Raw genomic sequence first — 115343 nt, 5'->3', positions numbered from 1 at the left:
ATTTTAAAAAGAAAGATGAGCCTCGTAATTTTTCGCCTCTCCCTTCTAGAAAATCAGATGAAATTTGGCCCTTTATTCAACAAATGATTGAAGAAAAACAAAGCAAGCTTTCTGTTCTTTTAGAAAAATATCAATGTGCAAAAGTCCTCACACTCAATAGGGCTGCTTTTCAGCTTTGTGCTATTTACCTTAAAATCTATGCGAATTTAAAAAAAGCCAATGGCTTATTAGATTTTGATGACCTCATTGAACGAACGCTCCATTTATTGCAACGTAAAGGTGCAAGTCAATGGGTGCATTATAAACTTGATAGTGGTCTTGATCATATTTTGCTTGATGAAGCACAGGATACCAACCCTGAACAATGGCAAATTGTTCAACTTCTCGCACAGGAATTTTTCACTGGCTATAGTCAACGCACAAATATACGCACTCTTTTTGCTGTTGGAGATGAAAAGCAATCCATCTATTCTTTTCAAGGTGCTGCTCCAGAAAATTTTGCGGCAAATGGACGAATAATGCAAAAAAAAGCGCAGCAAGCACAACAGAAATTTGAAAAAATACAACTAAACTATTCTTTTCGCTCTACAGCTGATGTGCTTAAAAGTGTCGATCTTGTCTTTGAAACACCAGAAAATTACAAAGGGCTTTCTGCAGAAAACACAAAAACGGTGCATGAAGCTATTCGTGTTCATAGCCCTGGTGAGGTTGTTTTATGGGATGCTTTTTCCAAAGAAACACGTGAATTTCCTGATGATTGGCATGTAACTGTTGATCATTTAGATACGCCGGCAATACATTTGGCGGAAAAAATTGCTGAAACCATTGCTGACTGGTTAAATAAAGGAGAAATGCTGCCCGCAAAAGGACGTTTAATGCGTGCGAGTGATATCATGGTTTTGGTTCGTAAGCGTGACGAATTTGTCTCTGCGCTTTCTCGTGCACTTAAAAAGCGCGCTATTCCCGTAGCAGGCGCTGATCGTTTACAACTTACCAATCATATTAGTATACGTGATTTAATGGCACTTGCGCGTTTTGTTTTGCAGCCAAAAGATGATTTATCCCTTGCTTGTGTTTTAAAAAGTCCTCTTTTTTCGCTTAGTGAAGAAGAACTTTATCAGATTGCAGCACACCGTACAGGTTCCCTTTGGCAAAGCCTTTGTATGCATACATCATCGCACCCTCCTTTTAAAGATGCTTTTGAAAAATTAAGTAAATATCGCACTCTCGTGGATAAAATACCGGTTTTTGAATTCTATAGTCATATTCTAAACAATGATAAAGGACGACAAAGAATTCTCTCTCGCTTAGGATCAGAAGCAAATGACATCCTCGATGCTTTTATGGATTATACACTCACCATTCAAAAAACTGGGTTGCCAGGGTTACAAGCTTTTTTGGAAACGCTCAGTGTAAATGAACCAGAAATTAAACGCGAATTTGATCAAAATCATGAAGAAGTTCGTATTATGACTGTTCACGCTGCTAAAGGATTGGAAGCTGCGGTTGTTTTTCTCGTCGATCCTGGGAGCGCCATTTGGCATCCTAAACATGCACCACACTTTCTGAAAGTGCCCGTAAACAATACTCAACTGAGCGGTCAACAAGCTTTTATCTGGCGTCCCAACGCAGAATTTAACACAAAATCTTCTGAAAAAGCACTTTCACATTTAAAAGAGCGCGCAGAAGAAGAATATAAACGTCTGCTTTATGTAGGAATGACACGCGCTGAAGATCGGTTATTTGTTTGTGGTTATAAAAATGAGAAAGCTGCCTCTGGTACATGGCTACAATTGGTAAAGAAAGCGCTCAAACCACACGCAGTGCCAATAAAAGGTCCTACTGATGATATCGCAGCTTGGCGCTATTGTATAACACCCGCTTCTCATGCCCCAATAAATCCAGAAGGAGTTCATGCGAATAACCAAACGCTCTCACCTTTACCCGATTTTTTCTTTCATAAAGTCTCAGTAGAACCAGCTCTACCAAAACCATTAAGACCCTCTGTTGCTAGTCTCTCCATTGAGGTTGATAATGAGGTTTTTTCCAATACAAAGCAGTATAGTCTTTCACCTGTTTTAGGAGAAAAAAATACCAATAAAGCTTTTTACATTGAATATGGTCATGTTGTTCACAAATTGCTGCAATATCTACCCAATTTCTCCCCAGAAAAGCGCCGCGATTATGCTCAACACTATCTCAACACCAAAGTCTCTCATTGGCATGAAACCCAAAGAGAAAAAGCACTTCGTCATGTTTGGCAAATTTTAGAGCACTCCTACCTCAAACCCCTCTTTTCTGTCGATTCACGTGCTGAAGTTCCCTTAATGGGTATCGTAAAAATTCGTGGTAAAGAACAAGCAATTTCCGGTCAAATTGACCGTTTATACATCACACAAAACAGCATTATTTTTGCTGATTTTAAAACTGGAACTCCACCAGAAGATGAATCCGCCATTGCCTCACACTATTTACTGCAAATGGCTCTTTATCGAAAATTGTTGCAAGCTATTCATCCCGAAAAAGAGATTCAAGCTCTTCTTGTCTACAGTAAAGAAGTAAAAATTTTTAAACTTCCTCCGGAAAAACTCGAAGCGCTTCTTAATGAAATTGCTTTATAAACTGAGAAAATCCTTTTTCTGTAAAGAACCCTATCATTTATCTTTGCAATATAACTTGATATGAAACGTTATCGTACCAATCTATAGAAGTGAATATAAAGGATAAATCAATGACATGTATAAAAGTTGATAAGAGCAATTTCGAAAGTGAAGTTTTGACCTCCTCTACCCCTGTTGTGGTTGATTTTTGGGCAGAGTGGTGTGGTCCTTGCAAAATGATTGCTCCGATTTTAGATGAAATTGCAATGGAAATGCAAAATCACGTTAAAGTTGCTAAAGTCAATATCGATGAAAATCCCGAATTGGCTACTCAATATGGAGTGCGTTCAATTCCTACCTTATTGATGTTCAAAAGTGGAAAGGTTTCATCAAATATGGTTGGAGCCGCTTCTAAGGGGCGTGTTTCTGAATGGATTAAAGATAATCTTCATTAAAATCTAGCCATCATGATTTTTCTAAAAAGGAGAGAGACCAAAGCTCTCCTTTTATTTTCTTAAAAAATTTTTTCTTGCAAAAAAATATCCATCAAGAAATTGTTCTTTTATTCAGAGCGGACTTGATAATCTTTAAAAGCTGAAAATTTGATTTTTGGTGCCCGTTCTGCTTCATAATTCAATGAAAAATGATTTTCTGCTAAAAAAACGACATCGCCATCCAGATCATGAGCGATAGCAAAACGGTGATTGGTTATAAATTTGTTCAATTCATCTTTGCTCTGTGCTGAAATCCAACGGCATACGCTAAAGCGCGTCGATTCAAAACTCACTGGCAAGCCATATTCTATCTTCAGCCGTTCCTTTAAAACATCAATTTGCAAAGCACCAATCACACCAATAAGAGCAGGTGATCCATCTTCAGGGATAAATAATTGCACAACTCCCTCTTCAGCCATTTGTTGTAAGGCTTCTTTGAGTTTTTTTGCTTTCATTGGATCACCCAAATAAACACGACGTAAAATTTCTGGGGCAAAATTGGGCACCCCTTTAAAGAGGATATCCTCCCCTTCTGTTAATGTATCTCCAATACGCAATGTTCCATGATTGGGAATGCCTACTATATCACCGGCATAAGCTTGATCAGCAATTTGCCGCGAGCGAGCAAAGAAAAATTGTGGAGCAGAAAGGGTGATTGGCTTTCCTGTTCTTACCAACTTTGTCTTCATACCACGTTCAAGTGTTCCCGAACATACCCGAAAAAATGCAATACGATCACGGTGATTCGGGTCCATATTCGCTTGAATTTTAAAAACAAACCCTGTCATTTTAGATTCCGTTGCTGTGATATTGCGTTGATCTGCAATCTGATCTCGAGGGCTTGGACCAAAATCAGTAAGCGCGTTGATCAAATCACGAACACCAAAATTTCGTAAAGCCGAACCAAAATAAACCGGTGTCATATGTCCTTCACGAAAAGCCTGAAGATCAAAATTTTTGCAGGCGCTTCGCGCAAGTTCTACCCCTTCGATAAAAGACAAACGTTGGTTTTCAGGAAGCAAGTTCGCAACCTCATCTGGTCCACAAACCGTCTGTTGCATCACCTCATCATCTTTTCGACGAAAACGATTATGATAAAGATCAAATGTTCCAACAAAATCTTTACCCATACCAATTGGCCAGGTTATTGGTGCTGTATCAAGGGCAAGCTTTTCTTCAATTTCATCTAACAGTTCTATAGGATCACGCGCTTCACGATCCATTTTGTTGATAAAAGTAACGATAGGAATATCGCGCATCCGACACACCTCAAACAATTTCAGTGTTCTAGGCTCAATTCCTCGTGCACCATCTAGCACCATGATAGCACTATCAACAGCTGTAAGCGTGCGATAGGTATCGTCAGCAAAATCTTCATGCCCTGGAGTGTCTAACAAATTAAAGATATGATCTTCATATTCAAACGTCATCACCGATGTCACAACGGAAATACCGCGATCGCGCTCAATATTCATCCAATCAGAGCGGGTTTGAATACGATTTTTTTTTGCCTTCACTTCACCAGCAAGCTGAATAGCTCCACCAAATAACAACAGCTTCTCTGTTAGCGTTGTTTTCCCCGCATCTGGATGGGCGATAATCGCAAAGGTGCGACGCCGCTTTACTTCTTGTGCTCTCTTTTCCATTATTCCCCCACAGGGCGCGCAAGTGCTTCAGCAATCAATGCACGCATTTCCTTAATCCCATATAAGGCAATAAAGGATCCCCATCGTGGTCCTCGTTCTTGCCCTAACAAAACTTCATAGAGCATTTGAAAAAACACATTTGAAACACCCGGTCCCCCTTCAGGGCTTTTCTTGCTATGATCTTGATAGCGTTCCGTTAAACGTGCAACATCAAGAAGCGCATTTTGAAGCGTATTTCCATCAGCATTTTCAGGCAAACTGGCTAATTTTGCATCTATTTGTGCTAATGTGGTTCGTTCACTGTCATCTGGTGTTCGAAATTTTTTATTTGGTTTAACAAAAAGTTCAAAATATTTCAGAGCAAATTGCACCAACTGATCAAGTTCCGGATAAGTTTGTGCATTGGCACCATTAGCATAACGAGAAATAAAGCCCCAAAGAACCTCTTTATTCTCTGCATTTGAAGCACTTACCAAATTCAGGAGCATGGCAAAGGATACAGGTAAATCAACCTGCGGAGGGAAACCATTATGGATATGCCATACAGGATTATTAAGCCGTTCTTGCCATCCTTGACGACCATAGGCTGAAAGATGTGCATAATATTCATCAACGGCTTTTGGAATGACATCAAAATAAAGCCGTTTGGCTGTTTTGGGCTTTGAAAACATATAGAGCCCAAGACTCTCCGTTGGTGCATAGGTTAACCACTCATCAATGGTTAAACCATTTCCTTTGGATTTAGAAATTTTTTGCCCCTTATCATCCAAAAAAAGCTCATAGTTAAAGCCTTCTGGTGGATTTCCACCAAGCACTTTGCAAATTTTAGAAGAAAGATTAGTAGAATCAATCAGATCTTTTCCCGCCATTTCATAATCAACACCAAGCGCTTTCCAACGCATCGCCCAATCTACCTTCCACTGGCATTTGACTTTCCCCCCTGTAACTTCTGTCTCAATGGTTTCTCCTGTTTCAGGCTCAATATAAGTAACGGTGCCTTTTTCAACATTACGAGCAATCATCGGAACCTGTAAGACTTTTCCAGAAAATGGGGAAATGGGTAAAAAGAGTGAATAAGTCGCGCGTCGTTCTTCACCCAATGTTGGTAAAACAATTGCCATCACTTTATCATAACAAGCAAGTATCTTTAAAAGTGTTTCATCAAAACGACCGGAACTATAATAATCTGTCGCACTGGCAAATTCATAATCAAAACCAAAACGATCAAGAAAAGCACGTAAACGCGCATTATTTGCCGCTCCAAAAGAGGGGTAAATATCCCCAAAAGGGTCTGGTATACAACTAAGCGGTCGACCAAGATAATTTTCCATCTTCTCGCGATCAGGCACATTATCAGGAACTTTGCGTAAACCATCCATATCATCAGAAAAACAAAGCAGTTTTGTTTTAACTTTATTCTCTGTAAGAATATGAAAAGCATGGCGTACCATGGTGGTACGTGCGACTTCCCCAAAGGTGCCAATATGTGGCAAACCAGAAGGACCATAGCCTGTTTCAAATATCACACTCTCTGGGTAACCTGTTTTTTCATACCGTTTGATAATTTTACGTGCTTCTTCAAACGGCCAAGCTTTCGATTGAACCGCTGCATCTCTTAATTCTGGCGTAAGGTTAAGGGCATCAAACTGGTCACGCATCATTATCTTTATCCTAAAATGAAATTCTTGAATGGCTTTGTGTATGGCTATTGTATTTATTCGTCAATAATAGCCGCGCTAAAAGCGGCTAAAAATCTTTGCACCACGCTTTTGCTATGGCTAAGATCCTCTCTCCTCTTTCCATTGTCTTCTCTTTTGTTTCTTTATCAACAAAGCATAAGTATTATGAGACATCATTTTCTCCTTTTGATTCTTGGTATTTTCATTGCCATGATTCTAGAAGTTCTCCTATTACACGTATCAGAAAAAAATCCTCTAGAATCAAACTAAAAGAGGATAAAGAGCCTACGCACAAATATCAATGAATGAGAAAAAAGCGTAAAATTAAACATTCTATAAAGAAAACACCTTTTTATTATATTTTAAGGGTCGTTTTATAGAATTGTTTATTTATATTCCAATGAGCGCGCTGCCAATATACGCAAACGCAGGGCATTTAATTTAATAAAGCCAGTAGCATCTTGTTGATCATAAGCACCTTCATCATCCTCAAAAGTTACCAATTTATCTGAATAAAGAGACTTGTTGCTTTGGCGTCCTTCAACAATGACATTCCCCTTATAAAGCTTTAATGTAACTTCACCTTCAACATTTTCTTGGGATAAATCAATCGCAGCTTGTAACATTTTCCGTTCAGGCGAAAACCAAAAGCCATAATAAATCAGTTCTGCATAACGCGGCATCAACTCATCTTTCAAATGCGCCGCTCCTCGATCTAATGTTAAAGATTCTATTGCACGATGAGCCGTTAAGAGAATGGTCCCTCCTGGTGTCTCATAAATGCCTCGCGATTTCATGCCAACAAAACGATTTTCTACCAAATCTAACCGACCGATACCGTTGTCTCGTCCATAACGATTCAATTCAGAAAGTAAATTCGCGGGAGATAAATTTTCTCCATTGATTGAAATGGCATCACCTTTCTTAAAGCCAATCGTGATTCTGGTGGCTTTATCTGGAGCAGCTTCTGGCGAAAGAGTCCGCATATGCACATATTCAGGAGCAGGAAGTGCTGGATCTTCCAGCACTTTTCCTTCTGATGAAGAATGCAATAAATTTGCATCCACAGAAAAAGGTGCTTCTCCTTGTTTATCCCTCTCTACCGGAATTTTATGTGCATGTGCAAAGTTAAGCAAATCCGTCCGACTTTTAAAAGACCAATCACGCCATGGAGCAATAATTTTGATATCAGAGTTAAGCGCATAAGCAGAAAGCTCAAAGCGTACTTGATCATTGCCCTTCCCTGTCGCCCCATGGGCAATTGCATCTGCTCCTGTTTCTTTGGCAATTTCAATAAGGCGTTTTGCAATAAGCGGACGAGCTATTGACGTCCCCAAAAGGTAGGTTCCTTCATAAACTGCATTCGCTCGAAACATTGGAAAGACAAAATCACGTACAAATTCTTCACGCAAATCTTCAATATAGATTTCTTTAACACCAAGCATCTCAGCTTTACGGCGGGCAAGTGCCAACTCTTCCCCCTGCCCTAAATCAGCTGTAAAAGTTACAACTTCCGCACCTAATTCACTTTGTAACCATTTAAGAATAATCGACGTATCCAACCCCCCTGAATAAGCCAAAACAACTTTCTTTACGTTTTGCCATTTTTTCATTTTAAAGCTCTATATGGTTTGCTTTCTTTGCTTGTACTTAGAAAGTACAACAATATAAGCAGTATAAAATAAATTCTCTTTAAGCAACATTAAAAAGACGCAAAAAAATGTAAGTGGGAAGCGTTCTTATAGAACGCCAATATTGAAAACCGTTTACAAACAAGAGGAGATTTACGTGTCATTTCTACCGGAGTGGTCTATTGTTGTACAATTCGCTTTAGCATCGTTGATTTTAGCACTTATTCCCGGACCTGATATCATGCTGTCTGTAGGACGTACTATTGCACAAAGCAAAAAAGCTGGGATTATGTGCGCTTTAGGAAGTGCAACGGGTTTTGCTATTCAGGTAACAGCTGTAGCACTTGGCTTATCCGCACTTATTTTAGCTTCACCACGCGCTTTTTTTCTCCTCAAAATTGCTGGAGCTTTTTATCTTTTATGGCTTTCCTTGCAAGCATTATGTAAAAATTCAACATTTTCTCTCAAACAAACACCTCAGAAACGCCAAAGCCTCAAACGTCATTATTTTACCGGTATTGGAATTAATATTTTAAATCCTAAAGTTATTCTTTTCAACGTAACTTTCTTACCACAATTTATTCATGCTAATGATCCCATGGCTACACAGAAATTACTCATTTTAGGACTTTCTTACATCCCCATTTCTTTACCAATTATGATTTCCATGGTTTTTATGGCTCATAAACTTACTCAGAACCTTAAAAAAAATCCCTCTTATCTGCGCTTTTTGGATTGGTTCATGGCTAGTATTTTTACCAGTTTTGCTTTACGTCTTCTTATTACCCAAGATTAAAGTTATTTATTGCCAACTGCATCTGCAAATTTTAAACGTTCAGATTTGCGTAAACGCTCTGAAGCTGATTTAAGTTGGCCACATGCAGCTAAAATATCGCGCCCACGCGGCACCCGAATAGGTGAAGCATAGCCTGCTCGATTAACCACATCAGCAAAACGCTCAATTTGTTCCCAGTCAGAACATTGATAATTACTTCCTGGCCATGGATTAAAAGGAATCAAGTTAATTTTAGCAGGAATTCCTTTTAATAATTGAATCAATCGCTTCGCATCATCCAAACTATCATTGATATCTTTCAACATAACATATTCAAATGTAATGCGCCTAGCATTAGAAAGACCAGGGTAATTTCGGCAAGCTTCCATCAAGAGAGAAAGCGGATATTTTTTATTGATGGGAACCAGCATATCCCGTAGTGCATCATGCACTGCGTGGAGTGAAATTGCCAACATCACTCCAATTTCTTCTCCAGTGCGGATAATTCCAGGAACCACACCGCTGGTTGAAAGCGTAATTCGACGTTTCGATAAAGAAAGCCCCTCTCCATCAGAAGCAATCAATAAAGCTTTTTTAACTGCTTCAAAGTTATAAAGTGGCTCTCCCATCCCCATCATAACGATATTGGTGATTTTGCGTCCTTCAATTGGAACGATTGCTCCATCAGGAGTATTCTTATCAGGAAAATCACCCAAACAATCACGTGCAACTAACAATTGCGCTAAAATCTCTTCCGCTGTTAGATTACGAACAAGGACTTGCGTTCCCGTATGACAAAAAGAACACGTTAACGTACATCCTACCTGCGATGAAAGACATAAAGTACCACGCCCTTCTTCGGGAATATAAACTGTTTCAATTTCTACAGGTCTTCCTGCTCCACGTGCTGGAAAGCGCAACAGCCATTTACGCGTACCATCTCTTGATATTTGTTCTCCAACAATTTCCGGACGTGCAATGGAAAAATGACTTTTAAGCATCTCTTGCAATGGTTTAGAAATATTTAGCATTTCATCAAAACTTGAAACACCGCGCACATAAAGCCAATGCCAAAGCTGACGTACACGCATCCGCGTTTGGCGTTCTGGCACACCAATTGTTTTTAAAGCTTGCATCATCTCAGCTTGCGATAAACCAATTAAAGAGAGCTTAGAACTCTCCTCCACGACAACACTCTTTGTTTCTCGCGTTATGCATGAACCAACTGGTTTAAGGTCATAGGAAATGGCCATCTTTTTCCAATTTATATCAATAATTTAAAATTACACGAATCTTAATGACACTTCTGAGCTGCATTCAACGCAGCAGTAATTCCTTTTAAGGAATAAGTGTAGGTGGTATTTGTCCCCCGTTTTGATATAGCTTTCACTGTCATCTTCATTCCAGAACGCATAGCAGAAACAAGCTGTTTTTCTAGCGCAGATGATGCTAACCAAGCTGAGGAATCCTTCGTGAAAAATTCAAAATCTACATTTTCAATGGTTACAGTAACTTTTGACCCTTCTTTAAGAGGATAACCCGCCATAAATTGTGGTTCAAAGGAGACCGGAGAATTTGAACGCTTGGTAACCAAAAAGAAATTATCGCCATGTTTAACTGTCGTTGGAAGTGCTTCCAAAGGTACCGATAATACATAGCAAATTGTATTCTTTGGCGATTGATAAGAATACGCCCCCCATGCTTCAAATTGGTTTAAGCGGCTTGGCGTTTGTGCACATAGTGCTCCAACAGAAACCAGAACCATTATAAATGTAGCAATAACAGTCTTTCTAACCATCTTCATTTAGCTCACTTCTTTAGTCTTTAAAAAGATTCTCTTCATTGAAAAAGCTCAACAAAAACTTTCGATGCTTTAGTGTAATCACTCTTATCCCTTCAACAAGCAAAATATTTCCACACCAAATAGCAAAGATCTTTACGTTTAAGTCTAACCATTCAGTTGTTATCAACATAAATTCTTTACTCAACAATGAGGTGTAAAAAACAATATTTTGGTTTTACACTAAAAATCCTCTTTTTCGTATAAAAACTTCTCTTTTTCAACAACCAGGATTCAAAACAACATGCGAATATAGCACCACCCTGTTAACAAATAAACTACGCCCCCTGATCAGGCAATTTCTTGCAAATACCGTGAATGTACCTCATAAAGGAATACGCCTTATTTCGCAACTTTGAGGATATCATTTATAATTTAACATATTCAACGCATTTGCGTTAATAAAAATTGCTTAATACTCTTCCTGTTATCAATTATAGTGCGTCTATCGTTCGTGTTCAATAGCGCTTAGAGCCCACCTTTTCATACTCTTCAAACTGTTTTACAAAAAAATAGCAAATATTATCAGTATATTTACCAAGAAATACAAAAATTTTAGCACTCATCTTAACAACGATATGGCGCTTTTCTTACTTTGATACCATTTAGGCTTGTTGATATGCTTGATCATTTTCATTTGCCAATTTTTGACGTGATCCCAATAGTCTCAATCAACTTAACCATCCTGTTTTACAGATTCGATAAATCCCACCTCTCCTTTACTGAGGACTTTTGAAGAGTTCATTTGTTAAAATATTATCATTTTGTTTTGATGTAATTTATAACAAAATATCAAATTTTTTTCTTTTCAAGGCTTTTTCTAATCCCCTCTCTTATTTTTCTTTGAATAATCTGTTCAATCAATTAAATGGTCATTAAATAAGCTTGTACGCACAGAACAATCCTCTTGCTCAATCCAAAACCTATCATTTTCACGTCTACTGTACAAAATTATTTTTTGCGCATTGATTCCAAGTAAAAACCAACATTTAAATCAAATCTCTCCTTTAAAAATTAATCTTTCTCATCATTTTACGCAGGGAATATAATATCCTTCATCCCTCCTTGAATTTTAAAGATGAAACCATCTTAACCTACAAAAATCTCATGCACGGACAAACAAAATCTAAGAGCGAAAAGAACAGACCTTTAGCGCACAAAAATAACAAAAGATGAAAGTTGTTACTGTTTTTTTAAGCGAGAATTCTTCTTGATGAAAATGTCTTTTAAGCCACATGATAAGACAGCGATACTAATATGCAAACCGTATCATTTTCCAATCTGCTCTGTGGTGCACTCTCGACAACGTACACCACACTTTTTTTAAGCTACATTTGATTCTGAATTTTGAATTAATAGAGTATAAAGCATATGAGCATCATGCGTATTACGCAGTTTTTGTACAACATCAGCATGACGCAAAACACGCGCAATCTGCGATAAAGCTTTTAAGTGGTCTGCACCAGCATTCTCAGGCGCTAAAAGGAGAAAAATAAGATCTATAGGCTCATCATCAAGAGCTTCAAAATCAACAGGGGTTTCAAGGCGCGCAAAGATACCAATGATTCGATTCATATCAGGCAGTTTTCCATGTGGAATCGCAATACCACTCCCCAAGCCTGTTGATCCTAGTTTTTCACGTTGCAAAACAATATCAAAAATTACACGTTCACTCAAACCTGTAAGCTCTGCAGCTTTTTCAGATAAAATTTGGAGAACTTGTTTCTTCGAATTCGCTTTAAGAGCCGGAATAATTGCTTCCGGTGCAATTAACTCACTCAAATTCATATTTTAATTTTCCTTTTACACGCTCAAACGCTCACCAAAAAATTCGTAAACGGCGTGAATTAAAGTTCTTTCACTTTCTTGCATCATCGTATGGGACTTTATTTTTCAATTTATAATGGGTGATGGATCACTCATCTTATGTCACTATCCGTGCAACAATAAAATAGTTACTCAGCTCCTCATTAACAGCATGACAAAAAAAGAAATCACATTGTCCATAAAATTCATCTCTTTATGAAACTCTCAAAGGCCATCATTTAATCTTTTTGTCACAAGAGCTAATGTATAATTTCTCATCAGATTTTCCTCTTCCTTTTAAAACCTAACTCCCAATAAAATGAGAAGCATACCGAGGCAAAATGGTATTTCACTTCGACAATCTCTGCGCAGCTTGAATACTGTCCAACTAAAATGATTAAAAAAAGCTTTAAGTCGTTCGACAACTCTTTTAAAGAGCGTTACATCTTTAGGTTAATATTCGCTGTCGGATACCCCGCTTTTAAATACGCAATGCAAACCAACAAAATCTCATAAATCCTGTTTGAAAACTGTAATATATGTACCCCATGGTGCTACCATAAAAATATCCGAAACAGTGCCATTGATCTGTTGTTTAATTCAATAAGGAAAAGCATTATCAATACTACACACCTTTCAGCAATATGCGCATTTACTTAAAGCCTTGTTTACCATTCATTATCAGGTTAATCTAGTAATATCTTTCCCATGGTACAATCAAACGCAAATTCAACCTATAAAATAATAAAATTATATCAGCTTAATGTTCTTTTACATTGAGCAAAAATTAAGTTCAAAAGATTAATTGTAAAAAAAGTTTTGGCACAAATAAGGAGTTTCTCAACAACATAATTATAGTTCCTGCAATGTATTAATAATTATTCCTTGCTATGTTATGAACATACAGAGTGCGTTCCCTATAGAATCAAAATAGAGTTCCAATCTCTTCTGGGTAATGGATGTTTCATTGTCTGTATATACAAAAATGGAGCGCTTGTACCCATTATAGAAGCGTATTGATTTATAGTTATACATTTTGAATGAGAGCCTCGAATATCCTAAGATTCTCTCATTCCAAACCTGCTTATGTTGAATCAATCAAAATCATCCCCTTGCACATCACAAGTGGGATTAACGTGTGGATAAAAACCATTTAGAAAGGAGTAAAAATGCCTGTTATGCATCGCCTAAATACAAAGGGCTGTCGCACCATTGGAAGCCGGTAAAGAGTCTAGTGGTGCCGACTTGCTCCTTCATAAGCGTAAAGATGGTGGTACTCAATGGATTTACTGGGGATTTACCGGTATACCCTTTACAGGCGGCGTCTTGAAATGGGCTTGAGTGCTTTAATAGATGTCTCTTTTAAAAAAGCCCGTAAATGTACAACTGGGTGGCGGTCTGTTTTATATGATAGTCGTGATACCATTAAAAAACATAACAAACAAAAGCGTGAGACAATGCGTAATCTGCATGATTTGAAAGATATTGCTTTAGATACTTTTGAAAGTCGTAAAGCAAAGTAAAAAACGATGGTAAAAATGGATTTTGGTTTTCACTTTTACAACTTCATATTCTCCCTAAATTGACCGCCTTCCCATATCCCGTTTAAGATTAAGGAAAACTCTTTGAAACTGCAAAATCAAAGAGAAAACTGATTTCCCAAATAAATTCTGCGTACATCAGCGTTGTTGATAATATCGTTAGGACGACCGTGAACTAACACACGTCCCGCGTGAATGATATAAGCACGGTCGACAAGACCTAATGTTTCGCGCACGTTGTGATCCGTTATCAAAACACCAATTCCACGCTGCGTCAAATAACGAATAAGCTGTTGAATATCAAAAATGGCTATAGGATCAATTCCTGCAAACGGTTCGTCAAGTAACATAAAATGAGGGCGAGAAGCTAGTGCTCGTGCAATTTCAAGCCGTCGACGCTCTCCCCCTGATAAAGAGAGAGCTGGCATCTTGCGTAAATGATCAATTTTAAATTCATGTAAAAGGCTATCTAACTCTTCACGCCGTTTGAGACGATCTTTTTCGACACATTCCAAAACAGCTTTAATGTTATCTTCTACTGAAAGACCGCGAAAAATCGATGCTTCTTGCGGAAGATATCCTATACCTAAACGCGCACGTCTATACATCGGTAGATGGGTAATATCAAATCCATCAATTTTAATGGATCCTCCATCCGATTTAATAAGTCCCGTAACCATATAAAAACACGTTGTCTTGCCCGCACCATTGGGACCTAGAATGCCAACAGATTCCCCTGTACGAATGCCAAAAGAAACACCATTGACAACCTGCCTTCCACGGTAAACTTTCATCAAATGACTAGCAATGAGGGTTCCCTTTAAGCGCTTTCTTAAAGTTTCACTGGCAAGATCATGTTTGTCCGTCTGCTTTTTTCTTTTGATTCCAAACATGAAACCTTAATGGCCATCCTTTTGACTTTGTTTTAAAATAATAGAAACACGGCCTTTTTTCTCAGATGTCTCACATCCTTCTAGAAAAGCCTTTCCGCTTTCCATATTCGCTGTTAATTTGCATCCTGTTGCTACATTATCACCGTCAGTTAATGTGACATTCCTTCCTGTCAAACGCATTGTTTTTGATTTACTATCAAAAACACCCTTATCACCTGTTGCGATTTGTGTAGCAATTTTTATATAAACTTTTCCTAAAGCTTCCATTTTCCTAATACCCGTCGAGCCAAACCACGCAGGTGAAGATGTCTTTGTGTCTTCTTGATCCTTATAGGCAGCTTTATGTGCTTTATTGTAGTAAACAACTAATTTTGCCGTTCGTAGAATACGTTCACCTTGAACAACCGAAACATCACCATTAAAGAGTGCTATCCCTTCTTTATCACGTATTTCTAAAGAATTTGCATAGAGTTCTACTGGTTTTTTATCATTTGATAAATGAATTCCAAAATATGCACCTTCAGCATATCCCAAAACCATTCCAAACTCTAACATTCCCAAGCCTAAAGCCAAAGAAAAACCTATCCACTTTTTGTATGATTCCCTCGGCTTCATCCCATCATCCCTCATTTTTCTGTCAAACACACATACTTTTCTTTCATAACAACCACTGCAAATTTGTATTGAAACTCTCTTATTGCTTGTCAAGCACCAAATGCACACCACCATGAAAGTACATGTTTTGCCCTTTTTCTCGAATCTGCAAAGCATTTGCGATAAGATGAAAACCTGCGCGTTGAATATTAACAGGTTGATCTGTGTTTAACTGCCCTTCAGACAAATTAATCTTTGCTGCCATAAATTGTACGCTCATCCCATCATTTGTTGTAATCGTGAAGGGCTTATCCAACTGTAAAAAACCATTAATATTATCGTAAACGCCCCCTTGTGCATCAAGAAAAACCCGTCTTTGCTTGCCCATAAGCGCTTCAGCTGTAATATTTTGCAAATTAATCACTCCGGAGCGGGTACGATCTTGGAATGCCTTCTCTGCTTTTAGCCAATAAGGTTCATGAGAACGTGTATAACCTTCTAATTTGGGATTGAGCATCGTCAATTTCATTATCTCTGCCTCTTCATTTAAAGAAGCAGGATCAGAAGAAACCGGTGCTAAGAAAAATGTAAACCAACAGAAAATGAGTGCCGCAACCAGCGCCAAAAGAGGTAAAAAAAATTTTAACAGACTAATGAAACGCGAATGGCGAGAGGCTTTTTTAAAAACATCCCCAAAGGATGATTTTGTTAAAACGTCTTCATAATGATCGTTTACGGACATACTACCTTAATCTCTTAAATGCTCCGTGCTTTTACAACCTGTATACCCCCTATAAGATGTATTTTCAAATTTTGTTTCTTGCAATTTGTTTTTTCTTAGTTTTATTTTGCTTTTGACCATTTATATGTTGTAATATGCGTGTATGAAATGCACAATTATAAAAATATAAAAACCTTTTATATGAAAGCGAGGCTATTTTGGTAAAATCAGAGCTTGTGCAAATTATCGCCCGTCAAAACCCACATCTTTTTCAACGTGATGTGGAAAATATTGTGAACGCTATTTTTGAGGAAATTTCAACAGCACTTGAGAATGGTAATCGTGTTGAACTTCGCGGTTTTGGAGCTTTTTCTGTTAAGAGCCGTTCAGCCCGTAACGGTCGCAATCCACGAACAGGTGAAGCTGTTGTCGTTGAAGAAAAATGGATTCCTTTTTTCAAAACTGGAAAGGAATTGCGTGATCGGCTTAATCAATGAGTAAAATTTATGACAATTAAACATACCCTTTCAGCTATTGCTTTGCTGATTCCTACAGCCATTTTAGTTGCTTTTATCATAGCAAATCGTCAGATGGTTGCATTAACGCTTGATCCTTTTTGGTCAAATTCTGAAAGTTTTACTTATCACGCTCCTTTTTCTATATGGCTCTTTCTTTTCTTTGGTTTTGGTATTTTATTAGGAAGCCTCATGAATTGGTTTGCGTATCATAAATGCAAAAAAGCTCTTAAAAAAAGCAAAGCCGAACTCGAGAAATTGAAAAAATCGATTACAGATATGGTGTAATGTTATTTTAGAGAAATTGATTTCCGACTGTGTTCAATACAGAGTTACAATACAGAATGAGAAGTGTCTTTCTCTTTTTCTCTATACATGCTTTAATTGGCTTTAAGCCTTTGCAATCTTGCGAGAAATTTAAAAGCCTTGTAACACCCATTTTTTTAATACCTGTATTGTAATACCGAATATGTTTGCACAATATTTTCAAATGCACCACAGCGATAAATATCCGCAGGAAAAGTTACCTCTTATTTTAGAAACAGGTGTAAGCGCAGATTATGCTCTCATTGACTCTGGGAATGGACAAAAATTAGAGCGTTATGGAGACTACCATATTATTCGTCCTGAAGGTCAGGCATTATGGAAACCCGCTTTATCACAAAAACATTGGGATGATGTTGATGCTCTTTTTACTGGCAATAGAGAAGAAGAAGGCGTTGGTCGTTGGCATTTTCCCAAAAAACCACTGGGTGAAACTTGGCCCCTTGCTTGGAATGGACTGTCTTTTTTAGGTCGTTTTACTTCCTTTCGTCATGTAGGGGTCTTTCCTGAACAAGATGCCCATTGGCGTTTTATGGAAGAACAAATTGTTAAAACTCAACGTCCGGTTAAAATGCTAAACCTTTTTGGCTATACAGGGATTGCTTCTTTGATTGGTGCGCGCGCAGGTGCAAATGTTACACATGTTGATGCCTCTAAAAAAGCCATTGCTTGGGCAAAAGCCAATCAAGAAACAGCGGGATTGTTAGATCATCCGATTCGTTGGATTTGTGATGATGCTGTAAAATTTGTCGAACGTGAACTGCGGCGTAAAAAAACTTACGATATGATTCTTCTTGATCCTCCTGCATATGGGCGTGGTCCTCATGGTGAAATTTGGCAACTGTTCGACCATTTACCGGCTATGATCACAAACTGTCGTAAACTTCTCTCTGATAACCCTCTTTCTATTGTCCTTACAGCTTATTCTATTCGTGCTTCTTTCTATGCGCTTCATGCTTTAATGCGTGATGAATTGACAAATCTTGGTGGCACAGTCGAATCAGGAGAGTTGATCTTGCGTGAAGAAGCCGCTGGACGCGCCCTTTCTACTTCTCTTTTTAGTCGTTGGATTGCCTGAATATGTCTCTACAAAAAACTGGTAAGGTTAAAGAAATTACCTCCCTTAGCAATCCCATTATTAAAAATCTTCGAGCGCTCAACCAAAAGAAAAATCGGAATCAAGAAGGTCTTTTCATGACTGAGGGACTAAAATTGGTGATTGATGCTCTCAATCTCGGTTGGACAATACAGACACTTATTTTTTCTAAAAGCATCATCGGGAATACCACTATCGAAAACACTGCGGCACACACTGTGGCCAATGGTGGTTTTGTCATTAAAGCTTCACAAAAGGTGATGGAATCCATTACCCGCCGCGATAATCCACAAACAGTGATTGGTATTTTTAAACAACAGTGGCAACCACTTGAAACAATACAAGAACAAATCGAAGATGTTTATGTTGCCCTTGATCGGGTGCGTGATCCTGGAAATCTTGGTACCATTATTCGCACAGCTGATGCTGTAGGAGCTAAAGGCGTTATTCTAATAGGTGAGACAACAGACCCCTTCTCACCCGAAACAGTACGAGCAACTATGGGATCAATTTTTGCTATACCTCTTTATCGCTGTGATGAAAACACCTTTGTAAAATGGTCTAAAAATTTAAAAGCTATGGTTGTTGGCACACATCTTAAAGGTTCTACCGATTATCGGAAAATTAACTTCAAAAATGGTCCTATTATTCTTCTCATGGGAAACGAAAAACAAGGATTATCCGATATTCTTACGAATCGTTGTAATAAACTCGCACGCATTCCACAAAGTGGACGCGCCGATTCTCTTAATCTAGCGATAGCAACGGCCCTTATGCTTTATGAAATCCGCCGTCCTTATTTAACACTGTAACATGTGAGGCCAAAATATGAACCGCAAATCTCTGCTTTTTTTTCTCCTTGGTTTAGCATTTACAGTAGCAATTGACCAAGCAGTCAAATACTGGGTTATGCACAATATGCTCCTAAGAACAGAAAAACCTCTTCTTCCTTTCCTTTCCCTTTATCATGTGCGCAATTCTGGTATTGCATTTTCGTTTTTTTCTTCTTTTTCTCATTGGGGGCTTATTGCCATTACATTTGCTGTTCTTCTTTTCCTTTTCTGGCTCTGGAAAAATACTGAATATCATAAATTTTTAACGCGTTTTGGTCTCACTCTTATCATTGGAGGAGCCATTGGCAATCTTATTGACCGTATCCGCTTTCATCACGTCACGGATTATATACTTTTTCATATCGATGATATTTTTTATTTTGCTATTTTCAATCTTGCCGATAGTTTTATTACTCTCGGTGTTATAGCTATACTTTTTGAAGAATTGCGTACTTGGATAAAAACAAAACGTCATTCTCATCATACATTTTCTGAATAAAAGCCGTTTATTTCCTCAAAATAATGGTATTTATTCGGATAACAAATTGATTTATAATGATAATTTGTTGTTTTGCCTGTCGAATGAGACCCTCGAATATTGTAAGATTCTCTCAATTCAAATCCCCTTATGTTGAATCAATCAAAACGATGTTTCTGCACATCATAAGCGGGGTTGGTGTGTGGGTAGAAAACCGCTTAGAAAGGAGCAAAAATGCCTCTTATGAATCGTCTCAATACCAAGGACTGTTGTAACATTGGGGGCTAGAAAATATTATGATGGTACCGATTTGCTCCTTCATAAGCGTAAAGATGGTGGTACATAATGGATTTACTGGTATATCCTTCACGGGTAGTGGTGTGAAATGGGCTTGGGTACCTTCAAAAATGTCTCTTTGATATGTTGCGTAAGACACTGAATATCTTTCTGTCTTACGTTTTGGAAATCTTACTGTTTCTCATAAAAATTTTATAAAAAACTCTGTTTTTTATTTTAATATCTCTATCTTGAGAGCATCAAATGTGCCCTCTTTGTTTCTAAAATAGCATTTTCTTACTTATTCCCTCTGTAGTTTTAGAGCTACAACCGTTCTATTTAGAGATTCGCCATTTATTGCTCTTTTTGCATATTTTTTAATAGATTCAAAGCGTTAATGCCTATGGTTTTGAAATACAAAATAGTGTTCAAGAACAGATGATTTGGCATTTGTCTAAAATGCTGTAAAAAAATCCAATAGACCTCTGGTAAACTGTACAAGTGTAATATTGTAAGATGAAAATATAATGACTGAGACTCTTTTCATCTTCATAAATGCAAAAATTGTTATGCCTCATGAATTTTACATTACATCATTGAGATGAGAAACTCTAAACGCATATTTTAATACTTTTCCTTGCACAAAATATCACAAAAAAGACACAATATTTTACCTAGAATACGCCTTTCCCTTACCAATTTGTAAGGTTTCTTTTTAATGAAAATCTCTTGTAATTTTAAAATAAATCCCCATAATAAGGGGAGGTATGCTGGAATTTCATCAGCGGCGCCTGGGGTTGTTTGTATAGGTAAAGTGAGAATTTATACAAGGCTTTTGTTGTAGCAGTATGAGTTTTTAACCCCGTCATCTGATGAAACATATGCTAAAGGACTTTATATCATGGCTGATTTTAAAAATTTACGTTCGGCGTCTGTTTCCCATGCCGATGCATCAATTGATCAAGGATTGCGCAGCTATATGCTGGGCGTTTATAATACAATGACTATTGGATTGCTTATTACAGCTGCTGCTGCTTACGCAATTGCATCATTAGCAACAACAACAGATATGAGCCAAGCAGCCGCTCAAATTAGTAGCAGTATTTATTTAACTCCCTTTGGAGTAACATTTTATACATCACCTCTTTCCTACATTGTTATGTTTGCACCACTTGTCGCGGTATTATTTCTCAGTTTTAAAATTAATACACTGAGTACAAGTGCTGCTCGTAGTCTCTTTTTTGGCTATGCTGCCCTTGTTGGACTTTCATTGTCCTCCATTACTTTGCGTTATACGACAGAAAGTGTTGTACAAACTTTTGTTATTACCGCTGCAGCCTTTGGTGCTCTTTCACTTTATGGTTATACAACAAAGCGTGATCTTACAGCGATAGGTTCATTCCTCTTCATGGGGTTGATTGGTTTAATGCTTGCTATGATTGTGAATATCTTTCTTGGATCAAGTGCTTTGCAATTTGCTATCTCTGTGATTGGCGTGTTAATTTTTGCTGGTTTAACAGCTTACGATACGCAAAATATTAAATTAATGTATTATGAAGGAGATGGTGTTGACACCAAAGGTCGTAAAGTGATTATGGGTGCCCTCAGTCTTTATCTTGATTTCATAAATATGTTTGTTTTCTTACTACAGTTTCTTGGCTCAAACCGTGACTGATTGTAATACCATAACTTAATTAAAGAACCTTGTTTCTTTTGGAGAGGCAAGGTTCTTTCGTTTTTAATACCAGCATTTATTCTTTACCTCTTAGGTAATCTTACCCATAAAATGATAAAGATGCCTTATAAGCAGAAACTTCCCTGGTTCACAGCATTTATTCAGAAAAAGCTTCATGGCTCTCTTTTAAAAGCACTCCACAACCGTTCTTATTATAGGTCAGATAGAAACAACAAAAACAACCATTATGATCTTACTGTTGCTTCTTATAATGTTCATAAATGCATAGGTGTTGATAAGGTTTTTAACCCTACTCGTATTGTAAACGTTATTGCCGAATTGCAAATAGATATCCTCGCCCTTCAAGAAGTTGATAAACGTTTTGGTGAACGCGTAGGCTTAATTGATCTTCAACTGTTAAAAAACAAAACAGGACTGATTCGAGTGCCTTTGAATCCCATGTCACCTTACGGTCATGGCTGGCATGGTAATGCTCTCTTTGTGCGAAAAGGACGTGTCCGTGATATCTTACAAGTCACTCTTCCCGGTATTGAACCACGTGGCGCTGTCATTGTAGAATTGGAGATGGATGATGCCTGCTTTATTCGTATTATTGCTGCTCATTTTGGATTATTACGCCATTCCCGTAACCAACAAACAAAGACACTTCTTGCACTTTTACAAAAACGCCCTCTTATGCCCACACTCATCATTGGAGATTTTAATGAATGGCGAATGGGAAAAGGCTCGTCTTTAAATCATTTCTCTCCTTATTTTGACAGCACACTTAGAACTGTGCCAAGCTTTCCTTCTCGCTTTCCTTTTCTCGCTCTTGATAGAATTTTTGCTTTTCCTCATCAATTGGTGACAAATATTGAGAACCATTCTTCACCACTTGCACGCATTGCCTCAGATCATTTGCCTATCAAAGCTTATCTTGATCTCGCCAATGCAATGACACTTCTTAAAAACAAAATAAGTGGAAAAAATTAATGTGCTTCATCCCAATTTTGTGCAACCATTACCTTTACTTCAAGTGGTACAGACAAAGAAAGGACCGGCATTGTAGCATTTTCCATAACTTTTTTAACAACAGCCATGGTTTTTTCACTCTCATTTTCCGGTATTTCAAAAATCAATTCATCATGTACCTGTAGCAACATTTTTGCTGACAGTTTTTCTTTTTCCAAAGCATCTTCCATTTGAATCATGGCACGGCGAATAATATCTGCCGCTGATCCTTGAATCGGTGCATTGATAGCTGCCCGTTCATTAAAAGCACGCACCTGTGAGTTCGCTGCTTTTATTTCTGGATAATGGATACGTCGTCCAAAAATTGTTTCTACATAACCATTTTGACGCGCAAATTCTTTCGTCGCCTCCATATAGTCTTTAATGCCTGGAAACCGTTCAAAATAAAGTTGAATATAACGACTTGCTTCTTGTCGCGAAAGTCCCAACTGATTGGCTAAACCAAAAGCTGAAATACCATAAATAATGCCAAAATTAATCGCTTTTGCACGTCTGCGTATATCTGAATGCATATCCTCTATCGCAACACCAAACATCTGCGATGCTGTAATAGCGTGAATATCCTTACCTTGTGCAAAAGCTTCTTTTAATGCCGTAATGTTGGCTATATGGGCAAGAATACGCAATTCAATCTGGCTATAATCAGCCGATAGGAGCATATGCCCTTTTGGAGCAATAAAAGCTGCTCGTATTTTCCGTCCTTCTGTTGTTCGTACTGGAATATTTTGTAAATTAGGGTCCGATGATGATAAACGTCCCGTTGATGTTATTGCTAAAGAATAATTCGTATGAATACGCCCTGTTTTGGGCAAAATGTAAGAAGGCAAAGCATCTGTATAAGTAGATTTTAGTTTTGCAAGTTGACGCCAATCAATAATTTTACGGGGCAAAAGATGACCATCAGCAGCCAATTCTTCCAAGGCTTGAGCAGAGGTCGACCATTGACCACCTTTGGTTTTAGTGCCTCCAGGCAAACCCATCTTGCCAAAGAGGATATCACCTAATTGTTTTGGTGAGGCAAGATTAAACTTTTCACCAGCTAACTGATATATTTCTTCTTCTAGAACAAAAGCAGCTTGGGCTAATTCTCCTGAAAGACGCAATAAAATCTGCCTATCAACCAGAATCCCACGTTCTTCCATTCTAGCAAGAACTTCTATCAGTGGACGATCAAGCCGTTCATAAATTTTTGTCATTCTTTGCGCTACAAGCTGTGGATTTAAAACTTGCCATAAACGAAGCGTTACATCAGCATCCTCAGCAGCATAAAGGGTTGCCTGTTTTAAATCTACTTGTGCAAAAGAAGTAATTTTTTTCCCATTATATGTTAAATCCTTGTAAGCAATCGGTTTATGTCCAAGCCAACGCTGCGATAAATCATCCATATTATGTGTTAAAGTTCCAGCATCTAAAGCATATGACAAAAGCATGGTGTCATCAAACGAGCGTATCACAATGCCATGTTGTTTCATCACCAACCAATCATACTTTATATTCTGACCAATTTTTAACACTGCTTGATTCTCTAATATCGGTTTTAAAAGTGCTAAAGCTTTTTGTGTTTCAATCTGTTCAACGATACGCCCTCCCCCTAAAAGATCATCTCCCCCTTCAATGTGTTCAAGAGGAACATAGGCTGCTTTTTGCGGCTGTAATGCTAATGAAAAACCAACAAGCTTTGCTTGCATAGGATCAAGTGACGTTGTTTCAGTATCAAAAGCGAAAAAACCTTGCTCTTGTGCTTCTGACAACCATTCTTGCAAAGCTTCTTCATCAAGAATAGTCGTGTAAGCATCCCTTGTAATTTTTTGAGTTAGCGCTTGATCTTTACGTGTCTGTGCTAAAAATTGTGGAGAGTTTTCAGAAAAATTAAGAGATTCTCTTTCAGCTTTCTCAATATCTTTGTCCAATCCTTGTTCTTTGTTCAACCCTTGTGTAGAATTATCCCACTCAACATCTATATCGAGTGCATCAATAACTGCTGCATTACATGCTGTTGCCTCTGCTACACGACGTGTTAATGTTGTAAATTCCATAGCTTTAAGAAAAGCGATTAAACGCGGACCATCTTGCGGTTCTAAAATAAAATCATCTAAATTATCGTTGATAGGCACATCTGTTTTAAGCCGAACCAATTCACGAGAAATCTGTACCTGCTCACTATAGGCTTGAATATTCTCACGTCGTTTTGTTTGCTTAACTTCTGATACACGCTGCAACAAAAGATCAAGACTACCAAATTGATCTAACAATTGGGCTGCAATTTTGGGGCCAATACCAGGAATACCAGGGATATTATCTGTTGGATCTCCTATCAAAGCTTGTAAATCAACCATTTTTTCAGGTGTAACACCCCATTTTTCTACAACTTCAGAAACACCAATATGCTTATCTTTCATTCCATCATACAGGGATACGTGCCCATTGACCAATTGCATAAGATCTTTGTCAGAAGAAATAATCGTTGTTTTTGCTCCAATCTTTGTTGCCAGTTGTGCATAGGTAGCAATCAAATCATCCGCTTCAAATCCTTCCTTTTCAATACAAGGTAAATTAAAAGCCTTTGTCGCTTGGCGTATTAAAGAAAATTGAGGAATAAGATCTTCAGGAGGAGTCTCTCGATTCGCTTTATATTGTGGATAAATTTGTTTGCGAAATGTATCAGATGAATAATCAAAAATAACAGCAAAATGCGTTGGAACAACGCCTGTAGCTGTATTTCGTGCATCACAGAGCAATTTCCACAACATATTACAAAAACCAGCGACAGCTCCTACAGGAAGCCCATCCTTTTTGCGCTTTAAAGGCGGCAAAGCATAGTAAGCACGGAAAATATAACCCGATCCATCAACCAAAAAAAGATGATCTGTTGCTTTCATGACAAATTCATTTTCTCCATTTCAATCAAAAAATAATGCACTTTTATACATTTTTTTACTCTGCATTTAAAAATTTATCGAGTTGCCTCTAAAAAGCCATTTTTTCTTTTCATAAAGCATGAGTTCGTTGCATTATTTGAGTACCTAGAGCTTTTCTTTGCTGTTACAGGATATAATAGCTTTCATTTTGCTCCTCCTATGATAGCTGAGGTACAATGTAGCGACTTGGTCGTTGTGGTGTTCCCCTCCCCACAACGACCTTATTTTTGGAGATTTTGTTCTTTCAAGTTTTTTAAAGAGTCTTCTCAGAAAAAAGAGAGAAAAATTATTCAGGAATTTTGAAGTCATTCCACAAAGCCTTTTCACCCATTTTATTAATAAAATCAGTATGCATCCTTCTTTCCTGTACGCTTAATCTTGAAGGTAAAGCCTGTGGACGGGATTTCACTGCGTAGAGAGTGTCTTTGTCATTCTGAGTATTTTCATCAACACCCCCTTTGTTATTAAAACCCAATACACCCTGTTTTCCACCAATAAGTTCAATATAAACATCGGCGAGAATTTCCGCATCAAGCAAAGCACCATGAAGAACACGATGGCTATTATCAATTCCAAAACGTTTGCATAAAACATCCAAAGAATTTGGGCCCATAGGAAATTTACGCCGTGCCATAGCCAATGTATCAAGAATATTATCAACACTGATAAGCGGTTTATTTACTCGGCTTAATTCTGCATTAAGAAAGCCAATATCAAAACTCGCATTATGTGCAATCATCATTGCACCATTGATAAATTCCAAAAATTCATCAACAATATCGCTAAAACTTTTTTCATTCTTCAAACGTTCATTGGTCAATCCATGAATTGCTACAACTTCATCAGGAATAATAACACCTTGTGGATTCAAATAAACGTGGAATTGACGTCCTGTAAGATAACGATCAACCATCTCCACACAACCGATTTCAATTATGCGGTCTTTCTCTTTATCTAAACCCGTTGTTTCTGTATCAAAAATAATCTCACGCATAACTTCAGTTCTTTAGTAAATTTTTTATCACGTTTAAAACTTGTTGACGTGTATTCTCTAAATCTTTTCCTGTATCAATGACAAAATGAGCACGTTCTTGTTTTTTTTCATCGGATATTTGCCTCGCATTAATAAAAGAAAATTTTTTTTCATTCATATTTTTGCGAATCATAGCACGCTGTTTTTGTATTGCTGATGGTGCAGAAACAACAACAACACTGTCTACACGTTTTTCACCATTTGTTTCAAAAAGAAGTGGAATATCAAGAACAACTAATTTTTCTCCCCGTTGGCGGGCTATATTAATAAACTCTTTCTCTTTCTTTTGTACCAAAGGATGAATTATTTTTTCTAATGTTTGTAATTTTTTATGATCTTTAATCAAAATCTCAGAAAGCTTTGCACGATTAACTTTATCATTTTCGATAACACTAGGAAATGCACGCGCTATGAGTGATAAGGTTGGTTCACTCTTATAAAGTTGATGTACTGCATCGTCAGCACTAAAAACGGAAATACCAGCTTGTCTAAAAAAATCAGCAACTGTTGATTTTCCCATAGCGATTGATCCGGTCAATCCTATAATTTTCATCCTATCTCTTCACCCATATCCTTTAAAATTGCTGTTCGTAGTTCCTTTGTTACCTGTGGCCTTATTCCAAACCACCGTTCAAAACCAGGAACAGCTTGATGTAAAAGCATACCAAGTCCATCTACTATCCTTAAACCACACGTTTTCGCTTGTTGTAAAAAAGGCGTTATCAATGGTGTATAAACAATATCTGTTACTAATGCAGTTGTCTTTGCTTTATGAAAATCACAAAAGAAAGAATCACTTTTTTTTTCATGGGAGTTTGTTATACCTACCGAAGTCGTATTAACAATTAAATCAGCTTGGTAAAGTACTTCATCAGAACAATACCAATTATGAACCTCAACAGGTTTCCCGAAATGCTCGGCTAAATCATCAGCACGTTGTTTTGTACGATTAAGCAATAAAATCCGTTCAAATCCACGTTTTTTTAAAGCATATAAGATCGCGCGGGCAGCACCGCCCGCACCAAAAACAAGTGCTGTTTCACCCCCCCACCCAGGGGCAAAATCATCAAGATTGGCACTAAAACCATAGGCATCACTATTGGTTGCACAAAGTTTATTTCCTTCATACCATAGTGTATTAACAGCACCAATTATCGCTGCTACATTGTCTTTATAATCTGCCAAATGAAAAGCTTCTTGTTTATAGGGTAAAGTAACATTTCCCCCACAAAAACCTCTTCTCTGTATAGATGTAAAAAAATCCGCAAATTTTCCAAGAGCTACTTCCTGAGCCAAATATTCACCTTGCAAATCATATTGTTTAAGCCAAAAATTGTGTATTTTTGGCGATTTTGAATGGTGAATAGGTGTACCAACAACAAAAGCACGTGGAAAAATTGTTTTTTTACACTTTGTTGTCACATCAATCATCAATAACCCCTAAATGCCGTAATTTTATTAATAAAGGCAATAAAGGTAAACCAATAATAGTAAAAAAATCTCCATCAATTTTTTCAAAAAGTTGGATTCCTTCCCCTTCAATTTGATACACTCCCACACTGTTTAAAACATCTATCCCAACACGTGCTAAATAATATTCAATAAACTCTGATGAAAGAGAACGGACTGTCATATGTGCACTAAAGGCTTCACTCCAAATTTCTTGACCATTTTGAAATAAAGCCACTGCACTGTGAAGGGAATGTGTCTTTCCTGATAAATCACGTAAACGTTGATGTGCTTGCTCTTTATTTGTAGCTTTATGAAAAACTTGTCCTTCTAAATCAAGCACTTGATCACAACCAATGACTAAAGCATTAGGAAAGCGATCAGAAACATTTTTTGCTTTTGCACTTGCAAGAAAACAACTCAATTTTTTAGGATCTTTTGTTTCTGCTGTTTTTTCTATTTCTCTTTCATCAAAGGAAGCGCCTTCAATGAAAAAGTTTAAACCTGCTTTTTTCAATAATTGTGCACGATAAGAACTAAGAGATGCTAATATTAACGTATTTTCTATCATTTTTTTCATTTTCCTTCACGGAATCGTGACAAAAGTTCAAATATAGCAGCAGCTGTTTCTTCAATAGAGCGTCTTGTGACATCAATAATAGGCCAACCAAAACGTTCACAAATGCGTTTTGCATAGGTCAATTCTTCAGCTATGCTGATTCTATCCGTGTAGCTTTCAATGGTAGAACATTCTCCCAAATCTCGATTTTGACGAACATGTGAGATTCTTTCAGCTGAAGCTATTAAACCAACAATCAAAGCATTTTTTGCTTCTAAAACGGCTTCTGGTAAATCAATCCCCGGAATAAGAGGGATGTTCGCTGTTTTTATTCCCCGATTTGCTAAATAAATACTGGTCGGTGTTTTAGAGGTTCTTGAAATTCCTACAAGTATCACATCTGCACCTGATAAATTATTAGAAGACTGTCCATCATCATGCTCTATTGTAAAATCCAATGCATCAATACGACGAAAGTAATCTGCATTGAGATCATGCTGCGCACTCGCGCGTAAATTTGTTGGCGTTCCAAGATAAGACTGAAAAGCATCGAGAACAGGATGTAATATGTCAATATAGGGAACTTTTATTTGTTCACATCTTCTTCTAAGAAGCAGTTTAATTTTTTTATCAATAATTGTGTAAAGAACAATACCAGGTTCTTGTTGTATCTCATCAAGAGCTCTTTGCAACTGTGTTTCATTACGAATCATAGGATAGATATGCTTTGTGGCATGACACATCGTGTATTGTGATGCAACCGCTCTTCCAACAGAGATTAATGTTTCTCCTGTTGCATCAGAAAGCATATGTAAATGAAAGGATTTTTTTTCTTTTGTCACAAAAATTTTAACTCCTTGTTAACAGATGTGTATATATAATCGCTTTTTTTTGTAAGATTAAAATTTAGCGAAAAATTTCTCTTTTTATACACAAATTGAATAGTTGTGATAATTGAATTTCCTCTTATATTAAAATAACGGGGATAATGCCTTTAAGGTCATGTTATAAATGTTTTTTTTTCTTTTACATTTGTGTATAAAATTGAGGATAAAAAAGTATAATTAATAATTCACATTAAACACAGGTATAAATAATAAAAATCCTCTTTTATAATCTATAATTTATTATAAAAATATAAAAAAACAAAAATAATCATATAATATGAATTTACTCATGATATAAAATAAATTATATAATTTCTTATGGGAGTTGATTTAAAATTTAGTTATTTTAAAAGTAATATTTTATAATGTAATTTATATAATTGTTTTTTTATAAAGTTACTTAACATCATAAAATAATAATTCGTGTAAATGATGCTTGCAGATTAAAAAAATTGAGTGTAAAATCTCGTTTTCTTATAAGAATATTTCATTCTTTATCTTTTTCATGTTTATTCTAAGGACAATTCCCCCATCAGTTAAAGAGCGTATTTCATGCAAGAAATGAAACTACAAGAACTTAAAAGTAAAAATCCCGTTGAACTTGTTTCTTTTGCTGAAACATTAGAAGTTGAAAATGCTTCTTTGATGCGCAAACAAGAATTAATGTTTGCTATTTTAAAAAAACTCGCTTCACAAGATGTAGAAATTATTGGAGAAGGAGTCGTTGAAGTTTTACAAGATGGATTTGGATTTTTGCGATCTGCTGATGCCAATTATCTTCCAGGACCTGATGATATTTATCTTTCTCCTGCGCAAATTCAGTCTTTTTCTTTAAAAACAGGTGATACGGTTGAAGGTCCTATACGGAGCCCAAAAGAAGGCGAACGTTATTTTGCCCTTCTTAAAATTAATACGATCAATTTTGAAGATCCTGAAAAAATTCGTTATAAAATTCATTTTGATAATCTTACGCCTCTTTACTCAAATGAACGTTTTCAAATGGAAATACAAAATCCTACCGAGAAGGATATGTCATCACGGGTCATTGACTTAATATCTCCATTAGGAAAGGGGCAGAGAGGATTAATTGTCGCACCTCCTCGAACAGGAAAAACGGTTTTACTTCAAAATATTGCCCATTCTATCACGACTAATCATCCTGAATGTTACCTCATTGTTCTTCTGATTGATGAACGACCAGAAGAAGTTACTGATATGCAGCGTTCCGTAAAAGGAGAAGTTGTTTCCTCTACTTTTGATGAACCCGCAATACGTCATGTTCAAGTAGCTGAAATGGTTATTGAAAAAGCAAAACGCCTTGTTGAATATGGGCGTGATGTTGTTATTCTTCTCGATTCTATTACGCGCCTCGGACGTGCTTATAATACGGTTGTTCCTTCATCAGGTAAAGTTTTAACAGGTGGTGTAGATGCAAATGCGCTACAGCGTCCTAAACGTTTTTTTGGTGCTGCACGTAATATTGAGGAAGGTGGATCTTTAACCATTATTGCTACGGCTTTGATTGACACTGGTAGTCGTATGGATGAGGTTATTTTTGAAGAATTTAAAGGAACAGGTAATTCAGAAATTGTTCTTGATCGTAAGGTTGCTGATAAGCGTATTTTCCCAGCTATGGATATTTTGAAATCTGGAACACGTAAGGAAGAGCTTTTGGTTGCACGGCAAGATTTACATAAGATTTTTGTACTTCGTCGTATTTTGACACCCATGAATGTAACTGATGCGATTGAATTCTTAATTGATAAATTAAAACAGACGAAAAACAATAGTGAATTTTTTGATTCAATGAATACATAAAAACATTAAGTTTTTAGCTTAGGATATATCCTGTGGATACAATCTTTGCTGTTTCGAGTGGGTTGTTACCTTCAGGGGTAGCAGTTATTCGGCTTTCTGGTCCTCATGTTGTGAATATTGTTAAGACGCTTTGTGGTTGTTTACCTAAAGCGCGATATATGCATTATGGAAATCTTACTGCTCGTGATGGCAGTTTTTTAGATTCTGCTTTAACTGTTTTTTTTCCTGCTCCTCATAGTTTTACAGGGGAAGACTGTGCAGAGTTTCATTTACATGGAGGAAAAGCTGTTGTTAATCGTTTTCTTGATGAATTATCTACATTTTCTGGATGTCGTCTTGCAGAAGCGGGTGAGTTTTCACGTCGTGCCTTTATGGAGGGAAAATTAGATCTTGTTCAAGCAGAAGGTCTTGCTGATTTAATAGAAGCAGAAACAGAAAGTCAGCGACGTTTAGCTATTATGGGAACAAGTGGACGTTTAACAGCGCTTTATCGTGATTGGCGTCATAAACTTATGAAAGCACGTGCCTTTATTGAAGCAGAACTTGATTTTGTTGATGAGGCGGATATTCCTGATGCGATATCTGATAAAATTTGGAAAGATATGGAACATCTTTGTGTTTCTCTTAGAGAACATATTGATGAAGGGGAACGCGCGAGTATTTTGCGTGATGGGTTGAAAATTGTTATTGCTGGTGCTCCAAATTCTGGAAAATCAAGTATTATGAATCGTTTGGCTGGGAGACCTGTTTCGATTGTGACAGAAGAAGCAGGGACGACGCGTGATGCTTTAGAAATGAGGTTGGTTCTTGGTGGTTTACCTGTTTTTTTAACCGATACTGCTGGGTTAAGAGAGACAGAAAATAGAATAGAGAAATTAGGAATAGAAGTTGCTAAGCAGCATGTTAAGGATGCTGATTTGGTTGTTTTAGTTTATGATATAGGTCATCCAAAAGAGGTTAATTTACCAGAAACATCAGCTGAAATATGGCGTGTTGGTAATAAGCTTGATCTTTATAAAAAAAATGGGAAGAATTTTTTTATACAGTTTTCTGCTTTAACGGGTTTAAATTTTGATGATTTTATTAAGGAACTGGAGTCATTTTGTTCACGTCGTGCTTCTGAAATTGGAAATCTTGTACCAGCACGTAAAAGACAGCTTCAATTATTAAAAGAGGCTGTTAAAGAAATTGAGGCTTCTGTGCATTATACTTCCCTTGATTTAAGTTTACGTGCAGAACATCTTCGTCGTGCGAGTGATTTTCTTGGAAAAATTACTGGAGATATAGATGTTGAAGATTTGCTTGATATTATTTTTTCAGAATTTTGTGTTGGTAAATAATGATTCACGTGAAACATTGATTATTTAAATAGACACATCTCAAAGATTATGTATTTTATATCTTGTTTCACGTGAAACTTTAAAATGGTTATTTATGGAATGAATTTTGATGCAATTCTATGATGTTATCGTTGTTGGAGGTGGTCATGCAGGCTGTGAAGCAGCTTCAGCTTCAGCCCGTGTTGGTGCACGGACAGCTCTTGTTACACATAAAATATCAGCATTAGGAACAATGTCATGTAATCCTGCTATTGGGGGGCTTGGAAAAGGGCATCTGGTTCGTGAAATTGATGCATTGGATGGTCTCATGGGGAGAGCAGCAGATGCAGCTGGAATTCAATTTAGACTTCTTAATCGACGTAAAGGTCCAGCAGTAAGAGGACCTCGTACACAGGCCGATAGAAAACTCTATAAAAAAGCAATACAAAATTTTTTACAAGAACAAGATAATCTCATTCTCATTGAAGATGAAGTTGTTGATCTTATTGTTAAAGATGATTGTGTTTCAGGGGTTGTTTTAAAAAATCAAGGAAAAATATTTTCTGGTGCTGTTGTTTTAACAACAGGTACATTTTTAAATGGTTTTATTCATATTGGTGATAAAACATGGGCTGCTGGTCGTATGGGGGATAAATCAAGTGTACAACTTGCTGAACGTTTGAAAAGTTATAATATAAATCTTGGAAGATTAAAAACAGGAACGCCTGCACGTCTTAGTAAAAAAACAATTGATTGGGAGTCTCTTCAAAAACAGCAAGCTGATCAAGATCCCGTTCCCTTTTCTCTTTTAACAGAAAAAATTGAACAACCACAAATTGAATGTGCTATAACACGTACAAATACGCAAACACATCAAATTATTCGTGAAAATATTCATAGATCTGCTTTATATTCTGGGAATATTGAAGGATTAGGACCACGTTATTGTCCTTCTGTTGAAGATAAAATTGTTAAATTTGGCGAACGTGACGGACATCAAATTTTTCTAGAACCTGAAGGGTTAGATGATGATACTGTTTATCCAAATGGTCTTTCTACCTCTCTTCCTGAAGATGTACAAATTTCTTTTTTGAAAACTATTGAAGGTTTGGAAAATGCTGAGGTTTTACAACTTGGTTATGCTATTGAATATGATTTTGTTAATCCACAACAATTAAAGAAAACATTAGAGTTACGCTGTTTACCAGGATTGTTTTTAGCAGGTCAAATTAATGGTACAACAGGATATGAGGAAGCAGCGGCACAAGGTCTTTTAGCTGGATTAAATGCCGCACGTAAAGTCGGTAAATTAGAGGAAATACTTATAAGTCGTTCTACAGCTTATATTGGTGTTATGGTAGATGATTTAGTCTCACGTGGCGTTTGTGAGCCTTATCGAATGTTCACATCACGTGCTGAATTTCGTTTGTCTTTGCGGTCTGATAATGCTGATGTTCGATTGACACCTTTAGCACAACAATGGGGTATTGTGAGTAAAATGCGTTGGGATTGTTATAAACAAAAACAACAGCGTCTTGATCAAGCACGATCAATATGCCAGGCGCTTTTTTTAACTCCTAAGGAAGCTTCTGCTTATGGATTACAAGTCAATCAAGATGGGGTTCGGCGCTCTGCTTATGATTTTCTAGCTTATCCTCATATAACCATAGAGTGTCTTTCACAATTTTGGCCACAATTACAATCCATTGACTCTAAAACTGTTGAATCCTTAGAAATTGAAGCACAATATGCAGTTTATTTAGAGAGACAAGCACAAGATATAGCTTCTCTTCAGCGTGATGAACGTCTAGAGATACCCTCTTCTCTTGATATTCAATCAATCTCAGGTCTTTCAAATGAATTGAAGACTAAAATCCAACAACTCTCACCACGTTCAATCGCGGATGCTCAAAAAATTGATGGGATGACACCAGCAGCATTATCTCTTATTATTACCTATATTCAACGTCAACGACGCGAAAAGGCTAAATCAGCTTAATGGATATTTCTATAGAACAAAAATATCAAGCACTCTTAAATATTGTTCCTTCTGTTTCACGTGAAACGATGGAGAATTTAATACAATTTGAAAATTTAATTACGCAGTGGAATTCGCATATTAATCTGGTATCTCATGCGACAATACCAGTTCTATGGACACGCCATATCTTGGATTGTGCGCAAATTTATCCATTATACAGTGATTTTTTGCATTGGTGTGATCTTGGATCAGGTGGTGGATTTCCCGCAATCGTTATTGCTATTTTTCTGAAAGAAAAAAAAACAGGGCATATTGATCTTGTTGAGAGTAATGGAAAAAAAGTCGCTTTTTTGCGAACAGTTATTGCTCAACTTAATCTTCCAGCAAAAGTTTATCATTGTAGAATTGAAGATGTATACAAAAAAATAGATATGCCAGAGATTATAACAGCGCGAGGATTAGCCTCTCTTGATGCTCTTCTACAGCTTATTTTTCCGCTATTAACAAAAAAAACAATAGCTCTTTTGCAAAAAGGTCGGGATTACGCTACAGAAATAAAAAATGCCTCTGCCAATTGGCAGTTTGATCTGCTAAAACATAAAAGTAAAATTGATGAAAATTCTGTTATCTTAGAAATTTCTCATGTTCGATCATATAGAGGGTAAAGCAAAATGAGCGAAACACGGATCATCGCTATTGCAAACCAAAAGGGTGGAGTCGGAAAAACGACCACTGCAATTAACCTTGCAACAGCTTTAGCAGCTATTGGCGAAAATGTTCTTATTATGGATATTGATCCGCAAGGGAATGCAAGTACAGGATTGGGAATTGATCGTAATAGCCGTCCTTTATCTTCTTATGATGTGCTTATTTCAGGAATTTCAGTCACAAAAGCAGCTTTAAAAACAGCTGTTCCAAATCTCCATATTGTCCCCTCTACACTTGATCTTTTAGGTGTGGAAATGGAAATTGCTTCCTCACAAGATCGCATTCAACGATTGCGTAAAGCCCTCTGTGATGATCCGAAGATGGAAAAAAAATACAGTTATATTCTCATTGATTGTCCTCCGTCTCTTAATCTTCTCACACTTAATGCTATGGGTGCTGCTGATTCTGTTTTAGTGCCTATGCAGTGTGAATTTTTAGCACTTGAAGGATTAAGTCAATTGCTTGAAACAGTAAAACAGGTGCGATCTGTTCTGAATCCATCTCTAGAAATTCAGGGTATTGTTCTCACAATGTATGATGGACGGAATAATCTTTCGAATCAAGTTGTCCAAGATGTGCGCTCTTTTATGGGAGATAAAGTTTATCGTACTGTTATTCCACGAAATGTGCGGGTATCAGAAGCGCCTTCTTTTGGTAAACCAGTATTGCTTTATGATTTAACATGTGCTGGTAGTCAGGCTTACTTGCGTCTCGCTTCGGAAGTCATTCAACGCGAAAAACAAGCACATGCTGCTGCTTAAAAATGTAAAAATAATTTTTATAAGAAAACGCAAAGAGAAAAACTATGAATGATGATCAATCAAAAAAAAGACTGGGTCGTGGATTAGCAGCATTAATTGGGGATATCAGTTTAAATAATGATTTTACACGTTCATCAAATACTGACAAATTTACGGATCCAACTACAGCATCCCCTGTTTCTGAAAGATTTGTTCCCCTTGAATCTATTTCATGCAATCCGCATAACCCACGACGCCATTTTACCGATTCGGAACTTGATAATTTAGCACAATCAATTCGCCAACACGGTGTTGTTCAACCTGTTATTGTGAGACCCTCACGTGATCATCCTCACCGGTTTGAATTGATTGCTGGAGAAAGACGGTGGCGTGCGGCACAACGAGCAAATTTAAGCAAATTACCAGTCATTGTTCGCGATGTAGATGATAAAACAGCTTTAGAATTGGCTATTATTGAAAATGTTCAACGTGCCGATCTTAATCCTATCGAAGAGGCAATGGGGTATGAAATTTTACTCAATGAACATGGATATACGCAAGCCGATTTAGCACAAGTCATTGGAAAAAGCCGGAGTCATGTTGCTAATACGCTTCGTTTATTAAAGCTTCCACAAAAAGTGCAGCAATTTTTGACGGATGGGCAACTTTCAGCAGGCCATGCACGCTGTCTTATCACTGTCGATAATCCGCAAGAATTGGCTGAAAAAATTATTCGTGAAGGGCTCTCTGTACGTCAGACAGAAATACTTGCCTATGAACAGGCAAATCCTAAAGTCAAAAAAAGAACTATTGTGGAGAAAGATACAGAAACAAAATCTTTAGAAAAATTACTTGCAGATGTTATTGGAATGAAGGTCATTATCCGGCATGGTAAAAAAGGTGGTGATCTAAAAATACATTATTCTTCGTTAGAGCAATTGGATGATATTTGTCGACGTTTGCAAAGTTAAATTTATTGTCTAAGAAAAGATAAGCTATTTACAACTTCCTCTTAAAATAACGAGCATTCTATATAAATATTTTTTACCAAATTCTAAATTACTTTAAAATACAGAATTTTTTTCAGGAGAAGAAAAACCTTCTCTTTTAAAATCTCTAGGGGAGGATTCATTTAAAAGTTCTGTTACTGTTGCCTGAATTGCCAAATTGCCAAGAGCAAAATCTCTTGGTGTAATATTATTTTTTCTTAAAAGAGCCATAAGTTTTGGTTGATCAGAAATAAGAGCCATAAAATCTTAAGATTATTCTCATAACTCTTATGGGATGTTGTTGACTTCTCTGGTGGTAAATTTTTACAATCTTTTTCAATTTGTTCCATTCTTATGAGAAAATCTTCTGTTAAGATATAATTTTCTAGAATATATGGGAAATCAAACGCATTGTTTTTTCATTTGCTATTGTCATTTTGGTGTATAAAACAAAAAGAAAAAACAAGTGGTATACAAACCTTAACATAACTAGAAATTATCTTTTCTTCTTCGGATTTCAGCAAAGACCTCTTCGTCTGTGTGATTTTCCATTGCAAGTTCTTTTCGCAGCGTGCTACTATCCCAGCGAAGAAAGGGATTAGTAGCTTTTTCTTGTCCTAAGGTTACTGGTAAAGTCATTGCGTTTTTTGTGTGTAATAACAAAACTTCTTCGACTCTTTGACGGAGTTTTTGATTGTGTGGGTCAATTGTTAATGCAAAAAGAGCATTATTTTTTGTGTATTCATGACCACAATAGAGAAGTGTTTCATCGGGAAGCTGACGAAGTTTTTTTAAGGAGTTTAACATCTGTAAAGGTGTTCCTTCAAAAAGACGTCCACACCCCAATGAAAAAAGTGTGTCTCCAGCAAAAAGAACACCTTCTTCAGGAAAATAATAAGATAATGCACCTAAAGTATGACCAGGTGTTGAAAGAGCTAAAAGCGGGCACGTACCAAAGAGAAGTTTTTCATCAGGTTGAAGTGTTTGATCAAGATGATTGATTTTTTCTTTCTCTGTTTCCGGTCCAATCACTACAGCTTTATAAATTTGTTTTAGCTCTTCCAGTGCTGCTACATGGTCATAATGATGGTGCGTGATAAAAATAGTTTGAAGCGTCCAATTGCGGCGTTTTAGGGCTCTTTGAATCGCGTTACTTTCCGGTGCATCAATTGCTGCTGTGTAACCGCTTTTTTCGTCATGAATGAGTACACCAAAATTATCTTCTCGACAGACAAACTGTTCAATTAACACATATTCCCTCCATAAATGATGTAATGTCGATAAATTTACAAAATAATTTATAGTAATGAAGGTATTGTTTTAAGAATTAGATTTATCCTTTTCTGGAAAAAGACCCTCTGAATGTTTAATGATAAGAGGCATCTGAGTAATCATGAAAACAACCGTTATGGGCATAACACCAAATACTTTAAAACTCGTCCAAAAGTTATCGCTAAAGTTACGCCAAACAACTTCATTCAAAAGAGCAAGAAACACGAAAAAAAATGCCCAGCGATATGTGAGTTTTTGCCATCCTAAATCATCAAGTTTTAAAGTAGAATCAAGGGCGTAACGCAAAAGTGGTTTTTTAAAAAGCATGCCACCAAAAAGAATAAGAGCAAATAAGCTGTTAATGATTGTTGGTTTCATTTTGATAAAAGTGTCATTATGAAGCCAAAGAGTTAAAAATCCAAAGACAAGAACGAATATTCCTGAGATGAGAGGCATTATGGGAATTTTTCGTGCAAAAACCCATGATAAGCTTAGTGCAACTATGATTGCTACCATGAAAATAGCTGTTGCAGGGAAAATAGGTTTACTAAAATTTTTAAAAATCCCGATATTATTTATCAACCACTCTCCCTTGTAATTAGCAAGGAAGAAAATAACCAATGGTCCCATTTCTAAGAAAAATTTAAGGGTGGGTGAAAGAGAAGATTTTTGATTGTCATTGGTCTTCTTTGAGTTGAAGTTATTATGCGAATGAGGTTTAAATGAAGTTTTTTTCATGCGTGTCTTCCTGCAATGGTTTCGGCAAATTCAGAAGCAGAAAAAGGTTGAAGATCCTCTATATTCTCTCCTATGCCGATAAAATAAACGGGTAATTTATATTTTGCTGCAATGGCAACAAGAATTCCTCCCCGTGCTGTACCATCGAGCTTTGTCATGATAAGACCATTAACGCCAGCAATATTACGGAAAATATCTACTTGTTTCAGCGCATTTTGCCCAGTTGTTGCATCAAGTGTTTGAAGAATTGTATGAGGTGCTTGGGGAGAGTGTTTACCTAAAACACGAATAATTTTTGCCAATTCATCCATCAACTCTGTTCTATTTTGTAGACGTCCAGCTGTATCAATAATCAAGACATCACTGTTTGCTTTTTTTGCTTTTTCATAAGCATCAAATGCTAGGCTTGCAGCATCCGCTCCTAGTTTGGTTGAAATAACAGGAGATCCTGTGCGTTCACCCCAAATATGGAGTTGTTCAATAGCAGCAGCGCGGAATGTATCACCAGCAGCGAGCATAACTTTTAATCCTCCTGCGGTGAGCTTTGCCGCAAGTTTTCCAATAGTTGTCGTTTTTCCAGTACCATTTACACCTACGAGTAAAATAACATGAGGCTTATGATTAAGGTCAAGTTCTAGTGGAATTGCAACAGGTTCCAATACTTTTTTTATTTCGTCAGCTATGATGGTATGAATGTCATCTGGAGATAAATTTTTCTCATAACGATTAGAAGCCAAAATATCAGTAATCCGCGTGGACGTTTCTACACCAAGATCAGCTTGAATAAGAATATCTTCCAATTCTTGTAAGGTTTCTTCATCAAGTTTCCCTTTAACAAAAAGGTCTCCAATCGACCCGCTTAAGCGTTGTGAAGAAAGGGCTAATCCTTTTTTTAGACGTCCAAACCACGCTGTTTTTTTCTGTTCAGCAGAAGATTCAGATGAAAATTCTTCGTTTCTTTTTTCACTAATTGTATCTGTAACAATTATTTTTCCAGAATGTGGTGCAAAAGATGGAGTTTCCTCATCACAATTTTCAGGTGTTGCCTTTTGATTTTCTACCTGTTCTTCTTGTTCTCTCTCTATAGAGGGTTGATCGTTTTTTATGTCTTTATTTTTATATTCACTTTCTTGTGTCGTATCTGCTTCATGAGGAATGGAAACACGTTCACTTTCCTGTTGTTTAGATTTGTTAAAAGAGAATATTTTTTTGATAAAAGATTTTTTCATAAAGTTTTTTCCTGATCAAGCGGCATTCAATTTTGGAAGGACAGCAATCAATTTATCACCATCATGATCAACAATAAGGGCTTGAACAATAGTTCCAGCTTTTACACCTTTAATTTGTGCAAGAGTATAATCTTCTGTTCGTCCAATTTCATCTTTTTCAACAAGAATTGTTTGTTGACTATTTTGTAAGTGAGCAAGATGTTTCTTATACGCCTCATCACCTGCTTTGCGTAATCTTTCTGCACGCATTTTAACCACTCTACGGTTGACTTGAGGCATACGCGCAGCAGGTGTTCCTTCTCTTGGAGAAAAAGGAAAGACATGAAGATGTGTTAAATTACAGTCATGAATTAAAGAGAGACTATTTTCGAACATTTCTTCTGTTTCGGTTGGAAAACCAGCAATTAAATCAGCACCATAAACCATTGTAGGACGTTTGGCACGTAAATCTTGGCAAAATTGAATTGCATGTTCGCGCAAATGCCGCCGTTTCATTCTTTTAAGTATCATATTATCGCCAGCTTGTAAGGATAAATGTAAGTGTGGCATTATTCTTTTTTCATAGGCTAAAAGATTAAGGAGTTCTTCATCTGCTTCAATAGAATCGATTGATGAAAGGCGTAATCGAGGCAAATCAGGAACGTGGTGTAAAATACTCGAAGTTAGTTTTCCTAGAGTAACTTTTCCAGGGAGATCGTGGCCATAACTTGTAAGATCTACACCTGTTAGAACCACTTCTTGGATACCATTGTTTATCAATTGTTTAATTTGTTCAATAACAGCCCCCATGGGAACTGAACGTGATGGCCCACGTCCATAGGGAATAATGCAAAAAGTACAGCGATGATCACATCCATTTTGTACTTGTACAAAGGCACGGGTACGTTCTTCCATTGCACTTACCATGTGTGGAGCAATTTTCTCTACTTCCATGATGTCATTAATACGCAATTTTTCAGAATGATTGATGCCAAAATCAGGAAGTTGACGGTAAGAATGTGCATGAAGCTTGTCTTCATTCCCTAAAACAAGATCAACCTCTGACATTGAGGCAAAATTCTGCCCTTCTGTTTGTGCCGCACATCCTGTTACAATAATGCGGGCATGAGGATTTTCACGTCTTGCTTTGCGAATAGCTTGTTTTGCTTGTCGTACAGCTTCAGCTGTGACAGCACAGGTATTAAAGATAATGGCACCGTCTTTAAGCTTATCTAGTCCCGAGGAAGAGCTTTCTTTGCGTATGATTTCCGATTCGTAGCTATTTAATCGACAACCAAAAGTTACAATTTCTATTGTCATCAAGAGAGATCCTTTTTGTAACTCCCTGTTAAAGGGTTTAAAAAACCACTAAATTCATATTTGATTGGACCTGTCATGATAATGTGATCATCTTCTCGATAAAAAATATTAAGCATTCCCCCTGGTAAATTCACATCAATATGGCGTTTTGTGAGTCCACGTCGATAAGCAGCTACCGCACTTGCGCAAGCAGCGCTACCACATGCTTGTGTTAATCTAGCGCCTCGCTCCCATGTACGTAAATTTAGGCTTTTCTTTGACGAGACATAAGCGATAGAAATATTACAGCGTTCTGGAAAAAGAGGATCATGTTCAAGTTTTGCTCCATAGATTTCTAATGGAATCTGTTGAATGTCATTTTCAACAAAAAAAATAGCATGAAGATTACCAATGGATACAAGGCAAGCATCTCTTAAAGGACCAGCAGTGATTTCTACGTGATTGGTATCAACTATTTCACGTGAAACAGGCATCTCTTTTGCATTGAAATTGGGCTTCCCCATGTCAACAGAGATCAGTCCGTCCGTTCGGCGTTTACCTTCAATAATTCCAGTGGGCATTTCCAATTGAAAAGTTTCACCAAGATTGTGATCTGTGAGCCATGCGATTACGCAACGGGTACCGTTACCGCAAGCTTTAGCTATTGAACCATCCGCATTCCATATTTCAATACGAAAATTGGCTTCTTTTTTAGTTGATGTATGAATAGCCATAATTTGATCAAAATGCGTTTGAGGATCTGCCGATAAAGCAAATATTGCTTGCTGTGTAAGCGAATGTGTGCTTTTACGCATATCAATAACAATGATTTGATTACCAAGACCGTTCATTTTACTGAAAGGCGTTTTCATGAAATTTCTCTATTTTTAATGATTGCTACAAAAGATATATGGCTGAAAATATTATGAATTTCTAGTACTTAATCATGAAATAATCATAAAATTGATGGCAGAAAATTATTTATTACTTAAAATAAGTTATTTTTATCCTATTTTTTAAATTTATTAATTTATCTTTGTAAAATGCCATATAACACATGTTCACCTATTCTTTGAGTGAATTTATTTAGTTATGGGAAAGAGTATAGATATGCCATTTTTTAAAAATTCGTCTTTCATTGCAATATCAATGGTTATGTTCTTAGGGGGATGTTTAACATCGCGATTTGATAGAAGCGATAATAATAACACAGCAGAAGTTTTTTATCCACTTCAAGAAATGCCAACAGAAGTGATGCCTGATCCTTCCTCTTCTTATTATTCCTCTTCTGAAACAGCAGAGGTTTCAATGTATGAGAAAGGAGATTCTCAAAGCGATGGGCGAATGGCTAGTCTCGAATTGCCAAGTAGTGCTGTTGATTTGTTTCCTGCAAGTATTGCTGGAGTGTGGAATCTCTCTATGGATGGTAAAGTTTGCCGAATTGCAACGCCACAAACAAAATTTGGCCAAGGATACCGAGCTGGTCCTTTACATTGTCCGGGAATCATTTCTCAAGTAAATTCGTGGGCTGTTAAAGGAAAAAGATTATATCTCTATAATAATGCAGGACGCGTTATTGTTGCCCTTTATTCTTCCAATATTGATCGTTTTGAGGGACGTACAATTGATGATCGTCCCGTTATTTTAAGCCGTTAGATTGTTTTTGTCCTGTTATGAAAAATTTAAAATATAGACACTGGTTTATGACAAAAGCGCGTCTCTTTCATTGAAAACGGGTTATAAAGGTTGTTTGGATGATTTTAGTGTCAAGGCGTTATAAGGAGTTGGTATATAAAGGAGAAATCAGTTTTGATCCTGCTCAATTGGCTTTAGCTGAGCATTTTGATCATTTATTACAAGATATTATGGAACAAAATGTTTCGCGTCCTTGGCTGTTTTGGCACTTTTTCAAGAAGAAAAAACAAAATTTTTTTCGTTGTTCAAGGCAAAAGGATGATTCCTTACGGGGGTTATATATTTATGGTGAAGTAGGACGAGGCAAAACCATGCTTATGGATTTGTTCTTTTCTTGTTTGCCAAAAGAACGTAAAAAGCGTGCTCATTTTAATGATTTTATGGCTGATGTGCATGAACGCATTAATTTTTACCGTCAGGCGTCAATAAATGGAAAAGCTGGAAAAGCTGGAAAAGATAATCCTATTTTAGCTGTTGTTGAAGATCTTGCACAAGAGGCTCGGGTGCTTTGTTTTGATGAATTTAGTGTAACAGATATTGCTGATGCCATGGTGTTGGGACGTCTCATCTCGGCTTTGTTTGATAAAGGCGTTTTCTTTATTGCGACTTCAAATGTTGCTCCCGATAATCTTTATTACAATGGTTTAAATCGAGAGCTTTTTTTGCCCTTTATTCACGTTTTGAAAGCACATGTTCGCATTGTCAATCTTGACGCTAAAACAGATTATCGTCTTGAAAAATCAAATCTACAACATGTGTATATAACACCGTTAGGGTTGGAAGCAAATGAGCACATGGATCAAGCTTGGGCATTGGTGCTAGAAGGGCAAAAAGAAACTTCTGATGAACTTACTTTAAAAGGGCGTTTTATTCATGTTCCACGTTCTGGTGAAGGATGTGCACGTTTTGACTATCGCGATTTATGTGTAAAGCCCTTGGCAGCAGCTGAGTATTTAGCATTGGCGGAGCGTTATCACACGATTTTTGTCGATAATGTTCCTGTCATGGATGATACATGTCGCAATGAAACAAAACGGTTTATTTTACTCATTGATATTCTTTATGAACGCCACATAAGATTATTTATGTCAGCGGCGGATGTCCTTGAAAATCTATATAAGGGACGAGCTCAGACAACGGAGACATTTGAGTTTAAAAGAACACAATCACGTCTTTTTGAAATGCAAAGCCAGGATTATTTGAAACTTTGGGCAGAACATTTTCTTTTAAAGGGGGAAAGTTGAACATAACTTTATCTTTATGTAAACCATAAGAACAATAACTCTTTACGCGTAAAAGAATTGTGATAATTCTGTTGTGTTTTTTTTAAATTCACTTTATCGATACTTCATGGTAATTTTCTAATATTGTTTCTATGGGGAATTATTGCTTTTGTGAAAAGAAAAATTTGGTAAGTTTCATATTTTCTCTTTTTGTTGATGTTATTGAAAATATAGCTAAGATCAAAGAAATATTCAGCGTAGTGATGCTGATAGATATGCACTGAGTTTTTTAATGTTAGGAAGAAATAAAATGGCAAGAAAAAAAATAGCTCTCATCGGTTCAGGTATGATCGGGGGCACTTTAGCACATATTATTGGACTTAAAGAGCTCGCTGATGTTGTCTTATTTGATATCGCAGAAGGTATTTCACAGGGGAAAGCTCTTGATATTGCTGAATCTTCACCTGTTGATGGTTTTGATATCAATTTAAAAGGTGCAAATGCTTATGAAGCAATTGAAGGTGCTGATGTTGTTATTGTAACGGCTGGTGTTGCACGAAAGCCAGGCATGAGCCGAGATGATCTTTTAGGTATTAATTTAAAAGTGATGGAACAAGTTGGTGATGGGATTAAAAAATACGCACCTTCAGCGTTTGTTATTTGTATTACCAACCCCCTTGATGCCATGGTATGGGCATTGCAGAAATTTTCCGGTCTTCCTACACATAAAGTGATTGGTATGGCTGGTGTCCTTGATTCCGCACGTTTTCGTCATTTCTTATCTGAGGAATTTAAGGTTTCTGTTAAAGATGTGACAGCATTTGTTTTAGGAGGGCATGGTGATTCAATGGTGCCTCTTGTGCGTTATTCAACAGTTGGTGGTATTTCTTTGCCTGATCTTGTCAAGATGGGGTGGACAACACAAGAAAGAATTGATCAAATTATCCAACGGACCCGTGATGGTGGGGCAGAAATCGTTGGTTTGCTAAAAACAGGATCCGCTTTCTACGCACCAGCAGCTTCTGCTGTTTCTATGGCTGAAGCCTATTTAAAGGATACGAAGCGTGTTGTGCCTGTTGCGGCCTATCTTTCAGGTGAATACGGGGTTAATGATACCTATGTCGGTGTTCCTGTTGTGCTTGGTGCCGGTGGTGTTGAACGGGTTATAGAAATTGATCTTGATAAAGAAGAAAGAGATGCTTTTGAGCATTCAGTAAATGCGGTGCAAAAGCTCTGTGAAGCTTGTATTTCTATTGTACCTAGTCTCAAATGAATTGCGTAGGGTTCTGTTCATTAAAACAGAGTATTTAAAATATTAGAATTTGATGATTAATAAAATAATCCGTAAAAGAAAAGGACAAATGTATGAATATCCATGAATATCAGGCTAAACGTCTGCTTCATGAATATGGAGCGCCAATTGCAAACGGTATTGCTGTTTATTCTGTAGAACAAGCAGAACAGTGGGCAAAAAAATTGCCTGGGCCGCTCTATGTGGTGAAAAGTCAAATACACGCTGGTGGTCGTGGTAAGGGTAAGTTTAAAGAACTTAGCTCTGAGGCAAAGGGTGGTGTTCGGCTTGCAAAATCCGTTGAAGAGGTTGTTGCAAATGTTCAAGAAATGCTTGGTAACACTTTGGTAACAAAACAAACGGGTCCAGAGGGTAAACAGGTTAATCGCCTGTATATTGAAGATGGTGCCGATATTGAGCGGGAACTTTATCTTTCGCTTTTGGTTGATCGTACAGTTGGTCGGGTTTCCTTCGTTGTTTCAACGGAAGGGGGAATGGATATTGAAACAGTTGCTGAAGAAACACCAGAAAAAATATTAACTCTACCCATTGATGTTCTACAGGGCGTTACCTCTGCTGATTGTACAAGGCTTTGTGATGCATTAGAATTACGCGATAGTGCACGAGAAGATGGGGAAAAGCTGTTTCCAATTCTCTATAAGGTGTTTTGTGAAAAAGATATGAGCCTTCTTGAAATTAATCCGCTTATTGTGATGAAAGATGGTCATTTGCGTGTTCTTGATGCAAAAGTTTCTTTTGATAATAATGCTTTGTTTCGTCATCCCGATATTTTGCAGTTACGCGATCTTTCAGAAGAAGATCCGAAAGAGATTGAAGCATCAAAGCATGATCTTGCTTATGTTGCTCTTGAGGGCACAATTGGTTGTATGGTCAATGGTGCAGGTCTTGCTATGGCGACAATGGATATCATTAAGCTTTATGGAGCGGAACCAGCAAATTTCCTTGATGTTGGTGGTGGAGCCTCAAAAGAAAAGGTAACAGCCGCTTTTAAAATTATCACTGCTGATCCAAATGTTAAAGGCATTTTGGTTAATATTTTTGGTGGTATTATGCGTTGCGATGTTATTGCTGAAGGTGTGGTTGCTGCTGTGAGAGACGTTGGATTAAAAGTTCCTTTGGTTGTCCGTCTTGAGGGCACAAATGTTGAGCAGGGTAAAGCGATTATTAAGGACAGTGGTTTGAATGTTATTCCTGCTGATGATTTAGATGATGCTGCTCAAAAAATCGTTGCGGCCGTAAAGGGAGCTTAAGCTATGTCAATTCTTGTGAATAAAGATACAAAAGTTTTGGTTCAAGGACTTACAGGAAAAACCGGAACGTTTCATACAGAGCAAGCTCTTGCTTATCATGGCACGCAAATGGTTGGTGGCGTTAATCCTAAAAAGGGTGGTGAAATATGGGAAGGTGCAAAAGGTGAAACTCTTCCTATCTTTTCCAGTGTTGTAGAAGGAAAAGAAAAAACAGGTGCAGATGCTTCTGTTATTTATGTTCCACCTGCAGGAGCCGCGGCAGCTATTATAGAAGCGATAGATGCTGAAATTCGTTTGATTATCTGTATTACGGAAGGTATTCCTGTTATGGATATGGTTAAAGTCAAGGCCAAATTGGAGACATCAAAATCACGCCTTATTGGCCCTAATTGTCCTGGTATTCTTACTCCTAATGAATGTAAAATTGGTATTATGCCTGGTTCTATTTTTAGAAAAGGTTCTGTTGGGGTTGTTTCGCGGTCAGGAACTTTAACTTATGAAGCTGTTTTTCAAACGAGTCATGAAGGTCTTGGACAGACAACAGCGATTGGTATTGGTGGTGATCCTGTTAAGGGCACAGAGTTCATTGATGTCTTAGAAATGTTTTTAGCCGATGAAGAAACCCAGTCTATTGTTATGATTGGTGAGATTGGTGGTTCTGCTGAAGAAGAAGCGGCACAGTTCCTTCAAGATGAGGCAAGGAAAGGTCGTAAAAAACCAGTGGTTGGTTTTATTGCTGGTCGTACAGCTCCTCCAGGGCGTACAATGGGGCATGCTGGTGCTGTTATCTCCGGTGGTAAAGGTGGCGCAGAAGATAAAATTGCTGCAATGGAAGCGGCAGGAATTCGCGTTTCTCCTTCACCATCACAGATAGGAAAAACCTTGATGTCAGTTTTAAAGGGGTAAAAAACTTCATCTAAATAAGAAATTATCCTTATTTAGATGAAATATTGGGTATAAAGAAGTGAAACTTTTTACAATTCTTAACTCTCATTTGCTTTATGAGCATTACTTTATGAGCATTAAAGGTTAAAAAATATAAGGAGACGGAATCAATGTTCCGGAGAAGTATATGGCAAGGCAGGACGAGATAAATAGTCTTTTTGCACAAACGTCATTTTTATATGGTGGAAATGCAGATTATATAGATCAGCTTTATGCCGAATATGAAAAAGATCCTACTAGCGTAGATTCACAGTGGCGTACTTTTTTCGAAAACCTTCATGATAAAAAAGAAGATGTCCTGAAAAATGCTAAAGGGGCAACATGGCAACGTGATCATTGGCCGTTAAAGGCAAATGGTGAGTTGGTTTCTGCTCTCGATGGTGATTGGTCTGTTCTTGAAAAGCATGTTGGTGATAAATTAAAAGAAAAAGCAGCAATGAGCGCTGCGCAAAAAGGAAAAACCACCAGCGAACAAGATGTTATTCGAGCAACGCGTGATTCTGTTCATGCGCTTATGATGATTCGCGCCTTTCGTGCTCGTGGACATCTTCGTGCACAGCTTGATCCTCTTCAATTAGCAAAAAAACTTGAGGATTATAAGGAACTTTCTCCAGAAACTTACGGTTTTACTCCTGCTGATTATGAGCGCCCCATTTTTATTGATAATGTTTTAGGCTTAGAATACGCAACTATTCCGCAAATGCTTGAGATTCTCAATCGGACCTATTGTTCTACAATTGGGATTGAGTATATGCATATTTCTGATCCTGCTCAAAAAGCATGGCTTCAAGAGCGTATTGAAGGACCAGATAAGCGCGTTGCTTTCACGCAGAAAGGTAAAAAAGCTATCCTTAATAAGCTTATTGAGGCGGAAGGATTCGAACAGTTTTTAGATACCAAATATAAAGGAACAAAGCGTTTTGGACTTGATGGCGGTGAAGCCTTAATTCCTGCTCTTGAACAGATTATTAAATGTGGTAGTGCTTTGGGGGTACAGGAAATCATTTTAGGGATGGCGCATCGTGGTCGTTTAAACGTCCTTTCACAAGTTCTTGCAAAACCACATCGGGCCATTTTTCATGAATTCAAGGGGGGGTCTTATAAGCCTGATGATGTAGAAGGATCGGGTGATGTCAAATACCATTTGGGAACTTCAGCTGATCTTGAGTTTGATGGTAAAAAAGTTCATTTATCGCTTTTAGCGAATCCCTCTCATCTTGAAATCGTTGATCCGGTTGTTATTGGTAAAGCACGTGCTAAACAAGATCAACTTGTGGATTCTAAAAATACGGATTCACTCCCGTTGAGTGAACGTTCAAAGGTTTTGCCGTTACTTATTCACGGTGATGCTGCCTTTGCTGGGCAGGGTGTGATTCAGGAAACTTTTGGCCTTTCAGGTCTTAGAGGTTATAGCGTTGCTGGATCGGTTCATGTGATTATCAATAATCAGATTGGTTTCACAACGGATCCACGCTTTTTGCGTTCTTCACCTTATCCATCAGATGTGGCGAAAATGATCGATGCGCCAATTTTTCATGTCAATGGTGATGACCCTGAAGCGGTGGTCTTTGTTGCAAAAGTGGCAACAGAATTTCGTCAGATTTTCCATAAACCGGTGGTCATTGATATGTTCTGTTATCGTCGTTATGGACATAATGAAGGAGATGAACCTTCTTTTACACAACCACTTATGTATAAAGCAATCCGTAATCATAAAACAACGCTTCAGCTTTATGGGAACCAGTTGGTAGAAGAAGGCGTAATTGCTGCAGAAGATATTGAACAGCAAAAAAAACAATGGCGTGATAAGCTGGAAGGTGAATTTGAAGCGAGCACTTCTTATAAGCCTAATAAAGCCGATTGGCTTGATGGGAGTTGGACAGGACTTAAGGCTTCTAATAGTACTGAGGAACAACATTGTGGAAAGACAGGCGTTGCGATTGAGACTTTAAAGGAGATTGGTCAGAAACTTGTTGAGATTCCAACAGACTTTCATGTGCATAAAACAATCCAGCGCTTTTTAAGTAACCGTGCTAAGATTTTTGAAACGGGTGAAGGTGTTGATTGGGCAACGGCTGAAGCTTTAGCTTTTGGTTCACTTTGCTTAGAAGGAGCACCGGTACGCCTTTCCGGTGAAGATGTTGAGCGTGGAACTTTTTCACAACGCCATTCAGTTCTTTATGATCAAGAAAATGAAGCGCGTTACATTCCTTTAAATCATTTGAGAAAGGATCAAGCGCTTTATGAGGTTGTCAATTCTATGCTCTCTGAAGAGGCTGTTCTTGGTTTCGAATATGGATATTCTCTTGCGAGACCACGGGGATTGACGCTTTGGGAAGCACAATTTGGTGACTTTTCTAATGGAGCGCAGGTCATTTTTGATCAATTTATCTCCTCTGCTGAACGTAAATGGCTTCGGATGTCTGGTCTTGTATGTTTGTTGCCTCATGGTTTTGAAGGGCAAGGACCAGAGCATTCTTCAGCACGTTTAGAGCGTTTCCTTCAATTGTGTGCAGAAGATAATATGCAGGTTGCTAATTGTACAACCCCAGCAAATTATTTTCATATTCTGCGCCGGCAGATTAAACGCGATTTTCGTAAACCTTTAATTTTAATGACACCAAAGTCACTTTTGCGTCATAAGCGGGCTGTTTCTTTTCTCAATGAAATGGGACCAGAAATGAATTTCCAGCGTTTGTTGCTTGATGATGCAGAAACGCTCAAAAATTCTGTGATTAAATTGCAGAAAGATAGTAAAATTCGCCGTATCGTTCTTTGTACGGGTAAGGTTTATTATGATCTTTATGAAGAGCGTGAAAAAAGAGGCATTGATAATGTTTATTTGCTGCGCGTTGAACAACTTTATCCTTTTCCTGCGAAAGCTTTGGTGGACGTGTTGTCACGCTTTTTACAAGCAGAAGTTGTTTGGTGCCAAGAAGAACCAAAAAATATGGGGGCTTGGTCATTTATTGAGCCTTATTTAGAATGGGTTTTGACGCATATTAATGCGCAATATTCACGTGCACGTTATGCGGGGCGTCCTGCAAGTGCGTCACCAGCCTCTGGGTTAATGACGCAACATCTTGAACAACTGGCTGCGTTTCTTGAAGACGCGTTAGGTTCTTAATTTATGGCTACTCTGATGTATGGAAAAATATTATGACTACTGAAATCCGTGTTCCTACTTTGGGCGAATCAGTTACTGAAGCAACCGTTGGAAAATGGTTTAAAAAACTTGGTGAGTCCGTTGCGATGGATGAGCCTTTGGTTGAATTAGAAACTGATAAAGTAACAGTTGAGGTTCCTTCGCCTGTTGCGGGGAAATTATCTGAAATTATTGCCAAGGAAGGTGATACGGTTGAGGTGAATGCGCTTTTAGGAGCCGTTGAAGCTGGAGCAGCTGGTGTTGCTAAATCACCATCGTCTTCTGAGACATCTGCGCCAACAACGCCATCTGAATTGGAGAAGCCTTCTTCGAGCAGTACAATGCCACCTGCTCCTTCAGCAGCGAAATTAATGGCTGAAAACAATATTACAAAAAGCGATATCTCAGGCTCCGGAAAACGTGGGCAGATTCTTAAAGAAGATGTTCTTGGTGTGTTGGCACAAGGGATAAAGGCGTCAGCTCCTGCTGTTTCTGCCTCCAGCGCCTCCTCTGCGTCCAGTCCTTCTTCTGCTTCTGTATCCAGCTCTTCAGTTGCTGCTGATCAGGAAAGACGTGAGGAGCGGGTTCGTATGACGAAATTGCGTCAAACGATTGCGCGCCGTCTTAAAGATGCACAAAATGTAGCAGCGATGTTAACCACATTTAATGAGGTTGATATGTCGGCGGTGATGGATTTACGTAAGCGTTATAAGGATCTTTTTGAAAAGAAACATGGGGTTAAGCTTGGTTTTATGGGATTTTTTACCAAGGCTGTTTGTCATGCATTGAAAGAACTTCCTGCTGTTAATGCTGAAATTGATGGGACAGATATTATTTACAAAAACTATGTCAATGTTGGAATTGCTGTTGGAACAGATAAGGGACTTGTTGTTCCCGTGGTTCGTGATGCAGATCAGATGTCGTTAGCAGAGATTGAAAAAGAAATTGGTCGTTTGGGGCGTCTTGCTCGTGATGGAAAATTAGCCGTTTCTGATATGCAAGGGGGAACTTTTACCATTACCAATGGGGGAGTTTATGGATCATTAATGTCAACACCGATTTTGAATGCCCCACAATCTGGTATTTTAGGAATGCACGCTATTAAAGAGCGGGCAATGGTTGTTGAGGGGCAAATTGTCATTCGCCCCATGATGTATTTAGCACTTTCTTATGATCATCGTATTGTAGATGGGCAAGAAGCTGTGACTTTCCTTGTGCGTGTTAAGGAAAGTTTAGAAGATCCGGAACGCCTTGTTCTTGACTTGTAAAATTACAGTTTTCAGAATGAAAGGAAAAACGGATGTCTTATGATGTGGTTGTAATTGGAGCGGGACCAGGGGGTTATGTTGCAGCAATAAAGGCTGCGCAACTTGGGCTAAAAACAGCAATTATTGAAAAGCGCACAACGCTGGGAGGGACTTGTCTTAACGTTGGCTGTATTCCTTCTAAAGCATTGTTACATGCTTCAGAAGTGTTTGCTGAAACGCAGCATGGCTTTGAAACACTTGGTATTTCTATTGAAAAATCTAAGCTTAATCTTGATCAAATGATGGCGCATAAAAAGGCGGTTGTTACAGCTAATACCAGCGGCGTCTCTTTTTTGATGAAAAAGAATAAAGTTGATACTTTCTTTGGTACAGCCAAAATTTTAGGTGCAGGTCAAGTTGAAGTGGTTGCTAGGGATGGTCGTCAACAAACGATTGCAACAAAAAATATTATTATTGCGACGGGTTCAGAAAGTTCCAGTATTCCGGGTGTCAATGTTGAAATTGATGAAAAGGTTATTGTCTCTTCTACGGGAGCTCTTGCTCTTGAAAAAGTACCAGCACGTATGATTGTTGTTGGTGCTGGTGTTATTGGTTCAGAGCTTGGTTCTGTTTGGAGTCGCTTAGGCGCTAAAGTGACCATTATTGAATATCTTAATAAAGTTTTAGGCTCAATGGATGGTGAGGTTTCACGGCAATTCCAAAAAATAATGGAAAAACAGGGAATTGAATATAAAACGGGTGCAAAGGTAACTGCTATTACAAAATCTGGTTCAATGGCTCAAGTGAATTTTGAAGCGGTCAAAGGTGGTGCTGCTGAAACTTTAGAGGCTGAGGTTGTGCTTATTGCTACTGGACGTTCTCCATATACGGAAGGTCTTGGTTTGGAAAAAGCTGGTATCAAAGTGGATGAACGTGGTTTTATTGATATCGATGCACATTGGCAGACCAATATTCCAGGAATTTATGCAATTGGTGATGTTGTTAAAGGTCCCATGCTAGCGCATAAGGCGGAAGAAGAAGGCGTTGCGGTGGCAGAAATTTTGGCAGGTCAAAGGGGGCATGTTAATTTTGATGTCATTCCTAGTGTTGTTTATACACAGCCGGAAATTGCTAGTGTGGGAAAGACAGAAGAAGAACTTAAAGCAGCCGGTATCGATTATCATGTGGGTAAATTTCCTTTTATGGCCAATGGTCGTGCACGTGCGATGCAAAAAAGTGATGGGTTTGTTAAAATACTTGCCGATAAAAAGACAGATCGGGTTTTGGGTGGACATATTCTTGGATTTGGTGCTGGTGAAATGATCCATGAAATTGCAGTTTTAATGGAATTTGGTGGTTCATCAGAAGATCTAGGACGTTGTTGTCATGCACATCCTACTTTATCGGAAGCAGTGCGAGAAGCCGCTTTAGCAACATTTGCTAAACCACTCCATATTTGAATATTTAGGTATTCTTTTTAGAGCTTCATGAGTTTTTTTAAAAAAAGCTAAAATGATTTTTTAGAGTTTTACCTTGTATAAAAAAAAGACAAAATATTGATTTATAACGATAATTTACTGTTTTTCCTGTTGAGTGAGACCCATGAATATTGTAAGTTTCTCTCAATTCAAATCTCCTTATGTTGAATCAAGTGAAACGCTGTTTCTGCACATCATAAGCAGGGTTGGTGTGTGGGGAGAAAACCGTTTAGAAAAGAGCAAAATGCCTTTAATGAATCGTCTCAAGACCAAGGGCTGTTGCAACATTGGGGGGCGGTAAAGAGTATGATGGCGCCGGCTTGCACCTTCATAAGTGTAAAGATGGTGGTGCTCAATGGCTTTATCGTTATACCATTCACGAGTGGTGTCGTGAAATGGGCTTGGGTACTTAAAAAAAACGCCCTTTTAAAGGGGCGGTTTTTCTACACAGCTATGAAAATGCGTTTAAAACTGTAATTTTTTCTCTTCTTGTTGTTCTCTTATCCAAGTTGAAAGCCCCATATGCTCAAGATATTTAAGGAAAGGGCGTGATGGTAATTCTTCTACATTGACCATGGTTTTAACATCCCATTCACCAGTAGCAATGAGAAGAGACGCAACGGCTGCTGGTACACCAGCTGTATAAGAAATACCCTGTGCACCGGTTTCATTAAAAGCTTGTTTATGATCAGCTATATTATAGATAAAAACTTCTCTTGATTTACCATCTTTTTCACCTTTAATGAGATCTCCAATACACGTTTTTCCTGTGTAGTTTGGTGCTAATGAAGCAGGGTCAGGTAAGACGGCTTTCACAACTTTCAAAGGAACGACTTCTTGTCCTTCTGCTGTTTTAATAGGCTGTTCGGATAAAAGCCCAAGATTTTTCAAAACAGTGAACACATTGATATAATGTTCACTAAATCCCATCCAGAAGCGAACGTTTTGAACATCAAGATTTTTGGATAATGAATGAATTTCATCATGTCCTGTCATATAGGCTTTTTGTTTTCCAACAACAGGAAGATCCCATTCACGGCTCACTTCAAACATTTTATTGGAAGCCCATTTTTTATTTTGCCAAGACCATACTTGTCCTGTAAATTCTCGAAAGTTGATTTCTGGGTCAAAATTCGTGGCAAACCAATGTCCATGGTTTCCAGCGTTAATATCAATAATATCAATATCGGTAATTTTATCAAAATAACACTCACGTGCAAATGCCGCATAAGCATTGACAACACCTGGGTCAAAACCTGCGCCTAAAATAGCTGTTATACCAGCTTTTTCACATTCTTGACGTCGGGGCCATTCATAATTTCCATACCAAGGAGGCGTTTCGCAAATTTTCAAAGGATCTTCATGAATTGCAGTATCAATGTAAGCACATTTTGTTTCAATACAAGCTGAAAGAACAGACATATTAAGAAAGGCTGATCCAACATTGATGACAATTTCGCATTTTGTTTTTTGGATGAGTTTTACAGTTTCTTCTACATTCATTGCGTTGAGCATATGGCCCTGAAGAACACCTTGTTCTTTCATTGTGTTTTTTTCTTTAATGGAAGCAATGATGGTTTCACATTTTTTGAGTGTTCGTGAAGCAATATGAATGTCACCAAGAATATCATTGTGTTGAGCACATTTGTGTGCAACAACCTGTGCAACACCTCCAGCACCAATAATGAGAATATTTTTCTTCATTGTGGGTTTATCTCCTTTTTAATACTGTTCTACACTGTTTTTTAAATGGTTCTTTTTTTACGAAAGACTTTCTTGATAATCATTATAGCTAAATTGGCGTTGAAGCGTTAATGTACCATCTAATTCTTTGATAACAATGGCAGGCATTGCAACGCCATTAAACCAATTTTTCTTGACCATTGTATAGCCTGCTGCATCTTGAAAAGACAGTCTGTCGCCTATTTTAAGAGGTTCAGGGAAATGAAATGTTCCAAAAATATCACCGGCAAGGCAGGATTTTCCGCAGACCATGATTTCATGCAGCCCTTGATTGGGCTCTAATTTAGCATTTTCACGATAAATTAAAAGGTCGAGCATATGCGCTTCAATCGAGCTATCAACAATAGCAAGTTTTTTTTCATTATATAGTGTATCAAGAACGCTTACTTCTAGTGTGGTACTTTTTGTTATGGCGGCTTCTCCTGGTTCTAGAAAAATGGTGACACTATGGGTTTTTGAAAAATCTTTTAAGCGTTTTGCAAAAGTTTCTAGAGGATAATTTGGGGCTGTAAAATGAATTCCACCACCAAGGCTTATCCAGTCAACAGCAGCGAAAATTTCTGAAAATTTTTCTTCCATGCGATTTAGCATTTGATTAAAAAGATTGAAATCAGCATTTTCGCAATTGTTGTGGATCATTAAGCCATTGATGAGAGGGAGAACCTCTTTTATAGCATTTTTATTCGTTTCTCCTAGGCGACTAAAAGGACGAGAGGGGTTGGCAAGATCAAAATTAGATGCACTGATCCCTGGATTTAATCTTAGTCCTCGTTGAATCGTTTTTGTTGCGTCAGAAAAACGTTGAAGTTGTTGGATGGAATTAAAAATAATTTTGTCTGCGTAACCGCACACTTCATCAATTTCATGATCTGCCCAAGCAACTGAATATGCATGGGTTTCTTTGCCGAATTTTTCTTTTCCCAAACGCAGTTCATAAAGGGATGACGAGGTTGTTCCATCCATGAACTGAGACATTAAATCAAAAACACTCCATGTCGCAAAACATTTCAAAGCAAGGAGAATTTTTGCTCCAGACATTTTGCGCAAGCAAGCGATAATTTCCATATTTTTTATGAGTTTAGATTTATCTATCAGATAATAGGGGGTTCTTATCATTGTTTATCCATTCTCTTTTGAAGGATCTTATTGCAAAGTTTAACGTTTAATACAAAGAGCAACAGAATATCTCAAAAAAAAAGAATTTGTTTCTCTCTAGAAGTAAAAAAACTTTTTATCATTGCGTTTTGATTTTGTAATGTTGAGATTTGCATTATGTATATGAAAAAAAAATTATATTATATTTCGGCTCTTATAGTTATTGGCGGTTTTTTCATTATAACAACCAATATTGTTAATTTAATGCAAAATAAGAATAATGTTGAAGCTAAAGTGGTTGTTCCCCAGGATGTTGTTCGAGAGAGTGGTGTGCCTTTGATTTTCACAGGGCGTAAAGAACTTAATGGTTTTAAGGGTTATCATAATTATCGGCGTGGTTATCGTAAATATAAAGACAATTGGTGGTATCCTGAAGCAGCTTTCGTTGCGTTACCGCATTTAAACACAAAGCCGACATTGTTGAAAGCTCTATCAGAGACAAAAAATCTATCAGATATAAAAAAGTTGCCTCAACAACATATTGAATCTTGTCGTGCGCGTTACCGCTCTTATAATAAAAATGATAACAGTTACCAACCTTTTTATGGACCTCGTAAGCAATGTCTTTCGCGCTTTTTTAAAGGGTAAAAATTGTTAGATGTAAAAAAATCTCTCTCAAACCTTATCGTGTTTGTTACCGCCCTTAAAATGAAAAGAGAATGCTTATGATATACAGATTTTTCACGCAGCAGTTGTTTTTTGAAAAATTTAAATGCTTTTAAGTTTTATTAAATCTTATTATCGTAAGTGCAAAATGAGGGGGGATAACAATGTAACTTTTATTTTGTTAATAACAAAATATTAAAGAAAAAGTGGAGTTTAAAGAATGACAGCACGGGAAGCAATGTTGATATTGCTCGTTTTGCTTCCCTTTTGTGGGAGTGCTGTTATTGGCTTTTTTCGTTCAACAGCAAAAAACAATGAAGCGTGGTTTGCCGGTGCTATTGCACTTTTTTGTTTTCTTTTTACAATAATGCTTTATCCAACGGTTCGTGGAAACCATACGGTCCGTTTGGATGTTTTTTGGCTTCCAGAATGGGGCGTTAATTTGATTCTCCGTATGGATGGTCTGGCTTGGCTTTTTTGCTTGCTCATCACGGGAATTGGACTGCTCGTTGTTGTCTATGCGCGTTATTATATGGATCCGGCGGATTCTGTACCGCGATTTTTTTCTTTTTTTCTCGCTTTTATGGGGTCAATGACAGGAATAGTTTTGTCAGGAAATCTGGTTTTTTTGGTTGTTTTTTGGGAACTTACAAGCATTTTTTCTTTTTTGTTGATCGGTTATTGGTACCATAATGCAAGTGCGCGTGAAGGAGCGCGGATGGCTTTAACAATCACGGGTTTTGGTGGTTTTGCTCTTTTCATTGGGATTTTATTGATTGGACACATCGTTGGCAGTTTTGATTTGGATAAGGTGTTACAGTCTGGTGATATAATCCGATCAAATCCTCTTTATAATGCTGTTCTTATCTGTATTTTATTGGGAGGCTTAACAAAAAGTGCACAGTTTCCGTTTCATTTTTGGTTGCCCAATGCAATGGCCGCTCCAACACCGGTATCGTCTTATCTCCATTCAGCAACAATGGTGAAAGCAGGATTGTTTTTGCTGGTTCGTTTATGGCCTGTGCTCTCTGGAACAGAATCTTGGTTTTGGTTGGTTGGTTTTTCCGGTCTTGCGACATTGTTGCTTGGTGCCTATTTTTCCATGTTTCAGCAAGATTTGAAAGGATTGCTTGCTTATTCAACCATTAGTCATCTTGGATTGATTACCACTCTTTTAAGTCTTGGTAGCCCCCTTGCGTGTGTTGCGGCAATTTTTCATATGGCTAATCATGCTACTTTTAAAGCATCTTTATTTATGGCTGCTGGCATTATTGATCACGAGACGGGAACGCGTGATATGCGTAAGTTGACAGGTCTTTATCGTTCTATGCCTATTACAGCAACTCTTGCTTTAGTTGCAAGTGCTGCAATGGCTGGAGTCCCGTTGTTGAATGGTTTTTTATCGAAAGAAATGTTTTTTGCTGAAGCTGTTGAAATGCATATGGATTCATGGCTTGATTGGATTGCACCTTATGTGGCAACACTAGCAAGTTTGTTTAGTGTCACTTATTCTATACGCTTTATTCATGGTGTTTTTTTAGGACCAAAGCCTGTCAATTTACCTAAAACGCCCCATGAACCACCGCATTTTATGCGTTTACCAATGGAACTTTTGGTGTTTATTTGTTTGGCGGTTGGTATTTTTCCTAATTTAACAATAGGACCTATTTTGGATAATGCTGTTATAGCTGTTTTAGGACCAATGACAGTTCCTTATAGTTTAGCTGTTTGGCATGGGGTTAATACTCCATTAATGATGAGTTTGGTGGCTTTATTCGGGGGTGGATTGCTCTATGCTCTTGGGCACCGTTATTTTTTATCCTGTGATGATGGGCCTCCTTTCTTTCGTCATTTGAATGGACCGCGTATTTTTGAACGTGCTCTTGTGATTGTTTCTTGGAAATGGGCGCGTACCGTAGAAGCTGTTTTGTCAACACGCCGTTTGCAAATACAGTTGCACTGGATTTTTGCTGTGTGTTTTGTCTTTGTTGGTTTGCTCCTTTGGTACGATGGTTTAATTTCAGCGGGTTCGTTGCCGCTTTTTCCCCTTGATCTTCCGTTTCTGGCTCTTTGTCTGGTCGGTGGATTGTGTGCGCTTTTGGTGGCTTGGCAAGCAAAATTTCATCGTCTTGCTTCACTGATGCTGTTGGGGGGAGCCGGATTGATGACTTGCGCAACCTTTTTGTGGCTTTCTGCACCCGATTTGGCAATAACACAATTGGTTGTTGAAGTGGTGACAACCGTTCTGTTGTTGCTTGGTTTGCGATGGTTGCCTAAACGTTTGTATAATCCTGCTCCAACCCCTGTCCGTCTTTTTGTGCGTTTGCGTCGTATGCGTGATTTTCTTATAGCTCTTGTCGGAGGAGTTGGTGTGGCGTGGCTTTCTTTTGCAATGATGACACGTCCTCAAGGGTCCACAGTTTCCGATTTTTTTCTCAAAAATGCTTATAGCGGTGCTGGTGGTCGCAATGTGGTCAATGTATTGTTGGTTGATTTCCGTGGTTTTGATACTATGGGAGAAATTGTCGTTTTAAGTGTTGTTTCACTTACTGTTTTTGCTCTTTTACGACGGTTTCGTCCTGCTCCTGAAAGCATTGATGCGCCGTTTCAACAACGTATTCAGAAAGCTTTTGATATGAAACAGCCTGATCGAAATGTGGGGGATACTGTCTTGAATTATTTAACGGTTCCTGCTGTCATCATGGGGTGGCTCTTTTCAGTGATTATTGCTTTTTCAATTTATTTATTTATGCGAGGGCATGATCTTCCAGGAGGTGGATTTGTCGGTGGTGTGACGTTAGCGATAGGCTTTATTTTGCAATATCTGGCCCGTGATATTCGTTGGGTGGAAACCCATTTGAGGGTTTTACCTTTGCGTTGGATGGGGTTTGGCTTACTGTTGTCAGTCACAACGGGTGTTGGGGCTTGGTTCTTTGGCTATCCTTTTTTAACCTCTTTTTTTCAATATAAGCATTTCCCGTTGATTGGAAAGATTCCTTTGGCATCTGCTTTTTTATTTGATTTTGGCGTGTTTTCTGTTGTGTTGGGAGCAACTGTTCTCATTTTAATTGCACTTGCTCACCAGTCTATTCGTAGTTACCGAATCGGTAAAAAACCACTTTTAAAAGAGAAGGAGAATTAATGGAAATTGTTCTTTCTTTGAGCATCGGTATTCTTGTCGGTTCAGGTATTTGGCTTATTTTACGTCCACGAACTTTTCAGGTCATTGTTGGTTTGTCTTTGATTTCCTATGGTGTTAATCTTTTTATGTTTTCAATGAGTAGACCGCGTAGTAACGCTGCACCTATCGTTGATCCTTCCATGGTGATTAATCCAGAGAATTACGTTGATCCTCTTCCACAAGCTTTAGTTTTGACAGCAATTGTGATTGGTTTTGCAACGACAGCTTTATTCTTGGTTATTCTACTGGTTTCACGCGGATTGACAGGTTCAGATCATGTTGATGGACGTGAGGTGCCGTGATGCAATCCTGCGTGCAGCATCTTCTGATTGTGCCTATTATTTTACCGTTAAGTATCGGCGCAATCTTGCTTTTTTATGATGAACGCCATGCAAAACGGAAAGCATTCATAAGTCTTTTTTCTGCGGGATTGTTGGTTGTTGTTGCTGTTTTATTGATTATGCGTGCTCTTGAAGTTGCACCCCTTTCGGATGTTTATCGTCTTGGCAATTGGCCTTCTCCTTTCGGAATTGTTTTGGTCCTTGATCGTTTAAGCGCTATGATGCTTTTACTTTCTAGTTTGTTGATGACCAGCGCATTGGTTTTTGCACAGGCTTATTGGTACAAAGCGGGCCCTCATTTTCAGTCGCTTATGCAATTTTTCATGGTTGGAATCAATGGCGCTTTTTTGACAGGTGATTTGTTCAATTTATTTGTGTTTTTTGAAGTGATGTTAACAGCTTCTTATGGTCTTGCATTACATGGTTCTGGACAATTGCGTGTACGTGCGGGGTTGCATTATGTCGTTGTTAACCTTGTAGCTTCACTGTTTTTTTTACTTGGTACAGCACTCATTTATGGAATCGTTGGCACCCTTAATATAGCTGATTTGGCTGTAAAAATGAGATCTATAGCATCTAGTAATATTGTTTTATTTGAAATAGGTGCAGCATTTTTGGGAATTGCCTTTTTACTCAAAGCCGGTATGTGGCCTCTTAATTTCTGGTTGATGCCCACTTACAGTGCAGCAGCGGCGCCCGTTGGAGCTGCTTTTGCGCTTTTGAGTAAGGTGGGTATTTATATTATTTTACGTTTAACACTGCTATTGTTTGGTCCTGAAAGTGGATATTTTAGCAATTTTGGTCATGCGATTTTGTTTTATGGTGGACTTGCCACTATGACTTTTGGTTTTATTGGAATCTTGGCGAGCCAAGTGTTGGTGCGTTTGGCGGCTTATAGCGTTCTTGTCTCTTCTGGGACATTGTTGATGGCAATCGCAATTGGTAATACAGCATTAATAGCAGGTATGTTGTTTTATATTGTCTCTTCAACTTTAGCTCTTGGTGCTTTTTTTCTTCTCGTAGAGCTTGTTGAACGTTGTCAAGATGTGGCAGCCAATGTTCTCACTGTTACAATGGAGGTGTATGGGGATGATGAAGAGGAAGAGGAAGATGAAATTGGTACTTATTTGCCGGTAACTTTAGCAATTCTTGGTGCTTGTTTTGGCATTTGTGCTCTTTTGATTATTGGTCTACCGCCTTTTTCGGGTTTTGTTGCTAAATTTATGATGTTCACGGCCATATTAAACCACACGAAGGAGGGGGTGTCTGCTTCTTTACCGGTTTATTATGATTGGTTGTTTGTAATTTTTGTTACCCTTTCTGGTTTTGCGGCTCTGATTGCTCTAACAAGAGCGGGAATTCGGACTTTTTGGGTTTCTCTTGAAGGAAGGATTCCACGGGTGCAGGTGATTGAGTTTGCACCTATTGCCGCTCTTCTTGCTTTATGTTTTCTTATAACAGTTGTCGCTGGACCTGTTGGTCATTATATGTCTGAAACAGCTAAAATTTTATATCACCCTCAAAACTATATTGGCAGTGTTTTAGATGATTTTTCTCTTGAAAAGAGGGAGATCCATCGGTGAACTTTTTTTGTCCTTTCCCTCTTTTCACTGCGGCAATTGTGTTTATGTGGTTGATCTTAAATGGTTTTAGTTTAGGTCAATTGCTTTTGGGGATTATAATTGCTTTGTTTAGTGGTTGGATGATGCGGTTTCTTGAATCAGAAAAGGTCACGATTAAGAGTTGGCGTGCCGTTTTTCGTCTGATTTTTCGCGTATTTATCGATTCTATCGTTTCAAATGTTTCGGTGGTTTGCTTTATTTTAACAAAAAACTTTCGAAAGCAGCAATCTGGTTTTGTTGTGGTGCCTCTTTTGCTTGAAAGTCATACTGCTTTAGCTGTTTTAGCTTGCATTCTTGCGGTCACTCCAGGAACCGTTTGGATTGCTTATAATAGAAAAAATAATGAACTTTTGCTTCATGTTTTGAATTTTAAGAGTGAATATAATTACCAACAGTTGATCAAACAACGATATGAACAATTGCTTTTGGAGATTTTTTTATGAGTATGGTTATCCTTTATTGGGGGATTTTCCTCTCACAGTTTTTTTTAAGTTTGGCGATGATTCCCGCCTTATTTCGGTTGATTCGTGGTCCTCGGGCGCAAGATCGGATTGTCGGTTTGGATGTTCTTTATATAAATACTATTCTTTTGTTTCTTACCTTCGATATTCGTTCGGGAACAACTGTTTATTTTGTCGCAGCTCTTATTCTTGGATTGCTCGGGCCTGTATCAAGTATTGCTTTGGCTAAATTTCTTATGCGTGGGGAGATTATTGAATGAAAGATGATGTGTCACTTGCGGCTGCTCTTATTGTGACAGTTTTTTTAATATTAGGATCGACTCTTACACTGATTGGAGCAATAGGGCTGGTGCGTTTTTCTAATTTTTATGAACGTTTGCATATGTCTCCATTGAGTACAAGCTGGGGCGCAGGGAGTATTCTCATTGCTTCGTTTCTTTATTCAATATTCGTAGATCATCATTTTGTTTTTCATGAACTCTTGCTGGTGATCTTTTTGTTTGTAACAATACCAATCGCTTCTATGCTGTTGTCACAGGCAGCAGCTTATAGAAGCTATTCGGAAAATGAATCAGAAAAACCGCTGACTCTTTTATCTCATCAGATGGAAGAAAAAACGTCTCCACCAGAAGAAACAAAATAACAATGAGAGCCAGCGTCGTTTTCTATCTCTAAGAGTCTTTTGTTATTTTGTATCTTGTTCCTCTGTACAAAGGAAAGGATTTTCCTCCTTTGGATCATTAATGAGGTTATAAAATGAAGCTTCGTTTTTTGTCGTCCACCAAATATATTCAGCTCCCGCATATTTTGCTCCAGAAGCGGCAATAACATTTGCAGCAATAACACGCTTTCCGTTCCATTTGAGATCAACTAATGAAATGTCACCAGCATTGTAGTAGGTTGCCTCAACATGCTCCTTTTTTGTTCCCATCTCGCATTTATAGGAAACAATTTCTGTTGTTGGTTCTGGGGTGTCTGGCACCTCAATGACGAGAGAGCCCGCAAAAGCACTCATTGAGCTAAAAAGTGATAGACTTAAAATGGCAAAAAACCGTAAATTAAAAAAAGTTTTTTTCATGATGTCTCCTTTGTTCTTTAAAATAATAATGTCGATTCATCTTTACAGTGGATGCGTTTTTTTCCTTCTGGATCTTGAACAAGATCATGAAGTATAATTTCATTGTTGATTTCCCACCAAATATACTGGGCTCCTTCATATTTTTTCCCTGTATTGGCGATGACATTTGCAGCAATAACGCGGTCACCTTTCCACTTGAAATCAACCAATGAAATATTATCAGCATTGAGATAGACGGCTTCAACACGTTCTTTACTGGTTCCAGTATCACATTGATAGGCGACGGTTTGTGTTTTTGGTTCTGGAGTGTCTGGTACCTCAATCACTATAGAGCCAGCGAAGGCATTAATTGAGCTGAAAGATGATAAAATTAAAGCGGCGAAAAATCCTAAATGTTGTGGAGTTTTTTTCATAATGCTTCCCTGTGTTATGCAGAACGAAATAATTTGATTGATAAGATGGTGTCTACGGCAGGATTCGAACCTGCGACCCCAGGATTCATACCACTTCGATTTTCACCGCCAGCTTTGTAAGCTGTTTGTGGTCTGGACTGTCTCTTCACCTTGAAGCTTACGCTCTTTAGGTGCTGCCCGTTCAGTCTCTACACCTTCCTTTTGTTTGAAAAAAGGCTTGGCTCGGGATTGGCATATAGTCCCTATGAAGCTTTCCCCGAATTTGAGCAGATTCACTTTAAAGATTTCTCCTTAATGTGCCCAATTTCCTTAGGAATCCTGTGCTCTATCCTACTGAGCTACGCAGACATCATCATACTTATTTTCTTTAATAGAAGTATAAAAACGAATCAATTATATTCAATATGAATTAACGATTTTCTGCTAATTTTTGTTCCAGAAAAGTTAAAACTGCCTCAGGAGAAACATTTTTTGCAATAAATGATTGACCAATTCCGCGTGTTAGGATGAAGGTCAAGCTATTTTTTGAAACTTTTTTGTCTTGGGCAATGAGAGCCATGAGTGTTTTAGCATCTGGGAGTTCGCCTGGAATCTCTTTTAATTGTGTTGGCAGACCCATGGCTTTGAGGTGTGTTGCAACACGTTGCGTGTGGCTAGGGTCTAGTAAATTCAGTTGAGTGGAAAATTGATGTGCTAGAACCATTCCAATTGCTACAGCTTCACCGTGGATTAAGCGGTTTGAATCGTAGGCGGTTGCTGTTTCAAGCATGTGTCCAAATGTATGGCCAAGGTTTAAGAGTGCACGTTCTCCCGCCTCATATTCGTCACGCGTTACAATATCGGCTTTAAATTGGCATGAACGGACAATAGCTTCTGTTCGTGTCGGACCATTGGAAAAGATTTTTTGCCCGTTTGTTTCAAGCCATGCAAAGAAATCAGGCTGGTTAATGAGACCATATTTGACCATTTCTGCGTAGCCAGCGCGAAATTCACGCGGTGGTAGTGTATCAAGAATACAGGTATCAGCAATAACACAGCTTGGTTGATAAAAAGTACCAATAAGATTTTTACCATATTGGCTATTAATACCCGTTTTTCCACCAACAGAGGAGTCAATTTGTGCAAGCAGAGTTGTAGGCATTTGAATGAAATTCATGCCACGGCGTATAATGCTTGCGGCAAATCCTCCTAAGTCGCCAACAACGCCACCACCAAAAGCAATAACACAGTCACCTCGCTCTAAACGTGCAGAAAGGATTTTATCGATAACAGTTTGTAGAGTGGAAAATGATTTTGATTGTTCCCCAGCTTCCACAATAATGGGAATAGTACGGATTTCGCTGTTTGTTAATTGTTCCTGTAATTTAGCCAAATGGAAAGATGCAACATTGGTGTCTGTAACAACGGCCAGACGCATCTTATCGGAGCCTTTTTGCTGAAGAGAATATTTAATGTGTGAAGCAGCTTGTGCAATCAGATCTGGACCAATGATGATATTGTAACAACGCTTGTCCAGTTTAACAGTGACGGTCTTGGTCTGCATGTTTGTTATTCCTATCGTTATTTTCTGTATTAAGGTAGTGCTGTAGAGACCGTATGACATTTTTTGCTACGGTATGGCGGCTTTCTTTATGACTGTTAATTGTTAAGTTTGCTTTGGCATAGATAGGATAACGCTGTTCCATGAGTTTTTGCATGATTTCTTGAGGATTTGCTGTTTGAAGGAGAGGTCGTGTTGGGCGCCGTGAGACACGTTTCATGAGGATATCAAGCTCTACTTTGAGCCAGATGGATATCCCATTTTCATGGATAGCTTTGCGAATATTTTCATTAATATAGGCACCACCACCTGTTGCTAAAACAAGGGGACTTTTTTTTACGAGGTTTAAAATAACACGCTGTTCAAGAGCACGGAATTCAGGTTCACCATAAATTTTAAAAAGTTCCGTGATGGTCATTTTTGAAGCTTTTTCAATTTCTTGATCAGAATCATAAAAGGGTAAATGAAGCATGGTGGCGACGCGTTTGCCGATGACTGATTTGCCTGCTCCCATCAGACCAACAAAGACAAGGGCACGTTTATCAAGAGAGGATAAAAGTTGTTTTTTTATCTGTGTTATCGGGATATGTTGAGATCGATGATTGTTCATAACCTATTTCGGCATTTATCTGCTTTAAAGTCAATTCCTGTTAATCTTTGTAAGATATCATATAAGGATGGAATACTTTTAGATAGTTTATTGTTTTATGCCAACATTAACCAGATTTTTGATGATTCTTTTCATTTTATTTGCTGTTTTTCTCGGTATAATGATTGCGCTCGTGGTTCTGGTAGAGCCGGTGAGGGTGGAAACATATATCGATGTTCCTTTAAATTCACTAAATCTTTCTTCGAAGGCGAATCAATGAAAAGTGATGTTGTGATAGAGCGTTTTCTTGAGATGATGAGTGCTGAGCGAGGTGCTGCTACACATACGCTTTCGGCTTATCAGCATGATTTACAATGGGCACAAAATGAATTGTCTTCGCACTCTCGTTCACTCTTTTCGGCACAAAGAAAAGATTTAATGAGTCTTTTGTCACTTATGCACACTCTTGGTTTTACAGCATCTTCGCAAGCGCGTCGTTTATCGACTTTGCGTCAGTTCTATCAGTTTCTTTATGCAGAAGGTTTGAGAGCCGATGATCCCTCTTATGATATTGATGCACCTCGTCAAGGGCGTCCTTTGCCCAAGGTTATCAGTGAGGGTGCAGTGACAAAATTACTTGATTTAGCACAATTGGAAGTGGAACAAGCAGATTATGGATCAAAGAATCATTTCCGAGCATTGCGTCTTCAGGTGTTGATTGAAATGCTTTATGCAACAGGTTTACGTATTAGTGAGTTGGTGAGTCTTCCGGTACAAGCTGTTCGAGGGGGCGGGTGTAGTCTGTTGGTTCGTGGTAAGGGTAAAAAAGAACGAATGGTGCTGTTATCAAAAAAAGCACGCCAAGTTCTTACGCAGTGGTTAAACTTGCGTGATCAAGGAAATGATGCAGAAAGTCCTTATCTTTTTCCTGCCCATTCAGAAACAGGCTATATTGCTCGACAAGTTGTTGCACGGGATTTAAAAGGTCTTGCAAATAGATCAGGAATAACAAGTCGTCATTTTTCTCCCCATGTGTTACGTCATGCTTTTGCGAGCCATCTTTTGCAAAATGGTGCGGATTTACGTGCCGTTCAGCATTTATTAGGTCACTCTGATATTGCTACTACTCAAATTTACACGCATGTGTTGGAAGAAGGCCTTTATCGTTTAGTTAATGAACATCATCCTCTTGCAGATGAAAAAAACGCTCAGTAAAGAAAATGGTGATGTTTTTGAAAAATACTTTATAAAGCAAATTATAAGTTTATAAGTCACACCAAATAAGTTGAGTAGAATGTATAATTATCTTGATTTTGAAAAACCGGTTGCTGATCTCGATGGAAAAATTCTTGAGTTAAAACAGATTTCTCAAGAAGAGGGCAGCCTTGATATGAGTGATGAAATCGCACGTCTTGAAAAACGTGCGCAAACAGCATTGCGTGATCTTTATAAAAAATTATCGCCATGGCAAAAGACACAGGTGGCTCGCCATCCTGATCGTCCCCATTTTATGGATTATGCGGCGCGTTTGCTCTGTGATGTGACACCATTGGCCGGAGACCGTAAATTTGCCGAAGATGAGGCTATTCAAGCGGGGTTTGCACGCTTTAAAGGTGAAGCCATTGCCTATATCGGTCAGGAGAAAGGGCATGATACGCAAACGCGTTTGCGCTATAATTTTGGTTCTGCGCGTCCAGAAGGATATCGCAAAGCCGTGCGTATTATGGAAATGGCTGATCGTTTTGGTTTGCCACTCCTCACTTTTGTCGATACGGCAGGCGCTTATCCTGGTGTGAGTGCGGAAGAGCGCGGTCAAGCCGAAGCAATTGCTCAATCAACAGCAGCAACTTTGCGCTTAAAAGTTCCCGTGGTTTCCGTTGTTATTGGAGAAGGTGGATCAGGGGGGGCAATAGCTATTGCTGCAGCCAACAAAGTTTATATGTTAGAACATGCTATTTATTCTGTTATTTCTCCAGAAGGAGCGGCTTCTATTTTATGGCGTGATCCAACCCGTGCAAAAGATGCCGCAATGAATATGCGTATTACCGCTCAAGATTTACACCGATTAAAAATTATTGATGATATTATTCCAGAACCCTTAGGTGGCGCACATCGTGGTAAAGAGATTGTGATTGATGAGACGGGGAATGTGATTTCTTCTGCTTTGGATTCTATGGCGGGCAAAGCTGGTGAAGTTCTTAAACGAGAACGTTGGGAAAAATATCTGCAAATTGGTAGGTCTTTGGCATAAATTATTTTTGTGAGGGGATAGATTGGAGTTTTATTCAATGACATTCAAAAGATTCCTCACTGTGTGTGTGTTGTTTGCAATGGGTATATTGACGGGATGTGGGGGAAGATTGCCAGCATCTATTCGGGCTAAAGTTGAGCAACCCCTTCCACAAGAAATCCAAAACAGAATGGCTCTCTACGATATCGACCCTTATGCTCCAATTTTGATGCGATTTTTTAAAGAGGAAAATGTTGCTGAAATTTGGAAACAATCTCGTTCAGGTTCTTTCATACTGGTTGCTCGCTATGGCATTTGCAAATGGTCAGGGAAGCTTGGACCCAAATATAAAGAAGGGGATCTCCAGACACCAGAAGGTTTTTATACGATTACTGCAAACCAAATGAATCCTTACTCAAAATATTATCTTTCTTTTGATATAGGTTTTCCAAACCTTTATGATCAGGCGCATGGTCGCACAGGAAGGCATCTTATGGTCCATGGATCTTGTATTTCTGCAGGTTGTTACGCTATGAGTGATAGAAATATGGCGCAAATTTATGCTTTTGCACGGGACTCTTTCAAAGGGGGACAGAAAGAATTTCAGTTGCAAGCTTTCCCTTTTCGCATGACTGATACTAATATGACACGCCATCGTTCTGACCCCCATTATCAATTTTGGGTTATGCTGAAGGAAGGGTACGATTTCTTTGAAGAAAATCGTAAACCTCCAATTGTTGAGGTTTATGAACAACGTTATGTTTTCAGTCATAATACTGATAAAATTTCAGCTTCTTTAACACCGTGAAATTTTTTTGAAGTATAAGAGTCTCTTTCTCTTTTTGTGTTAGAATGCTTTATTCTCCATTAAGTGTGTTTGTATTTGTGATGAAATGGAGTGGAAAATGTTTGAAGATCTGCTCTACGTATATCAGTTTGCGTAATCTCTGAAACTGGTAAACAGCCTAATTTAGGGAGAATATGAAGTTTTAAAGATGAAAACCACGCACCACTTTTACCATCTCTTTTTAATTCAACTTTATGACTTTCAAAAGCATCGAGAGCGATATCTTTTAGATAATGCAGATTACACATTGTCTCATGCTTTTGTTTGTTACGTTCTTTAATGGGGTCACACCCCTCATGCAAAACAGAACGCCACCCAGTTGCACATTCACGAGCTTGCTTTAAAGAAAAATTTCTTAAAGCACAGAAGTCCATTTCACGACGGCGCCCGCAAATGGTATAATGGTAAAGCCATTGAGCACCACCATCTTTACGCTTATGAAGGTGCAAGCCGGCACCATCGTACTCTTTACCGGTCCCCAATGGTGCGACAACCCTTGTTATTGAGACGATTCATTAAAGGCATTTTTACTTCTTTCATTAGAGTTTTCTACCCACACGCTAACTCCGCTTATAACGCGCAAATAAATGATTATGATTGATTCAACATAAGAGAATTTGAGATGAAAGAATCTTACAAGATTCGAGGGTCTCATTCAACATGAAAAACGATAAATTATCGTTATAAATCAATGTGTTGTATGAATTTTGAATGATAAAGGTCTATTTTCTCTTCGTTTTAGAATGCTTTGTTCTTCACGAAAGGTGCGTGGGCACTTGTGGTAAGATGGAGTGGAGAGTGTTTAAAAATCCATTTTATGTATTCATGAAAAATTTTCATTGATTGAGAATGAGAGAAAAAATTAAAATTTCATCCCTAGAATGACCAAAGGATTGTCCAGTAGAGCAGTTTTGTCTGCTGTATCTATTGCGGGTTTGTTAAAAAAAGCATCGAAAATTTTTTGTATTGCTTCTTTTTTAACCCCATCGACAATGATAACAAAACGGCTGTGTATCATTCCTTGTGGCCAAGTTGAAAGCTTTATGGGTGGATGAAAAAATGTTTGTATACCGTGTAATACAAGGGGATGGTGTGGGTCATCACGCAATGCAATAATTGCTTTGAAGCGTAATAATTTTGTACCATAACGCTCTTTTAAGAGATCTAAAAAATTCTCAACAGTCGTATAATCAATAGACTCTTCGTAATCTAGTGAAAAGGCATAAATGGTGCTCTGGAGCGTATGATCGTGTGGAGCAAGAGTGAGCCATTGTTTAAGCGCTGTATTTTCTTTTTTTTCATCCCATAATGTCTTACCCATTAACATATTTAAACAACAGTGTTCAGAATGGACGTCTATAATTTGTGCTGTAGGATTTATTGCTCTGAGTGTGTTGATGAGTATATTTGAGGGCGTTTTTTGATCAATAAGATCTGTTTTGGTAAGAATAACTTTATCAGCAAGGACAAGTTGTTTTTGTATTTCAGGATAGCACTTTAATATGGAAGGCGCATTTAATGTATCAAATGTTGTAAGAACAGCGTCGATTGATAATGTTTGAATTAAGAGGGGATGGCTTAGAAGAGCTTGTAAAATAGGGGCGGGATCCGCCAATCCCGTTGTTTCAATGATGATACGGTTGAGTGGTTTAAGGTGTCCTCTATGAACGCGGTCAATCAAATCGGTTAATGTATCGATAAGATCGCTGCGTAAATTGCAACATAAGCAACCATTTGTAAGTTCAATGATTCCTTCTGTTGTTTTTTCAACCAGAAGATGGTCAATACTTACTTCACCAAATTCATTGATGATAACGGCACAGTCAGCCAAAAGGGGGTCTCGCAACATACGGTTGAGTAAAGTTGTCTTACCAGAGCCTAAAAAACCAGTAATAAGCGTAAGAGGGATGCGCTTTGTTTTCATATGTATCATCGACCGTGGTTTATTGCCTTTGTTAGAGGGGGAGGGGATGGCTTTTTATGCGGAATGTAGAGTTTTTTTGGCGGTTTGGCTGTGATTTTAGTTTCTTGTGGTGCACGAATAAGGCGTACTTGTAAAGGAGGTACAGAAGAAGGTGAAGGAGTGATAAAAGGTGAGGTGAGGATAATCTTTCCTTGATCGTCATAAGAATTCGCATGCATTTTTATGGCTTCAGGAGTGCACATTTGCTGTCTCATATTGCTTACTTTTGTTATCTTGGCACCATAGGGTTTTAGTGTTGCCAGTGTTAATTGGGGTATACCGTTATGAGAGAATCCTGTCTCAAGCAGTTGTGCTGCTTTTTCTTCTCTTTCACTTACGTTGTTAGAACCTAAAATGACAGCAATAATTGTGCGGTTGTTGCGTGTTGCTGAGGCAACAAGATTGAAGCCAGAATCGCAAATAAAGCCTGTTTTCATGCCATCTATTCCATAAAAACGACCAATGAGATTGTTTGAATTTTGTTGAATTTTTCGTTTGTTACCAAAATCAATGGCTGGAATAGAAAAATAATGCGCATATTGAGGAAACTCTCGACGAATCTGAACCGCTAAAAGAGCAATATCACGGGCTGTAGAATAATTGTGTGGATTTGGTAATCCACTTGCATTCGCAAAATGTGTTCCAAACATGCCAAGACGTCGTGCAGCAGCATTCATTTTTTGTACAAAAGCTTCTTGCGAACCAGCAACCGCTTCACTCATAGCAATAGCTAAATCATTGGTGGACTTAACCAGAGTAATCGTTAAGGCTGTATCAAGGCTTAGAACGGAACCAGCTTTATAACCTGAACGGTAAGCTGGGGCTTTTGCTGCATTTTCGCTAATGGTGATGTGTTTGTTGGGGGAAATTTCGCCTCGGCTCATAGCACGAAAAATGACATAAACGGTCATTAATTTTGTTAAAGAGGCAGGATACCAGCGTTCAAAAGCTTGATGGTGTTCTAAAATGCGTCCAGTTGTAACGTCAACAGAGATAAAGGGTTGAGCAAAAGCAAAACCACTCGTAAAACTTAAAATGAAAACTAAGAGTAAATTATAAAAAAGCTGCCGCATTAAGTTGAAGTCCAATTTCTACTTATTCATTATTTAGAACTGTTTTAATGTAGCACACAAAACTTTTGAATCCAGAACAGAGAAGATAGATGGTTAATACACTTTATATTGTCTTCGTTTTTCTTATGAGATAAAATTAGCATTTGTCTTTGCTTTTTCCCCTTGAATTTAACTTTGCAGTTTTAAAACATTTCTATAGCAATATCTTTTCACAATGGACATTGTGTAATGCTTTATCTTTTGTTCATCTAAGCTTTTTCTTTAGAGATATTTCATTCGTTCCAGTTCCATATTTTAGCACTGCTTGCAAAGAGTGTAATATAAAATCCATAGGGCACCATCACTTTTGTGCTTATAGAGCTATAAGTTGACATCGTACTCTTTTTGCTCATTTTCAAATCTTCAATGGCTTTTGCATTTAAGAGTCTTCACTAAGAGATATGTTCATTTCTTTTTCACATATTTTTATTTACATACTGTTTTCTTTTGTAGGCTGTAGGCAAATTTTGATGCTTCATTATTTAAGAAACGCGAAAAATATCCCCTACTCTATACGTTCAGTTCGATATAAAAGTGATAAATTACCCATTATTAAATCATTGTGTGGTTTCATCATGATTGAGTTCTTGAAGCCTTTTTACAGCAGAAGGTGGCAGAGGTGGAGAGTTAGGGTCTTGGGCTGCTAATAAAAGCAATTCATCGCAAGCTTTTTCTGTTTTTTGCACGAGTTGGTCTAGAAAATCACGTTTGCTTAGACCAGCTTCTATGGGGGGAAGAAAGCGAACACGAATTGTTCCAGGATAGCGGCGAAAATTCCCTCGAGGCCAATATAAACCAGCATTATGTGCAATGGGAACAACTTGCAGCTCTAGTTCATTATAAAGAGCAACAATCCCCGATTTATAATCTGGTTCCTGACCAGGTTGTCGACGTGTCCCTTCTGGAAAAATCAAGATTTGGCGCCCTTGTTTTGCTTTTTCTTTCGCTTTTTGTATGATGGTTTTTAAAGCTTTAATGGGTGTTGTTCGATTAATGGGGATAATTTGTGTTTTTGCCATGTACCAGCCAAAAAGTGGAATCCATGTCAACTCACGTTTTAGGATGAGAGTAGGGTCATCAAGAAAGGGGACGAGACCAAAAGTTTCCCATGCGGATTGGTGCTTTGGAGCAATAATGTATGCCCCTTTGGGGAGATTTTCTAATCCTTCAATTTCATAGTCTGTACCCGCAATGTATTTTTGTAAAAAGAGTGTAACGCGTGCCCATGTTTTAGGAACAATCCATGCTTTTTTACGTGGCATTAGAAAATAGACCGGAGCGTAAAGAATCATTTGTATAAAAGTTGTTGTATAAAAAGCGAATGTAAAAAGAAGAGAACGAAGAATAAGCACTATAATTTTCCATTTTATCTCTGTAGTGAGACTGTGTATATAACGTATTTTACATGAGAAAACATCACTCTTTATGTTTTTTCAAAGATCTCTTTTTGGGGAACCTCTTTTCTGATATTTAAAAACATAAGGAAATAGGCTGATGAAACCACAAAATAGCCAAGACAAATTTTTTATTCCACGAATTTTATCTATTGCAGGAACAGATCCTTCTGGTGGCGCTGGAATGCAAGCGGATTTAAAGGTGTTTTCAGCAATGAAAACCTATGGCATGAGTGTGGTTACAGCTGTTGTTGCACAAAATACACAAGGTGTGCGTGCTTTTCAGGCATTGGACGCTTCTTTTGTTGCTGATCAAATTGATTCTGTGTTTGAAGATATTGATGTTGATGCCGTTAAAATTGGTATGGTGGCAAATGCTCAGATTGCCCAGATTGTAGCAGAGCGTTTGGCTTACTATAAACCTCGTTTTATTGTTTTTGATCCGGTTATGGTGGCAAAAAGTGGAGATGTTCTTTTAACACCTGATACAATTGAAGTTATGCGTGATGTTCTTGTGCCAATAGCGACTTTGATTACACCAAATTTGCCTGAAGCAGCTTTGTTATTGGAATGTGAAGCGCAGTGGTCGTTAGAGACTATGTACCAATATGGACCACAGCTTTTGGCATTAGGATGTCATGCAGTTCTCTTGAAGGGGGGGCATTTAAGTACTCTGGCAAGCAAAAGTACAGAAAATTACAATTCTTCTAGTCCGGATCTTTATTGTGACGGTGAAGACCTTATCATGCTTGAAGCTCCTCGTCTTATTACTACGCATGATCACGGCACAGGTTGTACCATTTCTGCTGCTATTGCAGCTTTGTTGCCGACAAAGCCTTTGGTTTGTGCTGTTAAACAAGCAAAAAACTATTTGAATGGCGCTTTATCTGCTTCAAGTGCTTTACACGTGGGAAAAGGGCGAGGACCACTGCATCATTTTTATGAATTATGGAAGAATGAATAATGCAATTGATGTAAAAAAAATTTTACTCTGTGATTTGTTGATTCGTTCTGCTTTGTTTTCAATTATACAAAGACTAATAAAGGTTTGATTGACTACAAGATGTGATAATTCATTTTTTTACATTTATATTTTTTATCATTTAATGTGTTTTTTGCAATTTAGATTGCGAACCTAAAAAATTAAAAGAACGAAAAATTACTAAAATCAAAATCTGATAGTAAAAAGAAAAGCTCTCAAACTGTTATGATCATTAATGCGCAAGATTATGGGCGGGTTCTTTATGATCTTTTCCTTCGACGTTGTTTGATTACTCTTGGGCATCAGGTTGTTCATACAGCTTTTGATGCTCCTGTAGAGTTGAGTTCCTCACAACAGATTGAAAGAATTGAACAGCAATTGTTTGAGTTGGCAGAAAAGGGAAAATATGGCGGTGGATTTGAAAATTTTGCAGACGCTCTCACAAAGGCGCTTACCATGGCAAGTGCTGCTATAAAGCGTTCCTCAAGACTTTCAGGGATAGCAACCCATATCAAAACCCTTGATGAGAAAATGGGAGGGTTACAAAAATCTGATCTCATTATTCTTGCTGGTCGTCCCGGTATGGGGAAAACCTCTCTTGCGACCCACATTGCCTTTAATATTGCCAATGCTTGCAAGAGCGATGATCAAACACAGGAACAAAACAATGAGGGAGGTATCGTTGGATTCTTCTCGTTAGAAATGTCCTCAGAGCAGCTAGCAACCCGTATCATTTCTGAACAAACAGAAGTCTCTTCTTCTGATATCAGACGGGGCAATCTCTCAGAACAGCAATTTACTAAACTCATCCACATGACATGTTCTCTGCAAAAAGCCCCGCTTTATATCGACCAAACGGGTGGTCTGTCTGTTGCTCAATTGGCAGCACGTGCAAGGTGTTTAAAGAGACAACATGGTTTGGATGTTTTGGTTATTGACTATATCCAGTTCATGGCGGGTCATACAAAGCGTTCCTCAGACAATCGTGTGCAAGAAATGACAGCCATTACCATGGCTCTTAAGGCACTGGCAAAAGAGCTAAATATTCCCATCATTGCTCTTTCACAGTTTTCACGACAAGTTGAAAACCGTACAGACAAACGCCCACAACTTTCTGATTTACGTGAATCCGGTTCGATTGAACAAGATGCAGATATTGTTTTGTTTGTCTATCGTGAAGAATATTACTTGAAAAATGAACAGCCAAAGGAAGGCAGCGTTGAATCTGTTAAATGGCAAGAGAAGATGGATCAGGTGAGGGGGCAAGCTGAAGTGATTATAGCCAAGCAACGTCATAGTCCCACATGCACTGTTCCTCTTGCTTTCCAAGCTGATTTTACATGTTTTAGTGATCTATGAAGAAAATCATAAGAGAAAAACAGGCATAAAAGGAGCAATAAATGGCTTTTGAAAGGCCTTTGAAGACCCTTTGAGAGCCCTTTGAAAAAATGAAAATCCTTTGAAAATGAGGTTATTTTTACAAAATATGATGCAAATGATACAAAATTTACTGGTCTCTGCATGCATATCTTACAGATTTTAAGTGTCAAATGATGGGATTGTTGGAAGATGTAGTTTGACAGTAGGTTTTGCAGTAAGTGGGAAGAGGTGGGATTAGGTAGGAATACGTGGTAATTTGTTGTTTTTATGCATATTTTTTACCTTAAAATGCGCGTTTTGTCAAAAGAGATTTTGACACCTGAAAATGGCAAAAAGAGCGAAAAATGCCAAAAATTAGAATTTTGCACTAAAAATAAGAAAAAGCTTTGAATGGTCTTTGAAAATCCTTTGAAGAATTTTAAAAAGTCTGTGAAATCCCAGAAAACCGGCTTTGAAGACCCTTTGAAAAAAATGAAGCAAAAAATGTAATTACCTTCAAAATCAGCCCAAAATGACCAAAAAAGCAAAAAAGAAACGCGTCATATGGCGCATTTCTATTTTTTTCGCATATAATCTTTTAAAAACAATAATTTAATTTATTTTGTTAATGTAAGGAGAAACGCGCCTACATTTTTCCTTTTAAAGGGACATTAGGCCGTATTTTGTGTGGTTGTTAGATGTGCTTTTTCAGCTTCAATTTGTCGCTTTAAGTGCAACTTTAGAAGAGGAAAAGTCGCTTCGACTTCTTCTGGGTCATTGATGTTTTGAACAAGCTCTTGCAACTTTCTATAAAGCTCTGCCGCTAATTCCGCTATATCTTCAGGGGGGAGTTTTATTTTTGCGTCGCGATAGGTCGTATAAGCTATGCGACCGAGCTTTTTCATTAGCCCAGTAGGGATGGTAGGTGCTTTTAAACCAAGCACTTTCGTTATATCTACGAACATTTCGCCTTCGCCTGTAACAAACCAAGCTAAGTTAACCTGTAATTTCTGTGACAAAGCAGTCAAAAACTCGACATTGGGAAAGGTAGTACCTCTTTCAGCGTGGTCATAAATTGCCTTCTTAATACCTAAACGGGTAGCTATTTGATCTCGATTAAGCTGTAAGCTTTCTCGTATCAAACGTAATCGTTTTGCTTGTTCAGTTTTTGGTTCAATTTCTTTTTTTGCCAAATCACAAAATAATGCAAATATTGAATTGACATAATGCAATTCTTGCATTATACCTCATATTACAGCCCGTTATTAAGGGCAGTTATTACACAAAGAACCCCACAAAAGACGGATGGTTGCGACATCCGTTTCAAGCAGGAGCGAAAGTTATGACTATCACACAAACATGGGATCGCCATAGTATTTTAGCTGAGCTACGCCGCCGTAATATGACCTTGGCGGAACTCACGAAAGTTTATCAAATCCCGTCATCCAGTGTCAAAAACATTTGGACACGGCCCAATGAAAAAGCTGAACGTGCCATTGCCGATTTTATCGGCTTGCCCGTCGAGCAGGTTTTTAGCGACCGCTACCCTAAAACGAACCGTCGCATTTTTAAAGCAGCAAAACATGCCAATACGGATTTGAGTGCACATTCCACATTGCGCGGTAATGCCGCTTGAACTTTGTTGCAAGGTTGTGCGTGTGTTTTACGCATTTCCCATGAATTTAAATATCATAAGATAAAAAGAGTTATCAATGTCTAAACATCAATACGAAATAGGCAAGATAAATTGCAGAGAGTTGCATGGTCAAACGGCTGTTTGGATAGGTTTGTTTTGGCGCTTAGGTGGTAAGCAGGTTCTCTTTAGAGGGGGGTGTTATGGTTGCAGCTTGTAATTTATGGACCCCAGAGGCAAAAAGAGAAATCGTCAACCCTTATTCAGAAGTTGAACGGTTAGAAACGATGCTTGCTTGTTGTTTTAAGGCGGTGAATGGAGGCTTTAGGCATCTTCCAATCCGGTATATTATTGATCCGCCGCATGGTTTGTTTGATGCGGCATTAGCACGGCAGATTGTTATTCATATTTTGCATTATCAGTTTGAAGTGCCGCGGCGGCGTATTGTCGCCATACAAGCACGGCAGCGGACTTCTATATCTTTGTCTCTTCAAGTGATTAGTCAGCGTTTGAACGATCCTGTTTTTGCTAGGGCTTATCGAAGATGGGTGTGCCGTGCGATGGATTTGTTTTTTAAAGAAATGAGAAAGGCGGCGGGGTGATGGCACAGTTTCAAAGGCTTTCTCTTGATGTGATTGTTGTGCCGGAGCGTATTCGCCCTGTGGATGATGAGCATGCTAAGGCTCTTGCGCAATCGATAGCGCGAGAAGGGTTGATGAACCCGATTACCGTGCGCCATACGCCCAATGCAAAAGAGGGTAATTATACGCTTATTGCCGGTGCGCACCGATTACGGGCTGCTGCGCTTTTGGGTTTTGGCGAAATTGATGCGGTTGTTGTGCAAGCGGATAAGGAGAATGCTGCACTATTAGAGGTTGCGGAAAATCTGTTTCGTAATGAATTATCTGTTATTGACCGTGCTTTGTTTGTCCAGACCTACCGTGAATTGTGGGAGAAGAAGTATGGGGAGATTCAACGTGGTGGGGACGGTAGTAACCAGCATAAAAGCAAAAAAGAGCAATTGGGTAAAGTTTACCCTATTGCTCAAATCAGTGATAATGCCTCTTCAAATGACAATGAAATCGCCCGTGAAGGGGACGAAGTAGCAAAGGTGCAAGTTGCACCTTTGCCAAATGATGGGTCTTTGGAGGAATTCGGTCAAGTTGACCGAATTGCTCAAAGGAGTAGCAATAGTGCAAAGTTTGCACAATTGCATGATGAAGAGCAATTGGGTAAAGTTTACCCTTTTGCTAAACATGTGGCGGACCGCATTGGTTTATCGAAACGCGCAGTACATTATTTAACAAAGATTGCGCAGCATTTACAGCCGGAATTGCGGTCGGTTTTGCGTGGGACCGCCTTGGCGGATAATCAGGCACAATTGTTAAAATTGGCAAAGATGGAGCCGTTGGCACAGCGGAGAGTGGCGGTTGCGTTTCAACAGGTTGAGGGGGATTTGCGACGGGCTTTTGATTTGGTCAATGGGATTAATACGCCCCCGCAAATTAATGAACAGGAACGGATTTTTGCCCAATTATTGGGGGTGTGGCAAAGGGCGAATGAGCAAACGCGGGCGCGTTTTTGCGCCTATTTAGAAAAGCAAGCGGTGGAGGTGCAATGATGAAGATGCATGGTTGCGGGCAGCTTGATTTTTTTCAACAGCCGGTTTTTCCTTGCCGCGAACCGGTTGCGCAGATTGATTTGGAGCGGTTTCGCTCACACATGAAGCGCGCCATGGCACGGGCTTTACGCGAATGCCGGTTTGAACGCAGCGTGGTTGCGGAACGTATGGCGCATTATTTGGGCATTGGTTGTTTGAGTAAGGCGAGTTTGGATGCTTATGTTGCTGAGAGTAAGCAGGTGGATATTTCTCTACCGCGTTTTAAGGCCTTTGTGCGGGCGACAGAAGCTTTTTGGCTCTGGGATGAGGTGGTGCGTGAAGATGGTTTGTTGTTGTTGCAAGGGGATGAAGCGCGCTTGGCAGAGATTGCAAGGCTCCAGCAAGAACAGCGAGAGATTGCGGCACGGTTAAAGGTTATGCGTGCGACCCCTGTGAGAATTAGACGGGGGCAGCCATGAAGGAATGGTTTAGTATTGCTGAATTGGCTGAAGCGGCTTTGCCAGGGTTGCCGAAGACAAAAATTGGTCTCAATAATTTTGCGCTTAAAAAATGGCGTTTGAATAAACAATTGTTTCGCCAAACATTAGGTAAGACCAAGCCGGTTTGGGAGTATCATCTCTCGTTATTGCCGGAGGAGGCGCGGGCGGCTTTGTTGGTGCGCTCTGGTGCGGGGTGTGTTTCGGGGGAGAGTCGTGGGCAAAAAGAAGACCTTTGGGCGCGTTATGAGGGGCTTTCAAAGGAGCATAAAAGGCGCTGTGAAGAGCGTTTGAAGGCACTTTGTTTTATGGATGATTTACTCCATGGAGGTCTTGGCGTGCATGATGCGGCGGTACGGACGGGGGTTCATTTTGGTATCAGTTGTCGGTCACTGTTTCATTGGTGGCAAAGGGTGGAAGGTTATGAACGCCCTGATTGGCTTGCGGCTTTAGCGCCTTGTTATGGTGAGGAGAATTTTTCACAATTTGCGCCTTGTCATGAGGAGGCTTGGGAGGTTCTCTGTTCGGATTATTTACGTCCCTCTAAACCGGCTTTTTCGGCGTGTTATCGGCGGATGGTTGTGATTGCACGAGAAAAGGGTTGGGAACCACTTCCTTCGGAGCGGGCTTTGCGGCGGCGTTTTCATAAAGAAGTTTCCAAGGCGGCTGTGGTGTTGGCGCGTGAGGGAGAAGAAAAGGCAAAAAAGCTTTATCCAGCACAACGGCGTGATCGCTCGAGCCTGCATGCTTTGCAAGCGGTGAATATGGATGGGCACAAGCTGGATGTTTTTGTGACTGTGCCTTGGGCGGAGAAGCCTGTGCGGCTTTATTTGATAGCTATACAAGATCTTTATTCGGGGAAGATTTTATCGTGGCGCCTATCGGATGTTGAAAGCTGGGAAATCGTTCGTTTGGTGATTGGTGATATGGTTGAAGCCTATGGGATACCGGAGCGCATGACTTTGGATAATGGGCGCGCCTTTACCAGCAAATGGATTTCTGGGGGTGTGCAAAACCGTTTTCGCTTTAAGATTAAGCCGGATGATCCGCAAGGACTTTTGACGAGTTTGGGTGTGCAATTGCAATGGACGACGCCTTATAGTGGGCAATCGAAACCGATTGAACGGGCATGGCGTGATTTGGCGGAAGGGATTTCGAAACATCCTTTTTGTGCGGGGGCTTATACGGGCAATAAGCCGGATGCCAAGCCTGAGGATTATGGTAAGCGTGCGATTGGATTTGAAGAATTTAAAGCCCATGTTGGCGCGCAGATTATGGCGCATAATGAGCAAACGGGGCGCAAGGCGGTTAATTGTGCGGGGCGCAGTTTTGATGTGACCTTTGCTGAGAGTTTAAAAGCCGATGGGACGATTGTTCGGCAAGCAACAGCGGCGCAACGGGCTTTATGGCTTTTGACTTCACAAGCGCTTCGGGCGCAAAAGGGCACGGGTGAGATCCATTTTTATGGCAATCGTTACTGGGCGCGTGCGTTGAACGAATATGCGGGACAGAAGGTGATTGTGCGCTTTGATCCGGATGATTTGCATCAGGATTTGCGGGTTTATGATTTGAACAATCGGTTTATTTGCATGGCATCTTGTCTATGTGATGTGGGTTTTTACGATCAGCAGGCGGCGCGTTTGAATGGGCGTTTGCGTAAAGAATATGTGAAGGCTGTGAAAGCCGAAAAGCAGTTGGCAGCCAAACTTGCCCCTGATCAATTGGCTGATGTTTATGGGTGCCTTGAGAAAAAGGGCAAAGAGTTAAAACGCAAATCTGCGATCAAAGCAAAGGTTACACGATTGGTTGCAAACAATGTGGGGAATTTGGCTAATAGGGGGAATTTGGCTTTGACAGCAAAGGAGGATGAGGCTTTGGAAGAAGAAGAATTTAGCCAACATCTTCACAAGGCTTTAAGACGGCTTTCTGTCTGTGATGGGGGGCGTGAAGTGATAAAGTTTCCTAAGCAATAGGAAAAGGAGAGGGGGATTTTAGGGGACTGGTTGAGGTCCATGTGCGGGGTTGAAGAATGAACAGAGAAAGGGGGGAGAAGTCTTATCCATTTCAATTTCTAAATCAATACAATCCAATTTTTATGCGTCTTTGCCTGATTGGGTGAGGAGTATGGAGTGATTTAAGTTTCCCTTTTGAGTGAAAAGGTGCAGGGGGGAGATTGTCGGGAGCCGGTTGAGTATCGCGTACGGCTTTAGGTTAAACAAAATGGGTAGGTTTGCAACCCTACCCATTCAATAGTCTAAAATCAATACAAGAGGGGATTATAGATGAAATACGCGATCAATGCAACAGTTGAGAAAAATCCTTGGGCGCGACCAAAAATCCAGCCCGAAACAGCAGCAAACCGCAACAGTGATGATATTGCCTTATGGAATGCACTTGTGGATTCGGTGAGAGCTATCGCAAAAATGCATGATTGGACGAAGGCGGAAGTTGCGCGGCGCATTGGCATGCCGGATGGAACATTTTCGCAATGGTATGCGGGCAGTTATGCGGGGCAATTGGGTAAGCAGAATACAAAAGTTCAACAGTGGGTGGAGGCTTTAAAGGAGGTGGATGAACTTTTGGAGCGTATTCCTGAAAAGCCGGCTTTTCAGAGGAATCGTATTGCGCAGGAAATCATTGACACTTTAACACTGGCACAAAGCACGGGTGATATGGTGATGATTACGCTTGATGCGGGCAGTGGCAAGACAGAAACATGCCGCCATTATCGTGCGACGCGCCCGCATGTTTATTTAGTGACAGCAAGTCCGCATACGCGCAGTGTTCATGGTATTTTGAATGATATGGCAGCAGAATTGGAAGTGGTGGAATATAATCCCACCCGCTTAACACGCGCTATTGGCAAGAGGTTAGAGCGGGTAGGTGGTGGGACGTTACTGATTGTTGATGAGGCGCAAAATTTAACGGATGAGGCGATTAATCAATTGCGCCATTTTGTTGATGTCAATGGCACGGGTTTGGCTTTGGTTGGCAATGATGAGATTTCTGGACGTTTGGTTCACCGTCAAAATGGTCCTTCTTATGCGCAAATTAAAAGCCGTTTGGCGATGCATTTGAAGCGCCGTAAGCCCTATAGTGAAGATATTGCCGCTCGTATCCATGATTGGGGGATTGAAGATGCTGGGGCGATTAAGTTTCTGACAGGGATTGGTTTAAAGGCTGGCGCTTTGCGGCAAATTGACAAAACCATGATGCTGGCACGCATGGCAGCCCTTGGTGATGGGTGTGAGGTCACGCTTAAACATGTCAAAGCGGCTTGGAAAAACCGTGATGTGGAGGAATTGGCATGATCCCTTTATGCGATAAAGAATTATCCAATACGCTTGTTGGTCTTTATGACGATTATCAACGTGGTTTTGAGATTGGCGACCAGATTAAACTTTGTGTTGATTTGGCGTTATCGCTTGAATTGGAATTGAGTATTCACCGTCTAAGCGAAGCAGAAGCGGTTTTAGAAAACCAAGTGGTGGACTCTTTTGCCCGTTGCCAAAATCCTTCTTCAAAGAGGGATGAGGCAGGAGATGAGACAAAAACAATTGGTGAGACAGGTACAGTTATTCCTATAGATTTTGGAGGAGGCAAGTCATGAAACGCAATCCCTATATGGTCGGCGAATGTTTGGTTGCCATGCGTTCTGCTTTGTTAAAGCATGAGTTGGAAGGCATTTTTTTGAGTGCGAAAGATGTTCGAGAATTGAATGATTATTTGCGTCGTTTGGCGCGCTATAACCACATTTTGGGTCATGAACTTTGTCGGTATCGTTGGCAAATAAAAGCGGGGTATCAGCCGCAATCAGGTGAAGTTATACCGTTTCGCCGTTTGCAAAAAAACAAGGAGGATTTTTGTGATGAATCAACGAATTGAGCTTGAAGGCACGCATTATATGAAGGATGCGAAAGGGGCTTTGGTGCCGGTCAATCTGATCCGTCCTGCGGATTTATTAGAAGATGAAACGGTGCGTAAAATTATGGGCTTTGCCAAAGAATTATCGGCAAGGGTTGCGCGTTTTAACAATCATACGATTGCGGATTTGAGTGCCTTTGATAGTTTGCTTGCGCAAGAATATGGTGTGGAGCGGCGCGGCAAAAAGGGCAATTGTACTTACCAGAGTTTTGATGGTTTGCAACGCATTCGGGTGCAAGTGCAAGAGAGCTTTGATTTTGGTCCGCAATTGCAAATAGCCAAAAGCCTTCTTGATGAATGTTTAAATGAGTGGTCTGCGGATGCGCGTCCTGAAATCCGCGCTATTATTACGCGTGCTTTTAATACCGATAAAGAAGGGAAAGTTAATCGTGGCGAAATCTTTATGTTGTTGCGTTTGGATATTGATGACCCTCGCTGGCAGGAAGCTATGCGTGCAATTCGTGAAGCGATCCGTGTGACGACCAGTAAGGAATATGTGCGTTTTTATGAACGGGAGAGTTTGGAGCATCCTTGGCATCCTGTCACGATTGATTTGGCAAAGACGTGAGGAGGCGGTCCCATGTCTTTGGCTGTTCTTCATATGGGCAAACGTGCGTTAGGTCTTGATGATGAGACCTATCGCGCCCTGCTTTTTCGCTTAACAGGCAAGCAATCGGCAAAAGATTTAACTGTTTTAGAACAGCGTCTTGTTGTTGATGAGATGAAAGCGTTCGGTTTTCAGGAAGATAGAAAACGGTTAGAGGGCAAATATGCTAAAAAGCTTCAGGCTTTATGGATTGCGGGATGGAATCTTGGCATTATCCGTGATCGTTCAGATAAGGCATTGCTTGCCTTTGTCAAACGGCAAACGGGGATTGATCATATTCGTTTTTTACGGGATGGAGATGATGCGGCCAAAGCTATTGAGGCGTTAAAAAATTGGTTGCAGCGTGAGGGCGGGGTTGACTGGAAAGGGAAAAAGATTCAAGATTCTTTACAGAAACGACTGGGGCAAAAACTACTGGGATATTTGATTTTGCGTGCCCAATGGAAGCGTTTGCATCCCCGTGGGTCCTTTGACCTTGAGGCTTTTCATCAAGGTGTTATGGCTGTGAGTGGTAAGGGGTTGGACGAGATGGATGTTTTTGCTTTGAGGCAAGTGATGAATGTTTGGGGGCGGAAAATTCGCGGGAGGAAAGATTATGGGGGATAAGCGAGCGTGCAAGAGGAAGCTTATAGCGATTTTCCTGCATTATTGCGTGAAATAGCCGCTGTTGCTGGCAATGAGGCGGCATGGAATATGATGCGGGCTTTTGGAGGGCGACAGGTTTATCTTCCTGGGCGCCTTGAAAATGCTGATTGGTTGGTTGAAATTGTAGGGCTTGAAGAAACAGAGCAACTGATCAAGCATTTTTGTTTTAATGGTTCTGGTGTGCGCCTTCTGATCCCCCTTGGCAAAGATGCTGAACGGCGGCAAAAAATGATAGAAGCCTTGCAAAAAGGCTGGTCTGCCGATGCTGCGGCTGCTGTTTCTGGTATGCATGTGCGTACAGCTTATCGCTTGAAGAAGAAAATTTCTTTGCAAGAACCCCAAGGTCTCTTATTTCCAGAACTTTAATTGAGTCTTGAAATTGTTTGACTGACAGTGTCAGACTTATTTTTGCGATTAGAAATCCAATAAACTGCGCATGAATTTTATGCATGCGGTGTTTTGTTATGGTTTCGATAGACAGTTCTTTTCTTCATAAGCTTGCTCCTAAATTGGCGCATCATGCGCGCCAAGATTTTATTATTGTGGAAATGGCACGGGCATTGCCTGAAGCTTTGTCTTATGCTGCACTGACAACACCCTTGCGTATTGCGCATTTTCTAAGCCAATGTGCGCATGAAAGTGATGGTTTTTTTACGGTGTGTGAATATGCTTCTGGGCGTGCTTATGAGGGGCGCAAAGATTTAGGCAATGTTAAGCCAGGGGATGGAGTGCGCTTTAAGGGGCGCGGTTTGATCCAATTAACAGGGCGCAAGAATTATCAACGTTTTACGCAGTTTTGGTGTTCGATCAATGAACAGGCTGTTGATTATGAAGCTTTTCCAGAAATGGTGGAAAGGTTTCCAGCAGCGCTTTGGTCGGCCATTTGGTTTTGGCAGATGAAAGGTTTGAATAGGTTAGCAGATCAAGATGATTGTCTCAGGATCACCAAGGCGATTAATGGAGGAAAGAACGGGCTTGTGCAACGCTTGACCTATCTGAATCGCGCTAAAAAGCTTTTGGGGCTTTTTTGCGAGGCGAAGCTATGAAGCCATCTTATCGTGGTTCGAGGCTCTATTTATGGTGGTCTTTTTGGTTTGCTTGGGGGGTTGTTTTTTTGCTTGTTTTTGGTGGTTTGTTAGGTGTGGAGCGCATTGTTGATTTGGCGGGCATTTCTATTCCCTCAATGGTGGCGATTATCGTTGGCAATTTGGGTGTGCACCGCGGCTTTGGTTCATTGGATTTTTCCAATAGGAAGCATGATAACAGGGGCAAGAGCCAAAAACAAAAGAGGATTATGTCCATGCAATTGGGGGATAAACGCAATGTTTAGCCCTCTTTCAAAATTGTCTTTTGGGATGGTTTTTTTGGCAAGTGTGCTGTTGGTGGAATTTGGCTTTATGAAAGCGCAAGTTTTCAAAGCGGTAAAAGCGCGTGATTTGTATTGGCAATTGGAAATTGCCAAGATTTCGGCACGCGCACAGCTTGAGAAAGAGCGGCAAAGGCAAGCAGCAGATGTTGCTGAAAGTCGTGCGCAAAGGATGATTGCAGCTTTGGAACAAAAGCTTACAAAAATGGAGGCAGCAAATGGGACTTTGCCGGTTACTGGCTGTGGTATTGAGCTTGAACGTGTGCGGTTGCTCAACAAGCAAGCCGGTGGATAATCTTTCTTATCGGTTTTTATCGGTTACATTGCCGCCTTTAGCCCAAGTTGCGTGTTCTCGCCCGCTTTTTCTTCCAGAGCGTGCTTTGAACACACGAGAAGTGGTGCATTATTGGGGGCGTGACCGTGCGGCTTTATTGATCTGTGAACAGCGTCGTGCTGCTGCTGTGAGAGCGGTTTTAGCCAAGAGGGAGGGGGAATTGAAGTGAATTTGGATATTAGTGTTGCCAATGGCTGGTTGTCTTTACTGCTGTCGATTGTTGCAATTTGTGGTGTTTTGAAAGCCTATTTTTCTTCTGGTGCGCGAGAAATGTTGAAAGATCTCGTACTGCTTAAGGAGCGTGTGCAAAAGTTAGAAACGGAGATGGATTTTTTGCCTGATCGTGACGGACTGCAACGATTGGAAGTGAATATGGAACGGTTGAATGGGCGTCTCAATACACTTTCTGCGCAGTTGCAACCGGTGGCGGCGATTGGAGAGCGTTTGCAAGAGTTTTTACTGGAGAATGCCAAAAAATGAAAGCAGATATGGATAAGATCATCCGTGAAGAAGCGCGGTTGATTATTTTAAAAGGGCTTTTTTGTGAGCGCAGTGAGACTTTGTCGAGTGCGATGATTGAGAGGCTTTTATACAGCTATGGTATCAGACGCGATCGGGATTTTGTGCATAATGAATTGGCATGGATGGAAGATCAGGGTGCTGTCACATTAAAACAGGTGGGTTCGGTTTTGCTTGCGGCGTTAACAGAACGGGGGGCGCGTCATTTAGACCGGAGTTTTCCTATTGAAGGGATTAAACGACCCAAACGCACATCAATAAAATATGAGGTGAAGGATGCGCAAGGTCGGGCGTGGACGCTTAACGGCGATTGATTTATTGCCGCAAGCTTGTGATCAGATTATTGCTGCGGCTGCTGAGGCTTTAAATGGGCGTGAGAAAACACAAATGGCTATTTATAGTGATTTTAAAGCGGCTTTAAAGGCTTTGCAAAAGGAAACGGGATTAAGTTTTTCGATCCCTTCTTTTTCCAGTTTTAATCGTTATTCTTTGCGTTTGGCTGTGATGTCACGGCGCCTAGAACAGACAAGGGAAATAGCGGCAAGCCTTTCACAGCGCTTTGATGCTAAAGCTTGTGACAATATTACGCTGTTGACGGCAGCGGCGATTAAAGAGCTTATTTTTTCTACATTAAGCAGTGGGAAAAACCTTTCACCAAAAGCGGCACAAGAGTTGGCAAATGCACTAAAGGGTGTGTTGGCTGCGGAACATTTGTCGACCACCAGACGGCAAAAGCTTGAGAAAGATTTTGCGACCCAAGCGAGCAAAGCGGTTGATGCGGCAGCGGCAGCGGCGGGACTTTCCAAGGAGACAGCGCGGGCCATTCGTGCGCAAGTGTTGGGGATAAAACATGGCTGAAAGGTGCTCTTTTATAGAAAAACATGCTGATCATCAAAGCGGTTGTGATGTTTGGAAGGCAAGTGTTTTTCCAAAAGAGCAAGATCCTTTAGCGGATGGTGTTTTGATGGCACATCAACGGGCATGGATTGAAGATAAATCACCGTTAAAACTGGTTGAAAAGGGGCGGCGCACCGGCATTACTTTTGCTGAAGCTTTAGATGATACATTGATTGCTGCGGCTAAGCGAGAAGCGGGTGGTGATAATGTTTTTTACATTGGCGATAGCAAAGAAAAGGGACGGGAATTTATTGGCTATGTGAGCAATTTTGCAAGGGCTATTACCAGCAATAGTGGCGATGTGGAGGAATTTTTATTTTCTGATCAAAAGGCGGATGGCTCGACAAAATATATTTCTGCTTACCGTGTGCGTTTTGCTTCTGGTTTTCGTATTGAAGCGCTTTCGAGCCGCCCTGAAAATATTCGCGGGCTGCAGGGGATTGTGGTGGTTGATGAGGCGGCTTTTCATCAAGATGTGCGGGCTGTTTTGGATGCGGTCAATGCTTTGTTGATTTGGGGTGGTAAGATCCGTGTGATTTCCACGCATAATGGCGTATTAAACCCTTTCAATGAATTGATCCGTGAGGCAAGGGCGGGGAAGGTTCCTTTTTCTGTGCATTGTTACCCCTTTGTTGAGGCGGTTAAAAATGGTTTGTTTAAACGGGTTTGTGCCATGAAGGGGGAGGTGTGGAGTGCAAGGGCGGAGCAACAATGGGAGCAGCAGATTCGTGCGTCTTATGGGGTGCGTTTTTCTGCGATGCGGCAAGAATTGGATGCTATCCCAGCAGATCAAGAAGGGGCCGCTTTAACGCGCTTACAGATTGAAAATTGTTGTGCACCTGATATTGCGGTGTTGCGTTTTGCTTGTGTGGATGCTTTTAAAAATCAATCGGATTATCAACGAAGTGTTGCGGCGCTTAACTGGTGTGATGGGCACTTAAAGCCTCTTCATGCGGGGCTTGATCGGCGGCGCCAACATGTTTTTGGAGTTGATTTTGCCAGATCTGGGGATGCAACCTCGATTGTGGTTTTAGAAATTGGGCAAGATCTGGTGCGCCGTGTCCGGTTTATGGTGGAGTTGCGCAATACACCCTTTGATCAACAAAGAGAGATTTTATTTTATGTGGTGAGTGGTTTGCCGCGTTTGTTGGGGGGCGCTTTGGATGCACGGGGCAATGGGGCTTATTTAGCGGAAAAAGCGGCACAACGTTATGGGGCTTGTGTAAAGGAAGTGCAATTATCGCAAAGTTGGTATGGCAAAGAAATGCCTGCTTACTTAGAAGCTTTTGGGGATGGCTCTATTGTTTTGCCGCGCGATTGTGACATTGTTGCTGATCATCAAGCCCTTGCTTATGTGAATGGCATTGTGAAAATTCCTGATAATCATCGTTTTAAAGGCAGTGATGGTTTTATGCGCCATGGTGATAGCGCTATTGCTTGTGCTTTGGCTTATTTTGCTAGCCGTCAAACCCCTGAGATTTACGACTATACACCTGTTCGTGCTGTTGATGGTTTTGAGGAAAATCCGCTTTTTTCAACCCCCTTTTTTTCAACAATGCGGTCAAAGATTTATTGAGGGAATTGTGAAATGGTAAAACTTGTCGACCAATGGGGTAGGGCGCTTAAAGTCAAAGGGTTGGAGCGTGAAGTTGCGGCACCAACGATTGGTGGGGTTCGTGATGTTTGGTCACAAACCCTTGTCAGTGGTCTGACACCTTTGCAACTTGCTGATATTTTGCAACAGGCAGCGCAAGGCACTCCAGAACAATTTTTCCAGCTTGCTGATGAAATGGAAGAGCGTGATTTGCATTATCGTGCTGTGCTTGGCATGCGTAAAAATGCTCTGACAGGGGTGGAACCTGGAGTGATTGCCGCAAGTGAGAGTGCTTTGGACAAAAAAATTGCCGATGCTGTTTACGAAGTGATTAGGGCACCAACTTTTGTTGATGATTATGTGACGGATTTATTAGATGCTTTGGGCAAGGGTTATGCGGTTGTTGAAACCTTGTGGGACAAAAGTGCCACAGCATGGTGGCCTGTTGCGTGGAAATGGCGTGATCAGCGGTTTTTCCAATTGGATAGACGGGATGGTTTTCATTTGCGTTTAAAAGAAGAAGATGGCTCTCAAGATGGTAGCGAATTGCCTGCTTATAAATTTTCCATTCATCGACCAAAGCTTAAAAGCGGTTTGCCAATCCGGACAGGGCTTGCGAGGCTTGCGGCTTGGGCTTTCCTTTTTAAGTCTTATACCTTAAAGGATTGGATGGCCTTTTTAGAAATTTACGGCATGCCGTTGCGTTTGGGAAAATATGGAGCGAGCTCTTCCCATGAGGAGCGGCGGGTGCTTATTCAGGCTGTGCGTGATTTATCCAGTGATGCGGCAGCGATCATTCCTAAAGAAATGGAGATTGAATTTATTGAAGCAGCGGGGGGCAGTGGCAATGCTGTTTTTGCTGCGAAAGCGGAATATTTAGATCGGCAGATTTCTAAGGGTGTTTTAGGGCAAACCATGACAACGGATGATGGTTCGTCTTTTTCGCAAGCGCGTATTCATGAAAATGTCCGCCATGATATTGCCAGAGCTGATGCACGCCAATTGGCGCTTACTGCTAATCGTGATTTGATTGTGCCGTTTGTTGATATTAATTTCGGTCGTCAAGAGCACTACCCGCTTGTCTATTGGCCAATCTCTGAAAATGAAGATATTAAGGCTTTGAGTGATGCATTGGCAAAACTTGTGCCTTTGGGGTTGCATGTTGGTGCGCAAGAAGTGCGCAATAAGATTGGTTTTTCGCAACCAACAAAAGAGGAAGATATTTTAAAGTCTCCTGATCATGTTATCGGTGATGAGGCAAGACAAGAGGGCGGTGAGGAAAGCAAAGGGACAAGTGTTTGTGCCGATTGTGGTGGGTCTTTTGATGTTTCTCTAACAAGAGAGCACAAGAGTGGAGGAGAGCAGGGTGGAGATCATCACGATGAATTGGACCAGCTTTCTGAAGAGGCTTTAAGCGACTGGGAAGAGGATTTAGAACCCCTTTTAAAGCCCTTTAAAAAGCTTGTTGAACAAGCAAAAAGTTATGAGGATATCCTCAAAGGTTTAGATGAATTGCTAGGTCAAATGGATCATCATGCGTTAGCCGCACGCTTGGCAAAGGTGCAAATGATTGCACGAGGGCTTGGGCATCATGGATGAGGAACTTTTCAAAACAGCTCCCAAAGAGGTCACACGTTATTTTGCCGCCAAGGCTGTTGTTCCAAGCTTTGATTGGCGTGATATAGCACCAGAGGAACATGCTTTTTCCTTTACGGTGGCAAAATCGGTTGGCTATGATATTTTAGATGATTTTAAGCGAGCGGTTGGAGAGGCGATAAAAAATCGACTTCCCTTTCAGGATTTTCAAAAAAATCTGATGCCGCTTTTACAGGAAAAAGGCTGGTGGGGGAGGAAGAGTGTCCTTGATCCACAAAGCGGTGAGAAGAGCGTTGTACAGTTGGGCAGCCCACGGCGTTTAGAAACGGTCTATTGGGCCAATACCATGAGTGCGCATGCGGCAGGTGAGTGGGAGCGTACGCAAAATAATAAAGAGTTTTTGCCTTATCTGACCTATGCTTTGTCCAGTTCAGAGCACAAACGTTTAGAACATGAAAGTTGGGTAGGTTTTACAGCACCGGTTGATGACCCAGTTTGGGATTGGCTTTATCCGCCCAATGGTTGGCGGTGTAAATGCAGTGTGCGACAGGTGAGCCGTTATGAAGCAGAAAATTTAGGCTATGAAGAGGATGCAGCCCCATTCCAAGTGGAACAGAAGGTTTGGCACAATAAACGGACAGGGAAAGTTGAAAAGATCCCAAAAGGAATTGATCCTGGTTGGAACTCTAACCCTGGAAAACAGCGGGCACAAAACTTAAGCCGTTTCTTGAGTGATAAAATTTCTGGGATGCCGGAAGAGCGCAAGCGCATTGCCATTGAAGATATTGTTGGTTCTCCACTTTTGCAAGCAATGTTTGAAGAGCGTTTGCCGCGTGGATTTCTTCCCATTGCCCCGATGACAAGCAAGGTGTGTGAAGTTTTTGCAACGGACAGTTCCCTTGTCCGCCTCTCTTCAGACAGTGTGAAGCATATTTTGTTGGAGCATCAAGCCCGTGATCTGACTTTGGATGATTTTCGTGGTGCCATTCAAACCCTCATCCGCCCCCATGGTATCATCAGGCGAAAAGATGCACAGAGCGTTGTGTTTTTAGGTGAAAATGAGGGAGCATGGTGGCGGTTTGCGGTCAAATGGGTAGCTAGCAAACAAGAGTGGTGGCTTATCTCTATGCATAAAAAGAGCTTTAGAGAAATTCAACGTTTATTAAATGCTGCCGAAAAAAAGGGCGAGAGATTGTTGTAGAGAAATAACAAGAAGAAATTCCTGTGGTCTTAAAGGAGAAGGGGTGAGAAAAATGAAGAAGGCGTGGAGGGCGGTCAACTCCTCGCAGATCCGGCAAAGCCGCCCTGGCATAACTGGCTCACACCTTCGCTTTAAAAGTATAGTCTTTTTGAACAGAAAAGCAATCTTTTAAAAAACGGTTTGAGAGAGGTTGTTGTAGGGAAAACAACGGAAAGAAATTCCATGCTGGTTTAGAAAAAAAGGGGTGAGAAAAATGAAGAAGGCGTGGAGGGCGGTCAACTCCTCGCAGATCCGGCAAAGCCGTCCTGGTATAACTGGCTCACACCTTCAGTTTATAAACTATAGTCTTTTTGAACAGAAAAGCAATCTTTTAAAAAACGGTTTGAGAGAGGGTTGTTGTAGGGAAAACAACGGAAAGAAATTCCTGTGGTCTTAAAGGAGAAGGGGTAAGAAAAATGAAGAAGGCATGGAGGGCGGTCAACTCCTCGCAGATCCGGCAAAGCCGTCCTGGCAAAACTGGCTCACACCTTCAGTTTAAAACTATAGTCTTTTTAAGCAGAAAAGCAATCTTTAAAAAAAAACGGCTTGAGAAAGGCTTTTTGGTATAAGACGATAATTTGTACCTTAAAACTTATAACGGCGCTCTATCGCCTTTGAAGTGCCTTTGAAAACGATTTTATAAGAGTGTTTGGAAGAGACTTTTCTCTCATCAGGGAGAAGTGGGGAAAAGGGCGCTTTTAAAGTGCTTTTAAAAATACGCTCTTTTGACTGACAGTGTCAGACTTATAGCGTGGATGGGTTTCGTGCATTCTATTGCCAATGACAACTGTAAAGCAATAGGCAATGATGGAACAGGAATTTCACGAAGATCAAGAGGATGGGCATGCTGGGACATTTCATGATGGGGCAGTTCATACCGCATTGATTGATCTTTGCCCAGAGGTTTTGTGCCAAGACAATCTCTGTGAAGACAATTTATGTGAAAACATGACAGGCAAACAAGCGCCTGAGTGGGTAGAGATTTTACCCAAAGCACCCAATGTGAAAGCGCGTGATGGGCGGGAATGGCATTATAACCCGCAAAGGATTTTAAAAGCTTTTGAGGGAAATAAAGGACCGCTTGTGATTGATTATGAGCATGGGCAACATCACCGTGCACAAAAAGGTTTAGAAGCACCGGCTAGTGGTTGGATTGAAGAATTAGCAGAGCGGGATGGTGCGATTTGGGGACGGGTTAAGTGGACTGAGGTGGCAGCCAAAAAAATTATTGCCCGCGAATATCGCTATCTTTCGCCTGAATTTCGCCATTCTAAGAAAGGTGAAATTTTGCAGTTAGCTGGTGCTGGTTTGGTCAATCGTCCAGCCCTTGTCATGACGGCTTTAAGCAGTCAACAGCCTTTAGACCCCCCTTTAACAACTGATGTGGAGAAAGATATGGATTTGACAGCCATTGCTAGCGCACTCTCGCTTTCAAAAGATGTGCGGCTTGATGAAATTTTAGCCGCTGTTGCGGCACGCGAAAAGGAACGTGTGGAATTGAATGCCCAATTAACAGAGGCACGCGATCAATTGTCTCTTTTACAGGCAGAGCAAAAAAATGATGCGATTGAGAGGCTTTTAGATAAAGCTATTGAAGAGGGCAAAATTTTGCCAGCTGCGCGTGAGGAATATCGGGCACTGTGTAGCCTTGAAGGGGGCATGGAGCATTTTAGAAGTTTGCTTGAGAAGTTGCCCACTCTTGCTTCAACAAGTCCTTTAGAGCGCTCTTTTCTGAGACAAGAACAAAATCTTGCACCAGAAGATGTTGCTGTTGCGGCACGCCATTATCAACAAGAACAAGCGCAAAAAGGGCACTTTATCACCATTAGCCAAGCGGTTGACACTGTTTGCGAACAAAAGGAGCGCCAGTTATGAGTACAATGATTTTGATTAAATCTTTTCGCGCCGGTGATGAGATTTCGCCTTATTGCATTGTTGCAGCACGCGGTGAGGGATGTGTGGTCACCGCTTCTGGTAAGACAGATAAACTATTAGGGACTGCAGGGTCTTTGAGCGCAAAGGCTGGTGAGATGGTTGATATTGGCCAATGTGGTTGGGGCGAAGTGGTTTGTGGAGGCAATGTTTCCTTTGGTGATTTTTTGACCTCCGATGCTAAGGGGCGCGCCATAAAGGCTGAAGGAACAGATCGCACGATTGGACTTGCCATGAGTGATGGTTCTGCTGGTGATGTTATTTCTTTTAAAATAAATTAGTCGAGGCTTAAAATGAACAGACCTTTTCCCATTGATCCAACACTTACCGCTATTGCTATTGGTTATCGCAATCCAGCAGGTTCTCTTATTGGCGACAAAGTTTTGCCCCGTGTTTCTGTTTTAAGCGAGGTGTTTAAATATAGTGAATTTCCCTTAGCGGAAAATTTTACCGTTCCTGAACTTGAGGTTGGCCGCAAAGGACGCCCGAATGTGATAGAATTTTCGGCCTTTGAACGGGAAGCCAGTGTCAAAGATTATGGGCTTGATGATCTCATTCCCAATTCGGATATTGAAGCAGCGGCAAGGGCACGGGCAGAAAAACGCTCTCGTTATAACCCCGAAAAGACAGCTGTGGAGGGTCTTGCCAATTTGCTGGAATTGGGGCGTGAAGTGCGTGTTGCAGCCTTTGTACAAGCGCGTGAAAATTATGCTCCAGAGCGGGTGATTGATCTTAAGGGCGAGAATAAGTTTAGCGATTACGACAAATCAGATCCTTATGCTACTTTAGATGAGGCAATGGATAAAAGCCTTGTCTATACGCCAAACACCATTGTTATGGGTAAAGTCGTTTGGTCAAAACTCAAACGCCATCCCAAAATTATCAAAGCTGTTAAAGGGGGTGGCACTGCGGATGGTTTTGTCACCAAGGCGCAATTTGCCGATCTGATGGAAATACACCCTGAGCGTTTACTCATTGGTGAATCGCAAGTGAATTTGGCACGCAAAGGGCGCGCAGCACAATTGGCGCGGGTTTGGGGCAATAAGATAGCACTGCTTTATATTGATCCCACCAAACAACAGGCGGATGGTTCGGTGATTAGTTGGGGCTTTAGCGCCCAATTGGGAGAGCGTTTGTCTGGGGTGATCTCTGATCCAGATATCGGTTTATCGGGTGGTAAACGGGTGCGTGTGGGTGAACGGGTGTGTGAATTGGTGGCAGCCAAAGATGCTGGTGTTTTGCTGCAAGAGGTTGTCTGAGGAAAAGAGTCTCGATGGCTTATGCAAATAAAACCTTGATTGAAGAGCTCTGGGGTGACGATTTCTTGGATGATTTGTGCGGGATTGGCGAAAATCCAGACAAAGCACTCTCTGATCAAGCAATTTTTCGTGCGCTAGAACAAGCAAGTGGTGAGATTGATGCCCATCTGTCTCATCGCTACTGCGTCCCGATTGCCGGACAGCCAACAGCGTTGGGCATGATTTGTGTCAATATTGCTGTTTATAATTTAGCCATCCGCCATACGGCTCTTACCACCACTATTGAAGATCGTCACAAACAGGCGATTGATCTTCTCAAACGCATTGCGGAGGGCAAAGCGGGTTTAGGTTTAGATGAACCAAAAATTATGAGTGAAGATGGGCCGGTGCGTGATGGTGCTTTTTTTCACGCAAAACCACGTTTGATGGGGCGGTAAAATGAGCATTTCCACCCCTATTGAAATTAAAGAAATGGGGCTTGAAGCGGCTCTGTCTTTTTTGCAAAAAGGCGCTGATAGTTCGATGGGAACTTTAGCGCAAGGGGTGGGGCGTCTGTTGCAAGAGAGCACGAGGCGGCGGATTCAAAGTGAAAAAACCTCTCCTCAAGGAGAGAAGTGGCAAAACAATTACGCCCGCACCTCCATTCTTTATGCCAGCGGAGCATTGTCACGCTCTATTGATATGGTGGCATCCCCAGAAAAGGTCATCATTGGCAGTGGTTTGGTTTATGCCCGTATTCACCAATTGGGTGGGGTTATCCGCCCTAAAAATGGCAGCACCCTTCGCTTTTTTCTTAACAGCAGCAAAGCACAGCGCTTTGTTTGTGTCCACCAAGTAACGATGCCAGCACGCCCTTATTTAGGGCTTTCAGAGCGCAATAAAGTGGAAATTGTCAAAGCAGCAGAGGATTGGTTGGAAAGGACCTTTTCATGAGTCAAAGGATGAAGCAGATGGGGCGTATCAATGCGCTTCGTGAAGCGGTTATAAAGAGCCTTAAAAGCGCTTTGCCTGATGTGCGTGATTGCGAGAGCCAATTTGGGCGTTTTAATCTAGAAGAACTTGAAACCCAAATGCTGGTTGCACCAGCAATTCGTGTTGCGGTGTTAGAAAGCCGTTTGACTTCTGTCTCCAATGGGCAGCAGAGTGCTGATCTTCATTTGGGTGCTTTTATTGTCACCACAGGAAAAGAACGTGATGTTCACAGTTGGCTTTTGGCTGAAGCCATTGCGGTGCTTTGTCATAGCGGGCAATTGTGGGGGTTAACGCATTTGGGTGCGCCCCGTGAAGTGCAGATTGAACCGGTTATCTCCGCGGCGATTAAGCAACGCGGTGTGGCAATAAGCGTGGTTGAATGGCACCAAGATTTATATCATTTGGGTCACGATATTTTTTGTTATGAGAGTAAGCAGCTTAAAAAGGGTTTAATCTGTTTGGAAGATGAGGGCGTGTGATGAATGATGCCCATCTCATTGCTGCGACCTTTCGGCAAATTATGAAACGGTTGGATAAGCTTGAACTCTGTCTTGCCAACCAGCACATGATTGGGCGGGTTGCAGAAGTTGATGGTCATAGGGTGCGGGTGCAAGTCTTCTCACAGGGAGAAAAGGGGCAGGCGGTGTTATCGCCTTGGTTGCAAGCACAAGAAGCAGCAGGGGCTGTTTCGAGCAATATGCCTTTAAATGTTGGTGATCCGGTGCGGTTGTTTAATCCCCATGGGGAAATAGGTTCGGCTTCTTTGGTGGTTCGTGATAGCTATAGTGAGGAAGCGCCAAATCCCGCACATCAACACCAAGAGTTAGCGCTCTGTTATGCCGGTGGCGCTTTGCGTATTACAAAAGAGGGACTTATCCTCTCCCATGGGGAAAATCAAATCCATTTGAGTGAAAAAGGTTTGCTGCTTTGTCATCAGGAAACCCGTGTTGCGCTCAATGAAAGCGTACAGATTCAAGCAGAAGATTTGTACCATAATCAAACATCTGTTGGAGCAGACCACAAACATGGTGGGGTCAAAATTGGTCCCTCTACAACCTCTAGTCCTCTTTAAAGGAGTTTATCATGCGTGAAAAAACTTATGTCATTTTAACCAATGCGGATTTTGTGGCAGGCAATCGTTCACCGGGAAAAGGTGAAGAAATTTGTTTAAGCGATGAGGCGGCAAAATACCCATTGCTGCTTGGTCAGATTGCTGAGAAACAAACATCTGTCGTTTCTTCAACAAAGGCAGCGAAAGGTGCTTAAAGCATGCGCTGTGGAGTAAACGAAAAGGATGGCTCTCTGTTATATGGTTGGGCGCACTGCTGTCAGTCCCTTCGTAAATGTTTGACAACAAAAATTGGCACACGGGTTTTGCGGCGTCATTATGGGTGTGATGTTGGAGCTTTCCAAGATGCCAATGCTGATCCTGCGACAATATTGCAGCTTTATCAAGCAATTGTACAAGCTTTAAATGATCCAGAATGTGGAGAGCCTGGATTTTCGTTGCAAAAGATTGATCTGATAAAAGCAACGCGGGAGGGAACATTCCACTTTGTTCTCACAGGTGTGTTTTATCCCGATGGGCATTTGGGGGATTGGTCACATAAGGAGCCGATAAGTTTCGATTTAGAGGTGGGTGATGACAGAATTTGAGCAATTGCCCCTCCCACAAATTCTTGAAGAACTTTCTGTTGAGGCCATTTTAGAGCAAAAAATCACCCGTTTAACCAAGCTTTTTGCCGCACAGAATATCCCTTATAATGTGGAAAAGACGGCTTATGATCCCGTGGTTATTCAATTGCAAGCAGCCGCTTATGAAGAACTGCTGTTGCGCCAGCGGGCAAATGAGGTTGCGCGGGATAATCTCCTTGCTTTTGCGCGTGGGACAAGTTTAGACCATTTGGGGGATTTTCATGGGGTTACCCGCCTTTTGGATGAGGATGATGAACGCTATCGTCGCCGTATTCGTTTGAATAGACAAGGGCACTCCACGGGTGGCACAGTCCCACGTTATCAATATTTTGCCCTCTCAAGCGATATCCGTGTCAAGGATGCTTTTGTTTATCGTGTGGGAAAAAGCCCGCTTATTCATGTTGCGCTTTTTAGCGATAGCCCTTCTGGTATTGCCGATGAGGCTTTGATTGCCAAGGTACAAGCAGCTCTTGATGAAAAACAGGTTAAAATGACCAATGATCATATCCTTGTAAAAAGTGCTGTACAGCGGATTATCGATGTGCATGCTGATCTCTGGTTGTTGCCCAATGAAGGTCCCTTTGTTTTGGAAAAGGCCGTGAACAATTTGCAAACGGAATGGGCACGCGCGCAAAGGCTTGGGCGTGATCTGTCTTTAAGTTGGATACTAAGCCGCTTGATGGTTGAAGGTGTCCACCATGTGATTTTAACACAGCCCTTAACAGATATTGTGGTCGCGCCTGATGAGGCGGTGGCTTTAGGGGAGATTGTCTTGTCTAAACGGGGGCATGCTTATTGATGATTTCCTCACTTTTACCGCAAAATTCAAGCTTTTTTGAACGCTGTTTAGCCGAAGCAATGGCATTTGATCCGCAGGTCAAAAATACTCTCGAAGAAATCCCCCGCGCGAAATTTATCACCCGTCCCCCTTCGTGGTTGCCTTACTTGATCGACGAATATGGTTTACAAGAATTAAGCCCATATTTTTCTAATCCTTATGATCTGATTGACCAAGGGCTCCAATGGCAGCGTTTGCGTGGTTCTTTAGCGGCTATTGATAGAGGGCTTTCATGGCTTCAGATTACAGCACGCTTTACACCAGCATGGTCAGGGCGTGCGTGGTGGAATTCCTTTCAACTTTACTTTGATCAATTGCCTGAACAAAGTGCTCTTGAAGCCATTGAAGCCATCACAGAGCTTTCCAAAAGTTTGCGCTCTGATTTTCGCCGCGGTGTCAATGGTTATGACGTGCAAACACTGGAAGGTAATATGTCACGCCTTGATGCGTGCCTGTTGGAATATGAAAGTGGTGTGCGCTTAACAGCGGGGAACACACTGTTTTCCTTTGGGCGCATAACAGAAATTACGCACAGGCTGACAAAAGAAGAAGGACTGTTGATTGGCAATTGGATGGATGACGGGGACGGGGAATTAAGTTTCGACCAAATTGATTATCCATGGGATATGGCAAATTTCCCTTGGTGTTCTGTTAAAAAGCATCAACGCGATATGCTGATGGCAGAATGGTTTTATAACCGTACCCTTTATCTCGTGTTAAGAGACAGTGAGGATGATGTGATTGGGTATCGCAGATGCAACATTGTCCAGCCAGTAGAACAGAATTTGGCGGGTGTTTATCACCATTTGGGCGATTGTTATCAACCCTCCTCGAGGGGCACCGCCCTTCTTATTGCAGCACGCACGGATTTTCAAAATGTTGATGGAAAACAAGCTGCTTCTTTTGCTGTTTTGGTTCATGCGACCCCCAAACAACATATCCCTTTGGGCAGACTTTGGTGTGAGTGCAATGAACTGATTGGCGGGGTGGAGATCATCAAAACGCCCGTTACTATTCCTTTGCGCGGTGATGTTCGCGAGCAATTCAAGATTTTATTGAGGTTTTAACATGAAGCATGAAAGTGGTTTACCCTTTGCAATTGACAGATCTTGCGGCAAAGACGAACAACAAAGCGTTGTCTTTTATGGGCAACGTCCCTTTATCCAAAGTGGTGAACTCAATGAGATGCAAACCATCATCAGGGGGCGCCATAACCGTTTGGGGCGTTTGGTTGCCAAAGAGGGAGACCGTGTTGAACGGGCCGATGCCTTTGTCAATAAAAACGCGAAGACCGTTACTTTAACAGAAGGCAAGATCTATATCGCAGGCGATATCTTTCCGGTCTCAGAAGCGGTTCTGAATGCCGTTTCTATGGTTGGCCGTCTTGAAATCGGTGTAAAGTTGCAAAAAACATGGATTACCCATGAGGATGATCCAGAGCTGTTGGGGCAAGTTCCCGGCACCTTGGCACAAGGAGAGCCCGGTGCGGCACGCGAAACAGCAAAGCTTGTTTGGGCCTTAAAAGAGGATGGGCAGCAAGGCACGTTCTTTCCTGTTTATATCTTACAAGATGGCATTTTGATTGATCAAAAGTCCCCCTCATTGCTTGAACCCGCCATGCAAGCCATTGCGACTTATGACCGTGCCCATGGTCATTATATCGTGAGTGGATGCCGGGTGACGGCTCTTGGACCAAACAATGGTTGCCAAGTGTTTAGCATTCAAGAAGGGGAAGCCAATATCAATGGCTTTAAGCGCAAGCGCCTTGCTGCTTTGCGCCATGAAGAGAGAGAAGAGTTTTCGACAAGCGTTGTGCCTAGTGAAACCCATGTTTTTGCCCCTCAAAAAGGCAAAACAAGCTTTACCTTTAAAAGCTATTATGCCCCCATTGCCGATATCCACTCTCTTTTGTTGACAAAAGAAAAAACCGTGACGGTCACCCGCGGTGCGGTCGTTGCTGGGCGTGATGGTGTTCCCGATAAAAGCATCACCTCTTTTCTCAAAGTCACACAAGGCAACAAGGAATTCAAAGAAGGAACAGATTTTAAGAAGACCGGTGATACTATTGACTGGGCACCGGTGGGAGATGAACCGCGTCCTGGCAGCAGTTACACGGTAACCTATCGCTATCGTGCACAAGTGACCGCCGATAAGGTCACGGCACAGGAAATCACGGTCTCAGGGGGTGCGCAAGGGGGGGATATCATTGTCAGTTACACCTACAAATTGCCCCGTATTGACCGTATCGGGCTTAATACAGGCGGCAGTGTGGTTTATATCAAGGGGATTTCGGCAGATCAACCGATGGCACCCAGTGTCCCTGAGGATGTCCTCTCCCTTGCCACCATCACCAACAGTTGGCTGGATACGCCGCTTGTGGTCAATGATGGCACGCGTGTTGCCCCCTATGATGAGATGTGGCGTTATTTTCAACGGGTGCTTTCCCTTGACCGCTTGATGCAATTAGAGCGCATTAAAAGCAATGTTGACTCTAAAGAGCCCGTTGCCAAAAAAGGCATGTTTGCTGACCCGTTTCTTGATGACAGTTATCGTGATGAAGGGTTCACGCAAACAGGAGCTGTCGGCAATGGCATTTTACAGCTGGCTATTGATCCAACCTTTTATACCGCCCCCTTAAAGGCTCCTGTCACCCTTGACTGGACCAATGAAGTGATCATTGCCCAAGAATTGACAACAGCTTGCGAAAAAATCAACCCCTATCAAAACTTTGCTCCCCTACCTGGTACAGTAACCCTCACACCCGCAACAGACTTTTGGCACGAGCAGCGTACCGATTGGCTCTCAAGTGTCACCAATCAACTGAACATGGGATGGAACCGTGGGAGAACTATCCGTAACACAGAAGTGCGTGATGATCTCATCAATACGCATCAAGAACAAATCGATTTCTTAAGACAAATTACCCTTGGCTTTAAAATTGAAGGTTTTGGCAAGGGGGAAATTTTAGACACTCTCACCTTTGATGGTGTGAATGTTTTGCCAGCAAACCGCCTTGCTGCCAATAGCACTGGCATTTTGGAAGGCAGTTTCAAGATCCCTGAAAATATTCCTTCTGGTACAAAAAATGTTGTAGCACGAGGCAAAGGGGGAACCCTTGCAACCGGTCTCTTTACCGGGCAAGGTGTTATTGATGTGAAAGTGATGCGGCACACCACAACAGTCAAGATCTGGACGCAAGTGGACCCGCAAGCGCAAGTCTTTACACCAGAAGAAACACGGCAAATCACCGGTATTGACTTTCATCTTTGCAAAATTGGCAATCCCAATCATGATCTGGTGATTGATTTGGTCACAACCGAAAACGGCTATCCCACCGCCAATATCCAAGCACAAAGTTTTTATTCCATGAAGGGGGCAAAAACCGGATGGGCACAGGCACGCTATGCTGTCCCACTCCTCGTGCCCAATGACCGCTTAACGGCTTTTGTCATTAAAACCGATGATAGTGATCATTCTCTCTCTTTGGCAAAGCTTGGCGATTTTGATGAAGAACAGCAAAGATTTGTCTCAAGCCACCCTTATGTGACCGGTCCTCGTTTTTCCTCTGTCAATGCGCAAACATGGAGTGCCCATCAAGATGAGGCTTTGGCTTTTCGTGTCTTGGCAGCTCGCTACAGACAAACAACAAAAACCATAGATCTTGGCACATTTGATCTTGTTGACTGTTCTGATTTACAAATCCGTAGCGCGGTTGAATTGCCTTCTAGTGATTGTTCGGTGATCTTTGAAATTGAAAGAAACAACGGCACAATTTATCAACTCTTACCCTTTCAATTGCTCAGTCTTACCGAATATATCAGTGAAACAGTTCGATTACGTGCTATTCTTAAAGGCACGGAGAAACTCTCACCGGTTCTGTTTGCTCCCATTCAGTTGATTGCCGGCAAGATCCATAACACAGCAACCTATGTCACCCGTGCTTTTGCCTTTGGTGAGAAGGCAAGATTGACCAGCTATATCAAGACCTTTTTACCAGGCGGCTCCACATTCACCCTCGAGATGCAACTGGATGATGGTGCTTTTACCCCCCTCACCTTAGAGGAAACAGAACAGCTTACGGAACCCCTTTGGACAGAGCGAAAATTTGTCAGTCACGACCAAACAGCAAAGCAAGCGCGCTTGAAACTCACGCTAACCGGTGGACCTTGCGCACGGTCAATGCTGCGTGATTTTGGTGCTGGCATCTTGTGATGCCCCTTCGCTTTGAGAGATGGGATTTTAGACTGCTTGAGAGATTTGGAAAATTTGGAGAATGGAAATGACAAAAAGCAAAAAGCTTGCAATGGAATTGCCTAAAGAAGGGCGTTTTATCAGTTCTGAATTCCCTATTTTGCGTGAGAACTTGACAAAAATTGATCAAGCCATCATGGAAGTTGAGGAAAAGCTAGATGAAAAAGCCCCTGCAAAACACACGCATAGCATAGGGGATGTTACAGATCTTGAAGCAGCCCTCAAAGGCAAAATGGCAGCAGATAAAACCTTCACTTTAACCGATTTGGGCGATATCGAGGGCGCTAAGGACGCTGCTAACAATTATGTTCTCTATAAAGCAAGCAACAATCATTTTACCTTTGGCAGTGCTGTCTCCCTTCTTGGAGCGCACCAACACAAAATTGAAGATATTGTCGGTCTTGATGCGTTTAGAGCTAAGATTAATGAAGATCTGACAAGCTATGGGCGCTTAGCGCAAGCCAATGAATGGCAAAATTACAATAAGTTTACCAGCAAAGTCACCATTGGTGATAGCTTAGAGCTTTCGGGAAACTCGTCCTTGAACCTCATCCAAAATGGTAGAGTTGTGACAAGTTTAACTGCAACGGGAAGCAAGCTCAAAGGACCACTCAAAGTTGATGGTGAAGCTGTTTATACGAAAAGTGAAATAGATAAATTGGTGGCTTCATTGAACAAAAAACCTGTCGAAATCCTCATGACAGAAAGCGGCACTATCCCGTTTCCTGAAGGTATGACCGATAACACAGAAATTGAAGTATGTGCTTGGGGTGGCGGTGGAGGCGGCGGAGGTGATGGTGGAAATAATAATAACGGTGGAGGTGGTGGTGGAGGTGCTCAATATGCACGTGTTAAAATTAAGGGAGCCGATCTAAAAAAAGCGAAAACAGTTCAAATTGGTAGGGGAGGAAAAGGTGGCAGAAGCAACGGAAATCATGGTGGATACACAATTATTAAAGGAATTATTTGTGCTGGTGGTGGTGGTTATGGTGGTGGCAATGACAACACCCCTGGTGGCTATTATAATGCCTATGGCTCTCTCGGCAATGGTGGCAAAGGCGGGTTAGGCGGTATAGGCGGTGGCACTTGGAAAAAAAGCGATGCGGCTATGAAAAATGAAAGTTTTATTTTTTCTGGTGGATTAGGTGGTGCAGGCGGCAACAACTCCGATATCAATGGCGACAATGGTGGAAACAGTATTTATGGCGGCGGCGGTGGCGGCGGCGGTGGCAAAAAGAATGGCAAAGGCGGTTATGGTGGCAATAACGGGGGAGGTAATGGTGGTGATTACGGAGCTAACGGTGGTGGCGGTGGCGGTGGATATTTTCGTGGAAAAGATGGCAGTAAAATTGGCGGTGACGGTGGCGACGGAGCAATCTTGTTTAGATTTTTTATATAGGAGTTTTTTATGGAATATGCAGTTGTTGAAAAGGGTGTGGTAACAAATATTATCGTTGCCTCAGAAAATTATGTTCATGCCTTTGATGGTGAGGCGATCCCCTCAAGCGAAGCGCAAATTGGTTGGACTTATAAAGATGGGGTGTTCTCTCCTCCCATTATTGATGAAGAAAACAATTCTTTGTCTTCTGAAAAGGCTAAGACAGACGCATCGGTAGAATCTATGAAAGAACCACAAGAGAAAGATGAACAAGTTTAGTATAATTGTTGAGAATAGATTATAACCAACATTGTTGGACGCACGCTCTTGTATCAAAAATAATCGAATGGTTTGACGCAAGCTTATTGTGTGATAGCTTAAGTTGTATCATTTTCTTTTAAAGTCTTTCTCAAAGGGGTTTCAAAACCTTTTTAAAGGGATTTTTTGACTGACAGTGTCAGTCTTATGCGGTTTGATCCTTGTTGTTATTGTTGCTTTATTGATTTGGAGCGCAAGATGGCAACAGAATTTAATCATGGTATCCGCATTGTTGAGGCTGGTGAAAGCTCTAGGCCGTTGGCAACATTTGATCAGACGGCGATTGGCGCGGTTGTTACAGCCCCTGATGCTGATGGACAAATTTATCCGGTAAACGAACCTGTTCTGATCTTTACCCATGAAACAGAGAAAATCCAAAAGCTGGGGCAAAGAGGCACAGCTCTTGATGTGATTCATGCTGTGCGCGCGCAAGGGGTTGAGGCCAAAATTGTCCTTGTGCGGGTAGAGGAAAAGGCGACAATTTCTGAAACACAAGCCGAAATGGTAGGGTCCAATGCTGCCTTAACTGGTGTTCATGCTTTGACCCATGCGCGTGGGCATTTAGGGGTTGAACCTGGGATTTTATTGGCACCAGCTTATAGTGCAGGGCGCCTTGACAATGCTAAGAACCCCGTGGCTGACGCACTTGAACAGGTTGCCGAAAAGCTGCAAGCGATTGCGGTTTTTGACACAGGGGGCAAAAACACCGAAGAAAGCCTTGTTTATCGCGCCGATTTTTCCTCACGCTTTTGTTATTTGATTGACCCCTTCGTGCGGGTGGCAAACGGTGAGGGTGGTTATTGTATTAAACCGGCAAGTCCCTTTGCCGCAGCGATGTTTATCAAACGCGATAAGCAAAAGGGGGGTGTTTTTTGGTCGCCTTCAAACCAAGATGTGCACGGCATTTTAGGCACAGCGCGCCCCATTAGCTATTTTGATGGCGAAATCGATCATGAGGCAAATCGTCTTAACCAAGCCGATATTGCTACCTTTATTCCGGCACGGCTTAGCCAAAATGCGCAAGGTCAAATGGCTGCCAATGGACGGATTTTATGGGGCAATCATACCACATCTTCTGATCCGCTTTGGCGCTTTGTCAATGTGGTGCGCACCCGTGCAGCACTGGAAAAGACCATCATCAATAGTTTCCGCCCTTTTGCCAATGATGAGAATTTGACCGGTCAACATGTCATTGCCATTACCCGCTCTCTCACGCAGTTTCTTGATGATATGATTGCTCGTGGTGCCCTGCTTGGTGGACGTGTTTGGTTTGATCGTGATTTGAATTCCAATAGCACTTTGCAATTGGGCAAGCTGCGGGTTGAATTTGATGCCGAAGAAGTGCCTCCTCTCGAAGATTTAAGTTTTGGGAGCCGGCGCAATGGCGCTTATTTTGACCGATTGGCTGAAGACATCCAAAAGAAAATGACCTATCAATTTGGCGATACGCTAGAGAGCTATCGCAAAGCAGCAAGGAGTGCAGCATGACTTTACGGATTGTTCGCGGTTTTACCCTGATTGTTGATGATGATGTCAATCTTCATCTTGATCTTGAAACGCTGAAACTGCCCACCTTAGAAGAACTCACCGAAACCTATCAACCGGGCGGTTCTGATATGCAAATTGATGTGAGCGGTCTTGGTGTGAAAGCTTTAAGCTTGCAAATGAAGATCCGCAGCCACACCCCCGAAGTCATTGGTATCTTTGCTGGTCCCCCTGGTCTTCGTCATAAATTTACTGGCAAAAAACATGTTGTGTCTGAAGAAGATGGGCGCGAGCATGAACATTCCATTGATGTCACAGGGCGCTTGGTCAAAGTCGATAGCGAAGGGCTTACTGCTGGAAAAGCAACGGGCTATGATTGTGAGATTAAGAATATTTGGGACTATAGCGAATATTGGGATGGTGCTGTTTTGCATCGCTTTTCGTTTAAACGGGGCGGTTGGCTTGTGCGCAATGGGCAGGATATTGGTGGGCGCAGGCGCTCTATCCTCAATTTATAGGAAACTATGATGACAAATTTACAAACAAGCATTGCTGTGGAATTGCAAGTGCCGCTGCTTATATCAGACAGTGATGGTAAGCAAGCAACACGCAATAAATTAACCTTTTATCGCCCCACCTTCAAACATGCCAAGCAATTGGCAGTGCTGATAGGACCGCAATTGACACAATTGCTGGCTCCAGAAATTGGCAAGCAGAAAACGCTCTCCAATGATGTTCTGCTTGTCAAGCTTTCGCAAGTTTTATTCACCAATGAGGCGACAGAAGGCATTACAGCGCTTTTGGCGGATATGTCCCATGAAACGGTTGAACTGATTGATCGGATTGATACTGTTGATATGATGGCAATCTTGAAGGCTTTTTTTGCTTTTTTTATGGGACGCCAATCCCTTATGCTGGACAATTTGGAGCCGAATTAGCGCTTCATTTTCGTTGGTCGGCTTTAGAGATCAACCAGATGGATTGGCTGGATGTCATTTTTTATCGCAATGAATTAGCACGCTTGAAATCCCAAGAATATGAACAGCAGATGTTGGAATAGGAGCTGTTATGGATGTTTCCCTTGTTGTGCGTTTTGTCAATCATCTGCAAGAAGGGATAGCCTCTGCCAAGCGCGATTTGCAAGCCTTTAGTGCCGATGTTGCCCATTTGCAAAACAAGACACGACAACACTTTAAAAATTGGTTTGATCCTCAACATCTTGAGGATGCAACCAAGAATGCTGAAATGGCTTTTATCCAAGCGCGAGGGCGCATGGTGGGGGCAATTGCCCAAACCGCAACCTTGATTGCCCCCCTCTATAAGGCCATGCAATTTGATCAATCGATGAAGGGCTTGGAAAAGGTTCTTGATGCGCCTCTGCATCGCTTAAAGGAATTGCGCCGCTTTGCTCTTGAGACCTCAACCAAAATCCCGCTTGCTGCACGTGAGGTTTTGGAACTGATGACCAGTGCCAGCCAAGCGGGGATTGGCGAGCAAGATCTCGAAGCTTTTAGTCTTTACGCTGCCAAAGCGGCTGTGGCTTTTGATATGACGGGGGACCAGATTGGTGAACGCTTTGCCAAATTGCGCAATGTCTTCAAACTCAATCAGACAGGCATTGAAGAGTTAGGCGATGCCATCAACCATCTCTCCAACCATATGGCGGCTAAAGCCAGTGAAGTGTCTGATTTTACCAATCGTGCCACCGGTGCTGCCACCATGTTTAAGCTCACTGCCCGTGAAACGGCTGCTTTTGGTACCGCGATGATTTCTGCGGGGATTGTCCCTGAGAGTGCGGCGCGTGGTTTTAATGCCATGAGTTCGCGTATTCAGGCAGGGGGCAAACATATTGAAGATGCTTTTGTCAATATTGGGCTGTCACGGCAAAAGTTTCTCCAAGACATCGACAAAGATGCAACCGGCACGTTAGTGCGCTTTTTTGATGTTTTAGCCAAATCCGAACAGGGTATGCGTTCCCTGATTGCCATTGCTGGGCGCGATTTTACCGGTGACTTTGCCAAATTGGTTGGCAATCCAGAATTGTTAAGCCAAGCGCTCGAATTTGTTAAAGACCCCAAAGTTTTTAAAGGCTCCGTAGAGCAAGAAGCGGATAAACAAGCAACTGGTGCCATCCGGCAATTTGAACTTTTGCAAAACCGCATCGTGGCTTTGGGCATTACCATTGGCAACGTGTTGTTGCCCCATGTTAACAGTTTGATGGAAAGTGTTGGCAATTTTATCAATGGCTTGATGGCATGGGCCAATGCCCATCCCGCCTTAACCAGTGCGATTGTCAAAACCATTAGCACCCTTATGGCTTTTAATATTGCTCTGCGGGTGTTGCGCTTTACCATGGCTGGCACACGCCTTGGGCTTCTTCAACTCATGACTTCTTTTGTTAAGCTTGGAACGCTTAGTCGTGCGCTTAAAACAAGTTGGCGCAGCTTAATCGCTTCAGGGCGCTCTTTGGGAATTATGGCGGCAACTCTTGGTGGGAGCACGCTTCGTCTCTTGCGACCCATGACTTTGTTGGTGGCAGGCTTTCGCGGGCTTATGGTTTCAGGCAGTGCATTTGCTGCTGCTTTTGGTTGGGTTGGCACAGTGATAGAGGTGGTAGCCGCAGGCATTGCCTCTGTTGTTGGTGCTGTTTTTTCCCCGATAGGGGCGCTCATTGCCGCTGTTGTTGCAGTGATCATGGCTGCTTGTTTTGCCTTGTGGAAATATTGGGACCGGTTTTCTTCTTTTGTCAAAGGTTTTGCTCGCGGGCTGGTCCACGCTTTTGGCCGTATCTTTGAAGCTGTCATGCGCTTTTTTGGTGCTGATACCGCAACCATCACCAAGTGGAAAAATACCCTTTCTGCTGCTTTTGACTTTTCTCAAGCTTGGCAAAAGTTCAAACAGGGGCTTGTCGCTATATCCCAATGGTTTGGTAATGTCTGGGAGGGTTTTAAGCAAAGTCTCTCCAGCTTTTGGAGCTGGTTGAGCAGTTTTTTTGCTCGCGAAAAGCTCTCAGAAGAAGCCAAGGCGGGTATGGAACAGGCTGGAGAAGATCTTGCCAATGGGATTGTCGATGGCTTTATGTCCTCCATCACAAAGTTGGCTGATTTTTTTAAATCCTTATCCGGTCGCATCAAAGGATGGATTGGTTCGATTGATATCTCCAACATGTTTCATTTGCCCAGTTGGCTTGGTGGCAAAACAGCTTTGCAGCCGATTGTACAATTTGCCGGTCACCCGCAAACCAGCCCTGTGACAACGCAGGCAACGGACAAAAGCAAGCAGAGCGCATCCGTTTATCACCATCAAAATGTCACCGTGCATGTCAATGGGGCGCGTGATCCTCTTGCTACCGGCCGTGCGGTAAGTCATGCCCTCCAACGGGCAAAAGCCAATGCCTTGCATGGCGGCACAGAATAAGGGGAGGGAAAACAATGAGGGGAGGAGGAAAATGAAAGATCCTTTGATGATGCTAGGTCCGCATCAATTTTATGTCGATTGGCTGAATTTCCAATCCTTTGAAGAAGAGTTCTCCGCCTCATGGGTGTCTATGGAGCGTTTTGGCAAAGCCCCCAGCTTGCAATTTACCGGCTATGGCAATGATGCCAAAACCATCCATGGCGTGTGGTTTCCAGAAGAGTTTGGTGATCGTATAGCCATTGATGCACTCACCATGACCATACGAGCAGCAAAACCGGTGCAGATGCTTCGTTGGGTCAATGATATGAGTTATAGTGCCATATTCCATGGTCCCGTGGTGATTACCTCCATCACGAAAGACCACGATTATATCAGTCGCTCTGGTCAATCGCAGCGTATCCGTTATTCCATCAGTCTGTTGCCCTTTTTTGATGGGGGCAAACCACAAGGATATTTCCAAGAGGGACAACAGCTATGAAGCTACCAGCAAAGCACGTTGTTGTAGAGTTAGAAGATATGAGCCTCGATCTGATTTGCTTTCAACATGCCATGGCGGTGTTGGGAGACCGTCAACAGGCTGGATTCTTAGAGGGCTATTTAGAAGCCACCTTGAGAGCCAATCCAGGGATTGCCCAATATGGTGCTGTTTTGCCACGGGGTTTAGAGATCACTTTGCCTGAATTTGTCTTTGTTCCTCCTCAAAGCAGAGTGAAGCGGTTATGGGATTAAGGCGGACATATCCTTTTATCGAGGTTAAGGTTGGAGACAAACCCGTCCATGAGGTTTTTTACCAGCGTCTTCTTAGCGCCACCATTACCGATCATGCCGGCAATGAAGCCGATCGTTTTGAAGCGGAGTTTGATGATAGGGACAATGATTTAGAGGTTCCACAAAAGAACAGCACCTTGCAGGTGCTGTTTGGTTATCAGGACAGCATCAGTGCGGTTATGGGGCGTTTTGTTGTTGAATCTGTTGTCAGTATCGGGGGCAGTGATGGAGAGGTTTTACACCTTTGCGGCAAAAGCGCTTCAATGCGTGGCGAACTCAAAGAACAAGCAAGTGAGCATTTTGACAATAAAACCATTGGTGAGATTGTTGAAAGCTTAGCCAAGCGCCATGGTTATCAAGCCAAAGTCGACCAAGAATTTTATAGCAAAACCTTGCCTTATGTGGTGCGCACTGATCAATCGACAATTGATTTTTTAACCCGCCTTGCAGAGCGTATGCAGGCACGTTTTTTAATCAAAGACAATAAATTTTTATTTTTAAGCGGCAACAATTTACCGCCCCTCACTCTTGCCAAGCATGATTGTTCCAGTTGGGAATTTACCCTCGAGCCACGCACCCAATATGGCAGCGTTGAATCAACGTACTTTGATCGCTCGCAAGGTAAACAGCTATCTGTCAAATATCGCACAAACCTCAAAGGTCCCACACGGCGTTTGCGTGGTTGCTATCCTTGCAGAGAGGAAGCTTTAGCTGCTGCCGCATCAGAATCAGACCGGCTGTGCCGTAGCATGGGCAGTGGTTCTTTGGTTTTAGAAGGGCGTCCAGAAATCATGGCCGATCAACCTCTCCTTTTGCAAGGGTTCCGTGAGCAAATCAATGGTCCATGGAAAGCCGCAACCGTGACCCACCGCTATGAGAAACAAAGCGGCTATACCACAGAAATCACCTTAGAGGCACCAGAGAAGGGAAAACAGCCATGGGAAGAGGGTAGCTACTAGAATGAGAAAATCAAAAAGTAAAGTTTATCCTTTGATCGGTGATGCGCATGTGAATCAAAGTGTAAACATTGCACTTTGGTTTGCTGATGAGAAATAGGGTCAAGTTGACCGAATTGTTTGTTATCATGCAATAGGTGCAAGTTGCCCCTATTGCTCAGAGAAGCGATAATGCATTTTCAAATCACAATATATTAAAGTGTGAAGGGGATAAAAAATCAAAGGGTCAACTTGACCTTTTGATTGATGATGATAGGCATTTGAAGAAATTGGTACAAGTTGTACCAAGTGCGTGAAGATTAGCAATTGGGTCAAGTTGACCGAATTGCTCAAATGCTTTTTCTCTTTTTAGTAATATGCTTGGGATAGGAAAAAACGATTATTCAATTCCCCTAAAAGAGGCAATAAATGACCTTTGAAGACCCTTTGAGAGCCCTTTGAAAAAATGAAAATCCTTTGAAAAGGAGGTCATTTTTACAAAATATGATGCAAATGATACAAAATTTGTTGGTCTCTGCATGCATGTTTTACAGATTTTAGATGTCAAATAATGGGATTATTGGAAGAGATGTATCATCTTAAATTGTGATTCTGGGCAGAGCAAAATAAGACTCATGAAAGCGGTTCTAAACACCTCTTAAAGCTTCTCTGAGAACCGCTTAAAAACTCTGTGAAAAAAAATGAATTGCTGCAAAACCTGGTGTCAAATTATGCAAAACCTAGTGGCAAGCTACAGGCAAGCTACACAGTGGCAAGCTACACAAGCTACAACTTCTTTACGATCTATGGAGCGGGCGATGGGATTCGAACCCACGACCCCAACCTTGGCAAGGTTGTGCTCTACCCCTGAGCTACACCCGCTCACCGATTCGAAACATATTTTGCTTCAGATACCGCTTGTATGGCTTAGGCTTTAGCGAATTGCAACAAAAAAATAACATTTTAGTTTGATTTATTTTGTAAGTGTTTCAAAAATGAAAATAAAGATTGATTTAAATAGTATTTTTTAATAGATTGTCCCTCCTTAATTATTGCACAAGAGGGGCGGAGTAGAATGTTTAAAAAAATAAATATATTGTGGATAGTGGTTGCAGCTGTTTTTATCATAAATGGTTTTGCAAAAGCAGATGATCATACTAAACATGTTAAAGTGGCAATTACACAAATTATGTCGCACCCTGCTGCGGATGCTGTGCGCAAAGGAGTGGAAGATGCTTTGGCGGAAAGTGGCTATAAGCAGGGTGAAAATTTTGAACTCACTTTCTTATCCGCACAGGGTAATATTTCTACAGCAACGCAAATTGCACGTAAATTTGTTGGTGATAAACCTGATGTTATTGTAGCGATTACGACGCCTTCAGCGCAAACAATGTCTGCGGCAACAAAGACAATTCCTATTGTTTTTGCTGCAATTTCTGATCCTGTTGGAGCAAAAGTAGTCCCTTCCCTTATCAAGCCTGGTGGTAATGTAACAGGGACTTCTGATCGTATAGATATTGCGGGAAGTCTTAATCTTTTGCGGGAAGTAAAACCCAATTTGAAAAAACTTGGTTATCTTTATAATGCTTCTGAAGCAAACTCCGTGTCAACACTTAAGACGTTAAAAGAAGAAGCCATTAAAGTGGGAATCGAAGTTGTTCCTTCTTCTGCACCTAAGCTTTCTGATGTTCAAGCGGCAACACGTGCCTTAATTGGTAAGGTCGATATTATTTTTATTCCTGCTGATAATACAATCTTGTCTTCTTTAGAAGGAGCAGTAAAAGTTGCTCAGGAAGCAAATATTCCTGTATTCTCTGTCGACTATAATTCTATAGGACGTGGACCTTTTATGACCCAAGGTGTCAATTTCTATGATGTAGGGGTTGATGCTGGGAAGTTGGCTGTGCGTATTTTAAAGGGTGAAAAACCTGGCGATATTGATGTTGTGCTAGCGGCTAATAATGATATCCGTATTGATATGAAAGCAGCTAAAAAAGCTGGTATTGTTATCCCGCAAACAGTTATTGAACGCGCAACAAAAATTCTTCAATAGGTCTCCATTAATGTGATGTTGATACGGTAAACGTGTATTAAGTTTTTATGGGGAATGTTTTGGATGAATATATTTGCGCTTTCTGGTGCTGTAGAGTTAGGTCTTATTTATGCGTTTGTTGCAATTGGAGTTTACCTCTCATTCCGCGTCTTAGATTTTCCTGATTTAACTGTTGATGGATCGTTTCTTCTCGGGTCATGTGTCTGTGGTGTTTTGATTCTTTTGGGCTTCAATGCATGGGCGGCTATGGCATGCGCTTTTTGTGCGGGTATGATGGCTGGTTTGTTGACAGCGTTGCTGAATTTACATTTTGGTATTTTAAATCTTTTGGCTTCAATTTTAACAATGTCAGCGCTTTATACGGTTAATCTTCGTATCATGGGTATTATGGGAGGCTCCAATGTTAATTTGGCTCTTTCTGATACTGTTTTAACTCCTTTCTATGGTCTATGGGGGTTTCCTGATATTTTTGTGCGTCCTCTTTTTATTGGTTCAGTCTTACTGATTGTGGCATTTTTTCTTTGGCGCTTTTTAGAAAGCGAAATAGGTCTTGCTATGAGAGCAATGGGCACCAATCCACGTATGGCTACGGCACAAGGAGTTCACAGATCTGCATTGATTTATTTTGGTATGGGGCTTTCAAATGCATGCGTTGCGCTTGGAGGTTCCCTTTATATTCAAACCGCAATTGCTACTGATATTACTGGGGGCGCTGGGACGATTGTTTTCGGTTTAGCTGCGGTTATTATTGGTGAAACTCTTTTTCGTACGCGTAATATTTTGTGGATTATCATCAGTTGTATTGTTGGATCTGTTCTTTACCGTGTTGCAGTGCAGTTTGCTTTTGAAGCAAACGCGATTGGTGTTGATACGTCGACCGATCTTCAATTGATTACCGCGCTGTTAGTTGCTTCAGCTCTCATTATACCACGTTATTGGGGGAAACTTAAACATGATTGAGTTTTCTCATGTCGGAGTCACATTTAAACCAAAAACGCCTTTGGAAAAACAAGCCCTCATTGACATTAATCTCAAAATTGATCGAGGGAGTTTTGTTACAATTATTGGTTCGAATGGTGCTGGTAAATCAACTTTGCTAAGCGTGTTAGCGGGTGCCATTCCCCCTACAGAGGGGAAAGTGCTTATCAATGGGCAAAATGTTTCTAGGCAATCAGTCAGTGAGCGAGCAGACAGGATTGCTTGTGTTTTCCAAGATTCATTAATGGGTAGTTGCGGTTCTTTAACCATTGAAGAAAATTTGGCTCTTGCTGCTATGCGCGGGAAGCGTCGAGGTTTGCGTTCAGCGTTGAAT

Annotated in this window: 112 protein-coding genes, 1 tRNA gene and 3 pseudogenes (2 of these 116 cut by a window edge); 83 read left to right on the top strand and 33 right to left on the bottom strand. The window is 40.5% G+C overall.

Going from position 1 to position 115343, the window contains the following annotated elements; genetic code table 11:
• Both addA and trxA read left to right on the top strand, forming a co-directional pair.
• Nucleotides 1–2621, top strand: the 3' portion of a protein-coding gene (gene addA, locus LNM86_RS12195) for a double-strand break repair helicase AddA (RefSeq protein ID WP_241439020.1). The gene continues 856 nt to the left of window position 1, outside the view; 2621 of the gene's 3477 nt are visible here — the last part of the coding sequence; its start codon lies off the left edge, out of view; it ends in the stop codon at nucleotides 2619–2621.
• Nucleotides 2622–2731: 110 nt separating this feature from the next.
• On the top strand, nucleotides 2732–3055 hold the full coding sequence (trxA, locus tag LNM86_RS12190) for a thioredoxin (protein WP_241437877.1): 324 nt from the start codon (nucleotides 2732–2734) through the stop codon (nucleotides 3053–3055).
• A gap of 107 nt (nucleotides 3056–3162) precedes the next feature.
• On the opposite strand, the gene LNM86_RS12185 is transcribed toward trxA, so the two are convergent.
• From LNM86_RS12185 to LNM86_RS12175, 3 genes are all read right to left on the bottom strand, one after another.
• A complete protein-coding gene (locus LNM86_RS12185; RefSeq protein WP_241437876.1) occupies nucleotides 3163–4740 on the bottom strand; it encodes a peptide chain release factor 3 in 1578 nt (525 codons plus the stop codon).
• Nucleotides 4740–6401, bottom strand: a complete 1662-nt coding sequence (locus LNM86_RS12180) for a lysine--tRNA ligase (protein ID WP_241437875.1) — start codon at nucleotides 6399–6401, stop codon at nucleotides 4740–4742. Before LNM86_RS12180 ends, LNM86_RS12185 begins: the two co-directional genes overlap by 1 nt.
• A gap of 404 nt (nucleotides 6402–6805) precedes the next feature.
• On the bottom strand, nucleotides 6806–8032 hold the full coding sequence (locus LNM86_RS12175; protein ID WP_241437874.1) for an argininosuccinate synthase: 1227 nt from the start codon (nucleotides 8030–8032) through the stop codon (nucleotides 6806–6808).
• 175 nt (nucleotides 8033–8207) lie between these two features.
• Here LNM86_RS12175 and LNM86_RS12170 point away from each other — a divergent pair, with 175 nt between their 5' ends.
• Nucleotides 8208–8846, top strand: a complete 639-nt coding sequence (locus LNM86_RS12170; RefSeq protein WP_241437873.1) for a LysE family translocator — start codon at nucleotides 8208–8210, stop codon at nucleotides 8844–8846.
• 2 nt (nucleotides 8847–8848) lie between these two features.
• Here LNM86_RS12170 and rlmN read toward each other — a convergent pair whose 3' ends face one another.
• From rlmN to ptsN, 3 genes are all read right to left on the bottom strand, one after another.
• Nucleotides 8849–10078: a dual-specificity RNA methyltransferase RlmN gene (gene rlmN / locus LNM86_RS12165; RefSeq protein WP_241437872.1), complete on the bottom strand. Its 1230-nt coding sequence runs from the start codon at nucleotides 10076–10078 to the stop codon at nucleotides 8849–8851.
• Nucleotides 10079–10119: 41 nt separating this feature from the next.
• A complete protein-coding gene (locus LNM86_RS12160) occupies nucleotides 10120–10623 on the bottom strand; it encodes an invasion associated locus B family protein (protein ID WP_241437871.1) in 504 nt (167 codons plus the stop codon).
• A gap of 1365 nt (nucleotides 10624–11988) precedes the next feature.
• Nucleotides 11989–12453, bottom strand: a complete 465-nt coding sequence (gene ptsN, locus LNM86_RS12155) for a PTS IIA-like nitrogen regulatory protein PtsN (RefSeq protein WP_241437870.1) — start codon at nucleotides 12451–12453, stop codon at nucleotides 11989–11991.
• 1187 nt (nucleotides 12454–13640) lie between these two features.
• Between ptsN and LNM86_RS12150 the strand changes: the two are divergent.
• Nucleotides 13641–14068: pseudogene (locus LNM86_RS12150) on the top strand (integrase); the annotation flags it as partial.
• Nucleotides 14069–14110: 42 nt separating this feature from the next.
• Here the strand turns inward: LNM86_RS12150 and lptB are convergent.
• The 3 genes from lptB to lptC all read right to left on the bottom strand — a co-directional run bounded on the left by lptB (nucleotide 14111) and on the right by lptC (nucleotide 16241).
• Nucleotides 14111–14905 (bottom strand): LPS export ABC transporter ATP-binding protein, encoded by a 795-nt coding sequence (gene lptB / locus LNM86_RS12145; protein ID WP_241437869.1) that lies wholly within the window; start codon nucleotides 14903–14905, stop codon nucleotides 14111–14113.
• 6 nt (nucleotides 14906–14911) lie between these two features.
• On the bottom strand, nucleotides 14912–15520 hold the full coding sequence (locus LNM86_RS12140) for an LptA/OstA family protein (protein WP_241437868.1): 609 nt from the start codon (nucleotides 15518–15520) through the stop codon (nucleotides 14912–14914).
• Between the two features lie 79 nt (nucleotides 15521–15599).
• Nucleotides 15600–16241: an LPS export ABC transporter periplasmic protein LptC gene (gene lptC / locus LNM86_RS12135; protein ID WP_241437867.1), complete on the bottom strand. Its 642-nt coding sequence runs from the start codon at nucleotides 16239–16241 to the stop codon at nucleotides 15600–15602.
• Between the two features lie 197 nt (nucleotides 16242–16438).
• Here lptC and LNM86_RS12130 point away from each other — a divergent pair, with 197 nt between their 5' ends.
• The 7 genes from LNM86_RS12130 to LNM86_RS12100 all read left to right on the top strand — a co-directional run bounded on the left by LNM86_RS12130 (nucleotide 16439) and on the right by LNM86_RS12100 (nucleotide 22410).
• Entirely contained in the window at nucleotides 16439–16717 is a 279-nt protein-coding gene (locus tag LNM86_RS12130; protein ID WP_241437866.1) for an integration host factor subunit beta, read from the top strand.
• A gap of 9 nt (nucleotides 16718–16726) precedes the next feature.
• Nucleotides 16727–17023 carry a lipopolysaccharide assembly protein LapA domain-containing protein gene (locus LNM86_RS12125; protein ID WP_241437865.1) on the top strand — a complete coding sequence of 99 codons (297 nt, stop codon included), beginning with the start codon at nucleotides 16727–16729 and terminating at the stop codon, nucleotides 17021–17023.
• 181 nt (nucleotides 17024–17204) lie between these two features.
• Nucleotides 17205–18137: a class I SAM-dependent methyltransferase gene (locus LNM86_RS12120; RefSeq protein WP_241437864.1), complete on the top strand. Its 933-nt coding sequence runs from the start codon at nucleotides 17205–17207 to the stop codon at nucleotides 18135–18137.
• A 2-nt stretch (nucleotides 18138–18139) separates the two neighbouring features.
• Nucleotides 18140–18967, top strand: coding sequence for a TrmH family RNA methyltransferase (locus LNM86_RS12115; RefSeq protein ID WP_241437863.1), 828 nt, complete (start codon nucleotides 18140–18142; stop codon nucleotides 18965–18967).
• Between the two features lie 16 nt (nucleotides 18968–18983).
• Nucleotides 18984–19487 (top strand): signal peptidase II, encoded by a 504-nt coding sequence (lspA, locus tag LNM86_RS12110; RefSeq protein ID WP_241437862.1) that lies wholly within the window; start codon nucleotides 18984–18986, stop codon nucleotides 19485–19487.
• Between the two features lie 1156 nt (nucleotides 19488–20643).
• On the top strand, nucleotides 20644–21417 hold the full coding sequence (locus tag LNM86_RS12105; RefSeq protein ID WP_241437861.1) for a Bax inhibitor-1/YccA family protein: 774 nt from the start codon (nucleotides 20644–20646) through the stop codon (nucleotides 21415–21417).
• Between the two features lie 111 nt (nucleotides 21418–21528).
• Nucleotides 21529–22410: an endonuclease/exonuclease/phosphatase family protein gene (locus LNM86_RS12100; RefSeq protein WP_241437860.1), complete on the top strand. Its 882-nt coding sequence runs from the start codon at nucleotides 21529–21531 to the stop codon at nucleotides 22408–22410.
• On the opposite strand, the gene polA is transcribed toward LNM86_RS12100, so the two are convergent.
• From polA to LNM86_RS12070, 6 genes are all read right to left on the bottom strand, one after another.
• The gene (gene polA, locus LNM86_RS12095; RefSeq protein ID WP_241437859.1) at nucleotides 22407–25328 is read right to left on the bottom strand and encodes a DNA polymerase I; all 2922 of its coding nucleotides are present in this window, start codon (nucleotides 25326–25328) and stop codon (nucleotides 22407–22409) included. The two genes, LNM86_RS12100 and polA, sit on opposite strands and share 4 nt — an antisense overlap.
• 325 nt (nucleotides 25329–25653) lie before the next feature.
• Entirely contained in the window at nucleotides 25654–26361 is a 708-nt protein-coding gene (gene dnaQ, locus LNM86_RS12090) for a DNA polymerase III subunit epsilon (RefSeq protein ID WP_241437858.1), read from the bottom strand.
• Nucleotides 26362–26365: 4 nt separating this feature from the next.
• Nucleotides 26366–26953, bottom strand: a complete 588-nt coding sequence (gene coaE / locus LNM86_RS12085) for a dephospho-CoA kinase (RefSeq protein ID WP_241437857.1) — start codon at nucleotides 26951–26953, stop codon at nucleotides 26366–26368.
• Nucleotides 26950–27831 (bottom strand): shikimate dehydrogenase, encoded by an 882-nt coding sequence (locus tag LNM86_RS12080; RefSeq protein ID WP_241437856.1) that lies wholly within the window; start codon nucleotides 27829–27831, stop codon nucleotides 26950–26952. The genes coaE and LNM86_RS12080 overlap by 4 nt, the downstream gene beginning before the upstream one ends.
• Entirely contained in the window at nucleotides 27824–28420 is a 597-nt protein-coding gene (locus LNM86_RS12075; RefSeq protein ID WP_241437855.1) for a Maf family nucleotide pyrophosphatase, read from the bottom strand. The genes LNM86_RS12080 and LNM86_RS12075 overlap by 8 nt, the downstream gene beginning before the upstream one ends.
• Before the next feature lie 5 nt (nucleotides 28421–28425).
• Complete coding sequence (locus tag LNM86_RS12070) at nucleotides 28426–29250, bottom strand: pyruvate, water dikinase regulatory protein (protein WP_241437854.1); 825 nt, start codon at nucleotides 29248–29250, stop codon at nucleotides 28426–28428.
• Between the two features lie 597 nt (nucleotides 29251–29847).
• On the opposite strand from LNM86_RS12070, the gene rho reads away from it, so the two are divergent.
• The 6 genes from rho (at nucleotide 29848) to LNM86_RS12040 (ending at nucleotide 36832) form a co-directional block, all read left to right on the top strand.
• On the top strand, nucleotides 29848–31113 hold the full coding sequence (gene rho / locus LNM86_RS12065) for a transcription termination factor Rho (protein WP_241437853.1): 1266 nt from the start codon (nucleotides 29848–29850) through the stop codon (nucleotides 31111–31113).
• Between the two features lie 32 nt (nucleotides 31114–31145).
• Entirely contained in the window at nucleotides 31146–32453 is a 1308-nt protein-coding gene (mnmE, locus tag LNM86_RS12060; RefSeq protein ID WP_241437852.1) for a tRNA uridine-5-carboxymethylaminomethyl(34) synthesis GTPase MnmE, read from the top strand.
• Nucleotides 32454–32562: 109 nt separating this feature from the next.
• On the top strand, nucleotides 32563–34431 hold the full coding sequence (gene mnmG, locus LNM86_RS12055; protein ID WP_241439019.1) for a tRNA uridine-5-carboxymethylaminomethyl(34) synthesis enzyme MnmG: 1869 nt from the start codon (nucleotides 32563–32565) through the stop codon (nucleotides 34429–34431).
• A complete protein-coding gene (gene rsmG, locus LNM86_RS12050; protein WP_241437851.1) occupies nucleotides 34431–35078 on the top strand; it encodes a 16S rRNA (guanine(527)-N(7))-methyltransferase RsmG in 648 nt (215 codons plus the stop codon). The genes mnmG and rsmG overlap by 1 nt, the downstream gene beginning before the upstream one ends.
• Before the next feature lie 6 nt (nucleotides 35079–35084).
• A complete protein-coding gene (locus tag LNM86_RS12045; protein WP_241437850.1) occupies nucleotides 35085–35882 on the top strand; it encodes a ParA family protein in 798 nt (265 codons plus the stop codon).
• A 44-nt stretch (nucleotides 35883–35926) separates the two neighbouring features.
• Entirely contained in the window at nucleotides 35927–36832 is a 906-nt protein-coding gene (locus LNM86_RS12040; RefSeq protein WP_241437849.1) for a ParB/RepB/Spo0J family partition protein, read from the top strand.
• Between the two features lie 93 nt (nucleotides 36833–36925).
• On the opposite strand, the gene LNM86_RS12035 is transcribed toward LNM86_RS12040, so the two are convergent.
• The 6 genes from LNM86_RS12035 to dapF all read right to left on the bottom strand — a co-directional run bounded on the left by LNM86_RS12035 (nucleotide 36926) and on the right by dapF (nucleotide 42239).
• On the bottom strand, nucleotides 36926–37111 hold the full coding sequence (locus LNM86_RS12035; RefSeq protein WP_241437848.1) for a hypothetical protein: 186 nt from the start codon (nucleotides 37109–37111) through the stop codon (nucleotides 36926–36928).
• A 228-nt stretch (nucleotides 37112–37339) separates the two neighbouring features.
• Entirely contained in the window at nucleotides 37340–38101 is a 762-nt protein-coding gene (gloB, locus tag LNM86_RS12030) for a hydroxyacylglutathione hydrolase (RefSeq protein WP_241437847.1), read from the bottom strand.
• A gap of 69 nt (nucleotides 38102–38170) precedes the next feature.
• On the bottom strand, nucleotides 38171–38860 hold the full coding sequence (locus LNM86_RS12025) for a septation protein A (protein ID WP_241437846.1): 690 nt from the start codon (nucleotides 38858–38860) through the stop codon (nucleotides 38171–38173).
• Nucleotides 38857–40089 (bottom strand): signal recognition particle-docking protein FtsY, encoded by a 1233-nt coding sequence (ftsY, locus tag LNM86_RS12020; protein ID WP_241437845.1) that lies wholly within the window; start codon nucleotides 40087–40089, stop codon nucleotides 38857–38859. Before ftsY ends, LNM86_RS12025 begins: the two co-directional genes overlap by 4 nt.
• A gap of 15 nt (nucleotides 40090–40104) precedes the next feature.
• On the bottom strand, nucleotides 40105–41388 hold the full coding sequence (mtaB, locus tag LNM86_RS12015) for a tRNA (N(6)-L-threonylcarbamoyladenosine(37)-C(2))-methylthiotransferase MtaB (RefSeq protein ID WP_241437844.1): 1284 nt from the start codon (nucleotides 41386–41388) through the stop codon (nucleotides 40105–40107).
• On the bottom strand, nucleotides 41388–42239 hold the full coding sequence (gene dapF, locus LNM86_RS12010) for a diaminopimelate epimerase (protein WP_241437843.1): 852 nt from the start codon (nucleotides 42237–42239) through the stop codon (nucleotides 41388–41390). Before dapF ends, mtaB begins: the two co-directional genes overlap by 1 nt.
• Nucleotides 42240–42477: 238 nt before the next feature.
• Between dapF and LNM86_RS12005 the strand changes: the two genes are divergently transcribed.
• The 9 genes from LNM86_RS12005 (at nucleotide 42478) to LNM86_RS11965 (ending at nucleotide 54075) form a co-directional block, all read left to right on the top strand.
• The gene (locus LNM86_RS12005) at nucleotides 42478–43023 is read left to right on the top strand and encodes an AprI/Inh family metalloprotease inhibitor (RefSeq protein ID WP_241437842.1); all 546 of its coding nucleotides are present in this window, start codon (nucleotides 42478–42480) and stop codon (nucleotides 43021–43023) included.
• A 98-nt stretch (nucleotides 43024–43121) separates the two neighbouring features.
• Complete coding sequence (gene zapE / locus LNM86_RS12000) at nucleotides 43122–44306, top strand: cell division protein ZapE (protein ID WP_241437841.1); 1185 nt, start codon at nucleotides 43122–43124, stop codon at nucleotides 44304–44306.
• A 289-nt stretch (nucleotides 44307–44595) separates the two neighbouring features.
• Complete coding sequence (gene mdh, locus LNM86_RS11995; RefSeq protein ID WP_241437840.1) at nucleotides 44596–45558, top strand: malate dehydrogenase; 963 nt, start codon at nucleotides 44596–44598, stop codon at nucleotides 45556–45558.
• Nucleotides 45559–45650: 92 nt separating this feature from the next.
• On the top strand, nucleotides 45651–46847 hold the full coding sequence (gene sucC / locus LNM86_RS11990) for an ADP-forming succinate--CoA ligase subunit beta (RefSeq protein ID WP_241437839.1): 1197 nt from the start codon (nucleotides 45651–45653) through the stop codon (nucleotides 46845–46847).
• A 3-nt stretch (nucleotides 46848–46850) separates the two neighbouring features.
• Nucleotides 46851–47753, top strand: coding sequence for a succinate--CoA ligase subunit alpha (sucD, locus tag LNM86_RS11985; RefSeq protein ID WP_241437838.1), 903 nt, complete (start codon nucleotides 46851–46853; stop codon nucleotides 47751–47753).
• Nucleotides 47754–47919: 166 nt separating this feature from the next.
• Nucleotides 47920–50919 (top strand): 2-oxoglutarate dehydrogenase E1 component, encoded by a 3000-nt coding sequence (locus tag LNM86_RS11980; protein ID WP_241437837.1) that lies wholly within the window; start codon nucleotides 47920–47922, stop codon nucleotides 50917–50919.
• Between the two features lie 32 nt (nucleotides 50920–50951).
• Nucleotides 50952–52205 (top strand): 2-oxoglutarate dehydrogenase complex dihydrolipoyllysine-residue succinyltransferase, encoded by a 1254-nt coding sequence (gene odhB, locus LNM86_RS11975; protein WP_241437836.1) that lies wholly within the window; start codon nucleotides 50952–50954, stop codon nucleotides 52203–52205.
• A gap of 32 nt (nucleotides 52206–52237) precedes the next feature.
• The gene (gene lpdA, locus LNM86_RS11970; protein WP_241437835.1) at nucleotides 52238–53644 is read left to right on the top strand and encodes a dihydrolipoyl dehydrogenase; all 1407 of its coding nucleotides are present in this window, start codon (nucleotides 52238–52240) and stop codon (nucleotides 53642–53644) included.
• Between the two features lie 305 nt (nucleotides 53645–53949).
• Nucleotides 53950–54075, top strand: coding sequence for an Arm DNA-binding domain-containing protein (locus LNM86_RS11965; protein ID WP_241437834.1), 126 nt, complete (start codon nucleotides 53950–53952; stop codon nucleotides 54073–54075).
• A 52-nt stretch (nucleotides 54076–54127) separates the two neighbouring features.
• On the opposite strand, the gene LNM86_RS11960 is transcribed toward LNM86_RS11965, so the two are convergent.
• Together LNM86_RS11960 and LNM86_RS11955 are read right to left on the bottom strand one after the other, a co-directional pair.
• Entirely contained in the window at nucleotides 54128–55366 is a 1239-nt protein-coding gene (locus LNM86_RS11960; RefSeq protein ID WP_241437833.1) for a saccharopine dehydrogenase family protein, read from the bottom strand.
• A 57-nt stretch (nucleotides 55367–55423) separates the two neighbouring features.
• Nucleotides 55424–56521: a carboxynorspermidine decarboxylase gene (locus tag LNM86_RS11955; RefSeq protein ID WP_241437832.1), complete on the bottom strand. Its 1098-nt coding sequence runs from the start codon at nucleotides 56519–56521 to the stop codon at nucleotides 55424–55426.
• Between the two features lie 156 nt (nucleotides 56522–56677).
• Here LNM86_RS11955 and LNM86_RS11950 point away from each other — a divergent pair, with 156 nt between their 5' ends.
• The 7 genes from LNM86_RS11950 (at nucleotide 56678) to mnhG (ending at nucleotide 63414) form a co-directional block, all read left to right on the top strand.
• Nucleotides 56678–57148, top strand: coding sequence for a BA14K family protein (locus tag LNM86_RS11950; RefSeq protein ID WP_241437831.1), 471 nt, complete (start codon nucleotides 56678–56680; stop codon nucleotides 57146–57148).
• Nucleotides 57149–57386: 238 nt separating this feature from the next.
• Complete coding sequence (locus LNM86_RS11945; protein ID WP_241437830.1) at nucleotides 57387–60308, top strand: monovalent cation/H+ antiporter subunit A; 2922 nt, start codon at nucleotides 57387–57389, stop codon at nucleotides 60306–60308.
• A complete protein-coding gene (locus LNM86_RS11940) occupies nucleotides 60308–60649 on the top strand; it encodes a Na+/H+ antiporter subunit C (RefSeq protein ID WP_241437829.1) in 342 nt (113 codons plus the stop codon). The genes LNM86_RS11945 and LNM86_RS11940 overlap by 1 nt, the downstream gene beginning before the upstream one ends.
• Nucleotides 60649–62271 carry a monovalent cation/H+ antiporter subunit D gene (locus LNM86_RS11935; RefSeq protein ID WP_241437828.1) on the top strand — a complete coding sequence of 541 codons (1623 nt, stop codon included), beginning with the start codon at nucleotides 60649–60651 and terminating at the stop codon, nucleotides 62269–62271. Before LNM86_RS11940 ends, LNM86_RS11935 begins: the two co-directional genes overlap by 1 nt.
• Complete coding sequence (locus LNM86_RS11930) at nucleotides 62268–62753, top strand: Na+/H+ antiporter subunit E (protein ID WP_241437827.1); 486 nt, start codon at nucleotides 62268–62270, stop codon at nucleotides 62751–62753. The genes LNM86_RS11935 and LNM86_RS11930 overlap by 4 nt, the downstream gene beginning before the upstream one ends.
• Complete coding sequence (locus tag LNM86_RS11925; RefSeq protein WP_241437826.1) at nucleotides 62750–63031, top strand: K+/H+ antiporter subunit F; 282 nt, start codon at nucleotides 62750–62752, stop codon at nucleotides 63029–63031. The genes LNM86_RS11930 and LNM86_RS11925 overlap by 4 nt, the downstream gene beginning before the upstream one ends.
• Entirely contained in the window at nucleotides 63028–63414 is a 387-nt protein-coding gene (mnhG, locus tag LNM86_RS11920) for a monovalent cation/H(+) antiporter subunit G (RefSeq protein ID WP_241437825.1), read from the top strand. The genes LNM86_RS11925 and mnhG overlap by 4 nt, the downstream gene beginning before the upstream one ends.
• Before the next feature lie 42 nt (nucleotides 63415–63456).
• Here mnhG and LNM86_RS11915 read toward each other — a convergent pair whose 3' ends face one another.
• The 4 genes from LNM86_RS11915 to LNM86_RS11900 form a co-directional block, all read right to left on the bottom strand.
• Nucleotides 63457–63849 carry an MliC family protein gene (locus LNM86_RS11915; protein WP_241437824.1) on the bottom strand — a complete coding sequence of 131 codons (393 nt, stop codon included), beginning with the start codon at nucleotides 63847–63849 and terminating at the stop codon, nucleotides 63457–63459.
• A 17-nt stretch (nucleotides 63850–63866) separates the two neighbouring features.
• A complete protein-coding gene (locus LNM86_RS11910; RefSeq protein ID WP_241437823.1) occupies nucleotides 63867–64262 on the bottom strand; it encodes an MliC family protein in 396 nt (131 codons plus the stop codon).
• 409 nt (nucleotides 64263–64671) lie between these two features.
• Entirely contained in the window at nucleotides 64672–65805 is a 1134-nt protein-coding gene (gene aroB, locus LNM86_RS11905; RefSeq protein WP_241437822.1) for a 3-dehydroquinate synthase, read from the bottom strand.
• The gene (locus LNM86_RS11900) at nucleotides 65780–66412 is read right to left on the bottom strand and encodes a shikimate kinase (protein ID WP_241437821.1); all 633 of its coding nucleotides are present in this window, start codon (nucleotides 66410–66412) and stop codon (nucleotides 65780–65782) included. Before LNM86_RS11900 ends, aroB begins: the two co-directional genes overlap by 26 nt.
• Nucleotides 66413–66667: 255 nt before the next feature.
• Here LNM86_RS11900 and LNM86_RS11895 point away from each other — a divergent pair, with 255 nt between their 5' ends.
• The 3 genes from LNM86_RS11895 (at nucleotide 66668) to LNM86_RS11885 (ending at nucleotide 69429) form a co-directional block, all read left to right on the top strand.
• Nucleotides 66668–67606 (top strand): site-specific tyrosine recombinase XerD, encoded by a 939-nt coding sequence (locus tag LNM86_RS11895; protein WP_241437820.1) that lies wholly within the window; start codon nucleotides 66668–66670, stop codon nucleotides 67604–67606.
• 79 nt (nucleotides 67607–67685) lie between these two features.
• Nucleotides 67686–68642 carry an acetyl-CoA carboxylase carboxyltransferase subunit alpha gene (locus LNM86_RS11890; protein ID WP_241437819.1) on the top strand — a complete coding sequence of 319 codons (957 nt, stop codon included), beginning with the start codon at nucleotides 67686–67688 and terminating at the stop codon, nucleotides 68640–68642.
• 37 nt (nucleotides 68643–68679) lie between these two features.
• On the top strand, nucleotides 68680–69429 hold the full coding sequence (locus LNM86_RS11885; RefSeq protein ID WP_241437818.1) for a L,D-transpeptidase family protein: 750 nt from the start codon (nucleotides 68680–68682) through the stop codon (nucleotides 69427–69429).
• 116 nt (nucleotides 69430–69545) lie between these two features.
• Here LNM86_RS11885 and LNM86_RS11880 read toward each other — a convergent pair.
• The 4 genes and pseudogenes from LNM86_RS11880 to LNM86_RS11865 form a co-directional block, all read right to left on the bottom strand.
• Nucleotides 69546–69993, bottom strand: a pseudogene (locus LNM86_RS11880) (integrase arm-type DNA-binding domain-containing protein); the annotation flags it as partial.
• A gap of 337 nt (nucleotides 69994–70330) precedes the next feature.
• Complete coding sequence (locus tag LNM86_RS11875) at nucleotides 70331–71392, bottom strand: CobW family GTP-binding protein (protein ID WP_241439018.1); 1062 nt, start codon at nucleotides 71390–71392, stop codon at nucleotides 70331–70333.
• 5 nt (nucleotides 71393–71397) lie between these two features.
• Complete coding sequence (locus LNM86_RS11870) at nucleotides 71398–72504, bottom strand: D-alanyl-D-alanine carboxypeptidase family protein (protein ID WP_241437817.1); 1107 nt, start codon at nucleotides 72502–72504, stop codon at nucleotides 71398–71400.
• Nucleotides 72505–73100: 596 nt separating this feature from the next.
• Nucleotides 73101–73895, bottom strand: coding sequence for a lysophospholipid acyltransferase family protein (locus LNM86_RS11865; protein ID WP_241437816.1), 795 nt, complete (start codon nucleotides 73893–73895; stop codon nucleotides 73101–73103).
• Nucleotides 73896–74037: 142 nt separating this feature from the next.
• Between LNM86_RS11865 and thiD the strand changes: the two genes are divergently transcribed.
• Nucleotides 74038–74901 carry a bifunctional hydroxymethylpyrimidine kinase/phosphomethylpyrimidine kinase gene (gene thiD, locus LNM86_RS11860; RefSeq protein ID WP_241437815.1) on the top strand — a complete coding sequence of 288 codons (864 nt, stop codon included), beginning with the start codon at nucleotides 74038–74040 and terminating at the stop codon, nucleotides 74899–74901.
• A 240-nt stretch (nucleotides 74902–75141) separates the two neighbouring features.
• A pseudogene (locus LNM86_RS11855) lies at nucleotides 75142–76278 on the top strand (replicative DNA helicase); the annotation flags it as partial.
• A gap of 671 nt (nucleotides 76279–76949) precedes the next feature.
• Here the strand turns inward: LNM86_RS11855 and LNM86_RS11850 are convergent.
• Nucleotides 76950–77471 carry a helix-turn-helix domain-containing protein gene (locus tag LNM86_RS11850; RefSeq protein WP_241438916.1) on the bottom strand — a complete coding sequence of 174 codons (522 nt, stop codon included), beginning with the start codon at nucleotides 77469–77471 and terminating at the stop codon, nucleotides 76950–76952.
• A 149-nt stretch (nucleotides 77472–77620) separates the two neighbouring features.
• Here LNM86_RS11850 and LNM86_RS11845 point away from each other — a divergent pair, with 149 nt between their 5' ends.
• The 42 genes from LNM86_RS11845 to LNM86_RS11640 all read left to right on the top strand — a co-directional run bounded on the left by LNM86_RS11845 (nucleotide 77621) and on the right by LNM86_RS11640 (nucleotide 112002).
• Nucleotides 77621–77914, top strand: a complete 294-nt coding sequence (locus LNM86_RS11845) for a helix-turn-helix domain-containing protein (protein ID WP_241437195.1) — start codon at nucleotides 77621–77623, stop codon at nucleotides 77912–77914.
• Nucleotides 77915–78114: 200 nt separating this feature from the next.
• Nucleotides 78115–78513 (top strand): hypothetical protein, encoded by a 399-nt coding sequence (locus tag LNM86_RS11840; protein WP_241437194.1) that lies wholly within the window; start codon nucleotides 78115–78117, stop codon nucleotides 78511–78513.
• Complete coding sequence (locus tag LNM86_RS11835; protein WP_241437193.1) at nucleotides 78513–79532, top strand: ParB/RepB/Spo0J family partition protein; 1020 nt, start codon at nucleotides 78513–78515, stop codon at nucleotides 79530–79532. The genes LNM86_RS11840 and LNM86_RS11835 overlap by 1 nt, the downstream gene beginning before the upstream one ends.
• Nucleotides 79532–79990, top strand: a complete 459-nt coding sequence (locus LNM86_RS11830) for a hypothetical protein (RefSeq protein ID WP_241438917.1) — start codon at nucleotides 79532–79534, stop codon at nucleotides 79988–79990. The genes LNM86_RS11835 and LNM86_RS11830 overlap by 1 nt, the downstream gene beginning before the upstream one ends.
• On the top strand, nucleotides 79987–81981 hold the full coding sequence (locus tag LNM86_RS11825) for a transposase domain-containing protein (protein WP_241437192.1): 1995 nt from the start codon (nucleotides 79987–79989) through the stop codon (nucleotides 81979–81981). Before LNM86_RS11830 ends, LNM86_RS11825 begins: the two co-directional genes overlap by 4 nt.
• Before the next feature lie 309 nt (nucleotides 81982–82290).
• The gene (locus tag LNM86_RS11820; protein WP_241437814.1) at nucleotides 82291–83319 is read left to right on the top strand and encodes an AAA family ATPase; all 1029 of its coding nucleotides are present in this window, start codon (nucleotides 82291–82293) and stop codon (nucleotides 83317–83319) included.
• Nucleotides 83316–83618 carry a hypothetical protein gene (locus tag LNM86_RS11815; protein ID WP_241437813.1) on the top strand — a complete coding sequence of 101 codons (303 nt, stop codon included), beginning with the start codon at nucleotides 83316–83318 and terminating at the stop codon, nucleotides 83616–83618. Before LNM86_RS11820 ends, LNM86_RS11815 begins: the two co-directional genes overlap by 4 nt.
• The gene (locus LNM86_RS11810) at nucleotides 83615–83893 is read left to right on the top strand and encodes a hypothetical protein (RefSeq protein WP_241437812.1); all 279 of its coding nucleotides are present in this window, start codon (nucleotides 83615–83617) and stop codon (nucleotides 83891–83893) included. Before LNM86_RS11815 ends, LNM86_RS11810 begins: the two co-directional genes overlap by 4 nt.
• On the top strand, nucleotides 83877–84500 hold the full coding sequence (locus tag LNM86_RS11805; RefSeq protein ID WP_241437188.1) for a DUF3164 family protein: 624 nt from the start codon (nucleotides 83877–83879) through the stop codon (nucleotides 84498–84500). The genes LNM86_RS11810 and LNM86_RS11805 overlap by 17 nt, the downstream gene beginning before the upstream one ends.
• Before the next feature lie 12 nt (nucleotides 84501–84512).
• The gene (locus tag LNM86_RS11800) at nucleotides 84513–85145 is read left to right on the top strand and encodes a regulatory protein GemA (protein WP_241437811.1); all 633 of its coding nucleotides are present in this window, start codon (nucleotides 84513–84515) and stop codon (nucleotides 85143–85145) included.
• Between the two features lie 6 nt (nucleotides 85146–85151).
• A complete protein-coding gene (locus LNM86_RS11795; protein WP_241437810.1) occupies nucleotides 85152–85550 on the top strand; it encodes a helix-turn-helix domain-containing protein in 399 nt (132 codons plus the stop codon).
• 83 nt (nucleotides 85551–85633) lie between these two features.
• A complete protein-coding gene (locus LNM86_RS11790) occupies nucleotides 85634–86230 on the top strand; it encodes a glycoside hydrolase family 19 protein (RefSeq protein WP_241437809.1) in 597 nt (198 codons plus the stop codon).
• Nucleotides 86227–86514, top strand: coding sequence for a hypothetical protein (locus LNM86_RS11785; protein ID WP_241437184.1), 288 nt, complete (start codon nucleotides 86227–86229; stop codon nucleotides 86512–86514). Before LNM86_RS11790 ends, LNM86_RS11785 begins: the two co-directional genes overlap by 4 nt.
• Nucleotides 86507–86845, top strand: coding sequence for a hypothetical protein (locus tag LNM86_RS11780; protein WP_241437808.1), 339 nt, complete (start codon nucleotides 86507–86509; stop codon nucleotides 86843–86845). Before LNM86_RS11785 ends, LNM86_RS11780 begins: the two co-directional genes overlap by 8 nt.
• Nucleotides 86838–87053 carry a hypothetical protein gene (locus tag LNM86_RS11775; protein ID WP_241437182.1) on the top strand — a complete coding sequence of 72 codons (216 nt, stop codon included), beginning with the start codon at nucleotides 86838–86840 and terminating at the stop codon, nucleotides 87051–87053. The genes LNM86_RS11780 and LNM86_RS11775 overlap by 8 nt, the downstream gene beginning before the upstream one ends.
• Nucleotides 87050–87364: a DUF2730 family protein gene (locus LNM86_RS11770; protein ID WP_015399066.1), complete on the top strand. Its 315-nt coding sequence runs from the start codon at nucleotides 87050–87052 to the stop codon at nucleotides 87362–87364. Before LNM86_RS11775 ends, LNM86_RS11770 begins: the two co-directional genes overlap by 4 nt.
• On the top strand, nucleotides 87361–87717 hold the full coding sequence (locus tag LNM86_RS11765) for a VpaChn25_0724 family phage protein (protein ID WP_241437181.1): 357 nt from the start codon (nucleotides 87361–87363) through the stop codon (nucleotides 87715–87717). Before LNM86_RS11770 ends, LNM86_RS11765 begins: the two co-directional genes overlap by 4 nt.
• Nucleotides 87680–88261, top strand: a complete 582-nt coding sequence (locus LNM86_RS11760) for a phage protein Gp27 family protein (protein WP_241437180.1) — start codon at nucleotides 87680–87682, stop codon at nucleotides 88259–88261. Before LNM86_RS11765 ends, LNM86_RS11760 begins: the two co-directional genes overlap by 38 nt.
• Nucleotides 88254–89876: a hypothetical protein gene (locus tag LNM86_RS11755; protein ID WP_241437807.1), complete on the top strand. Its 1623-nt coding sequence runs from the start codon at nucleotides 88254–88256 to the stop codon at nucleotides 89874–89876. The genes LNM86_RS11760 and LNM86_RS11755 overlap by 8 nt, the downstream gene beginning before the upstream one ends.
• Nucleotides 89877–89888: 12 nt before the next feature.
• Complete coding sequence (locus LNM86_RS11750) at nucleotides 89889–91493, top strand: DUF935 domain-containing protein (protein WP_241437806.1); 1605 nt, start codon at nucleotides 89889–89891, stop codon at nucleotides 91491–91493.
• Nucleotides 91486–92691 carry a phage head morphogenesis protein gene (locus tag LNM86_RS11745; RefSeq protein ID WP_241437805.1) on the top strand — a complete coding sequence of 402 codons (1206 nt, stop codon included), beginning with the start codon at nucleotides 91486–91488 and terminating at the stop codon, nucleotides 92689–92691. The genes LNM86_RS11750 and LNM86_RS11745 overlap by 8 nt, the downstream gene beginning before the upstream one ends.
• An 846-nt stretch (nucleotides 92692–93537) precedes the next feature.
• On the top strand, nucleotides 93538–94605 hold the full coding sequence (locus LNM86_RS11740) for a phage protease (RefSeq protein ID WP_241438918.1): 1068 nt from the start codon (nucleotides 93538–93540) through the stop codon (nucleotides 94603–94605).
• On the top strand, nucleotides 94602–94943 hold the full coding sequence (locus LNM86_RS11735; RefSeq protein WP_241437176.1) for a capsid cement protein: 342 nt from the start codon (nucleotides 94602–94604) through the stop codon (nucleotides 94941–94943). Before LNM86_RS11740 ends, LNM86_RS11735 begins: the two co-directional genes overlap by 4 nt.
• A gap of 12 nt (nucleotides 94944–94955) precedes the next feature.
• Nucleotides 94956–95921 (top strand): major capsid protein, encoded by a 966-nt coding sequence (locus tag LNM86_RS11730; protein WP_241437175.1) that lies wholly within the window; start codon nucleotides 94956–94958, stop codon nucleotides 95919–95921.
• 14 nt (nucleotides 95922–95935) lie between these two features.
• Nucleotides 95936–96358, top strand: a complete 423-nt coding sequence (locus LNM86_RS11725; RefSeq protein WP_241437174.1) for a gp436 family protein — start codon at nucleotides 95936–95938, stop codon at nucleotides 96356–96358.
• A 1-nt stretch (nucleotide 96359) separates the two neighbouring features.
• On the top strand, nucleotides 96360–96854 hold the full coding sequence (locus tag LNM86_RS11720) for a phage virion morphogenesis protein (protein WP_241437173.1): 495 nt from the start codon (nucleotides 96360–96362) through the stop codon (nucleotides 96852–96854).
• On the top strand, nucleotides 96851–97372 hold the full coding sequence (locus LNM86_RS11715) for a hypothetical protein (RefSeq protein ID WP_241437172.1): 522 nt from the start codon (nucleotides 96851–96853) through the stop codon (nucleotides 97370–97372). The genes LNM86_RS11720 and LNM86_RS11715 overlap by 4 nt, the downstream gene beginning before the upstream one ends.
• Nucleotides 97372–97965: a baseplate assembly protein gene (locus LNM86_RS11710; protein WP_241437171.1), complete on the top strand. Its 594-nt coding sequence runs from the start codon at nucleotides 97372–97374 to the stop codon at nucleotides 97963–97965. The genes LNM86_RS11715 and LNM86_RS11710 overlap by 1 nt, the downstream gene beginning before the upstream one ends.
• A gap of 11 nt (nucleotides 97966–97976) precedes the next feature.
• A complete protein-coding gene (locus tag LNM86_RS11705) occupies nucleotides 97977–98159 on the top strand; it encodes a hypothetical protein (protein ID WP_241437170.1) in 183 nt (60 codons plus the stop codon).
• A 3-nt stretch (nucleotides 98160–98162) separates the two neighbouring features.
• Entirely contained in the window at nucleotides 98163–98549 is a 387-nt protein-coding gene (locus tag LNM86_RS11700) for a GPW/gp25 family protein (RefSeq protein WP_241437169.1), read from the top strand.
• Complete coding sequence (locus tag LNM86_RS11695) at nucleotides 98536–99387, top strand: baseplate J/gp47 family protein (RefSeq protein ID WP_241437168.1); 852 nt, start codon at nucleotides 98536–98538, stop codon at nucleotides 99385–99387. Before LNM86_RS11700 ends, LNM86_RS11695 begins: the two co-directional genes overlap by 14 nt.
• Entirely contained in the window at nucleotides 99387–100493 is a 1107-nt protein-coding gene (locus tag LNM86_RS11690) for a phage tail protein (RefSeq protein WP_241437167.1), read from the top strand. The genes LNM86_RS11695 and LNM86_RS11690 overlap by 1 nt, the downstream gene beginning before the upstream one ends.
• A gap of 1 nt (nucleotide 100494) precedes the next feature.
• Entirely contained in the window at nucleotides 100495–103638 is a 3144-nt protein-coding gene (locus LNM86_RS11685; protein ID WP_241437804.1) for a DUF4815 domain-containing protein, read from the top strand.
• 67 nt (nucleotides 103639–103705) lie between these two features.
• Nucleotides 103706–105076, top strand: coding sequence for a Bgr_08870 family protein (locus LNM86_RS11680; protein WP_241437165.1), 1371 nt, complete (start codon nucleotides 103706–103708; stop codon nucleotides 105074–105076).
• Nucleotides 105077–105085: 9 nt separating this feature from the next.
• Complete coding sequence (locus LNM86_RS11675) at nucleotides 105086–105334, top strand: hypothetical protein (RefSeq protein ID WP_241437164.1); 249 nt, start codon at nucleotides 105086–105088, stop codon at nucleotides 105332–105334.
• A gap of 237 nt (nucleotides 105335–105571) precedes the next feature.
• Nucleotides 105572–106861 carry a phage tail sheath C-terminal domain-containing protein gene (locus LNM86_RS11670; RefSeq protein ID WP_241438955.1) on the top strand — a complete coding sequence of 430 codons (1290 nt, stop codon included), beginning with the start codon at nucleotides 105572–105574 and terminating at the stop codon, nucleotides 106859–106861.
• Nucleotides 106858–107376 carry a phage major tail tube protein gene (locus LNM86_RS11665; protein ID WP_241437163.1) on the top strand — a complete coding sequence of 173 codons (519 nt, stop codon included), beginning with the start codon at nucleotides 106858–106860 and terminating at the stop codon, nucleotides 107374–107376. Before LNM86_RS11670 ends, LNM86_RS11665 begins: the two co-directional genes overlap by 4 nt.
• Before the next feature lie 9 nt (nucleotides 107377–107385).
• On the top strand, nucleotides 107386–107796 hold the full coding sequence (locus tag LNM86_RS11660; protein WP_241437162.1) for a hypothetical protein: 411 nt from the start codon (nucleotides 107386–107388) through the stop codon (nucleotides 107794–107796).
• A 130-nt stretch (nucleotides 107797–107926) separates the two neighbouring features.
• Nucleotides 107927–110275, top strand: a complete 2349-nt coding sequence (locus tag LNM86_RS11655) for a phage tail tape measure protein (protein ID WP_241437161.1) — start codon at nucleotides 107927–107929, stop codon at nucleotides 110273–110275.
• 31 nt (nucleotides 110276–110306) lie between these two features.
• The gene (locus LNM86_RS11650; protein ID WP_241437160.1) at nucleotides 110307–110753 is read left to right on the top strand and encodes a phage tail protein; all 447 of its coding nucleotides are present in this window, start codon (nucleotides 110307–110309) and stop codon (nucleotides 110751–110753) included.
• Nucleotides 110750–111004 (top strand): tail protein X, encoded by a 255-nt coding sequence (locus LNM86_RS11645; RefSeq protein WP_241437159.1) that lies wholly within the window; start codon nucleotides 110750–110752, stop codon nucleotides 111002–111004. Before LNM86_RS11650 ends, LNM86_RS11645 begins: the two co-directional genes overlap by 4 nt.
• Nucleotides 110995–112002 carry a phage late control D family protein gene (locus LNM86_RS11640; protein ID WP_241437158.1) on the top strand — a complete coding sequence of 336 codons (1008 nt, stop codon included), beginning with the start codon at nucleotides 110995–110997 and terminating at the stop codon, nucleotides 112000–112002. The genes LNM86_RS11645 and LNM86_RS11640 overlap by 10 nt, the downstream gene beginning before the upstream one ends.
• Nucleotides 112003–112785: 783 nt before the next feature.
• Here LNM86_RS11640 and LNM86_RS11635 read toward each other — a convergent pair.
• Nucleotides 112786–112860 (bottom strand) — tRNA-Gly (locus tag LNM86_RS11635).
• Between the two features lie 193 nt (nucleotides 112861–113053).
• Here LNM86_RS11635 and LNM86_RS11630 point away from each other — a divergent pair.
• The 3 genes from LNM86_RS11630 to LNM86_RS11620 all read left to right on the top strand — a co-directional run.
• Nucleotides 113054–114031: an ABC transporter substrate-binding protein gene (locus tag LNM86_RS11630; protein ID WP_241437803.1), complete on the top strand. Its 978-nt coding sequence runs from the start codon at nucleotides 113054–113056 to the stop codon at nucleotides 114029–114031.
• A gap of 63 nt (nucleotides 114032–114094) precedes the next feature.
• Entirely contained in the window at nucleotides 114095–114991 is an 897-nt protein-coding gene (locus tag LNM86_RS11625) for an ABC transporter permease (protein WP_241437802.1), read from the top strand.
• Nucleotides 114984–115343 carry the start of an ABC transporter ATP-binding protein gene (locus LNM86_RS11620; protein ID WP_241437801.1) on the top strand. It continues 435 nt past the right edge of the window, so 360 of the gene's 795 nt are visible here — the first part of the coding sequence; it begins with the start codon at nucleotides 114984–114986; its stop codon lies off the right edge, out of view. Before LNM86_RS11625 ends, LNM86_RS11620 begins: the two co-directional genes overlap by 8 nt.

Source organism: Bartonella machadoae, assembly GCF_022559585.1.
GTDB lineage: Bacteria > Pseudomonadota > Alphaproteobacteria > Rhizobiales > Rhizobiaceae > Bartonella > Bartonella machadoae.
Note: the sequence above shows the minus strand (reverse complement) of the source record. Positions and strands in the feature narration are given on the sequence as shown.

What these genes read in the sequence shown, in the direction of transcription:
- LNM86_RS11830 (WP_241438917.1), top strand. Translation starts at nt 79,532, where the DNA reads ATGAAGATGCATGGTTGCGGGCAGCTTGATTTTTTTCAACAGCCGGTT.
- lpdA (WP_241437835.1), top strand. Translation starts at nt 52,238, where the DNA reads ATGTCTTATGATGTGGTTGTAATTGGAGCGGGACCAGGGGGTTATGTT.
- LNM86_RS11825 (WP_241437192.1), top strand. Translation starts at nt 79,987, where the DNA reads ATGAAGGAATGGTTTAGTATTGCTGAATTGGCTGAAGCGGCTTTGCCA.
- LNM86_RS11690 (WP_241437167.1), top strand. Translation starts at nt 99,387, where the DNA reads ATGATTTCCTCACTTTTACCGCAAAATTCAAGCTTTTTTGAACGCTGT.
- LNM86_RS11980 (WP_241437837.1), top strand. Translation starts at nt 47,920, where the DNA reads ATGGCAAGGCAGGACGAGATAAATAGTCTTTTTGCACAAACGTCATTT.
- mnmG (WP_241439019.1), top strand. Translation starts at nt 32,563, where the DNA reads ATGCAATTCTATGATGTTATCGTTGTTGGAGGTGGTCATGCAGGCTGT.
- LNM86_RS11810 (WP_241437812.1), top strand. Translation starts at nt 83,615, where the DNA reads ATGAAACGCAATCCCTATATGGTCGGCGAATGTTTGGTTGCCATGCGT.
- LNM86_RS11650 (WP_241437160.1), top strand. Translation starts at nt 110,307, where the DNA reads ATGAAAGATCCTTTGATGATGCTAGGTCCGCATCAATTTTATGTCGAT.
- zapE (WP_241437841.1), top strand. Translation starts at nt 43,122, where the DNA reads ATGATTTTAGTGTCAAGGCGTTATAAGGAGTTGGTATATAAAGGAGAA.
- LNM86_RS11895 (WP_241437820.1), top strand. Translation starts at nt 66,668, where the DNA reads ATGAAAAGTGATGTTGTGATAGAGCGTTTTCTTGAGATGATGAGTGCT.
- rho (WP_241437853.1), top strand. Translation starts at nt 29,848, where the DNA reads ATGCAAGAAATGAAACTACAAGAACTTAAAAGTAAAAATCCCGTTGAA.
- LNM86_RS11815 (WP_241437813.1), top strand. Translation starts at nt 83,316, where the DNA reads ATGATCCCTTTATGCGATAAAGAATTATCCAATACGCTTGTTGGTCTT.
- mdh (WP_241437840.1), top strand. Translation starts at nt 44,596, where the DNA reads ATGGCAAGAAAAAAAATAGCTCTCATCGGTTCAGGTATGATCGGGGGC.
- LNM86_RS11915 (WP_241437824.1), bottom strand. Translation starts at nt 63,849, where the DNA reads ATGAAAAAAACTTTTTTTAATTTACGGTTTTTTGCCATTTTAAGTCTA.
- thiD (WP_241437815.1), top strand. Translation starts at nt 74,038, where the DNA reads ATGAAACCACAAAATAGCCAAGACAAATTTTTTATTCCACGAATTTTA.
- LNM86_RS12080 (WP_241437856.1), bottom strand. Translation starts at nt 27,831, where the DNA reads ATGATTGATGTGACAACAAAGTGTAAAAAAACAATTTTTCCACGTGCT.
- LNM86_RS11695 (WP_241437168.1), top strand. Translation starts at nt 98,536, where the DNA reads ATGACAGAATTTGAGCAATTGCCCCTCCCACAAATTCTTGAAGAACTT.
- LNM86_RS11835 (WP_241437193.1), top strand. Translation starts at nt 78,513, where the DNA reads ATGGCACAGTTTCAAAGGCTTTCTCTTGATGTGATTGTTGTGCCGGAG.
- LNM86_RS12035 (WP_241437848.1), bottom strand. Translation starts at nt 37,111, where the DNA reads ATGGCTCTTATTTCTGATCAACCAAAACTTATGGCTCTTTTAAGAAAA.
- ptsN (WP_241437870.1), bottom strand. Translation starts at nt 12,453, where the DNA reads ATGAATTTGAGTGAGTTAATTGCACCGGAAGCAATTATTCCGGCTCTT.
- mtaB (WP_241437844.1), bottom strand. Translation starts at nt 41,388, where the DNA reads ATGACAATAGAAATTGTAACTTTTGGTTGTCGATTAAATAGCTACGAA.
- LNM86_RS12100 (WP_241437860.1), top strand. Translation starts at nt 21,529, where the DNA reads ATGATAAAGATGCCTTATAAGCAGAAACTTCCCTGGTTCACAGCATTT.
- LNM86_RS11735 (WP_241437176.1), top strand. Translation starts at nt 94,602, where the DNA reads ATGAGTACAATGATTTTGATTAAATCTTTTCGCGCCGGTGATGAGATT.
- lptB (WP_241437869.1), bottom strand. Translation starts at nt 14,905, where the DNA reads ATGTTTGGAATCAAAAGAAAAAAGCAGACGGACAAACATGATCTTGCC.
- LNM86_RS11950 (WP_241437831.1), top strand. Translation starts at nt 56,678, where the DNA reads ATGTATATGAAAAAAAAATTATATTATATTTCGGCTCTTATAGTTATT.
- LNM86_RS11845 (WP_241437195.1), top strand. Translation starts at nt 77,621, where the DNA reads ATGACTATCACACAAACATGGGATCGCCATAGTATTTTAGCTGAGCTA.
- LNM86_RS12045 (WP_241437850.1), top strand. Translation starts at nt 35,085, where the DNA reads ATGAGCGAAACACGGATCATCGCTATTGCAAACCAAAAGGGTGGAGTC.
- LNM86_RS11760 (WP_241437180.1), top strand. Translation starts at nt 87,680, where the DNA reads ATGCGCAAGGTCGGGCGTGGACGCTTAACGGCGATTGATTTATTGCCG.
- LNM86_RS11870 (WP_241437817.1), bottom strand. Translation starts at nt 72,504, where the DNA reads ATGCGGCAGCTTTTTTATAATTTACTCTTAGTTTTCATTTTAAGTTTT.
- polA (WP_241437859.1), bottom strand. Translation starts at nt 25,328, where the DNA reads ATGAAAGCAACAGATCATCTTTTTTTGGTTGATGGATCGGGTTATATT.
- LNM86_RS11675 (WP_241437164.1), top strand. Translation starts at nt 105,086, where the DNA reads ATGGAATATGCAGTTGTTGAAAAGGGTGTGGTAACAAATATTATCGTT.
- LNM86_RS11660 (WP_241437162.1), top strand. Translation starts at nt 107,386, where the DNA reads ATGACAAATTTACAAACAAGCATTGCTGTGGAATTGCAAGTGCCGCTG.
- LNM86_RS12005 (WP_241437842.1), top strand. Translation starts at nt 42,478, where the DNA reads ATGCCATTTTTTAAAAATTCGTCTTTCATTGCAATATCAATGGTTATG.
- LNM86_RS12140 (WP_241437868.1), bottom strand. Translation starts at nt 15,520, where the DNA reads ATGAAGCCGAGGGAATCATACAAAAAGTGGATAGGTTTTTCTTTGGCT.
- LNM86_RS11625 (WP_241437802.1), top strand. Translation starts at nt 114,095, where the DNA reads ATGAATATATTTGCGCTTTCTGGTGCTGTAGAGTTAGGTCTTATTTAT.
- LNM86_RS12175 (WP_241437874.1), bottom strand. Translation starts at nt 8,032, where the DNA reads ATGAAAAAATGGCAAAACGTAAAGAAAGTTGTTTTGGCTTATTCAGGG.
- LNM86_RS11645 (WP_241437159.1), top strand. Translation starts at nt 110,750, where the DNA reads ATGAAGCTACCAGCAAAGCACGTTGTTGTAGAGTTAGAAGATATGAGC.
- LNM86_RS12040 (WP_241437849.1), top strand. Translation starts at nt 35,927, where the DNA reads ATGAATGATGATCAATCAAAAAAAAGACTGGGTCGTGGATTAGCAGCA.
- LNM86_RS11630 (WP_241437803.1), top strand. Translation starts at nt 113,054, where the DNA reads ATGTTTAAAAAAATAAATATATTGTGGATAGTGGTTGCAGCTGTTTTT.
- lptC (WP_241437867.1), bottom strand. Translation starts at nt 16,241, where the DNA reads ATGTCCGTAAACGATCATTATGAAGACGTTTTAACAAAATCATCCTTT.
- coaE (WP_241437857.1), bottom strand. Translation starts at nt 26,953, where the DNA reads ATGAAAATTATAGGATTGACCGGATCAATCGCTATGGGAAAATCAACA.
- LNM86_RS11780 (WP_241437808.1), top strand. Translation starts at nt 86,507, where the DNA reads ATGTTTAGCCCTCTTTCAAAATTGTCTTTTGGGATGGTTTTTTTGGCA.
- LNM86_RS12075 (WP_241437855.1), bottom strand. Translation starts at nt 28,420, where the DNA reads ATGATAGAAAATACGTTAATATTAGCATCTCTTAGTTCTTATCGTGCA.
- LNM86_RS11715 (WP_241437172.1), top strand. Translation starts at nt 96,851, where the DNA reads ATGAGTCAAAGGATGAAGCAGATGGGGCGTATCAATGCGCTTCGTGAA.
- LNM86_RS11720 (WP_241437173.1), top strand. Translation starts at nt 96,360, where the DNA reads ATGAGCATTTCCACCCCTATTGAAATTAAAGAAATGGGGCTTGAAGCG.
- mnhG (WP_241437825.1), top strand. Translation starts at nt 63,028, where the DNA reads ATGAAAGATGATGTGTCACTTGCGGCTGCTCTTATTGTGACAGTTTTT.
- rsmG (WP_241437851.1), top strand. Translation starts at nt 34,431, where the DNA reads ATGGATATTTCTATAGAACAAAAATATCAAGCACTCTTAAATATTGTT.
- odhB (WP_241437836.1), top strand. Translation starts at nt 50,952, where the DNA reads ATGACTACTGAAATCCGTGTTCCTACTTTGGGCGAATCAGTTACTGAA.
- LNM86_RS11840 (WP_241437194.1), top strand. Translation starts at nt 78,115, where the DNA reads ATGGTTGCAGCTTGTAATTTATGGACCCCAGAGGCAAAAAGAGAAATC.
- LNM86_RS11745 (WP_241437805.1), top strand. Translation starts at nt 91,486, where the DNA reads ATGGATGAGGAACTTTTCAAAACAGCTCCCAAAGAGGTCACACGTTAT.
- LNM86_RS11925 (WP_241437826.1), top strand. Translation starts at nt 62,750, where the DNA reads ATGAGTATGGTTATCCTTTATTGGGGGATTTTCCTCTCACAGTTTTTT.
- sucC (WP_241437839.1), top strand. Translation starts at nt 45,651, where the DNA reads ATGAATATCCATGAATATCAGGCTAAACGTCTGCTTCATGAATATGGA.
- LNM86_RS11730 (WP_241437175.1), top strand. Translation starts at nt 94,956, where the DNA reads ATGAACAGACCTTTTCCCATTGATCCAACACTTACCGCTATTGCTATT.
- LNM86_RS11700 (WP_241437169.1), top strand. Translation starts at nt 98,163, where the DNA reads ATGCGCTGTGGAGTAAACGAAAAGGATGGCTCTCTGTTATATGGTTGG.
- LNM86_RS12025 (WP_241437846.1), bottom strand. Translation starts at nt 38,860, where the DNA reads ATGAAAAAAACTTCATTTAAACCTCATTCGCATAATAACTTCAACTCA.
- LNM86_RS12180 (WP_241437875.1), bottom strand. Translation starts at nt 6,401, where the DNA reads ATGATGCGTGACCAGTTTGATGCCCTTAACCTTACGCCAGAATTAAGA.
- LNM86_RS11740 (WP_241438918.1), top strand. Translation starts at nt 93,538, where the DNA reads ATGGAACAGGAATTTCACGAAGATCAAGAGGATGGGCATGCTGGGACA.
- LNM86_RS11670 (WP_241438955.1), top strand. Translation starts at nt 105,572, where the DNA reads ATGGCAACAGAATTTAATCATGGTATCCGCATTGTTGAGGCTGGTGAA.
- dnaQ (WP_241437858.1), bottom strand. Translation starts at nt 26,361, where the DNA reads ATGCGTGAGATTATTTTTGATACAGAAACAACGGGTTTAGATAAAGAG.
- LNM86_RS11910 (WP_241437823.1), bottom strand. Translation starts at nt 64,262, where the DNA reads ATGAAAAAAACTCCACAACATTTAGGATTTTTCGCCGCTTTAATTTTA.
- LNM86_RS12185 (WP_241437876.1), bottom strand. Translation starts at nt 4,740, where the DNA reads ATGGAAAAGAGAGCACAAGAAGTAAAGCGGCGTCGCACCTTTGCGATT.
- aroB (WP_241437822.1), bottom strand. Translation starts at nt 65,805, where the DNA reads ATGCAGACCAAGACCGTCACTGTTAAACTGGACAAGCGTTGTTACAAT.
- LNM86_RS11935 (WP_241437828.1), top strand. Translation starts at nt 60,649, where the DNA reads ATGCAATCCTGCGTGCAGCATCTTCTGATTGTGCCTATTATTTTACCG.
- LNM86_RS11655 (WP_241437161.1), top strand. Translation starts at nt 107,927, where the DNA reads ATGGATGTTTCCCTTGTTGTGCGTTTTGTCAATCATCTGCAAGAAGGG.
- LNM86_RS11940 (WP_241437829.1), top strand. Translation starts at nt 60,308, where the DNA reads ATGGAAATTGTTCTTTCTTTGAGCATCGGTATTCTTGTCGGTTCAGGT.
- lspA (WP_241437862.1), top strand. Translation starts at nt 18,984, where the DNA reads ATGAACCGCAAATCTCTGCTTTTTTTTCTCCTTGGTTTAGCATTTACA.
- LNM86_RS12160 (WP_241437871.1), bottom strand. Translation starts at nt 10,623, where the DNA reads ATGGTTAGAAAGACTGTTATTGCTACATTTATAATGGTTCTGGTTTCT.
- LNM86_RS11755 (WP_241437807.1), top strand. Translation starts at nt 88,254, where the DNA reads ATGGCTGAAAGGTGCTCTTTTATAGAAAAACATGCTGATCATCAAAGC.
- LNM86_RS11885 (WP_241437818.1), top strand. Translation starts at nt 68,680, where the DNA reads ATGACATTCAAAAGATTCCTCACTGTGTGTGTGTTGTTTGCAATGGGT.
- ftsY (WP_241437845.1), bottom strand. Translation starts at nt 40,089, where the DNA reads ATGAAAAAATCTTTTATCAAAAAAATATTCTCTTTTAACAAATCTAAA.
- LNM86_RS11725 (WP_241437174.1), top strand. Translation starts at nt 95,936, where the DNA reads ATGGCTTATGCAAATAAAACCTTGATTGAAGAGCTCTGGGGTGACGAT.
- LNM86_RS11640 (WP_241437158.1), top strand. Translation starts at nt 110,995, where the DNA reads ATGGGATTAAGGCGGACATATCCTTTTATCGAGGTTAAGGTTGGAGAC.
- LNM86_RS11790 (WP_241437809.1), top strand. Translation starts at nt 85,634, where the DNA reads ATGCGGTGTTTTGTTATGGTTTCGATAGACAGTTCTTTTCTTCATAAG.
- LNM86_RS11685 (WP_241437804.1), top strand. Translation starts at nt 100,495, where the DNA reads ATGAAGCATGAAAGTGGTTTACCCTTTGCAATTGACAGATCTTGCGGC.
- LNM86_RS12125 (WP_241437865.1), top strand. Translation starts at nt 16,727, where the DNA reads ATGACAATTAAACATACCCTTTCAGCTATTGCTTTGCTGATTCCTACA.
- trxA (WP_241437877.1), top strand. Translation starts at nt 2,732, where the DNA reads ATGACATGTATAAAAGTTGATAAGAGCAATTTCGAAAGTGAAGTTTTG.
- LNM86_RS11710 (WP_241437171.1), top strand. Translation starts at nt 97,372, where the DNA reads ATGAATGATGCCCATCTCATTGCTGCGACCTTTCGGCAAATTATGAAA.
- LNM86_RS11945 (WP_241437830.1), top strand. Translation starts at nt 57,387, where the DNA reads ATGACAGCACGGGAAGCAATGTTGATATTGCTCGTTTTGCTTCCCTTT.
- LNM86_RS11900 (WP_241437821.1), bottom strand. Translation starts at nt 66,412, where the DNA reads ATGAACAATCATCGATCTCAACATATCCCGATAACACAGATAAAAAAA.
- dapF (WP_241437843.1), bottom strand. Translation starts at nt 42,239, where the DNA reads ATGAAAACGCCTTTCAGTAAAATGAACGGTCTTGGTAATCAAATCATT.
- LNM86_RS11680 (WP_241437165.1), top strand. Translation starts at nt 103,706, where the DNA reads ATGACAAAAAGCAAAAAGCTTGCAATGGAATTGCCTAAAGAAGGGCGT.
- rlmN (WP_241437872.1), bottom strand. Translation starts at nt 10,078, where the DNA reads ATGGCCATTTCCTATGACCTTAAACCAGTTGGTTCATGCATAACGCGA.
- LNM86_RS11705 (WP_241437170.1), top strand. Translation starts at nt 97,977, where the DNA reads ATGCGTGAAAAAACTTATGTCATTTTAACCAATGCGGATTTTGTGGCA.
- LNM86_RS12105 (WP_241437861.1), top strand. Translation starts at nt 20,644, where the DNA reads ATGGCTGATTTTAAAAATTTACGTTCGGCGTCTGTTTCCCATGCCGAT.
- LNM86_RS12120 (WP_241437864.1), top strand. Translation starts at nt 17,205, where the DNA reads ATGTTTGCACAATATTTTCAAATGCACCACAGCGATAAATATCCGCAG.
- LNM86_RS11960 (WP_241437833.1), bottom strand. Translation starts at nt 55,366, where the DNA reads ATGAAGAAAAATATTCTCATTATTGGTGCTGGAGGTGTTGCACAGGTT.
- LNM86_RS11890 (WP_241437819.1), top strand. Translation starts at nt 67,686, where the DNA reads ATGTATAATTATCTTGATTTTGAAAAACCGGTTGCTGATCTCGATGGA.
- LNM86_RS11750 (WP_241437806.1), top strand. Translation starts at nt 89,889, where the DNA reads ATGGTAAAACTTGTCGACCAATGGGGTAGGGCGCTTAAAGTCAAAGGG.
- LNM86_RS11875 (WP_241439018.1), bottom strand. Translation starts at nt 71,392, where the DNA reads ATGAAAACAAAGCGCATCCCTCTTACGCTTATTACTGGTTTTTTAGGC.
- LNM86_RS12115 (WP_241437863.1), top strand. Translation starts at nt 18,140, where the DNA reads ATGTCTCTACAAAAAACTGGTAAGGTTAAAGAAATTACCTCCCTTAGC.
- sucD (WP_241437838.1), top strand. Translation starts at nt 46,851, where the DNA reads ATGTCAATTCTTGTGAATAAAGATACAAAAGTTTTGGTTCAAGGACTT.
- LNM86_RS11820 (WP_241437814.1), top strand. Translation starts at nt 82,291, where the DNA reads ATGAAATACGCGATCAATGCAACAGTTGAGAAAAATCCTTGGGCGCGA.
- LNM86_RS11800 (WP_241437811.1), top strand. Translation starts at nt 84,513, where the DNA reads ATGTCTTTGGCTGTTCTTCATATGGGCAAACGTGCGTTAGGTCTTGAT.
- LNM86_RS11785 (WP_241437184.1), top strand. Translation starts at nt 86,227, where the DNA reads ATGAAGCCATCTTATCGTGGTTCGAGGCTCTATTTATGGTGGTCTTTT.
- LNM86_RS11955 (WP_241437832.1), bottom strand. Translation starts at nt 56,521, where the DNA reads ATGATAAGAACCCCCTATTATCTGATAGATAAATCTAAACTCATAAAA.
- LNM86_RS11765 (WP_241437181.1), top strand. Translation starts at nt 87,361, where the DNA reads ATGAAAGCAGATATGGATAAGATCATCCGTGAAGAAGCGCGGTTGATT.
- LNM86_RS11665 (WP_241437163.1), top strand. Translation starts at nt 106,858, where the DNA reads ATGACTTTACGGATTGTTCGCGGTTTTACCCTGATTGTTGATGATGAT.
- LNM86_RS11805 (WP_241437188.1), top strand. Translation starts at nt 83,877, where the DNA reads ATGAATCAACGAATTGAGCTTGAAGGCACGCATTATATGAAGGATGCG.